This is a genomic window from Neolewinella persica DSM 23188, from assembly GCF_000373105.1.
GTDB lineage: Bacteria > Bacteroidota > Bacteroidia > Chitinophagales > Saprospiraceae > Neolewinella > Neolewinella persica.
On the sequence record NZ_KB890458.1, the window covers coordinates 171,972 to 256,661 of the forward strand.

Annotated in this window: 52 protein-coding genes and 1 other RNA gene; 37 read left to right on the top strand and 16 right to left on the bottom strand. The window is 51.2% G+C overall.

Annotation, left to right across the window (positions count from 1 at the left end):
• Positions 1 to 221: 221 nt before the first annotated feature.
• The 21 genes from B036_RS0122585 to B036_RS30610 all read left to right on the top strand — a co-directional run bounded on the left by B036_RS0122585 (position 222) and on the right by B036_RS30610 (position 35,263).
• Positions 222 to 1,235, top strand: coding sequence for a zinc-binding alcohol dehydrogenase family protein (locus B036_RS0122585; protein WP_020571022.1), 1,014 nt, complete (start codon positions 222 to 224; stop codon positions 1,233 to 1,235).
• A 105-nt stretch (positions 1,236 to 1,340) separates the two neighbouring features.
• A complete protein-coding gene (locus B036_RS0122590; protein ID WP_026232256.1) occupies positions 1,341 to 4,526 on the top strand; it encodes a DUF1553 domain-containing protein in 3,186 nt (1,061 codons plus the stop codon).
• A 63-nt stretch (positions 4,527 to 4,589) separates the two neighbouring features.
• On the top strand, positions 4,590 to 6,029 hold the full coding sequence (locus tag B036_RS0122595; protein WP_020571024.1) for a DUF1501 domain-containing protein: 1,440 nt from the start codon (positions 4,590 to 4,592) through the stop codon (positions 6,027 to 6,029).
• A 97-nt stretch (positions 6,030 to 6,126) separates the two neighbouring features.
• Positions 6,127 to 6,966 carry an MBL fold metallo-hydrolase gene (locus B036_RS0122600; RefSeq protein ID WP_020571025.1) on the top strand — a complete coding sequence of 280 codons (840 nt, stop codon included), beginning with the start codon at positions 6,127 to 6,129 and terminating at the stop codon, positions 6,964 to 6,966.
• A 617-nt stretch (positions 6,967 to 7,583) separates the two neighbouring features.
• Positions 7,584 to 8,549 (top strand): T9SS type A sorting domain-containing protein, encoded by a 966-nt coding sequence (locus B036_RS0122610; RefSeq protein ID WP_020571027.1) that lies wholly within the window; start codon positions 7,584 to 7,586, stop codon positions 8,547 to 8,549.
• A 2-nt stretch (positions 8,550 to 8,551) separates the two neighbouring features.
• Positions 8,552 to 10,705 carry a thioredoxin domain-containing protein gene (locus B036_RS0122615; protein WP_020571028.1) on the top strand — a complete coding sequence of 718 codons (2,154 nt, stop codon included), beginning with the start codon at positions 8,552 to 8,554 and terminating at the stop codon, positions 10,703 to 10,705.
• A gap of 190 nt (positions 10,706 to 10,895) precedes the next feature.
• Entirely contained in the window at positions 10,896 to 14,180 is a 3,285-nt protein-coding gene (locus B036_RS0122620) for a SusC/RagA family TonB-linked outer membrane protein (RefSeq protein ID WP_020571029.1), read from the top strand.
• 71 nt (positions 14,181 to 14,251) lie between these two features.
• Positions 14,252 to 15,787 carry a RagB/SusD family nutrient uptake outer membrane protein gene (locus B036_RS0122625; protein WP_020571030.1) on the top strand — a complete coding sequence of 512 codons (1,536 nt, stop codon included), beginning with the start codon at positions 14,252 to 14,254 and terminating at the stop codon, positions 15,785 to 15,787.
• Positions 15,788 to 16,216: 429 nt separating this feature from the next.
• Entirely contained in the window at positions 16,217 to 19,549 is a 3,333-nt protein-coding gene (locus B036_RS0122630; RefSeq protein WP_026232260.1) for a VCBS repeat-containing protein, read from the top strand.
• A gap of 511 nt (positions 19,550 to 20,060) precedes the next feature.
• Positions 20,061 to 21,551 (top strand): hypothetical protein, encoded by a 1,491-nt coding sequence (locus tag B036_RS0122635; protein WP_020571032.1) that lies wholly within the window; start codon positions 20,061 to 20,063, stop codon positions 21,549 to 21,551.
• A gap of 165 nt (positions 21,552 to 21,716) precedes the next feature.
• The gene (locus B036_RS0122640; RefSeq protein ID WP_026232261.1) at positions 21,717 to 23,747 is read left to right on the top strand and encodes an FG-GAP-like repeat-containing protein; all 2,031 of its coding nucleotides are present in this window, start codon (positions 21,717 to 21,719) and stop codon (positions 23,745 to 23,747) included.
• Positions 23,744 to 25,363, top strand: coding sequence for a sulfatase family protein (locus B036_RS0122645; RefSeq protein WP_020571034.1), 1,620 nt, complete (start codon positions 23,744 to 23,746; stop codon positions 25,361 to 25,363). Before B036_RS0122640 ends, B036_RS0122645 begins: the two co-directional genes overlap by 4 nt.
• A gap of 237 nt (positions 25,364 to 25,600) precedes the next feature.
• Complete coding sequence (locus tag B036_RS0122650) at positions 25,601 to 27,124, top strand: alpha-L-fucosidase (RefSeq protein ID WP_157472320.1); 1,524 nt, start codon at positions 25,601 to 25,603, stop codon at positions 27,122 to 27,124.
• Between the two features lie 251 nt (positions 27,125 to 27,375).
• Complete coding sequence (locus tag B036_RS0122655) at positions 27,376 to 29,028, top strand: UxaA family hydrolase (protein ID WP_020571036.1); 1,653 nt, start codon at positions 27,376 to 27,378, stop codon at positions 29,026 to 29,028.
• Between the two features lie 9 nt (positions 29,029 to 29,037).
• Complete coding sequence (locus tag B036_RS0122660) at positions 29,038 to 30,450, top strand: tagaturonate reductase (protein WP_020571037.1); 1,413 nt, start codon at positions 29,038 to 29,040, stop codon at positions 30,448 to 30,450.
• 10 nt (positions 30,451 to 30,460) lie between these two features.
• Entirely contained in the window at positions 30,461 to 31,258 is a 798-nt protein-coding gene (locus tag B036_RS0122665) for an SDR family oxidoreductase (protein ID WP_020571038.1), read from the top strand.
• Positions 31,259 to 31,392: 134 nt separating this feature from the next.
• Entirely contained in the window at positions 31,393 to 32,778 is a 1,386-nt protein-coding gene (fucP, locus tag B036_RS0122670; RefSeq protein WP_020571039.1) for an L-fucose:H+ symporter permease, read from the top strand.
• A 12-nt stretch (positions 32,779 to 32,790) separates the two neighbouring features.
• Positions 32,791 to 33,129 carry an L-rhamnose mutarotase gene (locus B036_RS0122675; RefSeq protein WP_020571040.1) on the top strand — a complete coding sequence of 113 codons (339 nt, stop codon included), beginning with the start codon at positions 32,791 to 32,793 and terminating at the stop codon, positions 33,127 to 33,129.
• A gap of 59 nt (positions 33,130 to 33,188) precedes the next feature.
• A complete protein-coding gene (locus B036_RS0122680) occupies positions 33,189 to 34,061 on the top strand; it encodes a phosphatase PAP2 family protein (protein ID WP_020571041.1) in 873 nt (290 codons plus the stop codon).
• Between the two features lie 53 nt (positions 34,062 to 34,114).
• On the top strand, positions 34,115 to 34,972 hold the full coding sequence (locus B036_RS0122685) for a phosphatase PAP2 family protein (protein ID WP_020571042.1): 858 nt from the start codon (positions 34,115 to 34,117) through the stop codon (positions 34,970 to 34,972).
• A 132-nt stretch (positions 34,973 to 35,104) separates the two neighbouring features.
• The gene (locus B036_RS30610; RefSeq protein WP_020571043.1) at positions 35,105 to 35,263 is read left to right on the top strand and encodes a hypothetical protein; all 159 of its coding nucleotides are present in this window, start codon (positions 35,105 to 35,107) and stop codon (positions 35,261 to 35,263) included.
• A gap of 48 nt (positions 35,264 to 35,311) precedes the next feature.
• Here B036_RS30610 and B036_RS30615 read toward each other — a convergent pair whose 3' ends face one another.
• Positions 35,312 to 36,058 carry a 3-keto-disaccharide hydrolase gene (locus B036_RS30615; protein ID WP_071596801.1) on the bottom strand — a complete coding sequence of 249 codons (747 nt, stop codon included), beginning with the start codon at positions 36,056 to 36,058 and terminating at the stop codon, positions 35,312 to 35,314.
• Between the two features lie 202 nt (positions 36,059 to 36,260).
• Here B036_RS30615 and nagB point away from each other — a divergent pair, with 202 nt between their 5' ends.
• The 3 genes from nagB (at position 36,261) to B036_RS0122715 (ending at position 39,627) form a co-directional block, all read left to right on the top strand.
• A complete protein-coding gene (gene nagB, locus B036_RS0122700) occupies positions 36,261 to 38,207 on the top strand; it encodes a glucosamine-6-phosphate deaminase (RefSeq protein WP_020571045.1) in 1,947 nt (648 codons plus the stop codon).
• 356 nt (positions 38,208 to 38,563) lie between these two features.
• Entirely contained in the window at positions 38,564 to 39,178 is a 615-nt protein-coding gene (locus tag B036_RS0122710) for a hypothetical protein (RefSeq protein WP_026232263.1), read from the top strand.
• A gap of 149 nt (positions 39,179 to 39,327) precedes the next feature.
• Positions 39,328 to 39,627 carry a putative quinol monooxygenase gene (locus B036_RS0122715; protein ID WP_020571048.1) on the top strand — a complete coding sequence of 100 codons (300 nt, stop codon included), beginning with the start codon at positions 39,328 to 39,330 and terminating at the stop codon, positions 39,625 to 39,627.
• 127 nt (positions 39,628 to 39,754) lie between these two features.
• Here B036_RS0122715 and B036_RS0122720 read toward each other — a convergent pair whose 3' ends face one another.
• Positions 39,755 to 41,023, bottom strand: a complete 1,269-nt coding sequence (locus B036_RS0122720) for an O-antigen ligase family protein (protein WP_020571049.1) — start codon at positions 41,021 to 41,023, stop codon at positions 39,755 to 39,757.
• 480 nt (positions 41,024 to 41,503) lie between these two features.
• Here B036_RS0122720 and pheS point away from each other — a divergent pair, with 480 nt between their 5' ends.
• Together pheS and B036_RS0122730 are read left to right on the top strand one after the other, a co-directional pair.
• Positions 41,504 to 42,562 (top strand): phenylalanine--tRNA ligase subunit alpha, encoded by a 1,059-nt coding sequence (gene pheS, locus B036_RS0122725; RefSeq protein WP_020571050.1) that lies wholly within the window; start codon positions 41,504 to 41,506, stop codon positions 42,560 to 42,562.
• A gap of 293 nt (positions 42,563 to 42,855) precedes the next feature.
• Positions 42,856 to 43,812, top strand: a complete 957-nt coding sequence (locus B036_RS0122730) for a magnesium transporter CorA family protein (protein ID WP_020571051.1) — start codon at positions 42,856 to 42,858, stop codon at positions 43,810 to 43,812.
• 286 nt (positions 43,813 to 44,098) lie between these two features.
• On the opposite strand, the gene B036_RS0122735 is transcribed toward B036_RS0122730, so the two are convergent.
• Genes B036_RS0122735 through B036_RS0122745 form a run of 3 tightly spaced genes read right to left on the bottom strand, consistent with a single transcriptional unit; the run spans position 44,099 to position 53,492 of the window.
• Complete coding sequence (locus B036_RS0122735) at positions 44,099 to 49,618, bottom strand: gliding motility-associated C-terminal domain-containing protein (protein WP_157472326.1); 5,520 nt, start codon at positions 49,616 to 49,618, stop codon at positions 44,099 to 44,101.
• Positions 49,619 to 49,653: 35 nt separating this feature from the next.
• Positions 49,654 to 52,410 carry a PD40 domain-containing protein gene (locus tag B036_RS0122740; protein ID WP_020571053.1) on the bottom strand — a complete coding sequence of 919 codons (2,757 nt, stop codon included), beginning with the start codon at positions 52,408 to 52,410 and terminating at the stop codon, positions 49,654 to 49,656.
• Positions 52,411 to 52,430: 20 nt separating this feature from the next.
• On the bottom strand, positions 52,431 to 53,492 hold the full coding sequence (locus B036_RS0122745) for a PorP/SprF family type IX secretion system membrane protein (RefSeq protein WP_044103547.1): 1,062 nt from the start codon (positions 53,490 to 53,492) through the stop codon (positions 52,431 to 52,433).
• Positions 53,493 to 54,010: 518 nt separating this feature from the next.
• Here B036_RS0122745 and B036_RS0122750 point away from each other — a divergent pair.
• On the top strand, positions 54,011 to 55,009 hold the full coding sequence (locus tag B036_RS0122750) for a hypothetical protein (protein WP_044103550.1): 999 nt from the start codon (positions 54,011 to 54,013) through the stop codon (positions 55,007 to 55,009).
• A gap of 273 nt (positions 55,010 to 55,282) precedes the next feature.
• Here B036_RS0122750 and B036_RS0122755 read toward each other — a convergent pair whose 3' ends face one another.
• A complete protein-coding gene (locus B036_RS0122755) occupies positions 55,283 to 60,145 on the bottom strand; it encodes a translocation/assembly module TamB domain-containing protein (protein ID WP_020571056.1) in 4,863 nt (1,620 codons plus the stop codon).
• Positions 60,146 to 60,663: 518 nt separating this feature from the next.
• On the opposite strand from B036_RS0122755, the gene B036_RS0122760 reads away from it, so the two are divergent.
• Positions 60,664 to 61,395, top strand: coding sequence for a pyridoxine 5'-phosphate synthase (locus B036_RS0122760; protein ID WP_020571057.1), 732 nt, complete (start codon positions 60,664 to 60,666; stop codon positions 61,393 to 61,395).
• A gap of 39 nt (positions 61,396 to 61,434) precedes the next feature.
• Here the strand turns inward: B036_RS0122760 and B036_RS0122765 are convergent, their stop codons facing one another.
• Positions 61,435 to 61,887: an energy transducer TonB gene (locus tag B036_RS0122765; protein ID WP_020571058.1), complete on the bottom strand. Its 453-nt coding sequence runs from the start codon at positions 61,885 to 61,887 to the stop codon at positions 61,435 to 61,437.
• A gap of 251 nt (positions 61,888 to 62,138) precedes the next feature.
• Here B036_RS0122765 and B036_RS0122770 point away from each other — a divergent pair, with 251 nt between their 5' ends.
• Positions 62,139 to 63,875: a GMC family oxidoreductase gene (locus B036_RS0122770; protein WP_020571059.1), complete on the top strand. Its 1,737-nt coding sequence runs from the start codon at positions 62,139 to 62,141 to the stop codon at positions 63,873 to 63,875.
• Positions 63,875 to 64,591, top strand: a complete 717-nt coding sequence (locus tag B036_RS0122775) for a gluconate 2-dehydrogenase subunit 3 family protein (RefSeq protein ID WP_020571060.1) — start codon at positions 63,875 to 63,877, stop codon at positions 64,589 to 64,591. The genes B036_RS0122770 and B036_RS0122775 overlap by 1 nt, the downstream gene beginning before the upstream one ends.
• Positions 64,592 to 64,756: 165 nt before the next feature.
• On the opposite strand, the gene B036_RS33760 is transcribed toward B036_RS0122775, so the two are convergent.
• A complete protein-coding gene (locus tag B036_RS33760) occupies positions 64,757 to 64,996 on the bottom strand; it encodes an acyltransferase family protein (protein ID WP_157472329.1) in 240 nt (79 codons plus the stop codon).
• A gap of 137 nt (positions 64,997 to 65,133) precedes the next feature.
• Here B036_RS33760 and ffs point away from each other — a divergent pair.
• An RNA gene (gene ffs, locus B036_RS33035) (signal recognition particle sRNA small type) lies at positions 65,134 to 65,229 on the top strand.
• Between the two features lie 72 nt (positions 65,230 to 65,301).
• A complete protein-coding gene (locus tag B036_RS0122785; RefSeq protein ID WP_026232265.1) occupies positions 65,302 to 65,721 on the top strand; it encodes a DoxX family protein in 420 nt (139 codons plus the stop codon).
• A gap of 53 nt (positions 65,722 to 65,774) precedes the next feature.
• On the opposite strand, the gene B036_RS32525 is transcribed toward B036_RS0122785, so the two are convergent.
• Both B036_RS32525 and B036_RS32530 read right to left on the bottom strand, forming a co-directional pair.
• Positions 65,775 to 66,665, bottom strand: a complete 891-nt coding sequence (locus B036_RS32525) for a glycosyltransferase family 2 protein (RefSeq protein WP_020571063.1) — start codon at positions 66,663 to 66,665, stop codon at positions 65,775 to 65,777.
• A 42-nt stretch (positions 66,666 to 66,707) separates the two neighbouring features.
• Positions 66,708 to 67,679 (bottom strand): glycosyltransferase family 2 protein, encoded by a 972-nt coding sequence (locus B036_RS32530; RefSeq protein WP_020571064.1) that lies wholly within the window; start codon positions 67,677 to 67,679, stop codon positions 66,708 to 66,710.
• 111 nt (positions 67,680 to 67,790) lie between these two features.
• Between B036_RS32530 and B036_RS0122800 the strand changes: the two genes are divergently transcribed.
• Complete coding sequence (locus B036_RS0122800) at positions 67,791 to 68,756, top strand: glycosyltransferase family 2 protein (RefSeq protein WP_020571065.1); 966 nt, start codon at positions 67,791 to 67,793, stop codon at positions 68,754 to 68,756.
• Between the two features lie 46 nt (positions 68,757 to 68,802).
• On the top strand, positions 68,803 to 69,648 hold the full coding sequence (locus B036_RS32535; protein WP_026232266.1) for an alpha-1,2-fucosyltransferase: 846 nt from the start codon (positions 68,803 to 68,805) through the stop codon (positions 69,646 to 69,648).
• A 2-nt stretch (positions 69,649 to 69,650) separates the two neighbouring features.
• Here the strand turns inward: B036_RS32535 and porU2 are convergent, their stop codons facing one another.
• Entirely contained in the window at positions 69,651 to 74,636 is a 4,986-nt protein-coding gene (gene porU2 / locus B036_RS0122810; protein WP_020571067.1) for a putative type IX secretion system sortase PorU2, read from the bottom strand.
• A 332-nt stretch (positions 74,637 to 74,968) separates the two neighbouring features.
• Here porU2 and B036_RS0122815 point away from each other — a divergent pair, with 332 nt between their 5' ends.
• Positions 74,969 to 76,570, top strand: coding sequence for a M28 family peptidase (locus tag B036_RS0122815; RefSeq protein WP_020571068.1), 1,602 nt, complete (start codon positions 74,969 to 74,971; stop codon positions 76,568 to 76,570).
• Positions 76,571 to 76,764: 194 nt separating this feature from the next.
• Here B036_RS0122815 and B036_RS0122820 read toward each other — a convergent pair whose 3' ends face one another.
• Entirely contained in the window at positions 76,765 to 78,045 is a 1,281-nt protein-coding gene (locus B036_RS0122820; RefSeq protein WP_020571069.1) for a Pycsar system effector family protein, read from the bottom strand.
• 183 nt (positions 78,046 to 78,228) lie between these two features.
• Positions 78,229 to 78,603, bottom strand: coding sequence for a YkvA family protein (locus B036_RS0122825; RefSeq protein WP_245557499.1), 375 nt, complete (start codon positions 78,601 to 78,603; stop codon positions 78,229 to 78,231).
• A gap of 465 nt (positions 78,604 to 79,068) precedes the next feature.
• On the opposite strand from B036_RS0122825, the gene B036_RS33330 reads away from it, so the two are divergent.
• Positions 79,069 to 81,099 (top strand): peptidylprolyl isomerase, encoded by a 2,031-nt coding sequence (locus B036_RS33330; RefSeq protein ID WP_020571071.1) that lies wholly within the window; start codon positions 79,069 to 79,071, stop codon positions 81,097 to 81,099.
• A 161-nt stretch (positions 81,100 to 81,260) separates the two neighbouring features.
• Entirely contained in the window at positions 81,261 to 82,460 is a 1,200-nt protein-coding gene (locus tag B036_RS0122835) for a M20 metallopeptidase family protein (RefSeq protein WP_020571072.1), read from the top strand.
• A gap of 216 nt (positions 82,461 to 82,676) precedes the next feature.
• Here the strand turns inward: B036_RS0122835 and B036_RS0122840 are convergent, their stop codons facing one another.
• The 3 genes from B036_RS0122840 to B036_RS33765 all read right to left on the bottom strand — a co-directional run.
• Positions 82,677 to 83,369 carry an STING domain-containing protein gene (locus B036_RS0122840; RefSeq protein ID WP_020571073.1) on the bottom strand — a complete coding sequence of 231 codons (693 nt, stop codon included), beginning with the start codon at positions 83,367 to 83,369 and terminating at the stop codon, positions 82,677 to 82,679.
• Between the two features lie 11 nt (positions 83,370 to 83,380).
• Positions 83,381 to 84,091, bottom strand: coding sequence for a deaminase (locus B036_RS32545; protein ID WP_169435090.1), 711 nt, complete (start codon positions 84,089 to 84,091; stop codon positions 83,381 to 83,383).
• Positions 84,092 to 84,384: 293 nt separating this feature from the next.
• Positions 84,385 to 84,690: transposase (locus tag B036_RS33765; RefSeq protein WP_026232269.1), on the bottom strand; the 306-nt coding region annotated here is incomplete at its 5' end.

Consider the following 84,690-nt stretch of genomic DNA (forward strand, 5'->3'; position numbering starts at 1 on the left):
TTTACCCGGCCAATCTAGACCTCCACCAATCATTATGGATGAAGCTCCAGTTCTCTCTACCTGCGAGGCGGCTGTTGCTCTCCACAACACACACACATCTACCACAAACCACTAAAGCTCTACCACTATCTTCCAAAATCTAATTTCGTGCGCCGGTTATCAAAGGATAGGCCGTTTATTGAGGAGGCGGAATTTGTTTTCGCCACCTAACTATTTCTCGAATGAATTACATAGTCTGTCAGGAACCCGGAGATTTTCAACTTCGGCAAAAAGTACAACCTGCCGCTGCTGCCGGCGAAGCCTTGCTCAAAATTCACCGGGTAGGCATATGCGGAACCGATCTGCACGCTTATGCCGGTAACCAGGCCTTCTTTAGCTACCCCCGCATTCTGGGCCATGAACTATCGGCCGAGATCCTGGAAATCGGGGCAAATGACCAGGGACTTGCGGTGGGCGACAAGGTGATCATCATGCCTTACCTCAGCTGTGGAAAGTGTATCGCCTGTCGGAACGGCAAAACGAATTGCTGTACCAATATCAGTGTCCTTGGGGTACACACCGATGGGGGTATGCAGGAGGTGATTACCTTGCCCGTAGCTGTGTTGATGCCGGCGGGTAAACTTTCGCACGATGAGATTGCCATTGTGGAACCGCTGGCCATTGGCGCACACGCGCTGCGCCGTGCCAACTTACAGGCGGGGGAAACCATCGTCATTGTCGGTTGTGGCCCTATCGGCATCGGGATGATGGCCCTGGCGAAGATCGTGGGATGTACCATCGTTGCTATGGACACCAACGACCAGCGGCTGGCGTTCGTCCGTGACGAGATCGGCGTTGACTACGCCGTCAACGTGTCAAAAGATCCGTTGGACCAGGTTATGAAGATAACGGACGGCGACCTCGCTACCGCCGTTTTTGACGCTACGGGTAGTAGGCGTGCGCTGGAAAGCGGCGTCGATTACATGAGCCACGGTGGTCGGTACGTATTGGTAGGACTGAGCAAAGGGGAACTGACCTTTACCCACCCCAAAATCCACGCTAAGGAAACAACGTTGATGTGTAGCCGCAACGCCACCTTCGATGATTTTAACTGGGTAAAGGAGACACTGGAAGGTGGCGGTTTTCCGACCGATAAATTTATAACGCACTCCGTCCCTTACGCTGAAATGATCGGCGACTTCGACGGCTGGCTTAAACCAGAGACGGGGGTAATCAAGGCAGTAGTAAGGTGGTAATGCGCACCTGGAGGCTCTCCGCCCAATACCGTAAAAGAACATTCCAACCATACACCGAACCATCCGTGATAGCCCGGGTGTCATCCGGGACCATATATTTGATAGATGAAGCAAGCTTATGCATATTTCACTGTTTTCATACTCCTGCTAGTAGCATTTTCTGCTTGTGGACCAAGGATGCCCGAAGGCGTAGAAGTAGCCTACGCGGCCTTGCCCGATAAGCTGGATTACAATATCCACGTGAAGCCCGTGTTGTCGGACAAATGCTTCCTGTGTCATGGCCCCGATGCGGCCAACCGTGCCGCAGACCTGCGCCTGGATGAGCCAGGGCACGTGGTCGGGAAAGACATTCTGGCCCGTATCTTCAGTGAAGATCCTGACTTCGTTATGCCAGAGACGTCGGCTAAAATTCCGTTGTCGGATCACGAAAAGGCGGTCATCGCTAAGTGGATCAAACAGGGGGCAAAGTATGCAGACCATTGGGCCTTCCTTCCCCCTAAGCGACCAACACCACCTCAAGTAGAAGATGCCGAGTGGAACGTTCAGCCGATCGATCAATTCATTCGTACTAAACAAATAGAGAAGGGTTTCGGCTTCGCTCCCGAAGCGGATCGCGACCTCTTGCTGCGTCGCCTTAGTTTTGACCTCACCGGCCTGCCACCAACCCCGCAGGAAATTGCAGCCTTCGAAAACGACCAGGACCCTAAAGCCTACGAAACACAGGTGGATCGCCTGCTGGCCAGCCCCCGGTATGGTGAACGCATGGCCACCCAATGGATGGACCTTGCCCGATTTGCCGATACCCATGGCTACACGGTTGACCGGTACCGGGACATGAGCCCCTGGCGCGACTGGGTGATTGAAAAATTCAATGAAAACCAGCCTTACGACGAGTTTGTCACCTGGCAACTTGCGGGAGACCTGCTGCCTGACGCCACCCGCGAACAAGTACTGGCGACCGGCTTCAACCGCCTCCACCCACAGAACCTGGAGGGCGGCATTATCGAAGAGGAATTCCGGAGTGCTTACGTTGCCGACCGCGCAGACGTATTTGGTACCGGTCTGTTGGGCCTGACCATCTCTTGTGCTAAATGCCACGATCATAAGTTCGACCCCATCAGCCAACGGAATTACTACGAGTTTTACAGCTTCTTCAACAACGTTGATGAGGCGGGGCTGATTCCCTGGGACGGCGCTACGCCGCCGCCGCGGCTGGACCTGCCCACCGAACGCCAGGACAGCATCATCACTTACCTGAAGAACCTGGAAAAGGAACAGGAGGCTGCCATTGCGACGTTAACGGAAGAGAATAAGGATAAAGCCAGCGCCTGGGTCGAAGCGGAGGGCTATCGGCGAATCGCTCCTGCTTCGGGACTCAGGGCGCACTTCCCGCTCAATGATACCCGGATGGTCAACGCCATCCGACCTTCAGAGAAAGGCAAGATGGACCGCAAGTTTTCACAAAATGAATCTCCGGAACTAACCGAAGGGCACGATAGCCGGGGGCTCTTGCTGGATGGTGATGCCTGGCTGGATCTGTATCCCACAGGAGTTTACCGAAGAGACGAACCGTTCACGATTTCCATGTGGACCAAAATCCCAAAAGACCTGAAAACCGGTTTCCTTTTCCACAAAGGTCAGGGTACCCGCCTGCACGGCGAACGGGGATATCACCTCTACCTCGATACTTTTGGACTGCAGCTGCTGATGGCCCACGTTAATCCGGGAAATTCCATCGTTGAATTTGCTAAAATGGATGTTCCGCGTGATGAATGGATCCATCTGGCGACGACCTACGATGGCTCCAGCAGAGCGTCCGGTTATAAGTTGTTCATGAACGGTAAGGAAGTGAGCACAGAGGTGCTGAATGATGATCTTTCGAGAGACATTATTTTTGACGACATGACCGATCCGATCTACGCGGACGTGATTGAGCCCGGTCTCCAGATTGGCGCTCGTTGGCGTGGGAAAGGTGTACGGGGTACCGGCGTAGACGATATTATGGTTTATAGTCGGGAATTGAGTCCGCTGGAAGTATTTCGCTCGGGTAATCCGGATGCGGCAAAGGAACTTTTGGCTAAGGAACCCTCGACACTTACGGCTTCCGAAAAAGATATGCTCCGGCAACATTACCTGACGGTGTCTTTGCCAGCCTACCAGGCTGCCCGCAAAGACCTCCGGGCTACGCGTTCCCGCTTGATCGACAGCATGGAGTTCGTAAAGGAAATCATGGTCGTTCGGGAGATGAAAAAGCCCCGGCAATCACATATCCTCGATCGGGGGCAGTACGATGCACCGACCAAGCCGGTGGTTACCCAGACTCCCGACTGGCTGGCGCCTATGCCCGAGGGGGCACCCGCCAACCGACTTGGCCTTGCCCAGTGGTTGTTCCAGCCGGAGCATCCGCTGACGGCCCGTGTGGCAGTTAACCGATACTGGTTACAATTCTTTGGCCGTGGATTGGTGAAAACGGCGGAAGACTTCGGAAACCAGGGGGAATTACCCACGCACCCAGAATTACTGGATTGGCTGGCTACGGAGTACATCAATAATGGCTGGGATACGAAGGCACTGCTCAAGACCATCGTAATGAGTAAGGCTTATCGGATGAGTTCGAAGCCGGTGAGTGAACAGCAACGTTTGGCGGATGTGGACAATGTTTGGTTGGGGCGCGGCCCGTCGGGCCGCCTGGCCGCCGAAATGATCCGCGACAACGCCCTGGCAGCAAGTGGCCTGCTCAACGACAAGATCGGCGGTAAAAGCGTCAAGCCCTACCAGCCGGAAGGACTCTGGAAAATGAATAATGCCACCTACGTGCAGGATGTGGGCGACGACCTTTACCGGCGCAGCCTTTATGTATTCTGGAAGCGAACGGTGCCACACCCGACGTTGGGGACGTTTGACGTACCGAACCGAAACGAATGTACCGTGCGCCGGCAGGAAACTAATACGCCGCTACAGGCACTGGTGTTAATGAACGATCCTGCCTTTGTGGAGGCGGCGCGTATTCTGGGCACCCGGATTACAAAGTCACCAGATAAAAGTGCGGCAATTACAGAAGTCTTTACTTATCTCAGTGGAAGGCCTCCGGTGGAGGAAGAAGTGAATATTCTCAGTCAGGTTCGGAAGAACGAGCTAGCGACATTCAGTGAGTTCCCCGCCAAAGCCGAAGGGTGGTTGACGGCTGGCTTTACCAAGGCTGATCCGAACCTTAACCCGATCGAGGTAGCGGCGGATGCGGTCCTGGCCAGTGTCATCATCAACTCCGATGCCGTGATTACTAAGCGATGAGGGTAATCAACATGGCCCCCTACCTTTCCCTGCACCTGCGTCCGCGCCAAAAAAGCTAAAATCATGTTCAACGACCTCTTAAAGACCCACCATAAAATGGATCGTCGGAACTTTCTGACGAAATCTTCGCTCGGTATTGGTGCCCTGGCACTGAGTAACCTGATGAAGGCCGAAACCCAGCAGGATTTAATCGATGCGATCCCCGGTCTGCCTCATTTTGCTCCACGGGCAAAGCGGATCGTTTTTCTCTTCCAGAGCGGTGGTCCCTCTCAACTTGAAACCTTTGATTATAAGCCCAAGCTCCGGGAGATGTTTGGGCAGGACCTACCCGACTCTTTCCGGAAAGGCCAACGCCTGACCGGCATGAGTGCCAATCAATCAAGCCTGCCCATTGCCCCGTCATTGTACAAATTCCAGCAATACGGAGAATCACGTGCCTGGGTGAGCGAACTGCTACCGCATACCGCCAGTATCGTCGATGAATTGTGTTTTGTGAAGTCTTTATACACCGAGCAGATTAACCACGACCCGGCCATTACCTTCTTTCATACCGGCCACCAGCTGCCCGGCCGGCCTAGTATGGGGTCTTGGATGAGCTACGGTTTGGGTTCATTGAATAAGAACCTTCCTTCCTTTGTCGTACTGCAATCCAAGAACTCTGGAGGGCAGCCGCTCTATGCCCGCCTTTGGGGCAACGGTTTTTTACCGACCCAGTTTCAGGGCGTTCAGTTTACCTCCGGCAAGGATCCCGTGCTTTACCTAAACGACCCGGAAGGGTACGACGGTAAAGACCGTAACCGGATGCTCGGTTACCTGAAAGATCTGAACGCCGTGCAGCAGTCGTCCTATGGCGATCCCGAAATTGATGCGCGTATCGCGCAGTACGAAATGGCCTTCCGGATGCAAAGCTCGGTGCCCGAGATTGCGGATATGAGCGACGAGCCCGATAGCGTTTTCGACATGTACGGTCCCGATAGCCGGAACCCGGGAACCTACGCTGCCAACTGCCTGCTGGCACGCAAGTTGCTGGAAAAGGATGTGCGTTTCGTTCAGTTGTACCACCGCGGCTGGGATCAGCACGTTTACCTTCCGGGCGGGATCAAGAACCAGTGTAAGGCCACCGATCAGGGGTCTGCAGCACTGGTCAAAGACCTGAAACAACGCGGTTTACTCGACGATACCCTGGTCATCTGGGGCGGAGAGTTCGGCCGAACTGTCTACTCGCAGGGCAAACTTACTGAAACGAACTACGGACGGGACCACCACCCCCGGTGTTTCACCATGTGGATGGCCGGCGGCGGTGTAAAACCCGGCTTCACCTACGGCGAAACGGACGACCTGAGTTACAATATTCAGAAAGATCCGGTACACGTCCACGATTTCCATGCTACCATCATGCACCTCTTTGGCATCGACCATGAACGCCTCACCTTCAAGCACCAGGGCCGGCGGTATCGATTGACGGATGTGCACGGGCATGTGGTGAAGGATTTGATTGCTTAGACGGGAACCACTAAGGCACTAAGGACACTAAGTTTTTCTTAATGCCTTAGTGTTCTTATTGGTGAAAATTACCTTCGCGAAAACCGTACTTTAGCGTATGCCCATCCAGCTAACCACCCCCCACCTAACCATCCACGAAAGCCAACTCTTTCGGACCACCAGTACGATCATTCATACCGATGACTACGTGTTGATCGTTGACCCCAACTGGTTACCGGCGGAGGTGGATCATTTAGCTGAATTGACGGCAGAATTAGGAGCAGGCAAGGAGAAATACCTGCTCTTTACCCACTCTGATTACGACCACATCATCGGCTACGGGAAGTTTCCCGGCTTTACCACCATTGCTTCTAAGGCATTTGTTGATAATCCACAGCAGGCAGATCAACTGGCGCAGACCATCGCCTGGGACGATGAATATTACATCAAGCGCGATTATGAGCTTACCTACCCGGTTATTGATCTTGCGAAGGCGAAAGACGGGGAGAAAACTATGATTGGTGAGGACCAATACCATTTCTACCAGGCACCGGGCCATAACTACGATGGCTTGGTCACCTTCAATAAAAGCCGGGGAATATTGATCGTAGGCGACTACCTGAGTAACGTTGAATTCCCCTACGTCTACCACTCCTTTGCTGAATACCGCGATACCCTGATCAGTCTGCGGGCAATAATCTATACGGGCCTGGTCAAAGTCCTGATCACTGGACACGGGGACCACACCACCGATTATAATGAAATGGAGCGACGATTGGAGGACTCTTTTGCCTACCTGGAGGAGTTGACCTTATCCGTACAAAACGATACTGCTTTTGACCTGGAGAAATGGCTGTCGCGCTACGACTTCCCGATCATCATGCGGAAGTTTCATGATAAGAACGTGGCGTTGTTGCGGGCAGAAGGTCTCTTGGGCGCGGGCGCAGGTGCAAAGTAGGGTCGCTATGCTCCTGTTGCAGGGGTTGCAGGGTCGCTATGCTCTGGTTGCAGGGGTTGCAGGGTCGCTATGCTCTGGTTGCAGGGGTTGCAGGGTCGCTACGCTCCGGTTGCAGGGGTTGCAGGGTCGCTACGCTCCGGTTGCAGGGGTTGCAGGGTCGCTACGCTCTGGTTGCAGGGGTTGCAGGGTCGCTACGCTCTGGTTGCAGGGGTTGCAGGGTCGCTACGCTCTGGTTGCAGGGGTTGCAGGGTCGCTACGCTCTGGTTGCAGGGGTTGCAGGGTCGCTACGCTCTGGTTGCAGGGGTTGCAGGGTCGCTCGGTCTGGTTGCAGGGGTTGCAGGGGTCGCTACGCTCCTGTTGCAGGGGTTGCAGGGTCGCTATGCTCTGGTTGCAGGGGTTGCAGGGGTCGCTACGCTCCTGTTGCAGGGGTTGCAGGGTCGCTACGCTCTGGTTGCAGGGGTTGCAGGGTCGCTACGCTCCGGTTGCAGAAGTTGCAGGGTCGCTCGGTCTGCTGCTGCAACAACTGCAACCCCTGCAACTCTTGCAACTCTTGCAACTCTTGCAACGTGAGCGCAGCGAACCTCTGCAACGTGAGCGCAGCGAATAATTTCCTGAATATGCCCGATATTGCCCCTTCAATGCATTACGTAAAACAACTATCAAATCTAATTTTTGCTTTACTGCTGTTCTTACCCTGCAGCATTTTTGCCCAGGGGCAGTTTGCTCCGCCGGGGGCGGAGTGGTGTTTTAGGGGCTACGATGGTGAAGGTGAAACGCTTGGCTACCTTCTAGTGCGCTACGAGCGGGACACCATGGTTCGGGGTGTCTTAACTAAAGTTTTCAGCATTCTTGCCAAGAACCTGGGACCTGGCGGGTTACGGGAAACTTTTTATTCACCGGTAGAACTGTTTCAGCAGTCGGGAGACTCCGTTTTTTACTACGTACCGGTTATTCAGGATCAGGTTTACCTCTTCAAGGAAAGCTATGAAGAGGGAGAGCAGACAACCAGCTGGATGTATAACGAACCCTTCGATGTTTATTCCGTAGAAGAGGTTATGGTAGACGATGTCCCGATATCCGTGGCTAAAATGAACCTGCTTGAATGGTTGGGCCGGGATTTGCCGGTAACGATGTACGGCGCTCTTGGCCCGGACCGTGGCTTTACGGAGAGCTGGAGTTATTTCCTGGAAGGGGAGGGAGGGCTGGACCTCCAGGCCTTCCGCGCCAGCGAAACCCCGGAAATCAAGGTGATTGCCCGCAACCAGTGTTTCGCACTGATGGAAAAGGTTGACGATCGGGTCCCCGTTCGGGCGCAGGCAGCAGACTGTGCCGTCATACCTTTCCCCAATCCCGTTGCCACCGTTGATGAATGGGTGCGCATTCGATTCGATTGCGGAAAATACGCATCGGGTAATTTCCTCCTACAAATCTTTAACGCCAAGGGCCAGGAGGTCGCTCCACCTCGTCGGTTGGGCTTCATCCCGACGGATTTTCCGGTCTTTGACCTTCCGAACGGCCAATATTTTGCCGTCATTACGGGCGAAGGGGAGCAGTTTAACTTCTCTTTTACGAAAAATCGATAATTATGTGGCGATCTCTGGTCTGCTCCTTTGCTTTGCTAACCTTACTCTGCACCTGCGGCCCCGCCCAGGATAAAGGGAGGAAGGGGGAAAGGGGAAAAATAGAAGAATCTGGAATGAATCACCTCGCCGGACAGAAGTCCCCCTACCTGCTGCAGCACGCCCGGAATCCCGTGGATTGGTACCCCTGGGCAGACGAGGCACTGGCTAAGGCCAAAGCAGAAAATAAACTAATGATCATCAGTGTCGGCTACGCCGCCTGCCACTGGTGCCACGTGATGGAGCACGAGTCGTTTGAAGACAGCCTGGTGGCGAAGGTGATGAACGATAATTTCGTAAGCATCAAAGTGGACCGGGAGGAACGCCCCGATGTAGACGACGTGTACATGACGGCCTGCCAACTGACTACGCAGCGTGGCTGCGGCTGGCCACTAAACGCGATTGCGCTGCCCGACGGCCGTCCGATCTGGGCCGGAACTTACCTGCCCAAGGCGCAATGGCTCAAGGTATTGGAACAGTTTACCACCCTGCGCCTGAGTGAGCCCGGGAAAATGGAAGCGTACGCAGCCGGGCTAACGGAGGAACTGGTGCGTCGAAACAGCTTCTCCCCGTCTCTGGGAGGGGAGGCCGAGGCCCTTAACCGGGAACAACTTGCCGGAGCAGTAGAAATGGTGTATGCCGGAATGGATTTTCAGCGTGGCGGGATGGCTGGCGCACCAAAATTCCCCATGCCGGCCCTGTACGAATTTTTGCTGGCCCACCACTTTCACACGGGCAACGAAAAATCATTGGAGGCCGTAACTGCCACTCTGGACGCCCTGGCTGCCGGCGGCATCTACGACCACCTAGCCGGCGGTTTCGCCCGGTACAGTACGGATGCGGAATGGCTGGTGCCGCACTTCGAGAAAATGCTCTACGATAATGGCCAGCTGCTCAGCCTGTACGCCCATGCCTACCAGGCAACGGGGCGGGAACGCTATGCGGAGGTGATTCGGCAAACCGTTAGTTTTCTGGAAAATTCATTGTCCGATCAGAGCGGAGCTTTCTATGCCTCCCTCGACGCCGACACGGAAGGGGAGGAGGGCCTGACTTACGTTTGGACGACGGAAGAGATTGCCAAACTCCTGCCAGACGCGCAGCAGAGCACGGCATTTATGACGTATTACGGGGTGACCAAAAAAGGGAACTGGGAGGGCCATAACATACTGTATCGTGGATCGACGGCTCCCGAAAAAGTGGCGAAGAGTAATGGTTTTTCCAGCGTTGAGGCGATGGATCTTCAACTACGCGCTGCGGAGAAAGTATTGTTGGCCGCCCGGGACCAACGTCCGCAACCTGGCCTTGACGATAAAGCATTAACCGCCTGGAATGCTTTGGCGGTAAGTGGATATGCAGATGCTTTTCGGGCCCTCGGTGAGGAAGCGTACCGGACGCGTGCGGTGAAAACCGCCGAATTTTTGCTGGAGCAGATGCAGGAGAAGGACGGCCGGCTCAACCGTAATTTCAAAGATGGAAACTCGGCCATAAACGCCTTTTTGGACGATTATGGCTTACTGGCACAAGCTTTTGTGGATGTATACCAGATCACCTTTGAGGAAGCATGGCTGGACCGGGCGACGGAATTGATGGCCTACACGAACGCGCATTTTTTTGACAGTACCACCGGCCTGTACCGGTATACCTCTGACCTTGATCCGCCGCTGATCAGCGGCAACATTCCCACTAACGATAAGGCGGTTCCCAGCGGTAATTCCGTGATGGGGCGGGTGCTGCATCAACTGGGCACCCTGACGGCGAACGCTGAGATGGTGGACAGGGCTAAGTCGATGTTGGCCCTGATTCAGCCTAAGCTGGCCGAAAGTGGCCCGCGGTTTTACGCAAACTGGGGTCGCTTATACCTGGAACTGATGGAACCGACCTATGAGGTAGCCATTTTGGGCGCGGACGCAGGAGCAAAGCGGGACCTGATGAGCAGGGAATATCTCCCCCACGCCCTGTTGCTGGGCGGAGATAAGGAGGGAAACCTCGAACTTTTGACAAATAAGCTGAACCCGGATGGCACCACGATCTACGTTTGTCTGGAAAAAGTATGTCAGTTGCCCGTACAGGAAGTGGATAAAGCACTAGCACAAATGCGTGAGCAAAAGACAACCAATTGAGAGGAGACAACCTGAAAAAGCCCGTAAAAAACCACATTCTGGATAAGTAGAACCATTTGTACTAGCATATAAATCATGAGTAGCGTGACGGGAAAAGCCCAAGTCCCACTTTTGTTCCGTCTCAAGGGACAAATAAAGCAGGCACCCCGCGTTTGGGGAAACCTCCCACCTCACACTCAACTAGTTTATCATGCTAAAAACCTCTTTTAAATTTATATTTCATCGCCTGCCGGCGGGGTTAATTCTACCCCTGCTGTTCTGTGCCATGAGCAGCACCGCCTACGGCCAGCTTGCCGTGTCGGGTACCGTTGTTTCCGATGAGGGGGAGCCGCTCATCGGGGTTACGATTCGGGTGAAGGAAGATCTGAATACCGGTACGATTACTGATTTTGACGGCAAATACCAGCTTACCGTACCAAGTGGGTCAGGCACCTTGTTGTTGTCCTACACTGGCTACAAAACGCAGGAGGTTGCCGTTAACAACCGCTCCCGGATAGACATCACCATGGCTACTGATTCTGAAACACTGCAGGAAGTAGTGGTTGTCGGTTATGGTTATGTAGATAAGCAAGACCTTACGGGGTCTGTCTCTTCCGTAAAGGGAGAAGACCTTACCCGCGTACAGTCGGTTAACTTCGAGAAAGGCCTGGCTGCACAGGCTGCTGGTGTACAGGTAACGACCTCTCAGGGTGGCCCGGGTGCCGCGGCGAAGATTCGTATTCGTGGTGGTACTTCCATCACGCAAACTAGTGATCCACTTTACGTAATCGATGGCTTTCCGCTGGTCGGTAGCGCCTCGGACATCAACGCAGGCCCGGGTTCACAGCAGGAAAGTCCGCTTTCAAGCATTAACCCGGAAGATATCGAGTCTATCGAAATTCTAAAAGATGCCTCCTCTACCGCGATCTATGGTAGCCGGGGTGCCAACGGCGTAATTTTGATTACTACCAAAAAAGGTAAAGAAGGCAGAGCACAATTAACCTACAGCAACTCCATCGGAATTGGCGAACTTGCCCGTACGGTAGACATACTCTCTCCGCAGGAATACGTGGATTTTTGGAATGAATACCACACTTTCGGTATCGTCAATTTCGAAAACCGTGACTTGGCTTACCGGGATGATTTTGGTAATGACCTCGACATCGGCGACCCCAGTAACGGTACGATCGTTACGAACTGGCGCGAAAAAGTGTTTCGTAACTCTTATAATGTACGCCACAACCTGAACATCAACGGCGGTAGCGCTAAAACGCGTTACAATGCTTCTTTTGGTTACAGTAATGACGAGGGTATCCTGGAAGGATCATTTTACAAGCGCTACTCTTCAAACATTAACGTTACCCAGCAATTGGCTAACAAACTGAGCGCAGGTATCAACATCAATGCCGGATTCATCGATCGTGGTGGTCCGGTAACGGCAGGTGGTAACGCAGGAAGCTCTGCTCAGGCAAGTGTCCTTACTCAGGCGCTTTTGTTTACGCCCGTTCAAGGCCGTATTCGCTTCGCTGATGCTGAATATGATGAGGATGGTGTTTTGATCAGCGTCCGTGATGGTGCCGCCTTCAACCCTGAAGCTCAGATTCAGCGTACACATAACTTTGGTAATACCGTCAATGGCTTTGGTAACGCCTACCTGCAGTATGACTTAGATGATCACCTAACCATTAAGTCCAGCTTTGGAGGCAACTACTTCAATTCAAATAATGAGGGAGTGTACCCAAGTGACTTCGGCTGGTCTGCTCAGTTGAATGGTATCGCATTTACGGGGCTCTTCCGCGGTTACGGCTGGCTGAACGAGAATACCATTTCTTACCGAAATAAAATTGGTATCCATGGTATCAACGCAGTGGCAGGCTACACCCAGCAGGGAAGCACGAATCGCTCGTTGAATACCTCCTCACAGGATTTTGCGCTTCCGGGAGTTGATATTGATAACCTGGCTGCCGCTGGTATTACCAACGTCACCCAGTCCAATAAGACCCAATGGGGGCTTCGCTCCTGGCTCGGCCGGGTCAACTATACCTTAAACGACAAGTATCTCTTCACGGTAAGTGCCCGTGCCGATGGTTCCAGCCGCTTTTCCGAAGGAAACAAGTGGGGCTTTTTCCCATCCGCCGCAGTTAGCTGGAGAGTAAGTGAAGAACCTTTTCTCTCCGACAGTAAGTTGATCAGCAACTTGAAGTTACGCGCGACCTACGGTGTTTCTGGTAATAACGGGATTGGAGAATACCGTTCCCTCGCCGCCTACGAACCTACCCGCGCTGTGCTTGATGGCCAACTCGCCGCCGGCGCTCGCGTAAACCGCCTGGGTAACGCTGACCTTACCTGGGAAACTACCGCACAGTCGGATTTCGGATTCGAGCTCGGCTTGTTTGATAACCGACTCACGTTTGACCTCGATTACTATATCAAGAATACTACTGACCTATTGCTGTTCGTGCCGCTTCCAAGAGAAACGGGTTTTACCAATGCGCTGCAAAACATCGGTGAAGTAGAAAACAAAGGTATCGAGCTATCTCTGAACGCCACACCGGTGGATAAGGGCGATTTCCGCTGGAACTTCCGGGTTAATGTTTCTCAAAACCGTAATCAAATTCTGGATATGGGCCGTTCCGGTTCCTTTACCTCGAATTCTCCCGGCCCGAATAACAACGACTTTATCTCTCAGGTAGGGGACCCCGTCGGTAGCTTCTACGGTCTGATCACGGACGGTATCTACAACTACAGTGACTTCCCAATCTTTGACGGCCTTTCTAATGAGGAAGCCGCTGATCTTATCCGGAACGATGAGAATGGACAGTTCTGGGACAATTTCTACGACTTGAGAGAAGGCAGCGTCACCCGCAGGGGTGTCGGCCAATACCGCCCTGGTATGATCAAGCTCAAGGATATTGCCAGCATCGATGAAAACGGTAACCGTGTTCTCGTACCAGACGGCGTGGTGGACGAAGCCGACCGCACCATCCTGGGCTCCGCCCAGCCTGATTGGTTCGGTGGTATCACCAATGACTTCACGTACAAGAACTTCGATTTGTCCTTCCTCTTCCAATTCTCAGTCGGCAACGAAGTCTACAATAATAACATCACAACCGGCAGCGCTACGGCAATACCAAATTATAACAAGCTTGGCCTGGTACGTGATCGTTGGACCTTAGATAACCCCGACTCTGATACGCCCGGAATCTGGGGTATCTCGGATGGTGGAATTAACCGTGAGTTGATCGATCAGTTCATTGAAGATGGCTCCTTCCTGCGCCTTGCTAACGTTACGTTTGGTTACCGACTACCCAAAGGTTTTGCCACCACATCAAATGCGCGCATTTTCGTTGCTGTCGATAATGCTTTTATTCTGACCAATTACTCAGGATATGATCCGGAAGTCAGCGTTGGAAATAACCCGCTAACGCCTGGTGTTGACAACGATAGCTACCCCCGCCAACGCACTTACCGCGCTGGCCTGAGCGTAACTTTCTAACCATAACTTAAAACTATCACCCCTGCTCGATTGGCCCCGCCAATTGGGCAGGGATATTTAACACAATAATCATGCAAGACAAGTTAAAATTCCTCTGCTTGTTGCTGCTTCCTTTGTTGGTTCTTCTCCCTTCGTGTGATGATGAACTTCTAATTGAATCACCAACCAACTTCCTTTCTCCGGTTAACTTCTATCGAAATGCGGCTGATGCCCAAATCGCACTGAATGGCCTTTACGCCGGCCAGCAACGTTGCCAGGGCTATTCTGGCGGTGATGCAGGTGTAGCTCTCCTCTGGGGTATGCACGGAGCGGATGAAATCGTAGTTCCGCCATGGACGCCACCTGGCCGCCGTACGCTTTTCCTCTTCTCCCTCACGCCCAGTATCGATGTTGTACTCACCATATACGAGCGTCACTATCAGGAAATTAACCGTGCCAATACGGTTATTAACCAGGTCTCTTTAATGACGGAAGACAAGATCAATGACGACGAAAAGAAGCGCATTCTCGCTGAAGCCAGAGCACTACGCGGTAGTTTCTACTTCAACCTGGTGCGTATCTACAACCGTGTTGTATTGGTGACCGAAGAACGGACCGACCTGAATAACCTCGACTTTGTCCAGTCCGAACCGGAAGAAGTCTACGCTCAGGTCATTAGCGACCTTTCCGCAGCTATTCCCGATCTCGAAGTGGAGGGTGAAACCGGCCGGATTACTAAAGGTGCCGCACAGGCACTACTGGGTAAGGTCTACCTGCAGATGGCCGGCATCCCGCTGAACCAAACCGATAAGTATGCCCTCGCTGCCCAGCAGTTCGAAGCGGTAATCAACAGCGGTACCTACGAACTGCTCGATGATTTCCAGCAGATTTTCGATGAGGAAAATGAACTGAACAAGGAAATGGTTTGGGTCGTAGAGCACGACGCTCCCGGTGAAACCATCGACGGATCACAGAACTCTAACCTTGGTAGTTTCATGGGGCCTGGCGGCTCACTGAACGATGGCGGAGGCTGGGGAACGGCATGGTCTGCCTATGACCTGGAGCTGGCTTATGATCGTAAAGATCAGCGCCGTAGGGTGACCATCGCTTATGGTAATGCGCCCACTGCCATTGACAGCACCAATGGCCCTAATCAGTTCCGCCCCTGGAAATGGCAAAAACCCGCAGGTCAGGCCTGGGGTAACGATACACCCTTCGACTACCCCTACATTCGTTACGCCAACGTGCTACTTCGTTATGCGGAAGCCCATGCTATGGCCGCAGGTAGTGTAACACCGGAGGCAGTAGCTGCTTTCAACGAGGTACGTGCCCGTGCCCGCGCTGGTGCGAACCCTGCTACTACTTCACCACCGATTACGACTGCTATGCCACTCGATGAATTTATGGCCGAAATGGACCAGGAATGTTACCGGGAGCTTGCTTTTGAAGGCCACCGTAAAGGTGACCTGATACGCTGGGGAACCCTGATTAACCGAATGAATACCATGGCACCACAAACTGCGGTTTGGCCCGGACAACCAGATGCTCAGGACTACGAGATCATCTGGCCGATCCCACAGGAAGTGCTTGACCTGAACCCACTGATGGAACAGAACCCAGGTTGGTAAAACCCAGTTGGATCTTTCCTGTAATGGATATACCCGAGTAAAAGAAGCCCCGGCAAATACAGGTTATTTGTCGGGATTCTTTTTGGGCGCGAACGCAGGTGCAGGGAAAAGAATAAAAGAGCAAAGGGTGGAAAGTTGGTAACACCAGCCCTTTATCCTTGCTCCTTTTATCCTTTACATTGCACCAGCGGCCGCGCCACATCAAACAATTGCAGTGTAACAAAAATTTTCTGACTTATTCCGTACGGACGGGGCTTGCCCCCGTCCGTATCGGCACCCTGAAAACGCTTTATTCGTTCGTTTAGCGAACGCGTAGGATCGCACTCGGCTGTAGGGGCGAGGGCACGCCCCGCCCCTACAGGCTATTCCATGATTAACAAAATTATGAATCAATCCACTCGGTTGAATACTACCTTCCAATTTAGAAATATGCGTTATTTACTATCCATATCGTTGCTCACTTTCCTGCTAGTCTCCTGTACCAACGAGGATACAACCGGCACGATCCCTTCTTCGGGGCAGGAGACCGGGGAGGCCATTTTTGAGCGCGTCCCTTCCTCTGCAAGCAGGATAACCTTCAATAACCACGTTGAGGAAAACTTCAGGAATTTCTTTGCCCGTTTTCAGTATGTGTACAATGGAGGTGGGGTCGCCATTGGCGACATTGACGGGGACGGTTTGCAGGACATTTACTTCACCGCAAACGAACAGCCTAACACCCTGTACCGGAATACGGGAGATATGACCTTCGAAGACATAACCGAAACGGCCGGTGTAGGTGGTGCCGGTCGCAGTGGTTGGGATAACGGCGTGGTGATGGCCGATATTGACGGCGACGGCAGGCTGGATATTTATGTCTGTAGGGGTGGCTCCGCAGACGGTAGCCGACCTGAAGACCGCGCCAATCTCCTCTACCTTAACCAGGGTGACGGCAAGTTCCGCGAAGCGGCCAGCGAATTCGGACTGGCGGATACCGGCTACTCCCTACAGGCGGTCTTCTTCGATATGGACAACGATAATGACCTCGATGCTTACGTAACCAACCGGCCGGACCAGTTCTTCCTATCTTATGTCCAGGTACTGGAGGCGAAGAAAAAACAAGACCCGGTTTTCAGCGACCAACTATACCGGAACGATGATAATCGGTTTACCCGCGTGACGGAGGATGCGGGCATCACCGGTAATTTCGGCTACGGCCTCGGCCTCGTTACCGCCGATGTGAATAACGATGGCTATACCGATATCCTGGTCTCTAATGATTACCTCGAAAACGATTACCTCTACGAAAACCAGGGGGACGGCACCTTCGCCGAAAGTATCGAAAAGTACACCAACCACACCAGTTTTTACGGGATGGGTATTGACGCAACGGACCTGAATAACGATGGTTTTGAAGATCTGGTCCAACTTGATATGTCTCCCGAAGACTACGTTCGCTCAAAGACCACAATGGCCAGTATGAACGTAGACGAATACCGGCGGATTATGGCAAGCGGATTCCATGACCAGTACATGCACAACAGCTTGCAGCTGAACCGGGGCAATGGTTTTTTTAGCGAGATCAGTCAACTGTCGGGCGTTGCTAAATCAGATTGGAGTTGGGCGGTTTTGGGTGCGGACTTCGACAACGACGCAAAAAAAGAGCTGTTCATCACGAATGGTTACCGGCGGGATGTCGCGGACAAAGACGGTAACATCCGTTTCCGCGCCTACATGCAAAGCCAGGAACGGAGAGAGCGGACTGATGAAGAAAACGCCCGGGTGGTCATAGACATGTTCAACTCCGTCCCGTTGCAAAATTACCTGTACGATGATGCCGGGGAGTTGACCTACCGTAGCTCGGCCACGAGCTGGGGCTTGCCGGAGAAGTCATTTTCCAATGGTGCCGCTTACGGAGACCTGGACAACGACGGGGACCTGGATCTCGTCATCAATAACCTGGAAGAAGAGGCATTCCTTTACCGAAATAATTCTATTGCAGCCCAATCCAGCCTTCGCCTGCGTTTGCTGGGGCCCAGGGGAAATACCTTTGGCCTGGGCGCTAAGGTCACCCTTGAGCAAACGGGAGGACAACAGTTTCAGCAGCTAAAAACGGTACGGGGCTATCTTTCTTCAGTGGAACCTTACGTTCACTTTGGCTTGGGGGACCTTGGCGCCGTGAACCGCGTCCGGGTGGTCTGGCCAGACGGTAAAGAATCCGTTTTGGAGCAACCGGTAATTAATCAGCTGATTACCGTTGATTATAAAACAGCCGGCCAGCAACTATCTCCTCCGGTACCCGTAGCACCCCTGTTTAAGGAGATAACCGGGGCACACTTTGCCAAAACGTTTATTCAGGAAGAGAATGAATTCGACGATTACGCCAGTCAGGTGCTGCTGCCCCATGGGCACAGTAAATCTGGTCCGGCCATTGCGGTTGGAGACGTAAACGGAGATGGTCTGGAGGACTTTTACATTAGCGGAGCGAAGCGGATAGCCGGCGTACTTTATCGCCAGGGCCAGGACGGGAAATTCTCCGCAGCAACCAATTCGTTTAGTGAAGAAGACGCTGGCCACGAGGATACCGCTGCCGCTTTTTTCGATGCAGATGGTGACGGAGACCAGGACCTTTACGTAGTTAGTGGTGGAAGCGAGTTCCCGGAAGCATCCCCTAAATTCCAGGACCGGCTTTACCTGAATGATGGAAAAGGCAATTTTACCAAGTCCTCAGGTCTCCCCGAAATTTTAAGCAGTGGCTCCTGTGTCGTACCGCATGACCTGGATGGAGACGGTGATCTGGACCTGTTCGTTGGGGGTAGGGTAGTGCCGGCCCGGTATCCGGCTGCACCACAGAGTTATATTTTGGAAAACGATGGGGGCATATTCCGGAATATTACCGAAGAAATGGCACCTGAACTGGCAGGTATCGGTATGGTTACTTCTGCTGTGTGGAGTGACATCGATGGCGATCAAGTGTCGGAGTTGCTTGTAGTAGGAGAGTGGATGCCGGTATCAATATTTAAAAAGAAAGGAGGCACCTACCAAAACGTGACCGCAAATGAAGGGCTGGGTGAAACTCAGGGATGGTGGAATAAAATTGTTGCCGCTGACCTCGACGGTGACGGCGATGAAGACTACGTGCTGGGGAACCTGGGTCTGAACTATAAGTTCCATGCCTCAGCGGAGAAGCCATTCTACGTATTTGCTTCTGATTTCGATCAAAACGGTAGCAACGACATTTTCCTGGCTAAAGCAAATGGTGAAAACCTGGTGCCCATCAGGGGGCGGGAGTGCTCGAGCCAGCAGGTTCCGGGAATCGCGGAAAAATTCCCCACCTATAACGCCTATGCCCAGGCGGAGCTGGCGGAGATCATTGACCTGGAAAAAGCGGATGCCATCCGATATGAAGTCAGGGAATTTGCTAACGCCTGGTTAGAGAATGTTGATGGTGAGCTGACCTTACGCCGGTTACCATTGGAAACTCAGTTTTCGGTGATCAACAGTATTTTGGTTGCGGACCTGAATGGCGACGGTAAACAGGACCTGGTCACGGCGGGGAACAAATACGAGGTCGAGATAGAAACCACCCGCGCAGACGCCGGAACCGGAACGGTACTGCTGAGTACCGGCGGGGGTGAATTTGAGGTGCTTGCCCCGACCAACTCAGGCTTGTTCTTACCTGAAAACGTGAAGGGGATTTATCCGATCCGTTTGGGGAAAGATGGCGACCGGGGGCTGTTGGTCGGCATTAACGAGGGGCCGCTTCGGTTGCTCCGGTATTAATACAGTGTAACATAAGTTGTAGCTGCTTTTCATTTGTCGCGTAGCGTCGTTAGGTTAATTTTCAGCCCGTTACCCCGGACAAAGTCCGGGGTAACGAATGTGTATTAGCTACGCGAAATTCGTATCACCCTAATCAACTTCCTCTCTCCTCCGCGCGAAAATGGTTTAGGTTCTCGCGTGAAGTGGCGGAGAAGAGGAGAAACGCGGAGTTAATATTGGAATCAAGGTTGACCCAGTATGCCGAATGGATTAAGGAAGCATTTAATAGAACATGCCCATGCCCATCTTTTTGCTCCGAATCCCCCTCCTTGCACCTGCGGCCCCGCCCAAAACCGGGAAATACGCCGAAAAGACCTCACTTTTCTGCCCTTAAATCCATATGTGTCCTGCTTTTAAACATCCGTTGCCCCGTATGGCGCGGAATGACTGGATATTTACATCGATCATGTGAGTAACCGGAATCATTTAAATTCTGGTCTGACTTAAGTTCATTACAACTCATAGCTTAAATATGAAACCACCCTTTTTCAACTACCTAGGCAGACTCTTAATTCTTTGCCTCGCCGCAACGGCGCTATTCACCGCTTGTGAGCCTGAAGATGACGACTTCTTCGACTTCCGCCCGGTTGACTTTTTTATCAGTGCGGACGGACTCCTTATTGATGCAGGAGAAAGCATTACTTATAAGGATTCGTCCAACAATGCCTCCAGCAGAGAATGGACTTTTGAAGGCGGTATCCCAGCTACGTCTACTGATGCGACACCGACCGTTAATTACGCCGAAGCTGGAACATTTCTGACATTCGTGACGACCACTTTTTCGGATGGTTCCAAGCAAACCCGTCGCTTGACCGTCAACGTTGTTCCTCAGATAGTAGCGGACTTCTCAGCCAACCCGGTCCAGGCGGTGATCGATGGTCCGGTAAAACTGACAAACCTGACGCAAGGGGTTGGTACGATTCCGCCCGTTCTGTCTGAAGCGGACTCTGCCATCATTTATAAATGGGTGGTCGAAGGTATTGCAGATACCCTCCGGCAAAGTAACCCGACGATCAGTTTCAGCGCAGTTGGCACTTATGATGTTACCCTTATTGTGACCCGCCGGTCAACTGGCTTCACCAATTCGATCACTAAGGCCGACTTTATCAATATCGTCGCTGTCCCGATTCTCCAACCGCGTAATGTCGACTTCGACCGCGACGGTTCCTCCTTCCTGGTTACTACCGGCGAACCGCTGGGGGCTGTAGCAGGAGCTGCTGCTAATTTCAGCCTGGTAGACGGTGCTGGAAACGCAGTAGCCATTACTAGTGTTGAGAAACCAGTCTGGGGCGACAACACCATTAAGGTAAACTACGATGCCGCAGGCCTTACTGCTGGTACCGACTATACCCTGAGTTTCTCCGGAGACGGTATCCTCTTCGCCAGCGAATCTATTCTCGGAGCCTTCTCTTCAACGAGGACCTATGGCGGTGCTAATCCGGACTGGCTGGATTTTCTCTACCCAGAAATGGATCCCAACCAGCCGCTTACGGCAATGCTGAACGGTAAATCCTTCACCTCCGACGCCGAAGGCGTGCTCTACGCATGGGGCTGTAACCCCGCCGTTAACGTATTAAACCCTGTTGACGGCTACCGCTGCCCTGGTGTAAACGCTGCTAGTAACTATTCCGTGGTGATCACTGGCGACGGAGGTGCTACTTTGGACGACTTAGCTGACGTTGGCTTCGAGCTCAGCTTCCTCGGCCCCGACGGTACTACCTGGGAATTTAGCCAGCCCGTAACAGACCTGCGTTTCCACAACACCTTTGGTAACATGGCACAAGTCCCCGAGGCGACGGTAAGTACTGACGGTTTGACCGTCACCGTGAACTTCCAGGGAGCACGTAATGGTGGTGCTCGCATCACCGGAATCCTGGAATCCGGCATTGCCGCCAGTGGATTGCAAATTAAATCCCTGGCTCCGGAAGACGCCAACGCTTACGTTACCGCTACGGTGAAGTAAATGGTACAGAGGTTTTTAGCCTGCCTGACTCCTTCCGGTTGGCGGCATGATTAAACCTCGATTGACCTAACGCATACTATGTGTTTTTATAGAGTGGTCCGGGCCAGCGGTCCGGACCACTTCTTTTACAGACAACCCGATAACCCGACAACTCGACTTTCAACCATGACCAGGACCTTTGCCATAATGCTGTGGTGTTCCTTTGCCATGCTGCCGGCATTAACCGGTCAGGCATTTCGGGACGTAAGCGAAGCTGCAGGGATCGATGCCAAAGCAATCGACCCCATCATCATGGCCGGAGGCGCGGTCTGGTTCGACTACAACAACGACCGCTACCCAGATCTCCTGCTAACTAATGGCAAGGCTACCACCAGCCTGTTCCGGAACAACTGGGACGGTACGTTTGCGGACGTTAGTGAAAGCGCCGGACTGCTCAACGTAGCCGGAACCATGGGGGCGGTAAGCGGAGATTTTGATAATGACGGCTTTGCCGACCTTTTCATCACCACGATGAAAAGCACCCATAACCGGCTCTTACGAAACAATGGCGCTGGTCGCTTTATTGACGTTTCGGTCAGCGCCGGCATCACGGAAACATCCTTTGGTGCCTCAGCGGCCACCGGGGATTATGACGGCGATGGTGACCTCGATATTTACGTAACCAATTACCTGGCCGGTGAGAATGCTCAGGATGGTGGGCAACCAAACTTCCTTTACCGCAACGATGGTAATTTCACCTTCACCGAAGTAGCTACAGCATTAGAACTCGATGACGACGGATGTGGTCTCGGAGCAGTATTCTCCGACTTAAATAACGACGGACGACCAGACTTATACGTAGCCAATGATTTTGGATACCTCATCAAGCCAAATGCCTATTTTCAAAACGAATTTCCTTTCTTTTCCCAAAAAGCTGAAGACAATGGTACCGCAGCCACCATTAACGCCATGGGGATAGCGAAGGGAGATTACGATAACGATGGAGACATCGATCTTTACATCACCAATATCAGAGAGAATCCTCTTTTTGAAAACGATGCAGCGAGAAGCTTTTTCAGTTTTCGGTCGTTTGCCGCGGGCGTTGCCCTGCCCGAACTGACCAGTTGGGGAACTTCATTTACCGACTTCGACCTCGACGGTTACCTGGATCTGATCGTCGCCAATGGGCAGGTGGCCGAGGAATTGAATAAGCCTGAAGCACAGCGGTACTTCCATAATAAAGGAGACGGCACCTTCACCGACACTTCAGTGTCTTCTGGTATTGACGATATAGTAATGATGGGCCGCGGCCTTGCCGTGGCTGATTACGATCTTGATGGCTATCCGGATGTGGCGATTAATGCCGTACAGCCTGATATTACGGGTAGCGAAACAGCGACTTTATTACACAACGTAGGCACCGGTGCGGGCCAGTGGTTGGCCATCGAAGTGCCCGTAAATACGCTCAATCTGACACTTTACACCGGTGATCAAAGCTGGTTCCGGGAAGTGGATGGCGGATCTAGCTATCTTTCCCATTCTGCCGGGCCAATACATTTTGGTGCACCGTCCCCGGGCGCTCCGATCGACAGTCTGGTCGTCACTTTTACGGATCGGCAGACGCAAACATTTACGGACCTGACCTGGAACCGTCTGATGGGCATTCGCTCAGATGGAACCTGGTACCTGATCAGCCACAAAACCCGGATCCAGTGTGGTGAGGCGGCAACAACGCCAACAATTGATGCGCTTTGGCAAACCCAGGCTAACGGGCGTGAAGAGCTGTTGCTGACACGTACGGAAACAATTCTTTTTCCGGAGTTGGAGGAGCAGGTCGTGGAGCTGTCCGTAGGGGATATTTACCGGGGTTTGGCGCGGACGCAGGATGCCGTACTTGTGGACACGATAGCAGGGGATGGGCCCTGCCCGGGCCTGCGGCCTGTCCGCATAAAAGTGTTGCCAGCCATCGGGCAACCGTTAGTTTATCCCAATCCAATAATTTCCGATCAACTTAGCCTGCAGCTTCCACGGGGAGGTGGCTCCCTTAAAGTTAATATGTGGACTTCCTCCGGAGCTCTGGTCTTTAATCGTTTCCGGGAAATAGCAACTGACCAACGTATTGTCCCATTTACTATGTCGTCCCTTCCCCCGGGAGCCTACCTGATGAGACTGGAATTTGCCGGGGTAGTCACCTACCATAAACTTATTCGACTGTGATCAATCTACCATTAAAGTCAGGCTTCATTGGGCTTGTTGTTTTATTATTCACGGCTTGTGGTGACGGTGCCGCTCCGAAGAAGGACGTAACGGAAAAACCTGAACGTCCCAACATCATCTTCATCATGTCTGATGACCACACTACCCAGGCCGTTGGGGCTTACGGTAGCCGGCTTGCCGGGCTGAATCCTACCCCTAATATTGACGCACTTGCTGCCGATGGCGCTTTGTTCAGCCACGTTTTCTGTACCAACTCCATCTGTACGCCCTCGAGGGGCAACATCATGACCGGGCAGTATAGCCAGACTAACGGTATTCTTACGCTCGACGATACCCTCCCACCATCCCGGCAGTACCTCCCCATGGAGATGAGTAAACTGGGTTACCAAACGGCCATGATCGGCAAATGGCACCTCAAGGCCGAGCCTGCCGCTTATGATTACTACCACGTTCTGGAAAGTCAGGGGAAATACTTCGACCCTGAATTCCGGGCCAGCGATCAAGGGACATGGCCCGATAACTTTGTTAAATACGAAGGGCACTCCACCGACATCGTTACCGACGTTACCCTGGATTGGTTAAAAACCAAGCGGAAAACGGACCAACCGTTTTTCCTTATGCACCATTATAAGGCGCCCCACGACGACTTTGAGTTTGCACCCCGGTATACTGACTACCTGGAGAACACCCACATCCCCGAACCCGCTAACCTGTACGAACAAAACCAACCTGACTTTGGCTCAGAGGCTACCCGTGGGCGACATGATTCTTTGCGTAATCGTATTGGTACATCGGTCTCGGACCGCCATCCATACCGGAGTTATACGGCAGACTATAAGATCAACAAGACTCCCCGGGACTCCGCGACCAGTGCTGCCTACCAGGAATACCTCAAGCGATACCTGCGCTGCGTAAAGGGAGTGGACGATAACCTGGGCCGGCTTTTTGATTACCTGAAGGCGGAAGGACTCTGGGAGAATACTGTGATTATCTACACGGGAGATCAAGGCTTTATGTTGGGAGAGCACGACTATATGGACAAGCGATGGATGTATGATGAAAGTATGCGGATGCCCTTCATTATGCATTACCCTAAAGCAATTAAGGCAGGAACGAAAAGTGAGCTCCTCGTTAATAATACCGACTTTGGCCCCACCATGCTTTCTATCGCCGGGGGGCAAACACCGGCCTATATGCAGGGCAAAAGTTTTGCGGAACACCTGGATGGTAGCGAACCTGATGACTGGCGTACTTCCACGTATTACCGTTACTGGATGCACCTGACGCATCACGATGTGCCGGCCAACTTTGGCCTGAGGACTAAAGATTACAAACTGATATTCTACTACGCCCAACCGTACAAAGAAGAGCTCGTTGGTACGAGCAGTATGTGGTGGAAAGACGATGCCTATCAAATACAACCAACACCGGTCGCCTGGGAGTTCTATGATTTGCAAAAGGACCCCAATGAAAATGTAAACCGGTACGATGATCCGGTCTACGCCGAGGTCATTTCCGAATTGAAGAAAGACCTGCAAGAAAAGCGAATAGAACTAAATGAAACAGATGAAAAATACCCTCGCTTTCAAAAGGTAATTACAGGAAATTGGGATTAACCCAAATTGGAATTATAGTAATTCCATTCCAAAACCATTAAAGACTAGCACAAATGATGCATTTGACGGGCTTATTTGTACTGATTTAATGATCAATCCCTATCATACCACGTCTTACAATATCTTATTCTTCAGCTGATATACCATTGAATATACCTACTTTAAAGATTAGGGTTAACCTCACCTGGAAGCTAATAGAATAGAATGGAATAAAAATCATCATCAAAACCACCCATCATGAAATTTTGTCTGCCCTTTTTGGCATTGTTACTTTTTGCTCAGTCGTGTACTATGGCCAACGTTGAAGAGGCTGAACAAACGGAAACATCTGTAGACGCCGACTTCTCTGCTGATTGGGAATCACTTGCTAAAGTCAATGAATCGCCAGATTGGTTCGCAGATTCCAAGCTTGGAATCTACTTCCACTGGGGGCCTTATGTGGTTCCGGAAAACTCTAGTGAGTGGTATCCACGAAATATGTACGTTCCGGGCCATGGCGCCTACAAACACCACAAAGCTACCTACGGGGATCAGTCTGAATTTGGCTACCATGAGTTCATCCCTATGTTCACTGCCGATAAATTCGATGCCGAGGCAATTGCTGACCTGATGGTTACCGCAGGTGCCAGGTGGGGCGGCCCGGTAGCACAGCACCATGATGGCTTCGCAATGTGGGACAGCGAAGTTAACCCCTGGAATGCAAGTGACATGGGCCCGAAGCGGGACGTAACGGGGGAGGTTGCTGCGGCCGTCAGGAAAAGGGGCCTGAAGCTGATCACGTCTTTTCACCACGCCCGAAACCTGCAGCGTAACGCTGCGGACGAAAAAAATTGGGCGGGATGGTCAAGCCATTATCCTTACAATCCAGACTGGCACACCTCCACTGAAGACGACAAACTCCGCTGGCTCTATGGCAACGTTCCTGCCGAAGAATGGTACCCCTACTGGCAAAAGCAGTTGGAGGAAGTAATCGATAAGTATGACCCGGATATCATTTGGTTTGATGTTTGGCTCAATATGATACCCGAAAAGTACCGCCAGGAGTTCTGTGCCTACTACTTAAACCACGCAAAAGCAGAGGGGAAGGAAGTCGTAATCGCTCATAAGAAGGATGATTTACCACTCGACGTAAGTATCCTTGATATCGAGCAGGGTGGCAAGAAAGATGTGTCTGAACGTGTTTGGTTGACGGACATCACTCTAAGCAACCAGTCCTGGAGTTACATTAAAGGACAGACCTACAAAGACCCAAATCTGGTGTTACGGAATTTTATCGATGTAGTAAGTAAAAACGGCGTTGTACTCCTCAATATCTCTCCTCGTGCCGATGGCAGCATTCCTCAGGAGCAGGTGGCCGTATTGGAGGAAATGGGCGGCTGGCTAAAAGAATACGGTGAGGCTATTTATAACACCCGCCCGAGATCTGAATATGGCTTCGGCTCCGCCAAAGCGACAGACAATAAATATGGTGGCCAAACGGCCACCATTGAGTATGGCCCCGGAGACATCCGTTTCACCGAAGCGAAAGACCACAGCGCCATCTATGCCATCTTCCTGGGGGCTCCGGAACAAGGCAAGAAAATTGACCTGAAAAGCTTGTCCAGGATTAACTTTCCGCCAGCCTCCGCAGTGAAAAAAGCTACTGTGCTGGGTAGTGGTACTGAACTAAAGTTTGCCTTCAACGATCTTGAAAACTACATCGTACTTCCCAACGAGCCAATGAATGAAATGGCTACAGTCGTTAAGTTGGATTTAGAGTAACGTCATTAAGTTGAGGTGGTTTTGCGCTCGCTTAATCGAACGCGGTCATTTGTGAAACAGCCATCAGGGGCGATCCCTTGCGGTCACCCCTGATGGACAATGCTTTTATCTCAGGTGACCGAAAGCAGTATAGCGTGATCCGCCCCGGATATCGTCACTGCCAAACTTCTAATCAGTACTTTTAAAACTCGAAAGAAATTGATTCTCCAGGCTACGGTCGTTTGGCCTAACTGATAAACCCAGTCCAATATATGCAACACGAATGGTTAAGGTTACACCCGGCAGATAACCTGGTGGTTGCCCTAAGAGACTTACCCGCCGGACACCTGATCGAAGCTGCGGGCAAGCCCCTGCGGCTGGTCGAAGAAATTAAGGCTAAACATAAATTTACCGACCAGCTTGTTACCAAGGGCGAATTGCTGTATATGTACGGCGTTTTAGTGGGGAAGGCGCTGTCGGATATCCCCGCAGGAGCATTAATTCACACTGGCAACGTAGTACACGCCGCTCAAACCTATGTCTCCCGGGAGCAAGCCTATACCTGGCAGCCGCCCGACGTCAGTAAGTGGGAGAACCGTCAGTTTCTGGGCTACCACCGGGCCGATGGCTCGGTAGGCACGGCAAATTACTGGCTGGTTATCCCGCTGGTTTTCTGCGAAAACCGCAACGTCGAAGCCATACGTGACGCCATGGTGGAACAACTTGGCTACGGTCACCAACCGGATACGGTGGTTGACGTAAATACCCTGGTAGCCGCTTACCGAAAGGGGGCAGATGCGGAGGCTATCCTTAAACTGGATCCGCTGCGGAAGGGAGAAGAGGTACGCCCGGCAAGAGTGTTCCCTAACGTCGATGGGATAAAATTCCTGACCCACGACGGTGGCTGCGGAGGCATTCGCCAGGATTCAGAAGTTCTCTGCGAACTACTTGCCGGCTACATCAGTCACCCCAACGTAGCCGGGGCAACCGTACTAAGTCTCGGATGCCAGAACGCTCAGATCTCCTTACTTCGCAGTGCGTTGGAAAAACGTGGTGTGGCGGGTGAGAAGACCGTGTATTACCTCGAACAGCAAGCGAGTAAAAGCGAGCGTGCATTCGTCGCCCAGGCAGTGAAAGCAACCTTCGCCGGGCTCATGAAAGCAAATCTTTGCACCCGCGCGCCGTCGCCCTTATCTGCCCTCACCCTCGGACTGGAATGTGGCGGCTCCGACGGCTTTTCCGGCCTCTCTGCCAACCCGACACTCGGTCATGTTTCCGATATGCTGGTGGCCCTGAAAGCTAAAACCGTCCTGGCAGAATTTCCCGAATTGAATGGCGTGGAGCAAGAACTGATCGATCGATGTGAAACCACGGCCCTGGCCGACAAGTTCGCCAAATTGATGCGGTCCTATTCAGATGCAGCGGAAGCTGTTGGCTCCGGTTTTAAGAACAACCCTTCTCCCGGCAACATCCGGGACGGGCTAATCACCGACGCCATGAAATCCGCAGGTGCCGCCAAAAAAGGCGGGTCCGGACCGGTTTCAGACGTACTGGACTACGCGGAACCAGTCACTAAAACCGGATTGAATTTGCTGTGTACCCCCGGCAACGACGTGGAAAGCACCACCGGCCTGGCTGGCTCGGGCTGCAACCTGATCGTCTTTACCACCGGCCTTGGTACCCCTACGGGCAACCCCATCGTACCGGTGGTAAAAATGGCCAGCAACACGACACTGGCGGACCGGATGGCGGACATCATCGATTTCGACGCCGGACCCGTCATCACCGGACAACAAACCATCGAAGAACGTGGCGAAGCCCTCCTGGAATTGTTAATCGACGTTGCCTCGGGCACCACCCAAACCGCTGCCCAGCGATTAGGGCAGGATGATTTTATTCCCTGGAAACGTGGCGTTTCCCTTTAAACAAAACTAATGCTTAATCCCCAGGATTTTGACCGTCCACAACGCCCGTTGCGCATCCTCCAGTTTGGTGGTGGCAATTTTTTACGCGCCTTTGTGGACTGGATGATCGACGTGCTCAACGAGCAAACGGATTTCAATGGTGGTGTCGCCATCGTTAAGCCGACAAGCCGTGGTGATTACGACGAGCTCCGTGCGCAGCAAGGCCTTTTTACCGTTGCTCTCGACGGTATCCGGCAAGGGGAATTGATCGCAGACCGGCGGGTGGTGACCTGCATACAGCAGGTGATTCAGCCCTACCTTGACCGGGCGGCTTTCCTCGCTACGGCCGAGCTTCCGGAACTGCGGTTCATCATTTCGAATACGACAGAGGCTGGCATCCGCTTTCGGGAAGAACCGCTACCTGCGGAAGGAATGCCATCGGAATTTCCGGCTAAACTTTGCCTATGGCTGCACCACCGCTTTCAGTATTTCGGAGTAAAAGGGCGCGGGCGCGGGTGCATAGTTTTGCCTTTAGAACTTATCGAGAATAATGGGGACGAGCTCCGGGATTGTCTCCTCCGGTATGCCCGGCATTGGGGCCTGTCGGAAGCTTTTCAGCAATGGACGTTGGAGGAAAACTACTTCTGTAATACGCTCGTTGATCGGATTGTTTCGGGTTACCCGGCCGACCGCGCGGCGGCTATCGCCGCCGAAACCGGCCACGACGATCCTCTGCTGGTCGCCGGTGAATACTACCACAGTTGGGTCATTTCCGGCCCGGACCTGGTGGCCTTGGAACTGCCCTTCGGTAAAACAGACCTCAACGTCACCTTTACGGAAGACCTGGATGCCTACCGGGAGATCAAGGTGCGCATCCTTAATGGTGCTCATACCAGCATCGTCCCCACCGGCTACCTGGCTGGTCTGGAAACCGTGGGCGATGTGATGGCCGACGAAAAAATGAATGCTTTCCTCGAAGGTGTGCTTAACGACGAAATCATCCCCTCGCTGGATTACCCGAAAGCCGAGCTGAAAGCATTTGCCGCCGACGTGCTCGACCGCTTCCGCAACCCAAGCATCCATCACAAACTGATGGACATTTCACTAAACTCCACCAGCAAATTCCGGACCAGGCTACTACCATCTTTGCTGGCCTACCAGGCTAAAAAAGGTACCCTCCCCACCGGTATTCTACGGGCCTTTGCAGCCCTGATCCGCTTTTACCGGGGAGACCGGAACGGTGAGTCCATCGCCCTGCGTGATGACGCAGGACGAATTGCCTTCTTAAAAGCGCAATGGGCCAACGTACTATCCGGACAACAAACGCTCCACCAACTAACCGGAAATGTACTCGGCCGGGCAGATTGGTGGGACATCGACTTGAATACAGTTCCCGGCCTGACCAGGGAACTTACCGAAGCCCTCAAAAAATACCAAGACTAAAGCAGCCGCCATGGATCTTAAACTGAAAGGAAAAGTCGTCGTAATCTCCGGTGCCGCAGGGCACCGCGGCAGTATTGGCGAAGTAATGATGCGGGCCATCGCCCGGGAAGGCGCCATTCCAGCCATCATCGACCGCAACGCCCGGGGCTTCGGCTACGTGGAGGAATTACAAGCTGAAGGCATTGACGCCGCCTTCTTTCAAACAGACGTAACCCAACCCGACCAGATTAAAGTGGCCGTTGACGGTGTCGTAGCTAAGTACGGCCGCATTGACGTGCTGATCAACAACGTCGGCGTCAACGACGGGGTAGGCCTCGATGGCAGCTACGAAGACTTCATGTACAGCTTGCGGCTGAATATGGTCAGTTATTTCCTGCTGGCGAAGCATTGCCTGCCGCAGCTGAAGGCGGCAAAAGGAAACATCCTTAATATCGGCTCCAAGGTAGGTTACACCGGGCAGGGCAATACCTCCGGTTACGCCGCGGCGAAGGGTGGGGTATTGGCCCTGACACGAGAATGGGCCGTAGACTTCGTTAAGTGGGGTGGTCGTTCTAACGCCATCATCATTGCCGAAAGCTGGACCCCCGCCTACGATACCTGGATCAACTCGCTGCCCAACGGGGCGGAAAAGCTAAAAGGCATTGTCGAGAAAATCCCGCTGGAAAACCGGATGACCACTCCGGAGGAGATCGCCAACACCGCCTTGTTCCTAATTTCCGATTGCGCTTCGCATACCACCGGCCAGCATGTGTTTTGCGATGGGGGGTATGTGCACTTGGATCGGTCTTTGTTGACGCAGGCGCCATAATTTTTGGGCCCATCAATCTTGTTCCCGGCTAACCGCCGAAGGCAGACGCGAAGCGAACCCGGTGCCGCCTTACAAAGCTCTGCGAGCTGAACAACTTTTTTAATTCGATCACGCACTACAAGACATACCCATTCATGGAAAACTCTAAAGCTTTAGTCCCCAAGCAATATCTCCTTCCCTTTATCATCGTTACCTCCTTGTTTGCCTTGTGGGGATTCGCCAACGATATTACTAACCCGATGGTTTCCGCTTTTAAGAAGGTGCTGGAGCTGGATAATACCAGTGCATCTTACGTTCAAGGTGCTTTTTACGTCGGTTACTTTTTCATGGCCCTTCCTGCGGCCATCTTTGCGAAGAAGTATTCTTATAAAAAAGCCATCATAATTGGTTTAGCACTCTATGCTATTGGTGCACTCCTGTTTTATCCAGCAGCAAAAACGGAAAGTTTTAGTTTCTTCCTGCTTTCGTACTTCGTGATCACCTGTGGACTGGCTTTTCTAGAGACAACTGCGAGTCCATATGTTATGACCCTCGGCTCAGAGGAGACCGCTACACAACGACTAAATTTGGCACAGGCGTTTAATCCCATTGGAGCGCTTGGTGGCCTACTGGTGGCACAGCAATTCATCCTGTCTAAACTCCGGGTGGAAGACCTTGGACATTCAGCCTATGAAGCGCTTCCAATAGGGGAGCGGCTAGGCCAAACTGCCGGAGACCTGGGAGCAAAAGCTTATGCCGCCTTAGATGCGACCGAGAGAGCTGGTATCCGGACGGAAGACCTGGCTACTATTCGTAACCCCTACGTTGTACTGGGCATCGCCGTGATTGGGATGTTAATCCTGTTTCTTCTGACCAAAATGCCGGAGAAAGAGGAAAAAGATGATGGCCTGGGAATTTGGGCAGCTCTGGGGCGATTATGGTCACAATATCGATTTGTTGGTGGCGTCGTTGCCCAGGCTTTCTATGTTGGTGCTCAGATTATGTGTTGGACTTACGTCTACCAGCTTGCTGAATCTATCGGTATTGCCAATGCGGATGCAGTGTATTACGCAGTAGCTGCATTGGTTATCTTTATGGTCGGTCGCTGGATAGGCACTTTCTTGCTTAAGTACTTCACTGGTGGTCGCCTCCTGTTCTTCTTTGCGGTCGGCGCAGGTGCCTTTACACTTTGTACCATATTCGTTCAGGGCATAACAGGTCTTTACAGTTTAGTGGGGGTATCTCTATTCATGTCCATCATGTTCCCGACCATCTACGGCATTGCCCTGGAGGGCCAGGGAGAAGACGCCAAGTTTGGAGCAGCTTTCCTTGTAATGGCTATTGTTGGTGGTGCGGCTATGCCCGTAATGCAAGGTAAAATTCTTGACATCGGTGGAGGAGGCTACACGGATACCCTGATCATGGGTGTTCCGGAAGTAAACTTCTCCTTCATCCTTCCCTTTTGCTGCTTTGTGGTTGTCGCAATTTACGGCCTGACGGTAGCGGGATATAAGGTGCAAGCAGCAACTGAAAACGACTAAACTCAGGATTCTATGTCAAACCGCCGCTTTTTTGCCTGTGATCTGAAAGATGATCCTGCCCTTATCGAAAAATACAAAACTTACCATGCCGCCGGCAACGCCTGGCCCGAGATAACCGAGAGTATTACCTCTGCGGGCATCACCGATATGGAGATATTCCTGGCAGGAAACCGGCTGTTCATGATCATGACGACCACGGATGATTATGACCCGGCGGCGAAAGCCGCCGCAGATGCCGCCAGCCCCAAAGTGCAGGAATGGGAAAGGTTGATGGATACCTTTCAGCAACGCTTGCCTTTTGCCCGCGATGGGGAGAAATGGGTGGAGATGGAAAGGATTTTTAAATTATAAAATCGAACCTTGTAAATTTACTTTTGGTTGTAGGGGGGGCAGTATTAACACCCCTCCTTATGAAACTTACGTTTTTTTCGCTTCTACTGGTCTTTACCGGAAGCCTCCAGCTTACCGCACAATTCTCCGACACTATAGCTCCTGCTTTTGGCGAGGAGGACTATGAAATTCACCGGGTAAATCGTTGGGTCAGTGCTCCATTGGTGATCATCGGGTCATACGCCAGCGCTACAAGGTTGCGGAGCTTACAGGACAAGCCAGTGATCACGCAGATAGAACTGGATGTGCTGAACCCTGACGATGTTGCAGGCATCGACCGGATCGCCCTGCGGCAGGACTTCAGTAAACATAAGCAGGCGGCCATCGTCTCCGACTACCTGTTCGGTGCCGGTCAACTGGCACCACTGGCACTGTTCGGTTGGAAGAAATACCGTAAAGACTGGATCAACATCGGTTTGATGTACCTCGAAGCACAAGCAACCCAGGGCCTGTTTTACGGCTACGCGCCGTTCGGCCCGACGAGCATTGACCGCTACCGGCCACGGGTATATTACGACGAAGCGGAGTTTGACTCCCGTACCAATGGCCAACAACGCAGCAGTACCTTCAGTGGGCACGTCAGCACGGCGTCTACCGGGTTTTATTTTCTGGCTAAGATGATCGACGATTATAACCCGGACCTTACCGGGGGACAAAAAGTGCTGCTTTATTCCGCTGCTTCAGTACCCGGATTGGCTACGGCCTACCTCCGGGTCAGGGCCGTAAAGCATTACCCAACGGATACAATGATTGGTTTGGGTGTTGGTGCCATCAGCGGTATCATGGTGCCGGAGTTTCACCGGTGGTGGGCGAAGCGCCACCGTACGAGGGCCATGGTCGCCCCGCTCTACGGCGGCGGAGCGGTTGGTGGCAGCTTTACCCTACACTTTTGAGTGAACTTGTTTCAGGTTAACCAAGTTCTCACCAGCATATTCAACCCCGCTCAATGAAAGCATCCTTACTTCCCTTGCTCCTTATTCTTTCCTTCTGCACCAGCGTCCGCGCCCAAATAAGTGATTCGCTGGAACCGCCTGCAAAGATCTATCGCGTCAAACCGCTGATCAGCCTTCCGGTGACCATCGCCGGCTTTTATTTTGGACAGGAAAAACTCAAAGATTTTCGGGAAAAGACGCCCCTTACCCAAATTGATCTTGATCTCTTGAATCCCGACGATGTCCCGGGTATCGACCGCATTGGTCTGCGGCAAGACTACGATAAGGCCGAAAGTGCGGCGAAGCTCTCTGATGCTTTTTTCATCGGTGGGCAGGTGGCCCCTTTCACCCTGTTCATCTGGAAAAAATACCGTGATGAATGGAAGGACATCACCATGATGTACCTCGAAGCACAAATGGTCCAGGGCCTCTTTTATGGCTATGCACCCTTTGGTCCTGCTGGTATTGATCGCCTCCGTCCCCGCGCCTTTTATGAAGAAGAAGAATTTGGCCAGCGGACCAACGGCAACACCCAGAACAGCACCTTCAGTGGGCACGTAAGCACGACGGCTACCGGCTGGTATTTCTACGCCAAGATCATCACCGATCATAACCCCGACCTGACTGGAGGCCAAAAAGCGCTGATCTATGGGGCGGCTTCCGTCCCTGGCATCGTCACCGGAATATTGCGGGTAAAGGCACTCAAACATTTCCCTACCGACTCGGCCATCGGCCTGGGAGTCGGTGCCTTCAGCGGCATCATGGTGCCAGAATTCCACCGTTGGTGGGAGAAGAAGCATAAGACTAAGGCGATGGTGACCCCGCTGTACGGGAATGGGGCCGCAGGGCTGGGGTTCTCGTTGGTTTTTTAACCCCCCTCCCAACCGTGCGCTTCGCGGCTGCCTGCGGCGGTCACACTGGTGAGGGCTACCGAAAACGCTTCGCGTTTTTAGCCAAATGTGACTAGGGTGAAAATAAAAACAGCCCTATTTTCACTACTATTCTTGTCTGGGCCCGCCAGTGAGAATAAAGACGATCCCAACGCTGAGGATTTTGCAAAGACAATTCAGCCTGCTCCCATTGCCGACACTTCAGAACGGATCCCGATCAAAGAACTTGAAGAGAAAAGCATCGAGGAGCTACGGAAGATTCCGCAAGTCTAGAATTTACCAGCGCCAGTGAGCATCGCACTACCGACTACGAACTACCCACTACTCCCTCCGAACCCGAATATTTCGAAACCGGCATAAATGCCCATGATCCTGTAAGCCCAGGTGTCCGGGTTTATCTTGGGCGTAGGTGGGGTAATCGGCAAATTTACTTTTGGCGTAGCGCGCTTTCCAGTCGTCGGAATACAGGTCGTATTCGATGACCAGGTTACCGTTCAGCCAGTGCTCCACGTGGTTGCCCTTTTTGGTGATACGCGCTTTGTTCCATTCCCCGATCGGGTTGCTGTGGTTGATCTTCTGCGGGTGCATATCATAGTTGGCACCGGTACATTGGGCCAGGGTAAGACCCTCGTATGTTGCTTTGTAAGTCTCGTCATCAAGCAGTTGGTATTCCGGAGCGGAGTGCCAGATGGGGGTGCTTTCGATTTCCTGAACGAGGTAGAAAATACCACTGTTGGAAGTGTCGGTGAGGGCAAACTCCACTTCCAGTTCGAAGTCGGTGAATTTATCCTTGGTGATAATATCCCCACCGAAGCCGTCTTCTTCGGTGCCGGAGTGCTCCACCATGAGTTCATCGTTTTCTATCCGCCAGCCCCTGGTGGGAAAGGTTGCTTTATTATAGCTGCGCCATTTGTCGGTGGAGGAACCGTCGAACAGGACTTCCCAGGTACTGGAGAAAGCAGGTGATTCCATCATCCCCGTATCGTCGGTTGCGGTGTCAACTGTTTTAGGGGCGGGGTCGCAGGTGCAAAGTAAGGACATTAAGAGCAGGGACAAGAGAGTTCTCATAGCGGTTAATTAGAAAATTCAGGTAAAACGTTTACATCGCTTTGGGATCGGTTAAGGTAGAAAAAAGTGGGTTTATCTCATTCCTGCAAAATTACTAGCTTTGGCCTGGGAGTCATTTTTTTTTCATTTGTGGATGTCTGTTCCATATCTGTCCCTGCTCCTTTACGCACGCTGAAACAGATTCAGCTAAAAGTCAGTATCCATGCTACCTATCCATACTACCGCCAAAGCCGATATCTCCTACCGTCATGTAGGCCGTACGGACGTTACCCGCTACGAGAAAATGCACGTGGAAGTTTTTGGAGATTCCGGTGACGCATCCGTTGCTGTTGCTCACGAGATTGCCGATCTGATTCGGGCCAAGGCTTATGCACGCCAGAAATGCGTGCTGGGGCTGGCCACGGGGTCTTCACCGATCCGGGTGTACGAAGAACTGGTCAGGTTACACAAAGAAGAAGGACTCAGCTTCAGCAACGTTGTCACTTTCAATCTCGACGAATACTTCCCGATGGACCGCTCAGACCATCGGTCCTACTGGTACTTCATGCACGAGCACCTGTTTAGCCACGTCGATATCGATCCGAAGAACGTTCACTTGCCCGATGGCCGGATCGAACTGGCGGATGTATACCAGCACTGTATGGATTATGAGCAGATGATCAACGACCACGGAGGACTCGATTTTCAGCTGCTGGGCATCGGCCGAACGGGGCACGTAGGTTTCAATGAGCCTGGTTCTAATCCCCGCAGCCTGACCCGACTAATCACCCTCGATCACCTGACAAGGGTGGATGCCGCTCCAGATTTTCAGGGAATGAATAATGTGCCTACCCGGGCCATTACGATGGGCATTGATACGATCAGGAAAGCCCACCGTGTGGTCCTCGTTGCCTGGGGACATAAGAAAGCGGGAATAGTCCAGACGGCGGTAGAAGGTCCCCGGACCGGAACCGTGCCCGCGTCTTACCTCCAGGACCATGAGAACCTGACCATTCTTCTCGACCAGGAAGCGTGCTCGGAACTCCGTCGTTTCAAAACTCCCTGGTTAGTGGGCCCCTGTACCTGGGACGACAGCCTTTCCCGAAAAGCCATCGTTTGGCTCTCTACCTACGTAGAAAAGCCGATCCTCAAGCTAACGGAACGCGACTACAATAATAACGGTATGTCTGACCTGCTCGCACGCGACGGTTCCGCCTATGAACTGAACATCCAGATGTTCAACATCCTGCAACATACCATTACCGGTTGGCCGGGGGGCAAACCGAACGTCGACGATAGCCAGCGACCAGAGCGGAAGGACCCGGCAAAGAAGCGGGTGATCCTCTTCAGCCCTCACCCCGACGATGACGTCATTAGCATGGGGGGCACCTTCCTCCGGCTGGTAGATCAGGGGCACGAAGTCCATGTTGCCTATCAAACAAGTGGCAACATTGCCGTATCCGATTTGGATGCCCTGCGGTTTGCTGAATTTGCGCAAGATTTTAACCAACGTGATCAGGTAGAGAACCCTGCGCTGGATGAAGCCATTGCAGCGCTGCGTAATCCTGACCCCAGCCGGGAGAAAGACCTGAAGGTTGTGCGAAGCATCAAGGGGTTGATCCGCCGCGGCGAAGCCGCAGCGGGTGCCAGGTTCTGCGGCCTGAATGATGATCAGATCCACTTCCTGGATATGCCCTTTTACGAAACGGGAAAGAGTAAAAAGAACCCCATCAGCCAAGCTGATATAGATATCGTGATGAACCTGATCAGGGAGGTGCGGCCGCACCAAATCTTTGCTGCCGGAGACCTGGCTGATCCGCACGGTACGCACAAGGTCTGCCTCGACGCCATCTTCGCCGCACTGGATCAACTGAAGGGAGATAAGGCGATTAAAGACACCTGGCTTTGGCTTTATCGGGGAGCCTGGCAGGAATGGCCAATTAACGAGATTGAAATGGCCATCCCACTCAGTCCGCAAGAAGTTGAAAAGAAGCGTCAGGCTATTTTCTTCCACCAGAGCCAGAAAGATGGGGTAATGTTCCAGGGAGAAGATGACCGAGAGTTCTGGCAGCGTGCCGAACAGCGGAACCGGGAGACGGCGCGGGCCTACAACCAACTTGGGCTTACGGAGTATGAGGCGATTGAGGCGTTTCGGCGGTGGCGGTTTTAACTGCGTTCGCAGTTACAAGTTGCAAGTTACAAGTTGCAAGTTGCAAGGTCGCTTACGCTCCCATTGCAGGTTGCAGCTACCGCATGAGGCAGCTCGCTGTGCTCGTAAAACGAGGTTTCTGTCAAAAAAAACACCAAAAAATTCGCTGAATTGCCTGCGGCAATTTTTTTTGTGCAACCCCTGCAACCCCTGCAACCCCTGCAACCCCTGCAACCCCTGCAACCCCTGCAACCCCTGCAACCCCTGCAACCCCTGCAACCCCTGCAACGGGAGCGAAGCGACCCCCGCAACGTTACCAAACCAATAAAACCCCGTCCCATAACCAACTCTGTCCCTCAAGACATTGTCTTTCCCCCATGCTAAGATTACTTTTTGCGCTTTTTCTTTTTGCACTTTCTCCTTTCTCCCTTTCCACCTTGTCGGCTCAAACCCCGCAGTTGGTGGCGAAGCTGGACAAAAGCTGGGAGAAGCAACAACGTTGGACGGAACTGAACAACCTCGATGGTCGCTTCCGTGTAGTGACGCCGTCAGAACTAACGCATAAGGTTGATACAGTGGAGACGGCGGTTGGGGAGCAGGTGTACCATACTTTCTTTTTACAGGTACCGGACAAGAACGAAGCGGAAAACATCATTTATGCACTCAGCTACGTCGATTATCCTGCAGGGAGTATCCACCATGATAGTCTGGAGCTGGTCAGTGAATTCCTGGTAAGTACCGAAGAAGAAGCAGCAATTGCTGTGGGAGGAGAAGTGATCTATGCTACAGACAAAGTGATCTCGGGCTACCCCGCCCGTCAGTGGCGGATTGATTACCCAAGTAAAGGGGGGACCGCCAGCGCGCGTACACTTGCCGGCGTTGCCGGCAACCGGTACTACGAACTAAAGGTTTTTAGCCTTCAGGCTGCAGGACTTAATAAGAGCGCTGACCGGTTTTTTGACTCAGTACGGTTGTTTGCACCGCCTTTTTAGTCGGGTAATCGAGTAATTTATACTTAAATAGTCCGCCCGTTCAGCTTGTTGGGGCATGTTGGGTGGCTATTACTTTCGTATCCTTTTCGACTTTGCGCTGAACCTACCGGCTACGACCTGCATTGTACGAGGGTAACTAACCAACGCCCATGTCAAAGCAACTTTACCTCGTCGCCAAATTTGAACTCGACAACGCCGATAATTTCGCACCTATTTTCGCTAAGCACGCCGCAGATAGTCGCCGTAAGGAAGGCTGCCTCTTCTTTTACCTTATCCGTGACCGTGAAGACCCGAGCCAGTTTGCCACGATGGAATGTTGGGATACTTATGCAGACTTTGAGGCCCACGTAGCCGACGCAGAACACGATGCTTTCTTCAAGCAAATCAAGCCTTTATTCCGGAAAGACCCGGAGGTAATGGAGGCGGATCTGCTGATGGGGATGGAGTAGGTAATTAAGGGCGAGGGCTTTCAGCCCGAGAGCGAACGGGGCCGTCAGGCTCCCGGAGCGGGTGCTTGCGATAGCTTGCATGTGTGACATCTGCCAATGTCGCTATACTCTCTTGCCCGAGCTCGGACTATAATTCCTCTACCGGAGGTGTGGAGGCTTCCAGGCTTGGTCTGGGGTACCCCGCCACCAACAAAAGAAACACGCAAAACATCGTTACTCCCGCAGAGGTCTCCAGGGTGTTCTCCACAAGGCAACTCAGGAAAAAGACACTCCAGACCGCCAGGTAAACGGGCTTTTTGTGCCTTACGCCAATCCACCCCAATACCAAAAAGCTTCCCAGGGTAACCAGGCCGCCCAGCAGGCCACTACCGGCCAGGGCGCTGACGAACTGGTTGTGTGGCCGTTTCCCTTCCACGCCGGGGAGCACCTCCGCAAACCGGGCATCCATTTCCTGGAGAAGGTTCCCTGGTCCTACGCCCACAAGTGGATGGTCTTGCCAAACCTCTAAGCCCAGCCGGAGGCTGGTCAGGCGTCCCCCGTCGCTATAATCCCCTTTGTCTTCCGCCGGGTTACGATGAAATAGTTCGTACCGGGCATAGTTGATCTTGGTTTGGAAACTGGGAACTGCCACATAAGCAACTACCGGTAACGCTGCCAGGCCAATCAGCCCAACTACCGCAGGCCACCACGTCCCCCGTTCCCACGCAAGGGCCAGCACCAGCACGCCAATACCGCCGTAAGCTCCGGCCAGTCCACTTCTGACGGCCAGGAAATGCTGCCCGATGAATAGTAAGCCGCCAGTCACCAGCCAGATTTTTCCCCAACCAAAAGTATTCAAACGGAAAGCGCCAACGCTAAGCAGAGTAGCCAGCGCTACCAGCAAGCTGAAACGAATATGGTTGCGAGGTACCGGCATGGCCTGTCCTCGCCTGATCATATCGTTGATTTCGGCGAAATTGAGGGAGTAGTTAACCATTACCGCCACCAAAACGCCCAGAACGAACAGCGCGAACCCGCCAAACAGCCAACCGCGTTCGCGGGCACTGAAAACTGGTAGGCCGGGCCAGACAATGGGAAGTGCCAGCAGAGGGACCTTTATGCGTAGTCGCTCCGTGAAATACCCCCAATCTTCGGTTTGCCAGATTCCAACTACTAATAGTAAGTAAAGCGAGGTTATGGCCCAGAACATTGGTGAGCGAAGGGCCATCACAAAATTCTGCCGCCAACGCGGGTTGATCCCTTTCAGCGGATCCAATAATCCGAGGATCACCAGCGAAATCAAACCTACGGAGATGAAAGGAGGAGAAAAGATAAGCCCGAAAAAGACGCCGGCGACCATCAGTATGGTCAGGTAATAGCGGGCAATTTCAACGTTGTCGCGGGAGAACAGGGGCATAGTAAGAGGTGGTTGATCTGCTTTTGCTTTGCGGTGCAGTAACGGCGAAAGTACTACTCAATCGTTTCCTTTGAAGAACAGATACGCTAAACCTGTAGGACGTTGTATTACGGCAGGACTAAGCGCTGTTTCCTGCCTGGAAGGAAACAAAATTCCGGAGAACCATTATCCTTTCTCCTTTTGCTCCTTCTCTCCTTTCTCTGCACCTGCGGCCGCGCCTGCAAGAGAATAAGCGAATTTAAGAATAAGTGAATAACCGACGTCGGAATAGCCTTCAGCGTCATGTCTGTTCGCCCATGGTGAGCGCCCGCAGGGCGGTGAACGGTAGCAGCGGTAGCTCATTCACCCCTTCACTTTGCACCTGCGACCGCGCCTACTGACCCTACGCCTCACCGGAAACGGAAAAGTACCGCAACTTCCGGACTTCGCCATCCTTTCCATGCAAACGCTTTTGTATCAAAAAACTATCTTTGCGGCAATATGGCACATGAAGTATTTGACCGGGTAGAAGCCCTCATTAAAGATATCGAACAAGCTACGGCTACAACGCCCGAAGCTGTGGAAGCATTTCGCATCCGTTATCTCGGTACCAAGAACGTATTGAAGCCGCTTATGGGCGAGATGCGTAACATCCCGAATGAGCAGAAGCGTGATTTCGGACAGTTGGTAAACCGGGCCAAGGAAGTAGCGCAGGCTAAATTCGATGCTTTACAGGCGGCCACCGCAGCACAAGCAGGCGCGGACGCAGGTGCAAAGTTCGACCTTTCGGCCCCTGCGGAGCCGTTGCCCCTGGGCAGCCGGCACCCAATCGCCCTGACGATGCGGCGCATCATCAGCATCTTCGAACGCATCGGATTTACCGTTGCCGAAGGCCCCGAGGTGGAAGACGACTGGCACAACTTCAGTGCTATGAATACCCCCGAAGATCACCCGGCCCGGGACATGCAGGATACCTTCTACGTAGCCGCTGGCATGCCCGCCGGACCGGATAACGCAGACATGCTGCTGCGTACCCATACCAGTTCCGTGCAGGCCCGCACGATGGAAAACCAACAGCCTCCCATCCGGATCATCGCTCCTGGTCGCGTGTACCGAAACGAAACGATCAGTGCGCGTAGCCACGCCCAGTTCCACCAGGTGGAAGGCTTATACATTGCCGAAAAAGTCAGCTTTGCCGACATGAAGGCAACGCTGCTGCACTTCGCCCGGGAAATGTATGGTGACAAGACTAAAATACGCCTTCGCCCAAGCTACTTCCCCTTCACCGAACCAAGTGCAGAAATGGACATTTGGTGGGGACTCGAAAGTGAGCACGATCATCGGATAACCAAAGGCACCGGCTGGCTGGAAATCCTTGGCTGTGGCATGGTTGACCCCCAGGTGTTGATCAATTGCGGTATCGATCCCGAAAAATATACGGGCTACGCCTTCGGCATGGGTATTGAGCGGCAAGCCATGTTGCTCTATAACATTACGGACATCCGCCTGATGTTTGAAAACGATGTACGGTTCCTTAAGCAGTTCGCCGGGGTACTTTGAGCCGCGCAACGGCTTTCGAGTTGTTCACAACCCGACAACCCGATAACCTGACAACCTCACTGTCCTTAAACAGAGCCATGGATCCTTACTCTGGGCTGATCATGCGCCAGGTGCTGTGTTTAATTACGGAGCAGGCCGTCTCTCTTTGCTTTTTTGTCTTCCATCCCTGTACCTGCGACCGCGCCTGATGCTTTTCCGGAGCAGCTGAAAAAGGTAATAGCTATTTGCTTGATTTACTGTTTGCCGATCCTAGTTATATGCCTACCTTCGTCCCTTAACCAAACCATCCCTCCATGATCAGCTACTATGCCTCCCGCAACGGCCGTCTGGAAGAGATGGAACAGCTGGAAGATCACTGCTGGATTTGCCTGACGCCGCCTTTTGCCGCCGAGGAGCTTGCCCGCGTTGCTAATGATTTCGAGTTGCCGCCTGACTTCCTTACTGACCCACTGGATACCGACGAACGCTCCCGCTACGAACGGGAAGACGGTGCACGTCTTATTGTTGTCAATACGCCGGTGCTCTCGCAGGTCGACGGTGACAATGAAGGCATTTACATCACCGTTCCAATTGGTATCATCCTGGCGGATGATCATCTGATCACCATTACTTCATCTGCAAATCACCCGGTCTTACGGTTGTTTATCGAAAATAAGATCAGGAACATTGACCCGGCTCTGCGGTCCCATTTTGTTCTGCGCATCTTTGAGCACACGGTTTATCGTTTTCTTACCTGCCTGAAGCGCCTCAACGTGAAGCGGAACCTGATTGAGCAGGAGCTTTATGAAAGCAGCCAGAACAAGGAATTGAAACAGCTGCTGAGCATCGAAAAGTCGCTGGTCTATTTCATCAATGCGCTTAATGGTAACGAACTGTTGAAGATGAAAATGAAGCGCACGGATTTTCTGGAGATACGCCATGACGAGGACCAGGCAGATCTGTTTGAAGACATCATTATTGATAACGGCCAGGCTTTGGAAATGGCCAATATCTACATCAATATCCTCAACGGAACGATGGATGCTTACGGTTCCATCATCTCGAATAACCTCAACATCACCATTCAGCGGCTTACGCTCATCACGATTGTGCTTACCGTGCCAATGGTCATCGCCAGCTTTTTCGGGATGAACGTTACCGTGCCTTACGAGCAGGGAGGGAGCCTGCTGGCCTTCATTGGCATCATTGTCCTCTCCATCATTCTGAGCTTTGCCGTTATCTACTATTTCCGGCGTAAACGAATGTTTTAGGACGCGCTTTTGAGGAACCATTAAGAACACTCAGGCATTAAGTTCTATTTAGAAACTAAACGAAAGGCACTTTATATACCCTGGCTCGGAGGTCCTTTGCTAGTTTTCCTTTCATTCTTATCATGATAAGGGCGCGGTCGCAGGTGCAAAGTGAAGGAACAAGGAGCAAAGGACTAAGCCCCACGATGTTTCGAAGTTGAGATTTACAAAAAAAGCCGCCGGCTTCCATCAGGATGCCGGCGGCTTTTTTTTTTAGCGTCAACGGTTAATTGACCATCCTGCAGCGTTACCGAAGAATAGAGATATTACCCTGCTGGATGAGCTCTTGCCCCGTAGGACAAATAACCCGCAGCCAGTAGCCGTACACATCCGGTTCGAGATCGTCTCCTTCGATGGTGCCATCCCATGTTTCGAAGATGTCATCACTGGAGTAGACTTCCTGCCCCCAGCGGTTAAAGATGATGAAACGGAATTCGGAGATTTGGCTCGCGAAATTGGACCGTACCTGCATCACGTCGTTCTGGTTGTCTCCGTTCGGAGTGAAAGCATTCGGAACGTAAATGTGTTCAACGTCACAAAGTGGGTCTTCCACCCGAACTTCGATTTCGATGATCTGCATACAACCACCACGGGTTACTTCTACTTCATAGATGAGTACTCCGGCTTCGTCAGGAGTAGCCGTTACGATTGCGCCGGTGTTGGGCGTTAAGCTACCGTTGGGCGGGAACCATTCGTAAGTACAATCGTCACAACCTTCAACGGAGAGGGTAGTGCTTTCGCCCAGGAAGATATCGGCGGGGTCCGCCATGCCCGTAACGCCTGCGAAGTCTTCTACGGTGATGGTGATCTCGCGCATAACACTACAGCCGGTAGCGGGGTCCGTAGCGGTTACGGTAACAACGGTGTTTCCACTGCCCACAAATACGGGGTTCAGCGGGTCGGAATCATCGATTGCGCCTGCGGGCTCGTAGGTATAGTTGAGGTTGCCTGATGGCCCCTGAGGGCCGAAGATGGAAGGCGTCTGATCGGTACAGGTTGCCACCGCGTCGAGCGGGAGGCCTGCCGTTAATTCAGAAACCGTTACCGTCACGGGGATTACCTGGGTACATTCAGATGACGGATCAGTAGCCTGACCATACACCAAATAAGTTTGTCCGGGTTCGCTGGCTTCCACCACGTAGGTAGTACCGGTGCCAACCTGATTGGTCAGGTCTACATCGCTGAACCAGGCAATCTCGACGTTTTCATTAACGGAACTGCCGGTGATCGTTACGTTACCGGGGGCACAAAGCGTGGTGTCTTGTGGCATGGCCATAAAACTGATCTCGGGGGATACATCAACGGAAATTTCCTGTGTACTGCTACACCCGGTAGCGGGGTCAGTGATGGTGACCATCAGCGTACCGTCTTCCTCAAAAGTGCCTATGGGATTCGCAGGATCAGTGAGGTTCAGATTATCGGAAGGAACCCATTCGTAGGTGTAACCTTCTACTGCCGGGCCGCCGTTAATGATAAACTGATCTTTGAAACAAGGCTGGATGACATCATCGTATGCATTAGGCGTAAACGGTATGGTCGTTACCGTAACGGGGATCATCTGAGTGCATGCAGAAGTTGGATCAGTTGCCTGGCCGTAAACTGTATAAGTTTGTCCGGGGTCATTGGCCGCTACCACGAAGGTTGCACCGGTACCTACCTGATTAGTTAGTTCAGCATCACTGAACCAAACTATCTCAACGTTATCGTTGACGGAACTACCGTTGATGGTTACGTCACCAGGGATACAGATCGAAGTGTCCTGTGGCATGACCATGAAGCTGATCTCAGGCGCAACCTCAACGGAGATTTCCTGTGTGCTGCTACATCCGGTAGCGGGGTCCGTAATGGTCACCATCAGGCTACCGTTTTCGTCAAACGTTCCAACGGGGTTTGCAGGATCAGTAAGGTCAAGGCCATCGGAGGGAACCCATTCATAGATGTAACCATCCACTGCCGGGCCTCCGGTAATGGTAAACTGATCGGCAAAGCAAGGCTGGATGACGTCGTCATATTCATTTGGCGTAAACGGTGTAGCCATTATTGTAACGGTGATCATCGTATCACAACCAAATTGATTGGTAACCGTCAGTTGTAAGTCTACTGACCCTTCAGCGGGAGAGGTTATGTTGACGAATTCGTTGGTCAGTGGTCCAGTGATGATGGCATTCGCTCCCCATTGGTAGCTAAGGGTATCATTCAGGTCAAAATTAATGGCCCGAACAACGGTGTCAGTGGCTGAACAGAAGGTCAGTCCATCTACACCAACATCAATGCCGGCGTCAACCTGATTGTTAATGAGGACGACCGTGTCACGTTCCATACATCCGAACTGATTAACTGCGGTGATTACTATCGTGTCCCGGCTGTCAGGATTGAGGGTGAAGGTGCCTCCGGTACCGAGTACATTCCCATCAAGATCGGTGTAAGTAATGTCCACATCGGTATTGGTGGTGATGTCGGCCGAAATATCAACGGGGTTACCACAGGTGGTAATTGATGGGAGGTCGATTACACCGCCGCCTGAAATCGGACCATCCGGCCCACTGATCACAAGCCTGATACTGTCGGCAATGATAACTGTAACTGTATCGGTATTGGAACAGTTAAAGTCTGCTGCATCGGTCGTCACGGAGACGATGTATTGACCGGGAGTGCTGGTGGTCGGGTTTACTTCATTGGCTCCGAAGTCAGGAGCAGGAGTCCACGTGTAGGTGAGGTCGCTGCTGCCACCAGGATTAAGTTCCGTTGATTCTCCGGGGCAGATGACAATTTCGTCAGCCAGGCTAACTACGGCTAAATCCACCGTGATGCTGGTGTCCAGCGATGAAGTACAATCATCGGCTGAGGTTACCATTAGGCTGGCGGTTACTGTCCCTGATCCGTCAACAGTGACTGAAGGGTTGGCATCCGTACTGGAAGTTGGGGTTACACCGGTAAAGGTCCAACTGTAAGTTAGGTTGGCACCCGTAGCATTAAGGCTATTATCGGAGAAATTCAACGACGCTGATCCGTTGTCACAGTCTCCCAGGCTGATCTCCATATCTGCCACCAATACAGCATCGAATGTAGTGACATCCCGGGTTACACTGAGGACACAGTCCTGATCATAGATCAGGGAAAGGGTGACGGTGTAGGTGCCTGGAGTAGCGTATACATGCGTAGGATTGGTTTCGGTGCTGGTTGTTCCGTCTCCGAAATCATAGAGGTAACCAAAGGTTATAGTGCTGTTGTTGGTGAAATCTACGGAAAGACCGTCACAATTAACCGCTGCATCGAATGCAAGGGAACCGGTATCATCAATTAAGATGATCTGGACATCTTCGGTCACGGAACAGTTGTACTGGTTCGTAATTACAACGGAAGCAGTGTAGTCGCCTGGCGTGCCAATGAATACGGGATTCGCAGAATTAATGGTTGCCGGATCAAAAATGTTGGCCGGTGTCCAGCTGTAGGTCAGCACATCGTTTGGATCGAGGTTGTTTACCGCGAGCGTAACACCGTCGGAAAGACAGGTAAGTACGGTGTCTGGTAATGAAACGTCCACAGGCCCTCCACTAACCGTGAAGATGATGGAGTCCATACAATTCTGAGCGTCTGTCGCAATCAGTAAGTAATCCGCCTCTCCACTTACATCGACGGTATAAGTATTGCCAGTACCAACCTGAGTTCCGGCCGCATCAAACATGACAATATCCGCATCAACTGCAGTAGTTGCAGTGAAGGTCGTTGTTGGATCACAGATTGGTCCGCCACCGATCACCTGGAGATTAATGTTCGGAGCTACGTTCAGTCTTATTTGAGCATTTACTTCACAAACGGTACCGTCACTGTTTTCGTTAGTGATGGTTACAGAATAGACAGTGGTATCCGTTGGCGTGAAGGTTGGTTGATTTGAGTTAATGTCGTCAATTCCGGTAGCGGGGCTCCAGAGGTAGGTATAAGAAGCGTTTCCCGGAGTCGGTAACTGTATGGACTCTCCAAAGCAAATATCAAGTTCAGCCGGAAGGTCAATGTTGTCGAATTCGGAAGCCATAAGGGTTTTACAAGTCCGATTCGAACAGCCCGTAGGGTCAATAATGGTAACACAGTATTCACCGCCGGCACTCACAGAAACGGAGTCGGTGGTTGCACCATCTACTCCGGGGCCTTCCCAGAAAAAAGTAGGCGTACCTACAACACCGAAATCAGAAGCCCGCAAGATGGCTGTTTGACCTTCGCAGATGTTGTCAGGACCAGAAATGTTGGCGCTGATTACCGGAACGCGTGCACGGAACTGTGAGCGACTGTTAGCGAACCACCAGGTATTGAGGGTGCTTTTGTCACCATAGCCCATGGTCTCGCTATCGTTGAAAGTGTTACAGGTCCCGCCTGGGTTAAGCTGGAAGTTATCCCACGTACGGCAGTTATCATCACAAACACAACCATCGCGGTTGTCTTTGATTGCTCCGGTACCAGGGTCTTCGGGAATTTCCCGGTCATCGTAGTAGAGGATATTGGAACTAATGGTCTGGTCGCAGGTGGGGCGAATGGTTTGTACACAGAAACCGTTTTTCATGAATTCCACATCGTAGGCCGACCAGTGCTGGACGCCCTGAGCATAGGTGATGTAAACATCAACGGTGTCGGTAAAGTCTACTTCGGTGCTGTCTCCACGTAGTCCGTTCCAGGGTATACAAGTACTGAGGGAATCAGCATTAAACTCATAAACCAGGGTAACGTCGGTGCTGTTATCGTCCAAAACACCATTACCATTAAAGTCGAGCAGGATATTAACCTGTCCCGGTAGTGTTACTTCCACGTCAAGGCAGTATGGCGCATCACTACCTCCACAAATGAAGGATTCTCCGGCGATTACTTGTCCGCAAACACCGTCGGGAAATATTTCCATGTCGGGTAGGGAGAGGAAAATCTTATGTTGTCGAGCATTAACGGTAGCGTTAGCGTTAGGAACAGATTTTCGATCTTCGGCCAGATCACCGGTGTTGCCCGGACCTGAGCTATTGAAGGCAATATTGAAAGAAAGTCCCTGGAACCCAGCTCCCTCAAAATCAATTAAGGAGACGAAGCCATCTTCGGTATAACTGTAAAGCTTACCATTAAATTCCCGGTCCCAAACACAATCGGGTGGGGTAGTACCGGTCACTTGCGGTGTGCGGAACGCCCAACCCCGGGACCATACCCGCCCTTCAACCGGTTGTTCATCTCTGACGACGGTAAAGTCCCAGAAAGGAATATTTACCCGGCTATCACCGTCGGCAGAAACATCATCGAATTCGATGTAATAATCGCCGGCTTGTCCCGGACGGAAAACATACATGAATTCTCCGCCTACCTGCTGGGTAGTGTCATAGATCCCATATTCAGCCTCAGCATACGAGTTTACGTTTGCGTTGAGGTTCGTCAGGGTGAAAGGTCCATGGACTACAGGGTCAGTACCTCCGGGGTTGTCCCTCCGGATACGAAACTGGTACCGACTTGAAATCGTGTTGCTGAAAGGAACGCCGTCATTGGTATATTCCGGAGCAAGACCGAGGTAGAGCACCTCGTCTGCGCGCCCGATGGAGATATAAAGACGACCTTCTTCAGGGCCGCCATAATCCGCAAACCGATTAAAGCCTTCTCGGCCTGTTTCCAGTAGAACTGGAGCGTCAGCAGCTGTTGGAGCTACGTCTTTGATGCCACCGGCATAAAGGGTAGTAAAAGTCAATAAGCATAGTATTGGAATAAACCAACTACCAGCGAAACGAGGAGAAAGAATTTTTTTCACGGTTACGATACTTTAATTGTAAGGCTGGAGGGAGGTTATTTTTTCTTGGAGGATAAGCCATTGCGAAGCATTACCCGGCGTTCAAGAGAGGCGATCGTACTGTAAATAGATTCGCGCTCTCTGTCGATCCGTTCATAAATCTTGTCCAGGTTAGCAGTGGTTTCACCCAAAGCTGCTTCTGTAAAGGTGAGTTGTCCACTCTTAATAAACTTAGCAAGTGCTTTATTACGGTACTCCTGGAAGAAGTTCTTCAGAGACATATTTCTACGGGCACTTAAGCGACGGTTATATTCCGTCGGTGCACGAGGACTGGCGTACCCCTGAAGCTCAAGGGTAAAGCTTTTACCACTACGGAGATGTAGAATCAGCGCATCGGAAAAACGAGAAAGCTGTTTCCAGCCAGCTTCTACTTCCTGGTCGAAGAACTGATCAATGTCGCCTCGAACGAGGAACGCGTCTTCAGTACTCATGTCCGTACTGGCTTCGGCTTTGAAGTCATTGCGCCGCATTACATAAGGGCGGTAAGTTTCGTCGTAAGCCATTTTTGTTGTCAACGATATGGCATCCGGGTCGGGGTGGTCATTATCGAAGTAAACTTCAAAAGGGAGGAATTCATTGATGTCGTCACTAAATAGTGGTACATAGTAGACAAGTTTTCCTCCGCCATCAATTAAGTCCTGCTGCGTGAATCTAAGCGTATCCACCCGTGGGAAATAACCTGATCTACTGGTGTTAAGCACGAAAGGTTGATCGAGGTTAACGGTGTAGTAGTAGTCATTACCTTCGGTATTGGTTGATTCCGAGACCAGGCTGCCGTCAGCTTTAAGGAGTCTGAGCGTAGCATTGCTCAGCGGTTCGTCGGTCCGACCGTCAATGACGTATACTTCCAATGATTGGCCCAGGTACAGATCACGTCTGATGTTGCCACCTCCGTCATTCGGATCGTAGCCACGCAGGTCAACTTCGGTAGTAGCCTTGCCAAAACCCGGCTTAGTTGCTTCTACCAGGTAGTTTTTACCAATCTCCAGGTCAAAATGTCCTTCGTTGGCTAAAGGATCAGTGATTTCTTCAATCAGGGTCAGCTTTCCATCTTCACCAACGGTGAACAGTTTGATAGTGGTTCCGGGCAGTTCGGACTCATCTACATTATTGAAGGTGAATACATCAAGAACAACTTTAGGATTAAGCTCAAGCCTGCGCTCAATGAAGGCCAGGTCTTTCAATTCAGGGCTTGAAAGGTCGAACTCATCAATAACACTGGTAAAGCCATCCTTTTCAGCCGTCAATCGATACATGGCACCTTGCTCAACTTTGAAATTGAACTCGTTGTCCTCCAGGTTGATAACTTCTTCGATGAGTTCCGGTCCATCCGGAGTAATCTTATATAACTTAACCGTTGCTCCGATGAGTTCATCTTTGGTCAGCTTGTTAAAAGTCAAGGCCTGTAAGTCAATTCGGGGGTCGGGCGTGAACTCATAAAGGTCATAACAACAAACATCTCTTTCGCTGGAATAGAAAATAGCTTCACTATCCGGCTTACGGCTACTTACGTAAGCCTGGTCCGGGTCGTCAAAACGCGTATAATAGGCCTCATCTGCGGACGTATTTATGGGCGCTCCAATATTTACCGGGCGACGAAATCTACCGTCGATCAGAAAGGATTTGTATATGTCAAGACCACCGAAAGTGAAGCGGCCATTAGTTGCGAAGTAGAGTGTTTGACGGGGAGCATACCAAAAGGGAGAGGCTTCGTCACCTGCGGTGTTTACGGAGGAAAGGTTTTCCGGCGTGCCAATTGTTCCATCCGAAGAAAGAGAGGCACGGTATAGGTCAAGACCTCCCTGACCACCTGGTCTATCTGATGCGAAATACAGGTATTCTCCACCTTTAGTCGCGTCAAACCCGATACTTGGTTGTGTAGTGCTATAGTTCGATTGGTTGATGTCGGTCTTTACGGGGTTAGACCATTTTCCGTCCGTACCCACATCAGCTCTATAGACATCACAGATCATCTCGTCGTAGTTCCTGAAGTCACAGACGGAGTAGTAGACCTTTGTCATTGCCTTGTTAAAAGCTGTATGGGCGACATTCTTTCCAGGAAGATTGATTGTAGCGGGCAATGGGACTGCAGTTGCTTCTCCCGTTTGACGAAGAATCCTGCTGAGCATCCGTCTTGGTGTAAGAGAATCCTGCTTGTATTCGAAGCTGTTGGAAGAGAAGTAACGGGTTCCGTTAGGACCGCGGGTATACATAATATCGGAATCAGGCGTATTGATACCCGCGGGAAGGTGACGTAACTGAATATCTTCTGCACGAGTCATGGCATCAATGGCCCAGTCAGCATCATTTATCTGAGCCAACGCTGTAGAACGGTAAGCCTCCGGAGCCCGGGGCTGGTCATCGAGGAACTGTTGGAAATAAGCAACTGCCTGATCGTACCTTCCTTGTCGGAAAACTGCTTGACCAAGGTAGTATTTAGTAAGAGGGTACTTGCTAATGCTAGGGTCACTCTGCAGTTTAACCAGGTATTTTTCAGCCTCTGTATAGGCTGTAGACCGGTAAGCGGCGGTTCCGGTTTTATAGTAAACTTCGCCAATTCGATCTTCGTATTCATTATCTTCTTGCCAGTCGTCCTCTGCTGCAATGGCATAAAGCCGATAGGCATTATAGTGGTCATCGCGAGCGGAAGCCATATCCGCAGCTTCGATATAACCAGTGAAAGACTGAGTCTGAGCCTGTAATCCCGTTAATGACAGGAGGAAAAAGGTAGTAAGTATGTAAATTCTTTTCATCGGTATCTAATTGGGCGGGTTTAGATTAAGGGGCAGACCTTAAATTCAGGAAGCGGCCGGACTTTTCTAATGAGGTAGCGTACGGACAATTCCATGCCGCCTCTGTTCTCGGTCGCGATGTCAAACTGGCTGGTGTTAAAATCATAATTCAAACCTACTTTGAGGTTGTTGTAACTCACTTCAAAGGTCGGCCAATAAGCATCCTGGATTTTATCGCGACGAAGGCCCATGCCAGCCATCAGGCTGATTTGTTTACCCAGTGTATTCTTCACCCATACTTTGCCACCCAGCATCATTACTAATTCATCGTAAAACGACCCCTGGTTCTGATAAGTGATGCCGGCAACCGCATCAACGGAAGGAAGTACTTGTAAAGTGCCGGTCACGTACGGACTTAGCCGTCGTTCAAGAGGAACCTTAAAGTCGTCATAGAAGGCCTGGTCGGGGGTGAGAAGGTGATGCAGCGCAACGCCTAGATCAAGTTTGGTCCTCCGGTCATTCCGAAAAACTAACTCACTGGTCTGCTTTGACTGCAAACGAAGGTTTATGCCAATACTGAAGTCCGGGAAAATGTGACCATCAGAGTCAAAGGCTTCTCCAGTAGGTAATCCAAGATTAACGTCACCGCGTAATTCATCGAAGTTGTTATTGAACCTGAGATTTCCCTGATCAAAAGACCGTTGGATCAGCGCTGCCTTACCTCCAACGGAAAGTATGGCTTTGGGAGAGAAGACCTTGGTGTAGGAAAGGTTGAGGTCAAGATTCGCCCAGGTAAGTTTACTATCACCAGCACGGTCATAATTAAAAACGACACCACCGGAGAAAAAGCCATCCTTATTGATAACCTTAAGGAACTTCTTATCTACCGCAAGCGTAACGGTCTTATAGTCTACCGGGACATCTGTCCATTGAGACTTATAATTGCCCATCGCTCTGATGTCTCCTCTGAATATTCCCGTAAGTGCTGGGTTCAGATGAAGGGGAGCATTGTAGAATTGGGAGTAATGAAAATCCTGAGCAAAGCAGGTACCCGACAGTGTTGCGAAAAGCAACACCGCCATTAGCAGGCGCAAGGGATGCATAGAAAATAGACTTAGAGGAGTGGAAGATGTAAACATGGTCAATAAAACGGGTAGCAGTCGTGGATTACGTATAGACACAAATATCAATTGTGCCTTGTTTGTGTTGGTTTGTTTCTAAACAGCCGGCTCAAGTGCCTTTTTCCCATTTCAGTCCGAATACGCTGCAATCTACAACGAATTAGAGAAAAATCCATACTACCGCTCCTTATATTTTTTGTACCGTTCCATAAGTCTATTGGCTAATTTCGCGCCAACTAGCACACTTGTGTGATGAAATGCCTACTTTGGTGCTCAAATCAGTAATGATTTTTTTAGTTTGACACTCTTAAGCACCCAATAAATTCAATTAACACCTTCGGATTTTGGCTTTCCCTTTGACAAGGAGAGCTTAGTTAAAGGGTTGTCTCTTTGCAACCCAATCTCTGTGTTTTTCCATATGATGCTTTCCTCTTGACGAGTTCCGACTTTACAGTCGTTACCGGTATTTTTTTTTGGGATCTAGAATCAATGGATTAAACGTGAAACAAATCTTCCTCTTTACATCATGCCTCTTACTCTCCTTCACTTGTGTGGCGGAGCGGTTCTTCGTAACTCCAAACGGTGCTTCCAATGCATCAGGGAAGAGTTGGGCTGAAGCCACAAACATCCAGGTCGCTCTGGATCGCGCTACTGCTTCCGACGAAATCTGGACAAAGCGAGGCACTTATCAACTTAACGCAGCCAAGGGCCGTGCAGCAACCTTCGTAATTCGCCCCGGGGTGAAGCTATACGGTGGGTTCCTCGGTACAGAAGTTGATCTTTCACAACGGCAGGCAGGTGTCTTCTCTACCTTCTCTGGAGAAATGGGTGATCCCACGGCTAACGCCGACAACGCTTTCACCGTAGTAACCATGGAGTCCTCCATGAATCACAATTCCACACTTGATGGTTTCCTCATCACAGGCGGTACGAGCCGTAACTTTAAGGAAGGCCTTACTTCAGGCAGCTCAGGTGGCGGACTTTACATCAAGGCTGGTTCCACTCCTTCCAATCACCTGATCGTCAATTGCATTTTTACGGAAAATCGTGCTCACAACGGCGGTGCGGTACTGGTTGACTCTGGTCGCCCATCCTTCATCAACTGTAAGTTTAACCGTAATGCTGCCGACTTTAACGGTGGAGCTGTATACAATAAGGGGATGGCTTCCGTTGCCAGTCCAATCTTTCGGGACTGCATTTTTGAAGACAATAGCAGTAACTCCGGCGCAGGGATGACAAACAATGGCTCTAACGGTAGTGCAAGCCCACTGTTGATTGGTTGTGATTTTATCAACAATACTTCCTTGATGAATGGTGCCGCGATCTACAACATTAAGAACGACAACGGTGAAACCGAACCGGTTTTAGAGAACTGCTCTTTCGTCGGTAACGATTCTATTCTTGGAGACGACGTCTCCGGTAACGGAGTTACCCGTACCATCGCTGACAAAGCCCGCCAAAATGGTGGTGGTAACCTACGGCCAACTGTACGCCGGTAGGACCTAAGTACATTGATTCAAGATTCCCAATTAAAAAGGAGTAAGCCTACCCGGTTTACTCCTTTTTTTATTGACGAAAGTATCAGGGCTTAGCCCTTGATTTGCGTTGATCATCTAAGCCTGGCAGCATTTGCTTCCAGGATCAGGGTTGGAACTGGTGGTTACGAAAAGAGGTACGCATGGGGCCTGCTTCTTTATCCCTTCACGGCATCCTGCGACCGCGCCCCTCTAAAGACCTGCCTAAGATGTGGACGGACTCAGGTAGCTGAGACCTTATTCCTGAATACCGTTCTGCCTGCGAACGTTCTTTTTGAAGCTGGAAAAGAACTCCTTCAGGCTGTCAAATTCCCGTCGCCAGCTAAGGCCGGTACCAACCTGAAGCCTTCGGCCACCGGCAATATCTGGTTCCAGACGCTCATAACCCCTCAATTTGAGGGTTCTGGCATCATTGAGGTAATACTCGAGTACAAGGTTATTGCCCACAAAGGTGCCGGATGAGGTAGAACTTGCGAAGGCATCATTATTAAACACATTGAGATCATGGCGCAACGTGAGGCGATTATTAAAATCCTTGCTCACAGAGAATTCAAAAGCGGAACCTCTGGTGTTGGAGGTTGAATTACTTAGACTGGCGTTACGATAACTATTGTACGCAACATCAAAATCAAGCGTGGAGATGAAGGCTTCCTCCCCAAATGCGTCACGAACGAGGTCATTAAGTAATAAACTGACGTAGTTTGACAGCCACTCGCTGACGGTGTTAACTACTACGTCTGCACCGCTGAAGGAAAGGTCCGAAGGAAGGAACTGCCCCGCAACGATGAGACCGAAAACCTGACGGTTCAGTTCATTGGGGTCCAGGAGCAGAAGCCGTCGTTTATTGTTGGCGTAGCTTTCCAATTGGCCATCGAGGTTAGGGAATCCAATGTCGAAACTGATGTCGGGCTTGGTGAGAATGCCTGAGAGGCCCAGTGTCAGGTCGATGTCGGTGGCCCGACTTGCGTCGGTCGTTAGGGTATTGGAGACGTCGGTGACCAGGTACTCCTGAATGAAATTCAGGATCGGTGCTTTCAGGTTCTCATAATCAGCTTCAATGTCGATCAGGGCCTCAAATGGATCTCCAGTCCAGGTAACTGTTCCACCCGACCGAACGGAAAACTCCTTATTAATGATGTTGGCAAAGGTGAAAAGGTAGTTTCCTTTGGCAATGGTAAAGGTGCCGAACATTTCCAGATCACCGTCGCGGGGGATGAGTAAACGAAGGTTCCCGTTGCCCTGCCCCCGAAGAATATCTCCAACTTCTTCGTCAAAGATTATTTCCCCGATCGCTTCATCGGTTACGGTCAGTTCCATCTCCAGGCTGACTCCCGTAGGCACCTGAGCTGTTTCTGAGTCGTCTTCCTCCTGGTAAACCCCCCGGTTGACGAAGCGTACGTTATCGATCGGGCCTGCTTCCGAACCATAGTCTACGGGAATAGACAAGCGGGAATCGCTGCCCACGGTTGCCCTGACGTATATATCGGGTTGCCGGAAATTCCCCGTAAAGAATACTGCGCCACTTCCGATAGCAATGCCGTAGAAGTTGGGGTTTTGACCGGGAGCCAGATCAAGGGCAAGGAACCGGTTAGTATTGATCTGAGCTTTTAAGCCAAGGTTTTTCAAACGGTTGTGGGTGATGCCGCCACTTAAGGTGGCTCCGTTGCCATACCGATCAATCAGGCGGGTACCGGTCAGGTCGAACAGGCTGTTGTTGATTTTGACGATGCTCTGATAATAACGGTAGCGGGTCTGGAGGTAATCAATTGTAAAGGCACCGCCTAAAGGATTGATGTAGCCGCTGACGTCCAGCTCTTTTGGCGGACCGGCAACTTTCAGTTCAGCGTTGAACTGCCCCGTAATGTCCGATACGGATCCTCCTACCCAATACCTGGCAATATCAAGTGGATAGCCATTGATGTTTATACTTAGATCAAGGTAATTTTTTTGCTGTTTTGGTAGCGGGTCACTGTTTACCAGGTCGGCAAGGTTGTAAGTAGCTTCGGCAATTAGCTGGGAGGTGTCCCGGTTGAGGTTGAGGTAGGTAGTTAGTTTACTTTTAGGCGTTGGGGCAGAAGCATCAATGCGGAGGTAGCCGTAGTCGTCTCCGTTCATCAGGAAAGTATCGGACCGAACCTGGGCGCGTAGACCCTTTTGCCGGAAAACGTCTGCTACGGAAATATTTACGTCAATGTCTCCGCTGAAATTTAATTGTGGATAGTCCCAGATGGAATCGATCAGCGAAAGATCCATGTTGACAAGGTCCAGGTCCAGGCCTCTCTCCCCGAATTTGTTCAGCCGGATACTCCGACGGCCGCTCCGAAGTGCGAAGTTTTGGGTGTCAATATAATCAGGTCCGAAAACGATGTAATTGTTACTGCGAATATTCCAGCGCTGCTGAAATAGCTTCAGCTCAGACTCGTCAAACCGTAGTTCAAAATTCAGGCTGTCGGGAAGGCTTAACTCTCCGTCAAGTTCTATCTTCTCTAAAAGGATATTATCCTTATCTCCTCCGTAAGTAATGCCAAAGTCAATAAGGTCATTATCGATAAGGCTCAGGAGAGTGATCTTATTAAGGAGTGGGCGCTTGTTTACAATCGTTGAACCTACGGCAAAATCGAGGCCGCCTTCTCCACGGTCGCTGCTGGCTCTGAGGATGCAGTCGGTAAATTGAAAATCTTCAAAGTAGAGGTTGGGCGCGGTAAACTCAAGGTCAATGGAATCAACGAATCCATCATAGCTCCCCCGAAGGTTTACGTCTACCAAAGCGCCCAGTTTGGGTGTAATTAGTCGGTTTAAACCTCTGGAGTCAAGTATTTTAAGGTCAAAGCTGAAGCGGTTTGGCGCAGGAAACCGGCGGGGAGGCGCGATGTTTAACCTGCTGGCCCATTTAGGATAATAGTCGACCAGAAAACTAATCAGGCTGCTGGTTACCTCGTCGAGATCGAAGCGCCCGATGAGCTCTGCCTGGGCAATGTCACTTTCCAGCTTAACTACTTTTTGCCCCGCCTGGTTGAAATTGCTGTAGGCCAGCAGGCTGTCGATTTCGATCACCACGGTGTCAACCTTAACCTCAAAGCTGTCCAACTCGACCCGACCCTCCATTTCACTAAAATCGGTGCCGATGAGGTTAAGGTCAATATTACCGGAAAGCGCAATGGGCTTTTTGCTGAGATTGAGGCGGTACAAATCCAGTTCTCCCACCGAAGCGTCGAAGTCAAAGGTGGGGATGGAGTCCCGAAAGTCGAGTTCTCCGAGAAAGCTAAAGTCGATGTTGTCATCGGCAATGGTAAAACTTCCGTCGAAGAACCGGTCCTCCAGCCGGCCGTCAATTACGGCATTTTGGTAGGTATAATCCCTGAAGGTGAAATCCCTGATCGTAGCCTCCAGGTCTGCTTTCGCAGTATTGGCTTCCAGGCCGATGCCGTTATTAATGGTGCCATTGAGGCTGATGGTACCAAACTGTGGGTTGCCGAGCCAGGTGCCGAGGTTGAAGTCATCAAGGCTGAGGGCACCCCGGTAGGTAGCGGGGTTGTACTTATTGGCCGTCACCAGTTTCATATCGACGGTTGTTTGCCCGATATCCGTCTTCAGGTTACCGTTGAACACAAAATCGGTGAAAAAGCCGTCAAAGGTGCCATTGAAATTTAACCTGCCAAGCCGGTCGAAATTTTCCGGAGGGGTGAAGGCAGGGATAAGCCGGCGCAACGTATTCATGTTGGTCGTCAGCTGGCGAAGTTGAAGGTTAAGGGCTTCAGATCCCTTTTTCGTCAGATTACGGGAACTGAAACTTCCTTCCAGTCGGGTATAATTATCGAGGGCAAGTTTGATGTCTTTGCCACGCAGGTTGTTGACGCGGCTGCTGAAATGACCGCCGATGTTGATCTTTTGCCGGCGATTGTCCCGGAAAAACTGGTTGAAGCGCAGGTTACGGGCAAAGTAGAGAATGTCCCTCACGGCAACTTCACTATCCTTCACCCGTACGTTCAAACTAACCCGGTCGTTGAACTCCGACCAACTGCTCCAGCCTCCGGGGAAACTGAACCGCAGGCTGTCGGAGAGAGAACTCTCCGCCGTCTCCAGCTTAAGGTCGTACAACTGAAGCAGGGTAGGGGTGATCTTTAAGTCCTGGACACTTAGCCGGTCCAGGACGAAGCCTGACTTTTCTTCCAGGCTGAGGTGTTTTAGCTTTCCGGTAAAAATGGCTTTGTAGAAATCGACCTCCGTCAGTTCCATATCAATATTGCGGGTGCCGAGGCGCGCGAAATCCACCGCCGAAATGTCACTTTCGTCAATCGGTGCTTTTCGGAAGTTGTCCAGGTCAAATACACCATCAATAATCTCAATACTGTTGGCCAGGATATGCAGGTAGGTCTCGTTAGTATCGACGATGTTCTCGTCAAGCTCCCGTAGCAGGCTGTCCCTGAGGTCGGTGATGGGAGTTGGAGGAATGCTGGTCTGCTTTACGCGCGGGCTTCGTAATTCAGCACTGGCAATACGGATAATTTTGTTGGGGAGGTCGAGGTCGCTTATCCGGGCCACCGCTGATTGCAGGCTGACGTCAAAACGTTGCCCCCTGACGCTGTCGTTTTGTAGGAAGGAAATACGCTGAAGGTCAAGTCGGTTAAGCTTAAGGTTCAGCGGATTGGACTTCACGTCGGAAGGAGGGAACAACTTCTGGAGCGCAGTTTCGAGGTTGCTTTCCGGATCCCCGAGGTCACGTCGGATCTTAAATTGAGTGTCTGCTATCAGAATTGATTCGATGACAAGGCCGTTAAACAAGGCAAAATCGGCAGCAATGGTCTTACCATACAGCAGGGTGTCTCCGTACTTGTCCTCAATAAACAACCCCTCGATGGTCATTTCATCGAGCCAGGAGATGTGTACGTTGTCAACCGAAACCCGGGTTTCAAGCGTCCGTTCCAGGGAGGCGGTTACCTGCCTGGCCAACCAGTTTTGAACCGCAGGTAACTGCAGTATTAACACCAGCGCAACGAAGAGGAAGGTCAGACCGAGGAAGATTCTGCGCGCTAATTTCCAGGCTCGCCGCTTGGGGCGAGTTGGAGGTGGAGGCACATTATTTTCAACTTTTTGGCTCATTTCGGGGGGCGAAGATAAGGTTTGCAGAGACCTTATATACAAGAACGTTTTTTCCTGGAGGGTGGTTAATGCTGGCAGTGGGATTTAACCGGGGTTTAACGGGGGCAGAGTAGCTTCCTCCTGTTGCAGGGGTTACAGGGTGGAATTTGATGTTTTTCGACAAAAACTTTTCAAAACGAACGAAGTGAGCTGCCCGGTGCGGTAGCTGCAACCTGCGACAAGGAGCGAAGTGACTGGCCTGCAACGGGAGCGAAGCGACCCTGCAACGGGAGCGAAGCGACCCAGCAACGGGAGCGAAGCGACCCAGCAACGGGAGCAAAGCGACCCTGCACCGGGAGCGAAGCGACCCAGCAACTTCTTTAGGCGCGGCCGCAGGTGCAGGGAAGGGACTGAAGAAGCAGACAAAGCCACACCGGATTATCCTCAGATCGCCCAAAAGCGTACCTTGCACCTGCGTTCGCGCCCACCCCGATAGGACGCAGCGTAACTCAACTCACCTTAATAATACTTTTCCGCTTATGGTTCGTCTTTCCGTTAACCTCAACAAAGTAGCCCTCATCAGAAACAGCAGGGGGGCGGACTATCCAAGTTTGGTACAGGTTGCGATTGATTGTGAGCGGTTTGGCGCACAGGGGATTACCATTCACCCCCGACCCGACGAAAGGCATGCCCGCTACACCGATGTAGCAGCCCTTAAGGAAGTAACCACTACCGAGTTAAACATTGAAGGTTACCCTACAGAGAAATTTATGCAAGTGGTACTTGCACAGCGCCCGGACCAGGTAACGCTGGTACCGGATGAACCTGGTCAACTGACCAGTGATCACGGTTGGGATACCGTAGGGAAAGCAGAATTTCTTAAAAAAACCATCGGCCGACTCCGGGATGCAGGAATCCGAAGTTCCATTTTTGTTGATCCTGAAGAAAAAATGATAGAAGGGGCTAAAATGGTGGGAACTGACCGGATCGAGTTCTACACCGGACCGTTTGCCCACGACTACTCCAAGGATCGCGCCGCAGCAGTTGCTCCATTTACGAAAGCCTGTTTATTTGCCGCAGATGCAGGCTTAGGCATCAACGCCGGGCATGACCTCAATTTGGATAACCTAACCTTCTTCGCTGCACGAATGCCAGGTCTTCAGGAAGTTAGCATCGGGCATGCGTTGGTCTCCGACGCACTATACTACGGATTAGCCAACACCATTCAGATGTATCTGCGGTGCCTACACAACGCCGACACAATAGGTTAATTTAAAGGGTTGGACCGTTCTCCTGACTCAAACCCCGTTTTACCACTCGATGGTATATGTGTATCCGCCACCTGGTTGCGGCGGCTTACCGACGACTTTGCCACTGACCTTGCCGCTTGAGGCGGTATAAGAAATATTCACTTGCTGGATGTTACCGGCCTTTTTAGGCTTTTGCTTGGGCAGTTTAAAGTGGATGTTGATGTCCTGATGAATCCGCACCTTTTTTTTATTGTTTTGGGGGACGGTGAACCGGAGTAGCTTGACGACGCGCAGGGCTTCTTCGTCGCACCCATGACCGAGTCCTTTTTTCACCTTCACGTCGGTTACTTTTCCCCGGTAATCAAGACCATAGCGAATGAGTACGGTTCCCTCCACCTTAGCCTCCATTGCGGCCTTAGGGTACTTCAGGTGCTGCGCTACAAATTTTTTCATGGCCGCTAACCCACCAGGATAGACAGGTTTGGAGACGTGAGTGGGGCGATTTTTGGCCATGGAGCGAAGAAGTTAGTGAAGGAGCTATAATTGTTGCTAAGGTAGGGAAACCGTCTGCTAAACTCTCTTTGCAATGGTGAAACAGATCACTTAGTAGAATTACTGCTTCGTCAGCAGATAACCTTTAACCTTTTCCTTGCTCCCTTTTACCTTTTTTCTGCACCTGCGTCCGCGCCTTAAAAGAAGACGCCAGTTCTATATGGAAATGGAGTAGTCATGGCTTATATTGGACGCTCATCAAAAGCCGATCAGTGCAGATAAAGAAAAACGATAAAGAATACGACGCGGTGATCGTCGGTTCTGGAGCTGGAGGAGGAATGACGGCCAACCGTCTGGCCGCAGCCGGTCTTAACATTGCCATCATTGAAGCAGGCCCCTATTTTGACCCCGCTGACCCTAAACAAAAGACCCAACTCCGTTGGCCGTGGGAAAGCCCACGCCGTGGCGCAGGAACCCTACGCTCCTTTGGTGATTTTCACGCTGGATACGGAGGGTGGAACGTTGAGGGAGAGCCCTATTCCACCGTTGGAGATACCAAGTTTAGTTGGTGGCGAACCCGCGTGCTGGGCGGCCGGACCAACCACTGGGGCCGGATAAGCCTGCGGTTCGGACCGGACGATTTTCACCGTAAGGACCTGGATGGTCTGGGTGAGAACTGGCCCATAACTTATGATGAAGTCAAGCCCTACTACGATAAACTGGACAAGATGGTCGGTGTATTCGGAACCAACGAAGGCCTGCCAAACGACCCGGATGGGTTCTTTTTGCCACCACCTAAACCCCGCCTGCACGAACTGATGGCGGTGAAAGGAGCCACCAAGACCGGTATCCCGATGTACCCCGGGCGCCTGAGTATGGTGACCAAACGAATCAACAAGGATCGGGGCGTATGCTTCTATTGCGGGCAGTGTTCCCGAGCCTGTTCCGTGTACGCTGATTTCAGCGCCGGTACCGTACTGATCTTCCCCGCCATGAAAAATGGAAAAGAAGGTAAGGGCGGCCAGGTGGACCTGTACGTCAATTCCATGGCCCGGGAGGTCATAACTGACGGCAATGGTAAAGCGACCGCCGTAAGCTACATTAGTAAAGATGATCGGCGAGAGTACCAAATAAAGGGAAAAGTGATCGTGCTGGCGGCCTCCGCCTGTGAAACTTCCCGTCTTTTGATGAACTCCAAAGCCCCCGGCCATACCAACGGCCTTGGCAATAGCTCCGGCACCCTGGGGCGTTACTTGCACGATAGTACCGGAGCGGGAACCAGTGCTTTCATCCCCAGTCTGATGGACCGGGATCGGTATAATGAAGACGGTGTAGGTGGAATGCACGTTTACGCACCCTGGTGGGGCAAGAACAAAAAACTTGACTTTCCACGTGGCTATCACCTGGAAGTTTACGGTGGGATGGGCATGCCGAGCTACGGTTTCGGCGGTGGCCATAAGGACATCCAGAAGATGCTGGGGTATAAACCCGGCGGCTACGGTAACCCGCTGATGAAAGAGGTGAAAGCGCATTATGGCGCGGTGGTTGGCTTTGCCGGTCGTGGTGAAGCGGTGGCACTTTACGATAATTACTGTGAAATTGATCCTGGTAAGGTCGATCAGTGGGGAATTCCCACCCTCCGGTTCCATTATAAATGGAGCGACCACGAACGGTTACAGGCAAAGCATATGCACGAGTCTATCCGGGAGATACTTACCAACATGGGCGGGAAACTCTTCGACGATGAAATCCCGTCGTATGAAAAGGACCACGGGTTGCTGCCCCCCGGTGCAATCATCCACGAAGTAGGCACGGCACGCATGCACAATGATCCCAAAAAAGGGGTGACCAATAAGCACAGTGCATTGCACGAGGTACCCAACCTTTACCTGACCGACGCTTCGGTCTTTACCTCGCAGGCGGACAAAAATCCAACCTGGACCATCATGGCCCTAGCCATGCGGGCCGCCGACCACATCATTTCCGAACGCAAAAAAATGAACATCTGATGAATCGCAGAACAACCCTCAAAAACCTCCTGGCCGGAGCAGCGGGCGCTGCGCTGTTGGGCAATGCCACCAGTTGTGAATCTCCTGCGGTGGAGGCCGGAGCCGTGGCCGCAGAACCCGCAGGCTATGGCCTGCGCTTTCCGCACGAAATCAAGCATGATGCCCGAATTGCTGCGGATAACTTCTTTACCGACGCTGAAAAGACCGATCTGGGCATTCTGGCGGACATCATTGCCCCAGGGACGGAAACGGAACCTAAAGCAACGGATACCGGCGTTGTTGATTTCTTCGAATTCATGGCCCTTGACCTGCCGGATTATTACCAGGGCATTCTTCGGGGTGGCCTTGGCTGGCTGAACATCGAGGCAGGTCGGCGCTTCGAGCGATATTTTGCAGACCTCACGCCCGCAGAACGCATCGAGATTATTGACGACATTGCTTACCCGGAAGATGCAGAAGGCACGGAATTTGAAGCCGGAGCTGCCTTCTTTGACCGCGTTCGTTATTTGACGCTAACGGGCTACTTTACCAGTAAGGAAGGCATTAAAACACTCGACTACCAAGGTAATTCTCCCAATGTTTGGGACGGCGTCCCGCAGGAAGTCCTGGATAAGCACGACCTGGCTTACGATCCGAAATACCTGCCACTCTATGTAGACCAGAGTAAACGGGACATCCAGGCGGAGTGGGATGATGATATGAATTTGATCACTTAGACTTGCTTTAGGTCTTGATTCGTGTTTTTGGGTCAGATGTACTTCCGTAGAAGTACGGGGGAGTCCTTTTTTTAGCAAGAATGTACTTCCGTAGAAGTACGGGGAGACATTGTTTTTGGCTAGAATGTACTTCCGTAGAAGTACGGAAAGACCATCGGCTCTTTTTTATTGCGTTGTCTTTGGCATTAAACCGTTTTTGATCCATTTACTGTCTCTGATTTTCATCAGCGGGAGTTCAACGTATTTGTAGAGAAGAATGGAGACAAGCAGCGTCAAGCCCAGATACGATATGTATTTAATCAAAACGTTCAAGTACTTGACGGGGACGATTTCACTCCAGCCAATCCGGTGAACGATAAGCTCCAGAATAATGGTGTTATGTACTAAATATGCAGAATAAGACACGAGGCTGATTAAGGTGACGGCTTTATTCCTAAAGGTAAACCTATGGCGGAAACTGCCCGTGGCCAGAATAAAAATTCCCTTTGTAGCAAAAAAAGTGCGAAACACTACCAAACTATCAAATACCGTACTACCTTCGCGCCGGGCAGCGCACGGTCAGCTCCCCTTGAACTCCCCCAGGGCGGAAACGCAGCAAGGGTAGAGGGTTGTAGCGACCGGTGCGTCTGCCTATTTTTATGCCCATTATTGAGATTCTATGACCAGTCCCCTGCCCATTCATGGCGCGACTGGTGTCTTGAATCCTGCAGATGCAACAAGCAATAAAGATGACAAACGGAAATATTGACCTCGGCCTTTTAGTGCTCCGCCTGTGGTTTGGCCTTGAAATGGCTTTTGCCCACGGCCTGCCCAAGTTGATGAAAATCCTTGACGGGAACATGAGTTTTGGCGACCCGATCGGTATTGGTGTTGGGCCAAGTCTGGTCCTGGCTACTTTTGGTGAATTTGTTTGCGGCCTGCTGATTGCGGCGGGCTTCTTTACCCGGTTATCTTGCATCCCTTACATCATTACGATGCTGGTAGCGGCATTTATTGCCCACGCAGGCGACGGCTGGGGAAAAATGTCTTTTCCCCTTATGTACGCGGTGGCGGCTATCGTTTTGCTTATCACGGGTCCGGGTAAATACTCGTTGGATTACCGGATGTTTGTGTCTAAGACTGGGGTTTAGTAGGCGCGGCCGCAGGTGCAGGAAATGGCTTGAGGAGCAGTGTAAATGCCCGGTTATCTTCCGTAGCCAACCAATACCTTAATTAAGGACTTTCCCGACTGCCTTATAAAACAACCTCTGGCCATTACAAATGCCCGGAACCAGGTGTCCAGTGCTTTACTGCGGTTTCCCTGCCGACTCAACTGATGAGCAAGATGCAAGTGAAGGTGATGGATTCTTTTTTTGAGCAGTTTTTCGGGAACTCTCGATGCAACTCCCTCCAGAGCATAAGCCTGTTTCAACCGGTCCACCATTTTAGGTAGCACCTCCAGCGAATGGTAGGTCCTCGTACGGCTGGCATCATGCTCAACGTATATGACCGTCGCTGGCTCGCATTGAAAGAGTTCAGTTTTTGTCAGAGCCTCATTGAGCCAGACAAAATCGTCGAGGAGGAGGTCTTCTTCATTGAATGGCTGCTGGCGCAGCAGGTGAGTCTTAATGGCCAGTGGCAGGAGGTTGCCCGGGTTATCCCAATGCTGCATCAGGCTGTCCCGGTGGTTTTGGAAGGGTAGGGCAGGAATAGCCTTTTCTCCCCGAAGTAGCTTCATGTTTACCCTGAAAATACCGTATTCCTCTCCCCGGACTTGAATGGCCGAGCTTAAGGCAGCAAGGTGCTTCGGAAGAAAACGATCGTCGTCATCCAGAAAACAGCAGAAGGCTCCCCTGGCGTGTCGGACGCCGGTATTTCGTGCACCGTTCAGTTCTCTATTTTCCTGATGCACATACCTGATGCGCTCGTCTTTAAGGTAGGGGATACAGACCTGCCTGGTGTTATCCTCCGAGCCATCGTCTACAATGATTAACTCCCATTGCTCAAACACCTGCTCCTGCACACTAAGAATGGTTTCCGGCAGGAACCGGGCACGGTTGTAGGTAGGGATGATGACGGAGAAAGTGGGGTCCAAGTCTGTTCTGTTAATTGCTGCGGGGGATCGGGAGAGGTTTTACTAAGTTGTCTTTAACCAGTTTTTGAAGCCAGTTGGGAGCCAGGATGTACCATGGAGGCGTAACCATTCAGTCCTCCGGAAGCCAAGTAGTTGATAGGCCCGCAAAAAGGACTTACTGATCATGGGCTGCCCGAACAAGCTAGTGAGGTCTGTTGAATGAAAATATTTTCTGTAATTCTCGAACGCTAAAGATAAATCATGGGTGGCCAGAATGCGGATAGTGCTAAGTAGTGCTGCGCTAAAATAATTGCTGTTCTGTTCCCAATAGTCAGGCTGGTGGTGCTTTAGAAACTGGTTAACTTCGGCGAGCATATGTATTCTCCGCTGGTTACCAGCTACAGGACTATTCGTGCTAACTCTCCCCGGAGCATTATGTTGGTAATAATTAGTTTCTACAGCCAGCGTGACCAGATGAGGTACACCGGCTTTAAGTAGCTCGAAGTGGAGATAGGGGTCGGTGTTGTCGGGTAAAGCTTCGTTCCAGTTACCTACGGTGGCAAGAGATTCGCGGCGGTAAAGATTTGAGCAGGTGTAACCCGTTCGGTACTGGTAAACGAGCCCTTTCCAGAGGTCCGCTGTCGGCATATTGACCAGGATATTGCCGTCCGGGAAGAGAATTCGGTAAGGGCTGATGATCCAACCGGTGTCGGCCTTAATTACTGCAACCTGGTTCTTTATTTTTCCCGGCTCCAGAGCGTCATCGGCGTCCAGAAACTGAAGCCATTCCCCTTTACTCAGTTTGATGCCCCAGTTTCGGGCGGCACTGCAGCCCTGAATCGGACAATTACTTACCCTGATCTTTTCCGGATGCTCTAATGCTGCCGCTTCCATTATTTTCAGGGTACCATCGGAAGAATTATTGTCAACCAGAATGAGCTCGGTATCCTGATGGTCCTGTACAAGAGCGGATGCTATGGTACGTTTGATCGTACCGGCGGCATTATGGGCAGGAATGATAATGGATACCAGCAATGGGTATGGATTTTGATGGAGGCGGGCTATCGCACAGTCGGGTAATGCCACAAAGATACAGGCTAAAATTCCCGTTGCTGCCGTCTCGCGGCGAGAAGCACTTACCTTGTGATGGAATTAAACCTGCTCGAATTAAACGAGCGATTTACCAAGCCAGGATTCCTGATGCAATTATCAGTAGTAATAACAACTTTTAACCGGCCGGACCTGCTCAGAATTTGTCTGGATAGTCTTCGAATACAAACGGCAGAAAAAGAAGACTACGAGGTGATCGTAGTCGATAACGCAGGAGATGAGGCCTGTGCGGATCTGGTAGCTGCTTATCCCGCCCGATACGTACACGAACAGCGTACGGGGCATTCTCATGCCAGAAACCGTGGACTTCAGGAGGCTGCCAGCCCATGGGTGCTTTATTTTGACGACGATACCATTATCCCCCCGGATCTCATCCGGGACTTTCTCACTTACCTTCCTCGAGTGCCAGGCGCCGCCTTTGGCGGGCGATTTAACCATTGGTATCTCGACCCTCCGCCTGCCTGGCTGGTGCAACAGCAGGGCGTGGGGACCTTTCCCGGTCGTGCCGCTAAGTTTGGAATTTTGCCTGCTGATGAATACCTGATCGGTTGTTTTTTCGGCGTCAGGGTGGATACGGTACTTTCTTTGGGCGGCTTCGACCCTGAACTTGGAATGAAAGGTAAAGAGGTGGGTTGGGCGGATGAAACGGAGTTGCAGCATCGCCTGAGAATGAATGACCATCAGGTCTATTATGCGCCGGAGTTGGTTATTGAGCACCTCGTACAGCCCTGGAAGTGTACGTTCCGTGGCCAACTCAGATTCGCTTATTCACATGGCGTTGCAAGTCGGTTAGTAGAACCCAATGCTATTGGCTTCGGTATTCCTGAGTATCTGCTTGAAATTCTAAGGACTACCTTTATTGTTCTGCCAGTAACCCTGCTTCGCTGGGTATTCAAACATCGCGAATGGTATTGGCAAAATGTAGTACTTCGGGTTGCTTCTAAACTGGCTTTTGCCAGTGGCAGATTGCTGAATAATTGGAAGATTTACTCCGAAAAATGATCTCAATATGGTAATTTCAAGGCTACATTCCGGTTTAGGTAACCAAATGTTCCAGTATGCCTTCGCTCGTCGGATTCAGCTTCAACTGAACGTGAAATTACGTATCGATTTGTCCATACTTCTTGACTCCAGACCACCCGATGGATACATCAAAAGGGAGTACGACCTTGACATTTTTAAGCTGTCTCCAGCTTACCACTGTAACCCCACTAGTCTGCGAATACTCTATGCTCCGGGGAAATACCGCTGGAGTCAGGTCGTGCGAGATCTGGCTAGAAAAGGCTATCCCGTTTATATGGAAAAATCGTTTTCAGTAGACAACACTTTACTTGATAGTCCGCCTGACAACGTAATTTATCAGGGATATTGGCAAAGTGAACGTTACTTCTCGGAGGTTGCCAATACGATCAGGAAAGATTTCGCTTTTCAGCATTCAATACAACCTCAAAGTGAAAGTTTAGCCAGAGAAATCAGGAAAGAAGATTCAGTTTGTCTGAATATTCGCAGGAAGGATTACTTAGCGTCTCCTACGCATAACGTGACGGATGAAACTTACTACGAAAATTGCATTCAGCAGATGAGAGAGCGATTTTCAGGCGCTCGTTTTTTTCTCTTTTCAGACGACCTTGTCTGGTGCCGTGAGTTCTTTGCAGATTTTCATGACGTAGTAATTGTTGGCCACGATCACGCTGGGCCAAAGTTCGGAAATTACCTCCAACTCATGGCGCAATGCCATCATTACATTATCCCCAACAGTACTTTCGCCTGGTGGGCAGCCTGGCTGGGCGAACGAACGGGGTCAGTTATCATGGCCCCGGAGCGTTGGTTCGGGACGGATGAATTCGACTACAGAGATGTGGTGCCGGAACGTTGGTTGAAGGTGCCAAATTAGTATTACCGCAAAATAACCACCTTTCCCATTTCACGGGCAAAGAACTGGTCGGTACCAGTATCGTACTTTTCCAGGGTGGAACCACTGCTATCAGAAGTGATGACCCGGTAGAGGTAAACGCCATTGGCCAGCAGATCGCCGTACTCATCCGTACCGTCCCAGGCAAAATCCGTCTGGTGCGTACCAATACGCAATTCTTCGTGGGCCAACAGGTCAATGTCCCGAACCACCCGGCCTGAAATGGTCATGATCTGGATACGGAAAACCTCGGGTATTTCATTTCCCGTCAGGGTATAAACGAACCGGGTTTGTGTCGTAAACGGATTTGGGTAAGTAAGGACATTGGCCACCATTTGCTCGTTGATAACCTCAAATTCCTGACGGAAATCTATGCGGCCGGCTGCATTGCTGGTACGATCGCGGCCCCTTACTTCAAGGGCGTACGTGCCGTTGGTAGAAAGGGTCGGGCGGAAGAATATTTCCGCCGTATTCTCTGAAGTAGTAGCGGGGAGGAACTCAATTCTGGAGTCGGAAAAGGACAACCGTTCCCGGCTTCCGTCCGGAGCGGAGAGTTCAAGGAAATAAGCAGCCGTATCGTTAAGTGCCAGGTACCTGTTTTCGTCCCGAAGCTGTACGTGAATTTCGGGTTTCCCACTTACCAGGTCTCCGTCATTGATTCGCCGCCCATCAAAGAAAACGGACAAACTGGGGGCAATGATATCTTCACCAACCTTAAACACGGAAGTGAGAATGTTATTAAACAGGACGAATTCCGGTTGGTCCTGGTCCGGGTTCAAGGTGACATTGAAGCGATGTGGGCCGATGAAAGCCTCCGTTGGTACATCGAAACTAAACTGGTCCGTTGCGCCCGCGGGTAGGGGAGGCCGACGCTTTAAGTAAGTGGTCGTTTCGTTTCGGTCATTGACCACTTCCAGTTCGATCAAAATGCTGTCCATCCCGATCCTGGAGATGTTCTCGTAGCCGGCGGCAATGGCGAGGGTCTGGCCCTGATCTATGGAGTCCGGTACGTTATAGGCGATCTGGGGGTTGATGGCCGCGTCACCCGGAGCTTCGTGGTCGAAATAAACATACTCTACGGTGGGGGTGGTTCTACCGTCTTCATCGTAGAAATTGAACTCGGCCCAGAGGAAGGGAAACTCTTCAGCGCTGACGGAGTTCAGCGGGAGGGAGAGCGCTCTGGAAGCTTGGAAATCAAATTCCTGGGCCAGAATCTCCGTTTCCACCCCTGCCGAAGAAAGTGCCATTATGCGGACCCCGACACTATCCTGATCGGTCAGGTTTAAAGAAGAAAGCCCAAGGTTGACTTTCTTCCAGCTCAAGGCCGGGCCTGCTTTTGCAGAAGTCCACTTCCCTTCCGGCCAATTACTTAGCAGGCTGGCTTCCATGGCGATGGTGTCGTTAAGACTTTCTGCCATTATTTCAGTAATTGGACCCATCCCTTTTTGATAGGTAAACGCGTAGGGAACGGAGCCTACTTCGGTCATGCGCCGGGTCAACAGGGCTCCTTCCTGCTCCAGTACGTTGAAGATGGTGTTGCCAAGATTTGTCGAGTCGGTCTCCCAATCAGCGTTGTAGTAATCACTAAGGTTCCGCTGAACAGTGTAGATCAGAACATACTTCCCCGGTTCAATTCCTTCGGTCAGAAATTGGATCAACCCCGCCCTTTCTGCGGGGCGCCGGGTGTCAAAATCCCAGGAGCTCCCACTGAATGGCCTGGTACCGTATTCCCCATTTCCCGGGTTACCGTACCAATTTCGGTTGTTGGTACTATCAATGACCAGCACCTGAATACCGGTAGATATCCTCCATCTGAAGGGAGAAAAGAAGATTTGCCCATCAAATTCAAAGCGAGGCATGGTGCTGTTCTGATAAGGAGCGTTGAAAATTTTAATGTCCGTAATACTTCGGGATGATCCCCAGCCAAGCTCAGTAGTATCCGCAAATACGTTTTCAAAGGCCCCGTCAACGGTCTGTCCTGGGTCCTGAAGGGCCCAACTAATCTCATTGTCTGGCTGATCAGCTAACCAGGTAAAGGAGCTTTCGCTCCACAGGAATCCCGCGCCCTCAGTGAAGGAACTATCGGGGCTGATTCGCCAGTAGTACGTCGTACTGTCAACGGGTTGAAAGCCTGGAGAATACCGAATGATGCCTCCTGGCCGGTTGATCGTTTCATTGCTTAGTAAATTACGGAACCGGCGGTCGCTGGCCACCTGGATTATATAGTCCCGGTCAGGAGCAAGGGCATTGGTGGTTGAGGCCACAAATTCCAGGGCTCCGCCAATAACTCCGTATTGTGGAGGGAAGGCCGCTTTGGCAGTATTGGCAATAATTGTAAGCGGCACTCCTGCCTGACCACCAATAACCAGTTCATTGTTTGATTTGGCGGCGGGTAGTGGAGCTTCCACTATTTCATTCTCGGGGTCAATACTGATGAGGATTCGGTTTTGCCCAACGGCAGAAAAACCTATGTTTGGCAACTCTAATTCAAAGGCTTCCCGATAATCCGGAGCTGCCACCCGGTGGGTGGCCAGCTCAACGACTTCACCGGAAGGAAGCTGTTGCCTAAATCGAAGCGTGACACTTTCCTGGTCGGGCTTTAGCCCGAGATTAACGAGTTCCAGACTAATGGTGTAATTCGGGTTCTGAGCAGGAACAACTTCTGGTTCGAAAGAAATGGTTGCCGCATCAACTATCAGATCCGTGCCGGGGCGTGGGTGCATCCGGTAGGCCGGGTCGCCACTGAGCGCGAATTGCTCGAGCAGGATGCCCAGGGTGAAGTTGGAAGTACCGGCAAATTCTGCAATGGTAGTTCGCATGGCATCTCCAATACCTTCTCCATAGTTGACATTACCCATGCTTTCATACAGGATATTTCCCCAATTGCCGAGTGCTGAGATGTAGCCTACTCCTTTGGAGGCCGCAAAAGCAATGGCGCCCTTGTCCCGTAGGAAAATGAAGCGTTCACTAATGCTCCGTGCTTCGGTAAAGGCGTCACCGCTGTAACAGCCCAGGCTCATCATGTAAGGATACTTACCGAAATTGAAGTAGTTGTCCGGATCATCGATGCTGAAGTCAAAGGTTTGGCTGCTGGAGTGCCCGAAGAAGGTGATGATGGAGGTACCATTGTTGATGCGATCGAAAATGGCCTGCTGGCGACTGTCTTCAATGGGTTCACTGCTTGATTTGTAGAAAGAAACAACATTAGCGCCCATCTCTGAAATTCGGATCGAGTCTTCCATTCGCTGCAATCGGCTTCTTATGCTGGACTGCTCTCCCGGAGAAACACCGCCACCGAGATGCATGATCTGTTTCATCCATTCCCGGTCGGCAATCGTCTGATCACCCTGCTCAATCTGCCCTTCAACGTCACGTAATTTTTTCAGGTACAACTCAACCTCCCCCTCGTTGATGGCCGCAAGGCGGCCAACGGAATAGTTAGGGATGACGCTGCCGAGATCGGCCGCCATCAGGTTGTCAGAAGCAGGGAAACCGAAGGAAGGAATGAAAAAAGTTTCCTTCGCTCGAACCAGCTGTGCTGGTGTCCGGATGTCCGGATATTCCCGTCCTTTTCCGATCAGGAACAGGTACTGAAGCTTGGGTATGGCCAACTTCGCCGCACTGAGATAGTTCCGGATCGCCATTGGATGGCGGCCCAACCCGTAAGCGTACTCGTCGTAAAGGTCTTCCACATCTACAGTGTGTACAACGTAGCTTCCCCCGGTTACCGACCGACGGTAGTCGGCCAGCTCATTAACTGCCTGACCGTTGAGGCGGCGGCTGGTGATGATCAGGTAGTTGGTGTTGATGTCTGTTGGGAGGTTCGAAGAAAATCGCAGGCCGGAGGATGCCGGTGCCGTCATGAAATTTTCGCCCGGAACTAACCGCCAGGTCAGGTCTTCCCCCGAAGCCGGGAATTCAAGCGTAGCTTCCCCCGCCATGTTGATGCTCGCTGAAACAAGATCGCCGGTAGCGGGCGCATAGCTCTTAATCTCCCCACTTGCACCTGCGTCCGCGCCCAAACCAGTGAACACTATCCGGGTGGCCGTCCGGGAAGAGGGTATGATGAAGCTGTTCAGCCCTTCGTCCCAAGCGGTAGAGGCAGAATAAGTAGCTTTGGCCCAGGCAATGTTTGGCTTGTCGCGGGAGCCTCGCGTACCTTCAATATTAATTTCAGTAGATTCTCCTGAAGGCGTGAAATTTACCCTGTGTTGCTGCACACTCCAACTGGACTGGGTGACGGTCTTTAGCAGATTGCCGTCAGCTCTAATTTCAACGATGTGGCCATCAAAGGCGGTGCCAAAACGGACATCCAGTACCGCTTCCGCATTAATGGAGCCGGCCAGAGACAGGGGGAAAACATTGTCCCGCCGGCCGTCGGGGGATAAGAGGTCATTCGTGTTTCTACTCCCAAATCCTTCGGCTTTATCGTAATGAGAGTAATAAATACTTGAACCCGCACTACGAAAGAAACTCTTACTCATGTGGTCACCGAAAACCTGCTCACTGGTCCGCAGGATAATATCCCGATCAACGATCTGTCCCACAATTGGCCGCGCCTCATAATTCTGGCCATCGGCTCCACGGCTCAGGTAGTAGGCCGAGGTATCCGTATGCATGCTGTATTGGTCATTGAGCTGGTCCGCATCCGGATCTGGGAAAAAGTGACGGTCCATTTCTCCGCGGTTGCGCTCCCCGTAAAAAACAATGCCTTCCGTTGTCTCCTCCAGAGGGACAACCTGCCCTTTGTGATACAGTACCCAATCTCCCGATCCGAATGGCCCGGCTGCCGCAATCTCCGCAGGAGAAATCCGGTACATACCATCCTGCGCTACCTTAACTACCAGGTAGTTACGATCATAATCAATCCATTCATTACCATAACTCACCGATCCGTCGGGGTTAGGCATTTGCGCGAAGAGGAAAGCAGAAAAGAAAGCAATGCACAGGGTAAGTAAGATTCGAAACATCTGATAGTTTGTTGGGCGGGGATGTACTGGTACAAAGATAACGGTATTGTCTGTGCTTCGTTGTGTCTTCGAGGAGTCAATTAGTCCAACAGTCAGATAGTCAAGGAGTCAAAGCGTCACTGTGATAAACGCAGACGACTCTCTGACTATTTAACTTTCTGACTTCCTGGGGCGGGGCCGCAGGTGCAGAGTAAGGTTTGAACGCAGGGAACACCCCCGCTTTATGTTTGTCGTCCAAGGCAATACTCGCTGTAGCAAAAGGATTTCTGACGGTTTGTGGTGAAACATACCTACTTTACCCGCGTTTTATGCTCAACAATCCCCTCCCACGTATGAATCGTCTCTATTTTGTCCTGATCGCTGCGTTCGCCAGCAGCGTACTGTCTGCCCAAATGACTGGTCCGCTGCAGCGCCTGACCACCACCTCCGCTCAGGTTAAAGACCTGGCCGGTACCATCACGGCACAGGACCTTCGCAAGCATCTTACCATCCTCTCTGCAGATGATATGGAAGGCCGGGAAACCGGCCAACCCGGCCAGAAACGCGCTGCGGCTTACCTCAAAGGTGAGATGCAACGACTTGGAATGCCCGCCATTGGAGAAGACAATGGCTACTTTCAGACCATTCTTTTCACCCGGCAGAAGTGGGATAAAATTGACCTTGAACTTAACGGTGAGTCACTTCGTCACCTGTGGGAGTACAGTAGTGCTCCATCCCAGAACAGCCACCGGGAAATGACCAATATTTCAGAACTGACTTTCCTTGGCTACGGCATCGATGATCCGGCATACAGTGATTATAAAGACCTGGATGTGAAGGGAAAGCACCTCCTGATTTTTGCGGGAGAACCCAAAGCAAAAAAAGGTAACTATCGGATATCGGGAAGTGATTCCACCTCCGTCTGGAGTAAGTCTGACGAGCGAAAACTGGAGATCGCCAAAATGAAAGGCGCAGCTACCGTGTTTGTGATCGATCCTGATTTCAAGGAGAATGTGCGGAATATCCGTCAGGAAACCCTCGATGGACGTATGAAAATGGCCGAAGCGACTGAGGCAGATCGTAAAACCGCAAACGTGGTTTACCTCACGCCCCAACTGGCTAAAAAAATCATGGGGAAAATCGGTAAGAAAGTCATCCGGAGCCGCAAAAAGCTGGAAAAAACCGGCAAACTCAAACCCGTGAAAATTCCGGTTGATTTAAAACTGACCCAGACTAAATCCGTTCGGGAACTGATCGGTGAAAACGTGCTTGGCTTTGTGGAAGGTAGTGACCCTGCGCTGAAGAAAGAAGTCCTTGTCGTCAGCGCACACTACGATCACATCGGAAAAAGAGGAGATGATGTTTTCAACGGTGCCGATGATAATGGCTCCGGCACAAGCACTATTCTGGAAGTGGCGGAAGCCTTCACGATGGCCAAAAAACAAGGAATAGGTCCTCGCCGTAGTGTGCTGTTTTTAATGGTGAGTGGTGAAGAAAAAGGACTGCTTGGCTCGGAGTATTACGCCAGTCATCCCATTTTTCCATTGGAAAATACCATTGCTGACATCAATGTCGATATGGTCGGCCGGGTAGATGATGAGCACGCCGACAATCCGAACTACATCTACGTTATTGGTAGTAACCGCCTAAGCACTGAACTGCACCGGATTAACGAAGGAGTTAATAAAGAATACACCCAGTTGGAACTTGATTACACCTACAACGCAGAGGATGATCCCAACCGCTACTACTTCCGTTCTGATCACTACAACTTCGCCGTTAAAGGTATTCCCAGTATTTTCTATTTCAACGGTACCCACGCTGATTATCATCAGTCGACCGATACCATCGAGAAGATTAACTTCGAGAAAATGGAAAAAATTGGCCGATTGGTTTTCCATACTGCCTGGCAGTTGAGTAACCAGGATCGGCGGATTGAAGTCGACGTTAAATAGACGACGGGCTTCGCCCTTTGATAGTGGGTAGTAAGTAGTGGGTAGTGCTGCTGCATTTGGCAGCTCGCTGCGCCCGTTTTGGGTGTTGTTCCGCAGCATTAATGCTGCACGAGCGAAGCGAGCAAAGCCATGCGGCAGCACTACCTACTACCCAATACTTTACTACCTAATACCAGTGGCGAAGCCACACCCCATTATTTCGGCGGAATCCCCATCGTAGCATTATGGTACACGATTGCAATAAGAAAAGCAACGACCGCCAGGATGATACCAAACAGGAAAATATTGTAGCAAATGCGTAGAAAGGAATACTTCTTGGCCAGTACGACACCGAGGTAATACAGGTCACGCGTCATCGAGGAGTAAAGGAAGTCTTCATCCCGGATCATCTCCATCATCCCATAATGAAAATCATCAATGGGCATGTTGTAAAAATTACCGAAAAATAGCAGGTTAGACCGGCGGGCCTTGATGTCTTCCATGCTGCTTTTTCCCTCGGTAACTTTAGGGCGGGTTGCCTGAATGGCGTAGAAGAGAGAAGAAAGGCAAACCCCGACCAGAATAATGGTGGGGATGACCAAGTGTGGATTCGAATCCAGTTTAGTGGCCAGATTAGCGACTACGACAGAAAGCACAATAGCGTTGACCGAAAGCATGATGTTGGCCTTGTTATCAGCGATGCTGCTTAAGTTGACGTGCGTCCGGTACGTTGCCCGGTACATGGTCTCTACGCCACGCCCTGGTTTGAAATCAGGAGCTTTTTCGGTGGCCTTTGCCACCGCCTTTTTTAATTTCTTGAGCGCCTTTTTATTTTGCTTTGCTTTTTCCAGCTCTTCCAGGTTCGTGGGCGTTTGATCGGGGAACAGTGCCTTTTTGCGTTTGTAGAGTTGCTTAACGTGCTTGCTTTTACGCTCCCCGAATATTTCCCGGGCGGCTTCCGTATGGTACTCATGGCTGAGCATGAAACTCAGCTCGAAGTCGATCCACTCCTGGTCAGACATGACCATGTTACGGGTAATGGCAAACTCCTGCCGAACCCGACCACACCGGTCCCAATAGCTCAAGTCGCCAAGATGGCTCAAATCGGCATCGGCAACGATTTCTTCCAGGAAGTTTCTAGGCTGTTGCGGCATTCGTGTCGCCCGGATAGCACCGGCGATGTTGTTAATGAGTTCTTCATCGCTGACGCCCTGGCTGGTCAGCCAGTTAGTGGCGTTGGTAACACTGCGGTCCTCGTGATCCTCCCATCCTTCGGAATAACCTGTGTCATGAAACCAGGCGGCCAGGATAATGGCCAGACGATCACCACGACTGACCTCATAATGATCTGCCAATTCAGTAGCCGCTTCCACTACCGCACAGGTATGTTGGAAATTATGATAGACGAAATCAGCTTCAACTTCTTCCTGAATAAACTTTTCTACGTAGGCCTCCACTTCTTTCAGCAGGGCATCAGATTCCACGACTTTACTCATAGTGGGCCAATATACGGACCTGTGGCGGTTGGGTGGGAATGAATCAGGGGGAAGGCCTCCATCGTGTCGGCCTTTGGCAATTGCCGGGGGTGGTTACGTATCAGGCGCGGCCGCAGGTGCCGGGGAAGGTCAAGGAGCAAAGTGGTGAGGCTGTTTCACTATTGTTCCGGTAGCCAGAAAAGCTTAAATCTTGTCATCTACCTCCGCCAGGTCTGCTTCTTCAACCGTCGCGAACCACTGCTCCAGCTTTTCACGGGCCTGTCCTTTAACCTCGTCGTTAATGAAGGCAGCGATGATCACCAGGCACATGCTGAGAAAGCCCAGGTCATCAGTATAGCCAATGATTGGAGTAAGATCAGGGATAATATCCAGGGGCATGATTAAATAGCCTAAAACCCCCAGGACCGACCTTTTTGCCCAGGCGGGCGTCTCTTTTCGTTTATAGGCATAGTACAGCAGTAGTGCAGAGTATACCGTCTTTACGCCCGCAGTTTTGGCATATTTGCTAATCTTAGCCCAAAAGCGGGATTCACTAAAGAATCGGCGGTATTTATTCATTTTTTTCACTTTCCCGGGCATTGTTGATGACAAGATAACGTTTAAATATCGTTTTTAGGTTTGCCCTTCGTTTGAAATCAGACGGATGGAAGGGGAGTAACGACGAAAAACTTATCAGATTAAGCTGCCTTACGGGAGCAACCTTATCACCAGTCTGGAGGTCGTCGGGCCGCTCTAAGCTTTGGCGGAGCCGATGCGCCGCCCCCACGGCCGTTTGTAGAACAAATTGCAGAGGCCTAAGTCGTCAGACCAACTTTTTTTCCGGCCAGGCCAGGCTAAAAGAATTGGTCGGACGACCACTTCCGGCCATTGTTCGCCGTCTGAGGGTTCGTTTTTGCCTGACGCAGTTGGCAAAAACTCCGTCCGACGGCTTCTGAGTATAATTTGTAATCCACGCCAACGGCCAGGAGGCGTCGGTTCCCGTAATTTCTTAGCTACCTTCACCCCTAAACCAGCTTTTGAAACATGTTCTCCATTATTGGTCCCAGTACCCTCCGTACTCTTTGTCGAAGCCTGCCGTTATTTGGGCTTCTGGCGGCACTCAGTGCTTGTATTCCACCACAAGACAAGAAGATCGAAGGTGTCCGCATCGATTTAAATGATCCGGTGAGCCACCTGATCTACAATCACCAGAATGCCAGGAACTCCGACAGCTTGATCTACTACCTCAGCAGTGAAAATTCCAGCTACCGGTACCTGGCCGCGAGGGCTTTTGGAAGTTTTCCTGAAATATCGGATACTGCCCTGGATGAACTCAGCGGGTTACTTGATGAGGACAATGAGCTGATCCGGACGGCTGCAGCCTATGCCCTGGGTCAAAGCGGTTCCCTCCGTGCTGCCGATTCATTGGCCCAGGCTTTCGATGGCAGCGGCACCTACCGCGCCTACAATGGGACACTATTGGCCGCAGTAGGCAAATCCGGTGGCCAGAAAAGCCAGGATTTTATCAGTAAAATCTCAACGTACACCAATCAGGATACTTTGCTTACCGCCGGCCAGGCGTGGAGCCTTTTCTATTTTGCCCGCCGTGAATTGCAGTCCCCTGCGGGTGATGCTAAAATGTTGGCTTTTATGCTGGACGAGTCCGCCCCCTACGAAATTCGTCGCCCCGCCGCCTGGTACCTGCAGCGTTTCGCCGTCGAGGTAGACTCTAGCAGTGAGGAACAACTTCGCCAAATTTTACGAACCGAGCAAGATCCGGACGTGCTGATGGGGACGGTAAGGACCCTGGGCCGTAGTGGGCAACCGGCGGGTAGGGTCGCTTTACTGCGCGCGCTGCGCGCGCAGACAGACTGGCGGGTTCGCACCGAAATTCTCCGGGCCCTTAGTGGCTTCGACTATTCCAGTGTCCGGGAACCCATCGTCGAAACATTAAGCGATGAACACCCATTGGTCCGCCGCTCTGCCGCAGAATTTCTTCGGGATAATGGGCAGGATGCCGACGCGACCTTCTACCGCCAACTCGCCAGGGATTCTCTGAAGCCCGACGTTCGTTACGTGTTGTATGCCGCCGCACACCGGCACCTGCCATTGTATTTTGCCGATTACCGGGGCTTTCTCAATTATGACCTCCAGGAAGCATTTACCAAAACCACTGACCCCTTCGAACAAGCGGAAATTCTGGGGGCTCTGGCGGAATACCCCTGGAATTACCGAAATATTTACGAACTCTATCAGAAAAGCGATCAGCCAATGGTGCGGAGTGCCGCAGCTGGTGCACTGCAAAGGATCAGTAACCGGGAGGACTTCAACGTTTTCTTCAAGAAAAGCAGTCGGAGGGTCCGGTATGACCTATCTATTTATTTCCGAGAAATGATCTACGGCCTTGAGGCGGGGCCGGCCTCCGAAGCAGGTAATGCGCTGGCCGCTAAAGGAGATATTTATCGCCCTTTTTATCCGGAGATCGACTGGATGAGCACTGCTTTAATGGGATTTAAGCTTCCCCGCGACTACGATGCCTACCTGGCAGTTGATGCCGCGCGGGTGGCATTGGGCGGGGAAGAAACGCCCGGACCAGAGGAAGCAGGAGCTCCCGTTAAACCAATTGACTGGAAGTTGATCGGAACAGATGCAGGTAAAGAAGTTGTTATTCGGACCGAAGCAGGCCGAATCGTGCTTAAACTCTGGCCGGACATTGCTCCGGCTACCGTATCCAATTTTTTGGAGTTAGTAAAATCGGGCTACTACGATGGGAAGGTGTTCCATCGGGTTGTGCCCAACTTTGTTGCTCAGGGAGGAGGCTTACTTGGCAACGGCTACGGGGCCGAAGACTTCAAAATCCGTACGGAGACCCCCGGTGTTCGGTGGGACCGTTCGGGATTGATCGGTATGGCCAGCTCCGGTAAGGATACCGAAGACGTACAGTTTTTCCTTACCCACCGGGCTACGCCACACCTTGACGGTAACTACACCATCTTCGGAGCGGTGGTCGAGGGGCAGGAGTTCGTAGACCAGTTGACTGTTGGTAGTAAAATGGAAAGCATCACCCTGCGTTGATCTGATTGCCCGACCGATCTTTACTGTTCTGGTAGTCTCCCGTTTCACCTGCCTGCGGCGTTTTGTACTAAAATCCCAAGACTGACCTGACAGATCGCTAGCCCTCCCAGCCCTCCCTGCAACCTTAGGCTAATGAATCTCACACCCAAAATTCATTTTAAATGTTCGACCTTCAACAACGAATAACCGTAGCAGCCCAAGCCAGCCAGGCTAATACAGTAAGTATCCGCCGTCACCTACACGCCCATCCCGAACTAAGCTTCGAAGAAACGGAAACCCAGCAATACCTGGCTGGCCAGCTTAAGGAACTAGGCATCCCGTTTCGGGAAATTGCCGGTACCGGGCTTTTGGCAGAGGTGAAGGGGGAGCAGGGTAGTGGGCCAGTGGTCGCCCTGCGGGCCGACATTGACGCGCTGCCAATTCAGGAGGCAAACGAAGTGCCTTACCGGTCGCAAAACGACGGAGTAATGCATGCTTGCGGGCACGACGTCCATTCAAGTAGTTTGATGGGCACAGCCGCCATCCTGAATGAGGTGAAGGCCAATTTTGCCGGTTCCGTAAGGCTGTTGTTTCAACCCGGCGAGGAGAAATTACCTGGTGGTGCCACGCTGATGATCAAAGATGGCGCGCTGAAAAATCCGACACCGGCGGCCATGTTTGGCCAGCACGTGCATCCGCCGTTACCTGCGGGAACGGTGGGGTTTCGCCCAGGTATCTACATGGCCAGCACAGACGAACTTTACCTGACCGTCCACGGTAGGGGAGGCCACGGCGCGATGCCACATAATGCCGTGGATCCGATCGTGATCTCCGCACACATCGTGACTGCCATCCAACAACTGATCAGTCGGCAGACGGATCCCACCTTACCGGCCGTGATTACCTTCGGCCGGATTGAGAGTGAGGGCGGAGCCACCAACGTGATTCCTAACGCCGTCCGGTTACAGGGAACCATGCGTACCCTCGACGAGGCCTGGCGCAAAGAGCTACACTTACGGCTGGAAAAACTGGTGACGGGTATTGCTGCCGCCTTCGGCGGATCTGCCGAACTGAAAATTGCCCACGGGTACCCCTTCCTGAAGAACGACGAAACCCTCACCCGCTGGGCCTGGGATGAAGCCCGCCGCTACCTCGGCGAAGACCGGGCCGTAGAACTCCCCATCCGGATGACGGGGGAGGACTTCGCCTTTTACACCCACCACCTGCCAGCTTGTTTCTACCGTCTGGGCATCGGTAACGCCACCCGCGGCATCAACAGCCCCGTCCATACCGATACCTTCGACGTAGACGAAGCCTGCCTGGAAACTGGTAGTGGGTTGATGGCTTGGTTGGCGGTTCGGCGGTTGGGGGGAGTAGGATAATAAAGTTACCTTTTTACTATATCATGGTTGCTAATGGGAAGCGTACACCCGAGGCTGGGTTTTACTCCTCTGGCTCCACGGTCCGGAACAGCTGTTTGTGTTCAATGCCCATAGGGCTGGTCGCATAGGCGGGTTAGTTCAACAAAAGCACAATGTCAGGCCTCGCTGCGCTCGGGCTGCCTTTGGACTTTAAGTGTTCGGCGAATTATTTATAACTTATTTTCCATCAATAGAATCGGGAACATCTTTAATATTTACAAATTTAGTCTCTGCTTGGCCTTCATCTACCCTTCCTCGTTTCATCAATAATTTTATTGTTTTGATAAAATTATCAAGTTCCTTTTTCTCATGTTTACGCCATTCCTTTGATTCAAATATGTCTTCATTACTTAGAGTCCCTTTTGAATTAAGTAAATTAGCAAATTTCGGGTCCTTAATCATATGTTCTCTTATTGCATTCAAAGGCTTTGGGAAGTCTAATATGATTAATTTACCTTTATCATTATACATAAAGTTTATTCCAAAATTCCGTTCAGATCCTTTACTGACAATATCTCCTTTCCTATGAATGCGCATTTTTTTTATCGCTGAATTCATTGACTCAATCTGAAGATTTTCCGGCATTATAATATGAAGTTCTACACTATCTGAATCAAATTTCTTAATTTCTTCCAATTCGTTACTATTATCCTTATACACTTCGACTGTTAAAACATGCTCTCTTAGCTTAGAGAATACATTGACTACAAAGTTGTAATAATAACCAAGAGCAACTCCGGTTGAAGCTATATTATCAACTTGTTCTTGAAGATTAACATTTTTCCTCTTTATTTTAATGTACTCAAGAACTGCAATTATTGCGGATACGATTCCAGCTATTGCTGCACCAATCTGTATGTAGTCATTCATTAGTCAATTGTTTATTTGGGTTGATCAGGAAGTTCTTGGTAAAATTTTAATGCATTTTCATATACTTTTTGATTTTCTATGAACACAGGAGTATATGATAAGAAATCTTGAGTGGCTTGCTGGTATATTGACTCTGCTATGCTTGTAGTCAAAAATTTTGTAATGATTGGCTTATTCCCAGATGAAATATATTTTTTATATTCTTCATCCAATATTTTACCGAATTGAGAGGGAGTATCTACTGATTTAACAATTCTTGGGTAGGGTCCATATCCTCCCATTGATCTCGAATCAAAAGATAATCGCTCTAAAGCCTTAGAAAAATAGTAATCAGGTTGACCATTAACTGATTTCACTATAGATACCATTGTCATCATCCCTCCACACATTGCGCATGGCTCTAAAGTTGAATAAATTGAATGATCATTCAGAGAATAAATACCTTCTTTATTTAAATAATTGGTTATAAGTCTAACTTCTCCATGTTGCGTAGCATTTTCTAATTCACTAACGTGATTTATTCCATAATCTAGAACTACATTGTTAGAATCAACTAGTATACATCCTACATTATAACCTCTTCCTCCTCGATCTATTGGGTCCCAATAATTGTAAACGATTGAGTAGGCAAGAAGAGAAAATATTTCGTCGATTTCGAAAGACACTGAGTCAGTTGGTGATTCCATTTCAATCTTGTCATCAATGACCAAATTCTTGGCCACTTTACTAGTTTTGCAGCTGAATATTGAAGCGGTCAGTATGAAAATGCATAGATAATTCCTCATTTATTCATATTTGAGTACAAGATAGTATTTTATACGAATTGATGGTTTGTTTGATTCGATTCTATACAACAGCGGCGTAATCCTTTGAGAATGAAGTTCTTGTTTTTTTCATACTTGGCGACGAATTATCGGAGTTAATATAGCATTCAGAAGTCTATTGATATAGATCGTCGACGTGAATTTCGCCGAACGTGAGTCTATGTAATAAGTCCCCTACCCAAACCCAATTTTCAACCCAAAATCAGACTAGAGCACACCATCCTCCGTGGCTGTTCACAAAATAAGCCAAATACCTCAACCCGCACGGAGTATCGTGTGGTCAAAAAGACTAAAAGGTCAGAAAAATGACCCTTCAGGCGTTCAAGCAGCTCTAATACCCCNAAAATAGACATACTTCTCCTAATGTTGTAGCAGCAAGCCAGCAAACTGAACTCCCCATCAACTTTATCGAGGCCTTTCAGTAGGGTGTAATAGCCAGACCATTGTCGTTTTAGAGTGCCGAAAGGATGCTCGACGATGGCTTGGCGCTGCTGGTA

What these genes read in the sequence shown, in the direction of transcription:
- B036_RS0122685 (WP_020571042.1), top strand. Translation starts at nt 34,115, where the DNA reads ATGAAAGCATCCTTACTTCCCTTGCTCCTTATTCTTTCCTTCTGCACC.
- fucP (WP_020571039.1), top strand. Translation starts at nt 31,393, where the DNA reads ATGGAAAACTCTAAAGCTTTAGTCCCCAAGCAATATCTCCTTCCCTTT.
- B036_RS0122785 (WP_026232265.1), top strand. Translation starts at nt 65,302, where the DNA reads ATGCAACAAGCAATAAAGATGACAAACGGAAATATTGACCTCGGCCTT.
- B036_RS0122590 (WP_026232256.1), top strand. Translation starts at nt 1,341, where the DNA reads ATGAAGCAAGCTTATGCATATTTCACTGTTTTCATACTCCTGCTAGTA.
- B036_RS0122760 (WP_020571057.1), top strand. Translation starts at nt 60,664, where the DNA reads ATGGTTCGTCTTTCCGTTAACCTCAACAAAGTAGCCCTCATCAGAAAC.
- B036_RS0122740 (WP_020571053.1), bottom strand. Translation starts at nt 52,410, where the DNA reads ATGAAAAGAATTTACATACTTACTACCTTTTTCCTCCTGTCATTAACG.
- B036_RS0122815 (WP_020571068.1), top strand. Translation starts at nt 74,969, where the DNA reads ATGAATCGTCTCTATTTTGTCCTGATCGCTGCGTTCGCCAGCAGCGTA.
- B036_RS0122755 (WP_020571056.1), bottom strand. Translation starts at nt 60,145, where the DNA reads ATGAGCCAAAAAGTTGAAAATAATGTGCCTCCACCTCCAACTCGCCCC.
- B036_RS0122675 (WP_020571040.1), top strand. Translation starts at nt 32,791, where the DNA reads ATGTCAAACCGCCGCTTTTTTGCCTGTGATCTGAAAGATGATCCTGCC.
- B036_RS0122615 (WP_020571028.1), top strand. Translation starts at nt 8,552, where the DNA reads ATGTGGCGATCTCTGGTCTGCTCCTTTGCTTTGCTAACCTTACTCTGC.
- B036_RS0122595 (WP_020571024.1), top strand. Translation starts at nt 4,590, where the DNA reads ATGTTCAACGACCTCTTAAAGACCCACCATAAAATGGATCGTCGGAAC.
- B036_RS0122600 (WP_020571025.1), top strand. Translation starts at nt 6,127, where the DNA reads ATGCCCATCCAGCTAACCACCCCCCACCTAACCATCCACGAAAGCCAA.
- nagB (WP_020571045.1), top strand. Translation starts at nt 36,261, where the DNA reads ATGCTACCTATCCATACTACCGCCAAAGCCGATATCTCCTACCGTCAT.
- B036_RS0122650 (WP_157472320.1), top strand. Translation starts at nt 25,601, where the DNA reads ATGAAATTTTGTCTGCCCTTTTTGGCATTGTTACTTTTTGCTCAGTCG.
- porU2 (WP_020571067.1), bottom strand. Translation starts at nt 74,636, where the DNA reads ATGTTTCGAATCTTACTTACCCTGTGCATTGCTTTCTTTTCTGCTTTC.
- B036_RS0122730 (WP_020571051.1), top strand. Translation starts at nt 42,856, where the DNA reads ATGATCAGCTACTATGCCTCCCGCAACGGCCGTCTGGAAGAGATGGAA.
- B036_RS0122635 (WP_020571032.1), top strand. Translation starts at nt 20,061, where the DNA reads ATGAAACCACCCTTTTTCAACTACCTAGGCAGACTCTTAATTCTTTGC.
- B036_RS30615 (WP_071596801.1), bottom strand. Translation starts at nt 36,058, where the DNA reads ATGAGAACTCTCTTGTCCCTGCTCTTAATGTCCTTACTTTGCACCTGC.
- B036_RS0122820 (WP_020571069.1), bottom strand. Translation starts at nt 78,045, where the DNA reads ATGAGTAAAGTCGTGGAATCTGATGCCCTGCTGAAAGAAGTGGAGGCC.
- B036_RS32535 (WP_026232266.1), top strand. Translation starts at nt 68,803, where the DNA reads ATGTTCCAGTATGCCTTCGCTCGTCGGATTCAGCTTCAACTGAACGTG.
- B036_RS0122715 (WP_020571048.1), top strand. Translation starts at nt 39,328, where the DNA reads ATGTCAAAGCAACTTTACCTCGTCGCCAAATTTGAACTCGACAACGCC.
- B036_RS0122630 (WP_026232260.1), top strand. Translation starts at nt 16,217, where the DNA reads ATGCGTTATTTACTATCCATATCGTTGCTCACTTTCCTGCTAGTCTCC.
- B036_RS0122655 (WP_020571036.1), top strand. Translation starts at nt 27,376, where the DNA reads ATGCAACACGAATGGTTAAGGTTACACCCGGCAGATAACCTGGTGGTT.
- B036_RS0122620 (WP_020571029.1), top strand. Translation starts at nt 10,896, where the DNA reads ATGCTAAAAACCTCTTTTAAATTTATATTTCATCGCCTGCCGGCGGGG.
- B036_RS0122765 (WP_020571058.1), bottom strand. Translation starts at nt 61,887, where the DNA reads ATGGCCAAAAATCGCCCCACTCACGTCTCCAAACCTGTCTATCCTGGT.
- B036_RS0122585 (WP_020571022.1), top strand. Translation starts at nt 222, where the DNA reads ATGAATTACATAGTCTGTCAGGAACCCGGAGATTTTCAACTTCGGCAA.
- B036_RS0122710 (WP_026232263.1), top strand. Translation starts at nt 38,564, where the DNA reads ATGCTAAGATTACTTTTTGCGCTTTTTCTTTTTGCACTTTCTCCTTTC.
- B036_RS0122660 (WP_020571037.1), top strand. Translation starts at nt 29,038, where the DNA reads ATGCTTAATCCCCAGGATTTTGACCGTCCACAACGCCCGTTGCGCATC.
- B036_RS0122720 (WP_020571049.1), bottom strand. Translation starts at nt 41,023, where the DNA reads ATGCCCCTGTTCTCCCGCGACAACGTTGAAATTGCCCGCTATTACCTG.
- B036_RS0122745 (WP_044103547.1), bottom strand. Translation starts at nt 53,492, where the DNA reads ATGCATCCCTTGCGCCTGCTAATGGCGGTGTTGCTTTTCGCAACACTG.
- B036_RS0122665 (WP_020571038.1), top strand. Translation starts at nt 30,461, where the DNA reads ATGGATCTTAAACTGAAAGGAAAAGTCGTCGTAATCTCCGGTGCCGCA.
- B036_RS0122800 (WP_020571065.1), top strand. Translation starts at nt 67,791, where the DNA reads ATGGAATTAAACCTGCTCGAATTAAACGAGCGATTTACCAAGCCAGGA.
- B036_RS0122825 (WP_245557499.1), bottom strand. Translation starts at nt 78,603, where the DNA reads ATGAATAAATACCGCCGATTCTTTAGTGAATCCCGCTTTTGGGCTAAG.
- B036_RS33330 (WP_020571071.1), top strand. Translation starts at nt 79,069, where the DNA reads ATGTTCTCCATTATTGGTCCCAGTACCCTCCGTACTCTTTGTCGAAGC.
- B036_RS0122625 (WP_020571030.1), top strand. Translation starts at nt 14,252, where the DNA reads ATGCAAGACAAGTTAAAATTCCTCTGCTTGTTGCTGCTTCCTTTGTTG.
- B036_RS0122840 (WP_020571073.1), bottom strand. Translation starts at nt 83,369, where the DNA reads ATGAATGACTACATACAGATTGGTGCAGCAATAGCTGGAATCGTATCC.
- B036_RS0122835 (WP_020571072.1), top strand. Translation starts at nt 81,261, where the DNA reads ATGTTCGACCTTCAACAACGAATAACCGTAGCAGCCCAAGCCAGCCAG.
- pheS (WP_020571050.1), top strand. Translation starts at nt 41,504, where the DNA reads ATGGCACATGAAGTATTTGACCGGGTAGAAGCCCTCATTAAAGATATC.
- B036_RS0122640 (WP_026232261.1), top strand. Translation starts at nt 21,717, where the DNA reads ATGACCAGGACCTTTGCCATAATGCTGTGGTGTTCCTTTGCCATGCTG.
- B036_RS0122680 (WP_020571041.1), top strand. Translation starts at nt 33,189, where the DNA reads ATGAAACTTACGTTTTTTTCGCTTCTACTGGTCTTTACCGGAAGCCTC.
- B036_RS0122610 (WP_020571027.1), top strand. Translation starts at nt 7,584, where the DNA reads ATGCCCGATATTGCCCCTTCAATGCATTACGTAAAACAACTATCAAAT.
- B036_RS0122775 (WP_020571060.1), top strand. Translation starts at nt 63,875, where the DNA reads ATGAATCGCAGAACAACCCTCAAAAACCTCCTGGCCGGAGCAGCGGGC.